The organism is Cellulomonas sp. HD19AZ1, assembly GCF_004535805.1.
In the GTDB taxonomy this organism is placed as follows: Bacteria; Actinomycetota; Actinomycetes; order Actinomycetales; family Cellulomonadaceae; genus Cellulomonas; species Cellulomonas iranensis.
Map to the genome: position 1 here is coordinate 285,195 of NZ_SPHX01000006.1, position 112,928 is coordinate 398,122.

The 112,928-nt window shown below is 75.8% G+C and carries 110 protein-coding genes and 1 tRNA gene (2 of these 111 cut by a window edge); 80 read left to right on the forward strand and 31 right to left on the reverse strand.

Translation table 11 applies throughout. From position 1 onward, the window contains the following. Positions 1-456 carry the 3' portion of an FAD-binding and (Fe-S)-binding domain-containing protein gene (locus E4A51_RS14520; RefSeq protein ID WP_134852197.1) on the forward strand. Its footprint begins 2,550 nt before the window's first position, so 456 of the gene's 3,006 nt are visible here — the last part of the coding sequence; its start codon lies beyond the left edge, outside the window; it ends in the stop codon at positions 454-456. A gap of 113 nt (positions 457-569) precedes the next feature. Here the strand turns inward: E4A51_RS14520 and E4A51_RS14525 are convergent, their stop codons facing one another. Then, positions 570-1,085: a TetR/AcrR family transcriptional regulator gene (locus E4A51_RS14525; protein WP_134852198.1), complete on the reverse strand. Its 516-nt coding sequence runs from the start codon at positions 1,083-1,085 to the stop codon at positions 570-572. 278 nt (positions 1,086-1,363) lie between these two features. Here E4A51_RS14525 and E4A51_RS14530 point away from each other — a divergent pair, with 278 nt between their 5' ends. After that, positions 1,364-2,905 (forward strand): MFS transporter, encoded by a 1,542-nt coding sequence (locus tag E4A51_RS14530; RefSeq protein ID WP_370297510.1) that lies wholly within the window; start codon positions 1,364-1,366, stop codon positions 2,903-2,905. A gap of 68 nt (positions 2,906-2,973) precedes the next feature. Here E4A51_RS14530 and E4A51_RS14535 read toward each other — a convergent pair whose 3' ends face one another. Beyond that, entirely contained in the window at positions 2,974-3,267 is a 294-nt protein-coding gene (locus E4A51_RS14535; protein ID WP_134852199.1) for an MTH1187 family thiamine-binding protein, read from the reverse strand. A gap of 216 nt (positions 3,268-3,483) precedes the next feature. On the opposite strand from E4A51_RS14535, the gene E4A51_RS14540 reads away from it, so the two are divergent. Next, entirely contained in the window at positions 3,484-4,917 is a 1,434-nt protein-coding gene (locus E4A51_RS14540) for a hypothetical protein (RefSeq protein ID WP_070319993.1), read from the forward strand. 34 nt (positions 4,918-4,951) lie between these two features. Here E4A51_RS14540 and E4A51_RS14545 read toward each other — a convergent pair whose 3' ends face one another. The 4 genes from E4A51_RS14545 to E4A51_RS14560 form a co-directional block, all read right to left on the reverse strand. Beyond that, positions 4,952-6,025, reverse strand: a complete 1,074-nt coding sequence (locus E4A51_RS14545; protein ID WP_134852200.1) for an alpha/beta hydrolase — start codon at positions 6,023-6,025, stop codon at positions 4,952-4,954. Position 6,026: 1 nt separating this feature from the next. After that, positions 6,027-6,986, reverse strand: a complete 960-nt coding sequence (locus E4A51_RS14550; RefSeq protein WP_134852201.1) for a zinc-binding dehydrogenase — start codon at positions 6,984-6,986, stop codon at positions 6,027-6,029. Positions 6,987-7,093: 107 nt separating this feature from the next. After that, positions 7,094-7,816, reverse strand: coding sequence for a maleylpyruvate isomerase N-terminal domain-containing protein (locus tag E4A51_RS14555; RefSeq protein WP_134852202.1), 723 nt, complete (start codon positions 7,814-7,816; stop codon positions 7,094-7,096). 133 nt (positions 7,817-7,949) lie between these two features. Continuing rightward, the gene (locus E4A51_RS14560) at positions 7,950-8,681 is read right to left on the reverse strand and encodes a GNAT family N-acetyltransferase (RefSeq protein WP_134852203.1); all 732 of its coding nucleotides are present in this window, start codon (positions 8,679-8,681) and stop codon (positions 7,950-7,952) included. Between the two features lie 331 nt (positions 8,682-9,012). Between E4A51_RS14560 and E4A51_RS14565 the strand changes: the two genes are divergently transcribed. Then, on the forward strand, positions 9,013-9,558 hold the full coding sequence (locus tag E4A51_RS14565; RefSeq protein ID WP_134852204.1) for a hypothetical protein: 546 nt from the start codon (positions 9,013-9,015) through the stop codon (positions 9,556-9,558). 152 nt (positions 9,559-9,710) lie between these two features. On the opposite strand, the gene E4A51_RS14570 is transcribed toward E4A51_RS14565, so the two are convergent. Together E4A51_RS14570 and E4A51_RS14575 are read right to left on the reverse strand one after the other, a co-directional pair. Then, positions 9,711-11,021, reverse strand: a complete 1,311-nt coding sequence (locus tag E4A51_RS14570; RefSeq protein WP_134852205.1) for a homoserine O-acetyltransferase — start codon at positions 11,019-11,021, stop codon at positions 9,711-9,713. Positions 11,022-11,069: 48 nt separating this feature from the next. Then, positions 11,070-12,395 (reverse strand): bifunctional o-acetylhomoserine/o-acetylserine sulfhydrylase, encoded by a 1,326-nt coding sequence (locus E4A51_RS14575; RefSeq protein WP_046530048.1) that lies wholly within the window; start codon positions 12,393-12,395, stop codon positions 11,070-11,072. A gap of 432 nt (positions 12,396-12,827) precedes the next feature. Between E4A51_RS14575 and E4A51_RS14580 the strand changes: the two genes are divergently transcribed. Then, positions 12,828-14,297 carry an NlpC/P60 family protein gene (locus E4A51_RS14580; RefSeq protein WP_134852206.1) on the forward strand — a complete coding sequence of 490 codons (1,470 nt, stop codon included), beginning with the start codon at positions 12,828-12,830 and terminating at the stop codon, positions 14,295-14,297. A gap of 99 nt (positions 14,298-14,396) precedes the next feature. Here the strand turns inward: E4A51_RS14580 and E4A51_RS14585 are convergent, their stop codons facing one another. After that, positions 14,397-14,894: an inorganic diphosphatase gene (locus tag E4A51_RS14585; protein WP_046530049.1), complete on the reverse strand. Its 498-nt coding sequence runs from the start codon at positions 14,892-14,894 to the stop codon at positions 14,397-14,399. Between the two features lie 146 nt (positions 14,895-15,040). Here E4A51_RS14585 and dacB point away from each other — a divergent pair, with 146 nt between their 5' ends. The 20 genes from dacB (at position 15,041) to E4A51_RS14680 (ending at position 38,672) form a co-directional block, all read left to right on the forward strand. After that, entirely contained in the window at positions 15,041-16,450 is a 1,410-nt protein-coding gene (gene dacB / locus E4A51_RS14590; RefSeq protein ID WP_070320921.1) for a D-alanyl-D-alanine carboxypeptidase/D-alanyl-D-alanine-endopeptidase, read from the forward strand. A gap of 77 nt (positions 16,451-16,527) precedes the next feature. Next, positions 16,528-17,613 carry a zinc-dependent metalloprotease gene (locus tag E4A51_RS14595; protein WP_087508397.1) on the forward strand — a complete coding sequence of 362 codons (1,086 nt, stop codon included), beginning with the start codon at positions 16,528-16,530 and terminating at the stop codon, positions 17,611-17,613. A gap of 61 nt (positions 17,614-17,674) precedes the next feature. Further along, a complete protein-coding gene (tilS, locus tag E4A51_RS14600) occupies positions 17,675-18,922 on the forward strand; it encodes a tRNA lysidine(34) synthetase TilS (protein WP_134852207.1) in 1,248 nt (415 codons plus the stop codon). Positions 18,923-18,925: 3 nt separating this feature from the next. Beyond that, positions 18,926-19,480, forward strand: coding sequence for a hypoxanthine phosphoribosyltransferase (gene hpt, locus E4A51_RS14605; protein ID WP_046530051.1), 555 nt, complete (start codon positions 18,926-18,928; stop codon positions 19,478-19,480). A gap of 148 nt (positions 19,481-19,628) precedes the next feature. After that, the gene (gene ftsH, locus E4A51_RS14610) at positions 19,629-21,680 is read left to right on the forward strand and encodes an ATP-dependent zinc metalloprotease FtsH (RefSeq protein ID WP_070318853.1); all 2,052 of its coding nucleotides are present in this window, start codon (positions 19,629-19,631) and stop codon (positions 21,678-21,680) included. Positions 21,681-21,729: 49 nt separating this feature from the next. Further along, positions 21,730-22,335 (forward strand): GTP cyclohydrolase I FolE, encoded by a 606-nt coding sequence (folE, locus tag E4A51_RS14615; protein ID WP_070318891.1) that lies wholly within the window; start codon positions 21,730-21,732, stop codon positions 22,333-22,335. A 163-nt stretch (positions 22,336-22,498) separates the two neighbouring features. Then, positions 22,499-23,374, forward strand: a complete 876-nt coding sequence (gene folP, locus E4A51_RS14620) for a dihydropteroate synthase (protein ID WP_082739766.1) — start codon at positions 22,499-22,501, stop codon at positions 23,372-23,374. Further along, positions 23,371-25,041, forward strand: a complete 1,671-nt coding sequence (folK, locus tag E4A51_RS14625) for a 2-amino-4-hydroxy-6-hydroxymethyldihydropteridine diphosphokinase (RefSeq protein WP_134852208.1) — start codon at positions 23,371-23,373, stop codon at positions 25,039-25,041. The genes folP and folK overlap by 4 nt, the downstream gene beginning before the upstream one ends. Further along, complete coding sequence (locus tag E4A51_RS14630; protein ID WP_070318854.1) at positions 25,038-25,526, forward strand: DUF3180 domain-containing protein; 489 nt, start codon at positions 25,038-25,040, stop codon at positions 25,524-25,526. Before folK ends, E4A51_RS14630 begins: the two co-directional genes overlap by 4 nt. Before the next feature lie 56 nt (positions 25,527-25,582). Further along, positions 25,583-26,101, forward strand: a complete 519-nt coding sequence (locus tag E4A51_RS14635; protein ID WP_070318855.1) for a PH domain-containing protein — start codon at positions 25,583-25,585, stop codon at positions 26,099-26,101. Continuing rightward, the gene (locus tag E4A51_RS14640; RefSeq protein ID WP_134852209.1) at positions 26,098-27,705 is read left to right on the forward strand and encodes a PH domain-containing protein; all 1,608 of its coding nucleotides are present in this window, start codon (positions 26,098-26,100) and stop codon (positions 27,703-27,705) included. The genes E4A51_RS14635 and E4A51_RS14640 overlap by 4 nt, the downstream gene beginning before the upstream one ends. Next, positions 27,702-28,757, forward strand: coding sequence for a Rossmann-like and DUF2520 domain-containing protein (locus tag E4A51_RS14645; protein WP_087508389.1), 1,056 nt, complete (start codon positions 27,702-27,704; stop codon positions 28,755-28,757). Before E4A51_RS14640 ends, E4A51_RS14645 begins: the two co-directional genes overlap by 4 nt. Further along, a complete protein-coding gene (gene panC, locus E4A51_RS14650) occupies positions 28,754-29,713 on the forward strand; it encodes a pantoate--beta-alanine ligase (RefSeq protein ID WP_134852210.1) in 960 nt (319 codons plus the stop codon). The genes E4A51_RS14645 and panC overlap by 4 nt, the downstream gene beginning before the upstream one ends. After that, on the forward strand, positions 29,710-30,177 hold the full coding sequence (panD, locus tag E4A51_RS14655) for an aspartate 1-decarboxylase (protein WP_070318858.1): 468 nt from the start codon (positions 29,710-29,712) through the stop codon (positions 30,175-30,177). The genes panC and panD overlap by 4 nt, the downstream gene beginning before the upstream one ends. A gap of 78 nt (positions 30,178-30,255) precedes the next feature. Further along, positions 30,256-32,004, forward strand: a complete 1,749-nt coding sequence (locus tag E4A51_RS14660; protein WP_134852256.1) for an L-aspartate oxidase — start codon at positions 30,256-30,258, stop codon at positions 32,002-32,004. Positions 32,005-32,121: 117 nt separating this feature from the next. Beyond that, positions 32,122-35,349 (forward strand): endo-1,4-beta-xylanase, encoded by a 3,228-nt coding sequence (locus E4A51_RS14665; protein ID WP_134852211.1) that lies wholly within the window; start codon positions 32,122-32,124, stop codon positions 35,347-35,349. Between the two features lie 152 nt (positions 35,350-35,501). Then, positions 35,502-36,500, forward strand: a complete 999-nt coding sequence (nadC, locus tag E4A51_RS14670) for a carboxylating nicotinate-nucleotide diphosphorylase (RefSeq protein ID WP_134852212.1) — start codon at positions 35,502-35,504, stop codon at positions 36,498-36,500. Positions 36,501-36,587: 87 nt separating this feature from the next. Beyond that, positions 36,588-38,054, forward strand: a complete 1,467-nt coding sequence (gene lysS / locus E4A51_RS14675; RefSeq protein ID WP_240696509.1) for a lysine--tRNA ligase — start codon at positions 36,588-36,590, stop codon at positions 38,052-38,054. Positions 38,055-38,076: 22 nt separating this feature from the next. Further along, positions 38,077-38,244, forward strand: coding sequence for a hypothetical protein (locus E4A51_RS18420; protein ID WP_167748928.1), 168 nt, complete (start codon positions 38,077-38,079; stop codon positions 38,242-38,244). A gap of 83 nt (positions 38,245-38,327) precedes the next feature. Beyond that, a complete protein-coding gene (locus E4A51_RS14680) occupies positions 38,328-38,672 on the forward strand; it encodes an Lsr2 family protein (RefSeq protein ID WP_070318861.1) in 345 nt (114 codons plus the stop codon). A 91-nt stretch (positions 38,673-38,763) separates the two neighbouring features. On the opposite strand, the gene xylB is transcribed toward E4A51_RS14680, so the two are convergent. Then, on the reverse strand, positions 38,764-40,203 hold the full coding sequence (gene xylB, locus E4A51_RS14685) for a xylulokinase (protein ID WP_070318862.1): 1,440 nt from the start codon (positions 40,201-40,203) through the stop codon (positions 38,764-38,766). Between the two features lie 146 nt (positions 40,204-40,349). Then, positions 40,350-41,540 (reverse strand): xylose isomerase, encoded by a 1,191-nt coding sequence (gene xylA / locus E4A51_RS14690; RefSeq protein ID WP_134852213.1) that lies wholly within the window; start codon positions 41,538-41,540, stop codon positions 40,350-40,352. 98 nt (positions 41,541-41,638) lie between these two features. Between xylA and E4A51_RS14695 the strand changes: the two genes are divergently transcribed. Continuing rightward, the gene (locus E4A51_RS14695; protein ID WP_134852214.1) at positions 41,639-42,934 is read left to right on the forward strand and encodes an ROK family transcriptional regulator; all 1,296 of its coding nucleotides are present in this window, start codon (positions 41,639-41,641) and stop codon (positions 42,932-42,934) included. A gap of 265 nt (positions 42,935-43,199) precedes the next feature. Beyond that, positions 43,200-44,282 carry a beta-propeller fold lactonase family protein gene (locus E4A51_RS14700; RefSeq protein WP_167748929.1) on the forward strand — a complete coding sequence of 361 codons (1,083 nt, stop codon included), beginning with the start codon at positions 43,200-43,202 and terminating at the stop codon, positions 44,280-44,282. Positions 44,283-44,433: 151 nt separating this feature from the next. On the opposite strand, the gene E4A51_RS14705 is transcribed toward E4A51_RS14700, so the two are convergent. Beyond that, complete coding sequence (locus E4A51_RS14705; RefSeq protein WP_087508381.1) at positions 44,434-45,078, reverse strand: response regulator transcription factor; 645 nt, start codon at positions 45,076-45,078, stop codon at positions 44,434-44,436. Beyond that, a complete protein-coding gene (locus E4A51_RS14710) occupies positions 45,075-46,382 on the reverse strand; it encodes a sensor histidine kinase (RefSeq protein ID WP_134852216.1) in 1,308 nt (435 codons plus the stop codon). Before E4A51_RS14710 ends, E4A51_RS14705 begins: the two co-directional genes overlap by 4 nt. Before the next feature lie 319 nt (positions 46,383-46,701). Between E4A51_RS14710 and E4A51_RS14715 the strand changes: the two genes are divergently transcribed. Next, positions 46,702-48,036 (forward strand): glycosyltransferase, encoded by a 1,335-nt coding sequence (locus E4A51_RS14715; RefSeq protein ID WP_134852217.1) that lies wholly within the window; start codon positions 46,702-46,704, stop codon positions 48,034-48,036. Between the two features lie 72 nt (positions 48,037-48,108). Then, positions 48,109-48,849 carry a phosphoglyceromutase gene (locus tag E4A51_RS14720; protein ID WP_046531123.1) on the forward strand — a complete coding sequence of 247 codons (741 nt, stop codon included), beginning with the start codon at positions 48,109-48,111 and terminating at the stop codon, positions 48,847-48,849. A gap of 178 nt (positions 48,850-49,027) precedes the next feature. Here E4A51_RS14720 and phoU read toward each other — a convergent pair whose 3' ends face one another. After that, positions 49,028-49,702, reverse strand: a complete 675-nt coding sequence (gene phoU, locus E4A51_RS14725; RefSeq protein WP_046530066.1) for a phosphate signaling complex protein PhoU — start codon at positions 49,700-49,702, stop codon at positions 49,028-49,030. A 148-nt stretch (positions 49,703-49,850) separates the two neighbouring features. Between phoU and E4A51_RS14730 the strand changes: the two genes are divergently transcribed. From E4A51_RS14730 to pstB, 6 genes are all read left to right on the forward strand, one after another. Further along, positions 49,851-51,140: an ATP-binding protein gene (locus E4A51_RS14730; RefSeq protein ID WP_070318864.1), complete on the forward strand. Its 1,290-nt coding sequence runs from the start codon at positions 49,851-49,853 to the stop codon at positions 51,138-51,140. After that, positions 51,137-51,847 (forward strand): response regulator transcription factor, encoded by a 711-nt coding sequence (locus tag E4A51_RS14735; protein WP_070318865.1) that lies wholly within the window; start codon positions 51,137-51,139, stop codon positions 51,845-51,847. The genes E4A51_RS14730 and E4A51_RS14735 overlap by 4 nt, the downstream gene beginning before the upstream one ends. Before the next feature lie 154 nt (positions 51,848-52,001). Then, positions 52,002-53,132, forward strand: coding sequence for a phosphate ABC transporter substrate-binding protein PstS (pstS, locus tag E4A51_RS14740; protein ID WP_070318866.1), 1,131 nt, complete (start codon positions 52,002-52,004; stop codon positions 53,130-53,132). Between the two features lie 133 nt (positions 53,133-53,265). After that, complete coding sequence (gene pstC / locus E4A51_RS14745; protein ID WP_046530070.1) at positions 53,266-54,270, forward strand: phosphate ABC transporter permease subunit PstC; 1,005 nt, start codon at positions 53,266-53,268, stop codon at positions 54,268-54,270. After that, on the forward strand, positions 54,270-55,328 hold the full coding sequence (gene pstA, locus E4A51_RS14750) for a phosphate ABC transporter permease PstA (protein ID WP_046530071.1): 1,059 nt from the start codon (positions 54,270-54,272) through the stop codon (positions 55,326-55,328). Before pstC ends, pstA begins: the two co-directional genes overlap by 1 nt. Before the next feature lie 38 nt (positions 55,329-55,366). After that, positions 55,367-56,146: a phosphate ABC transporter ATP-binding protein PstB gene (pstB, locus tag E4A51_RS14755; RefSeq protein WP_046530072.1), complete on the forward strand. Its 780-nt coding sequence runs from the start codon at positions 55,367-55,369 to the stop codon at positions 56,144-56,146. Between the two features lie 76 nt (positions 56,147-56,222). Here the strand turns inward: pstB and E4A51_RS14760 are convergent, their stop codons facing one another. Further along, on the reverse strand, positions 56,223-56,795 hold the full coding sequence (locus E4A51_RS14760) for a hypothetical protein (protein WP_046530073.1): 573 nt from the start codon (positions 56,793-56,795) through the stop codon (positions 56,223-56,225). 356 nt (positions 56,796-57,151) lie between these two features. Here E4A51_RS14760 and E4A51_RS14765 point away from each other — a divergent pair, with 356 nt between their 5' ends. From E4A51_RS14765 to ispF, 3 genes are all read left to right on the forward strand, one after another. Further along, complete coding sequence (locus E4A51_RS14765) at positions 57,152-57,634, forward strand: CarD family transcriptional regulator (RefSeq protein WP_046530074.1); 483 nt, start codon at positions 57,152-57,154, stop codon at positions 57,632-57,634. 91 nt (positions 57,635-57,725) lie between these two features. Beyond that, positions 57,726-58,469 (forward strand): 2-C-methyl-D-erythritol 4-phosphate cytidylyltransferase, encoded by a 744-nt coding sequence (gene ispD / locus E4A51_RS14770; RefSeq protein WP_134852218.1) that lies wholly within the window; start codon positions 57,726-57,728, stop codon positions 58,467-58,469. Then, positions 58,466-58,954, forward strand: a complete 489-nt coding sequence (gene ispF, locus E4A51_RS14775; RefSeq protein WP_070318868.1) for a 2-C-methyl-D-erythritol 2,4-cyclodiphosphate synthase — start codon at positions 58,466-58,468, stop codon at positions 58,952-58,954. The genes ispD and ispF overlap by 4 nt, the downstream gene beginning before the upstream one ends. Before the next feature lie 20 nt (positions 58,955-58,974). On the opposite strand, the gene E4A51_RS14780 is transcribed toward ispF, so the two are convergent. Then, positions 58,975-59,904, reverse strand: a complete 930-nt coding sequence (locus tag E4A51_RS14780; RefSeq protein ID WP_134852219.1) for an EamA family transporter — start codon at positions 59,902-59,904, stop codon at positions 58,975-58,977. Positions 59,905-59,976: 72 nt separating this feature from the next. Here E4A51_RS14780 and E4A51_RS14785 point away from each other — a divergent pair, with 72 nt between their 5' ends. Together E4A51_RS14785 and E4A51_RS14790 are read left to right on the forward strand one after the other, a co-directional pair. Beyond that, on the forward strand, positions 59,977-60,888 hold the full coding sequence (locus E4A51_RS14785; protein WP_070318870.1) for a LysR family transcriptional regulator: 912 nt from the start codon (positions 59,977-59,979) through the stop codon (positions 60,886-60,888). Between the two features lie 130 nt (positions 60,889-61,018). After that, positions 61,019-61,291: a hypothetical protein gene (locus E4A51_RS14790; protein ID WP_134852220.1), complete on the forward strand. Its 273-nt coding sequence runs from the start codon at positions 61,019-61,021 to the stop codon at positions 61,289-61,291. Positions 61,292-61,311: 20 nt separating this feature from the next. Here the strand turns inward: E4A51_RS14790 and E4A51_RS14795 are convergent, their stop codons facing one another. After that, positions 61,312-62,652 carry a D-arabinono-1,4-lactone oxidase gene (locus tag E4A51_RS14795; RefSeq protein ID WP_070318872.1) on the reverse strand — a complete coding sequence of 447 codons (1,341 nt, stop codon included), beginning with the start codon at positions 62,650-62,652 and terminating at the stop codon, positions 61,312-61,314. A gap of 145 nt (positions 62,653-62,797) precedes the next feature. On the opposite strand from E4A51_RS14795, the gene E4A51_RS14800 reads away from it, so the two are divergent. The 4 genes from E4A51_RS14800 to rlmB are packed head-to-tail and all read left to right on the forward strand — an operon-like array spanning position 62,798 to position 67,243. Next, positions 62,798-63,499, forward strand: coding sequence for a TetR/AcrR family transcriptional regulator (locus E4A51_RS14800; RefSeq protein ID WP_134852221.1), 702 nt, complete (start codon positions 62,798-62,800; stop codon positions 63,497-63,499). Next, positions 63,496-64,746 carry an alanine racemase gene (locus tag E4A51_RS14805; RefSeq protein WP_082739759.1) on the forward strand — a complete coding sequence of 417 codons (1,251 nt, stop codon included), beginning with the start codon at positions 63,496-63,498 and terminating at the stop codon, positions 64,744-64,746. Before E4A51_RS14800 ends, E4A51_RS14805 begins: the two co-directional genes overlap by 4 nt. Positions 64,747-64,802: 56 nt before the next feature. Then, positions 64,803-66,242 carry a cysteine--tRNA ligase gene (gene cysS / locus E4A51_RS14810; protein ID WP_134852222.1) on the forward strand — a complete coding sequence of 480 codons (1,440 nt, stop codon included), beginning with the start codon at positions 64,803-64,805 and terminating at the stop codon, positions 66,240-66,242. After that, entirely contained in the window at positions 66,242-67,243 is a 1,002-nt protein-coding gene (gene rlmB, locus E4A51_RS14815; RefSeq protein WP_134852223.1) for a 23S rRNA (guanosine(2251)-2'-O)-methyltransferase RlmB, read from the forward strand. The genes cysS and rlmB overlap by 1 nt, the downstream gene beginning before the upstream one ends. Before the next feature lie 21 nt (positions 67,244-67,264). Here rlmB and E4A51_RS14820 read toward each other — a convergent pair whose 3' ends face one another. From E4A51_RS14820 to E4A51_RS14835, 4 genes are all read right to left on the reverse strand, one after another. Beyond that, complete coding sequence (locus E4A51_RS14820) at positions 67,265-68,569, reverse strand: DUF4032 domain-containing protein (RefSeq protein WP_046530084.1); 1,305 nt, start codon at positions 68,567-68,569, stop codon at positions 67,265-67,267. A 116-nt stretch (positions 68,570-68,685) separates the two neighbouring features. After that, positions 68,686-69,810, reverse strand: a complete 1,125-nt coding sequence (locus tag E4A51_RS14825; RefSeq protein WP_046530085.1) for an ABC transporter ATP-binding protein — start codon at positions 69,808-69,810, stop codon at positions 68,686-68,688. A gap of 211 nt (positions 69,811-70,021) precedes the next feature. Beyond that, the gene (otsB, locus tag E4A51_RS14830) at positions 70,022-70,819 is read right to left on the reverse strand and encodes a trehalose-phosphatase (RefSeq protein ID WP_134852224.1); all 798 of its coding nucleotides are present in this window, start codon (positions 70,817-70,819) and stop codon (positions 70,022-70,024) included. Next, complete coding sequence (locus tag E4A51_RS14835; protein WP_167748930.1) at positions 70,812-72,275, reverse strand: trehalose-6-phosphate synthase; 1,464 nt, start codon at positions 72,273-72,275, stop codon at positions 70,812-70,814. The genes otsB and E4A51_RS14835 overlap by 8 nt, the downstream gene beginning before the upstream one ends. A gap of 79 nt (positions 72,276-72,354) precedes the next feature. Between E4A51_RS14835 and E4A51_RS14840 the strand changes: the two genes are divergently transcribed. The 4 genes from E4A51_RS14840 to E4A51_RS14855 all read left to right on the forward strand — a co-directional run bounded on the left by E4A51_RS14840 (position 72,355) and on the right by E4A51_RS14855 (position 75,912). Then, positions 72,355-74,226 carry a serine/threonine-protein kinase gene (locus E4A51_RS14840; RefSeq protein ID WP_134852225.1) on the forward strand — a complete coding sequence of 624 codons (1,872 nt, stop codon included), beginning with the start codon at positions 72,355-72,357 and terminating at the stop codon, positions 74,224-74,226. 46 nt (positions 74,227-74,272) lie between these two features. Beyond that, entirely contained in the window at positions 74,273-74,779 is a 507-nt protein-coding gene (locus tag E4A51_RS14845; protein WP_134852226.1) for a hypothetical protein, read from the forward strand. Positions 74,780-74,833: 54 nt separating this feature from the next. Then, positions 74,834-75,760, forward strand: coding sequence for a thioredoxin domain-containing protein (locus E4A51_RS14850; RefSeq protein ID WP_070318879.1), 927 nt, complete (start codon positions 74,834-74,836; stop codon positions 75,758-75,760). 75 nt (positions 75,761-75,835) lie between these two features. Continuing rightward, a tRNA-Thr gene (locus E4A51_RS14855) sits at positions 75,836-75,912 on the forward strand. A gap of 29 nt (positions 75,913-75,941) precedes the next feature. On the opposite strand, the gene E4A51_RS14860 is transcribed toward E4A51_RS14855, so the two are convergent. Together E4A51_RS14860 and E4A51_RS14865 are read right to left on the reverse strand one after the other, a co-directional pair. Next, entirely contained in the window at positions 75,942-76,703 is a 762-nt protein-coding gene (locus E4A51_RS14860) for a deoxyribonuclease IV (RefSeq protein WP_174524290.1), read from the reverse strand. A 105-nt stretch (positions 76,704-76,808) separates the two neighbouring features. Next, the gene (locus tag E4A51_RS14865) at positions 76,809-77,483 is read right to left on the reverse strand and encodes a response regulator transcription factor (protein WP_070318880.1); all 675 of its coding nucleotides are present in this window, start codon (positions 77,481-77,483) and stop codon (positions 76,809-76,811) included. 77 nt (positions 77,484-77,560) lie between these two features. On the opposite strand from E4A51_RS14865, the gene E4A51_RS14870 reads away from it, so the two are divergent. The 4 genes from E4A51_RS14870 to E4A51_RS14880 all read left to right on the forward strand — a co-directional run bounded on the left by E4A51_RS14870 (position 77,561) and on the right by E4A51_RS14880 (position 80,826). After that, positions 77,561-78,739: a sensor histidine kinase gene (locus tag E4A51_RS14870; RefSeq protein ID WP_070318881.1), complete on the forward strand. Its 1,179-nt coding sequence runs from the start codon at positions 77,561-77,563 to the stop codon at positions 78,737-78,739. 277 nt (positions 78,740-79,016) lie between these two features. Next, the gene (locus E4A51_RS18425; protein ID WP_046530093.1) at positions 79,017-79,511 is read left to right on the forward strand and encodes a hypothetical protein; all 495 of its coding nucleotides are present in this window, start codon (positions 79,017-79,019) and stop codon (positions 79,509-79,511) included. Positions 79,512-79,513: 2 nt separating this feature from the next. Beyond that, on the forward strand, positions 79,514-80,014 hold the full coding sequence (locus E4A51_RS18430) for a signal peptidase I (RefSeq protein ID WP_167748931.1): 501 nt from the start codon (positions 79,514-79,516) through the stop codon (positions 80,012-80,014). After that, positions 80,011-80,826 (forward strand): hypothetical protein, encoded by an 816-nt coding sequence (locus E4A51_RS14880; RefSeq protein ID WP_134852228.1) that lies wholly within the window; start codon positions 80,011-80,013, stop codon positions 80,824-80,826. Before E4A51_RS18430 ends, E4A51_RS14880 begins: the two co-directional genes overlap by 4 nt. Positions 80,827-80,841: 15 nt before the next feature. Here E4A51_RS14880 and E4A51_RS14885 read toward each other — a convergent pair whose 3' ends face one another. Together E4A51_RS14885 and E4A51_RS14890 are read right to left on the reverse strand one after the other, a co-directional pair. Continuing rightward, on the reverse strand, positions 80,842-81,711 hold the full coding sequence (locus tag E4A51_RS14885) for an SGNH/GDSL hydrolase family protein (RefSeq protein ID WP_070318885.1): 870 nt from the start codon (positions 81,709-81,711) through the stop codon (positions 80,842-80,844). Between the two features lie 22 nt (positions 81,712-81,733). Further along, a complete protein-coding gene (locus E4A51_RS14890) occupies positions 81,734-82,408 on the reverse strand; it encodes a uracil-DNA glycosylase (protein ID WP_046530097.1) in 675 nt (224 codons plus the stop codon). 147 nt (positions 82,409-82,555) lie between these two features. Between E4A51_RS14890 and E4A51_RS14895 the strand changes: the two genes are divergently transcribed. The 3 genes from E4A51_RS14895 (at position 82,556) to E4A51_RS14905 (ending at position 83,949) form a co-directional block, all read left to right on the forward strand. Beyond that, positions 82,556-82,870: a DUF3263 domain-containing protein gene (locus tag E4A51_RS14895; protein ID WP_046530098.1), complete on the forward strand. Its 315-nt coding sequence runs from the start codon at positions 82,556-82,558 to the stop codon at positions 82,868-82,870. A gap of 99 nt (positions 82,871-82,969) precedes the next feature. Continuing rightward, a complete protein-coding gene (locus E4A51_RS14900) occupies positions 82,970-83,593 on the forward strand; it encodes a LytR C-terminal domain-containing protein (protein ID WP_070318886.1) in 624 nt (207 codons plus the stop codon). Positions 83,594-83,745: 152 nt separating this feature from the next. Further along, complete coding sequence (locus tag E4A51_RS14905) at positions 83,746-83,949, forward strand: cold-shock protein (protein WP_070318887.1); 204 nt, start codon at positions 83,746-83,748, stop codon at positions 83,947-83,949. Positions 83,950-84,021: 72 nt separating this feature from the next. Here the strand turns inward: E4A51_RS14905 and E4A51_RS14910 are convergent, their stop codons facing one another. Further along, on the reverse strand, positions 84,022-85,494 hold the full coding sequence (locus tag E4A51_RS14910) for a glycoside hydrolase family 15 (RefSeq protein WP_134852229.1): 1,473 nt from the start codon (positions 85,492-85,494) through the stop codon (positions 84,022-84,024). Positions 85,495-85,723: 229 nt separating this feature from the next. Between E4A51_RS14910 and groL the strand changes: the two genes are divergently transcribed. Further along, positions 85,724-87,349, forward strand: coding sequence for a chaperonin GroEL (gene groL / locus E4A51_RS14915; RefSeq protein WP_046530101.1), 1,626 nt, complete (start codon positions 85,724-85,726; stop codon positions 87,347-87,349). Positions 87,350-87,450: 101 nt separating this feature from the next. Here groL and E4A51_RS14920 read toward each other — a convergent pair whose 3' ends face one another. From E4A51_RS14920 to flgN, 5 genes are all read right to left on the reverse strand, one after another. Then, complete coding sequence (locus E4A51_RS14920; protein ID WP_046530102.1) at positions 87,451-88,659, reverse strand: EAL and HDOD domain-containing protein; 1,209 nt, start codon at positions 88,657-88,659, stop codon at positions 87,451-87,453. Between the two features lie 79 nt (positions 88,660-88,738). After that, complete coding sequence (locus E4A51_RS14925) at positions 88,739-89,179, reverse strand: flagellar assembly protein FliW (protein ID WP_070318889.1); 441 nt, start codon at positions 89,177-89,179, stop codon at positions 88,739-88,741. Continuing rightward, positions 89,176-90,075, reverse strand: a complete 900-nt coding sequence (gene flgL, locus E4A51_RS14930) for a flagellar hook-associated protein FlgL (protein ID WP_046530104.1) — start codon at positions 90,073-90,075, stop codon at positions 89,176-89,178. The genes E4A51_RS14925 and flgL overlap by 4 nt, the downstream gene beginning before the upstream one ends. 5 nt (positions 90,076-90,080) lie before the next feature. Continuing rightward, positions 90,081-91,499: a flagellar hook-associated protein FlgK gene (gene flgK, locus E4A51_RS14935; RefSeq protein WP_087508359.1), complete on the reverse strand. Its 1,419-nt coding sequence runs from the start codon at positions 91,497-91,499 to the stop codon at positions 90,081-90,083. Between the two features lie 7 nt (positions 91,500-91,506). Then, a complete protein-coding gene (flgN, locus tag E4A51_RS14940; protein ID WP_226237093.1) occupies positions 91,507-92,004 on the reverse strand; it encodes a flagellar export chaperone FlgN in 498 nt (165 codons plus the stop codon). A 366-nt stretch (positions 92,005-92,370) separates the two neighbouring features. On the opposite strand from flgN, the gene E4A51_RS14945 reads away from it, so the two are divergent. From E4A51_RS14945 to fliN, 24 genes are all read left to right on the forward strand, one after another. Further along, positions 92,371-93,237, forward strand: coding sequence for a sigma-70 family RNA polymerase sigma factor (locus E4A51_RS14945; protein WP_240696502.1), 867 nt, complete (start codon positions 92,371-92,373; stop codon positions 93,235-93,237). A 77-nt stretch (positions 93,238-93,314) separates the two neighbouring features. Beyond that, complete coding sequence (locus tag E4A51_RS14950) at positions 93,315-94,874, forward strand: glycosyltransferase family 2 protein (RefSeq protein WP_134852231.1); 1,560 nt, start codon at positions 93,315-93,317, stop codon at positions 94,872-94,874. A gap of 124 nt (positions 94,875-94,998) precedes the next feature. After that, positions 94,999-96,192 carry a flagellin gene (locus E4A51_RS14955; RefSeq protein ID WP_046530107.1) on the forward strand — a complete coding sequence of 398 codons (1,194 nt, stop codon included), beginning with the start codon at positions 94,999-95,001 and terminating at the stop codon, positions 96,190-96,192. A 170-nt stretch (positions 96,193-96,362) separates the two neighbouring features. Continuing rightward, a complete protein-coding gene (fliD, locus tag E4A51_RS14960) occupies positions 96,363-97,739 on the forward strand; it encodes a flagellar filament capping protein FliD (protein WP_046530108.1) in 1,377 nt (458 codons plus the stop codon). 14 nt (positions 97,740-97,753) lie between these two features. Further along, positions 97,754-98,173 (forward strand): flagellar export chaperone FliS, encoded by a 420-nt coding sequence (gene fliS, locus E4A51_RS14965; protein ID WP_070320822.1) that lies wholly within the window; start codon positions 97,754-97,756, stop codon positions 98,171-98,173. A gap of 6 nt (positions 98,174-98,179) precedes the next feature. Next, entirely contained in the window at positions 98,180-98,545 is a 366-nt protein-coding gene (locus E4A51_RS14970; protein WP_046530110.1) for a hypothetical protein, read from the forward strand. Positions 98,546-98,724: 179 nt separating this feature from the next. Further along, positions 98,725-99,069: a flagellar basal body protein gene (locus tag E4A51_RS14975; protein WP_046531129.1), complete on the forward strand. Its 345-nt coding sequence runs from the start codon at positions 98,725-98,727 to the stop codon at positions 99,067-99,069. Next, positions 99,066-99,464, forward strand: a complete 399-nt coding sequence (locus E4A51_RS14980) for a flagellar basal body rod protein FlgC (RefSeq protein ID WP_046530111.1) — start codon at positions 99,066-99,068, stop codon at positions 99,462-99,464. Before E4A51_RS14975 ends, E4A51_RS14980 begins: the two co-directional genes overlap by 4 nt. Then, complete coding sequence (locus E4A51_RS14985; RefSeq protein ID WP_070320820.1) at positions 99,464-99,790, forward strand: flagellar hook-basal body complex protein FliE; 327 nt, start codon at positions 99,464-99,466, stop codon at positions 99,788-99,790. The genes E4A51_RS14980 and E4A51_RS14985 overlap by 1 nt, the downstream gene beginning before the upstream one ends. Next, positions 99,790-101,394 (forward strand): flagellar basal-body MS-ring/collar protein FliF, encoded by a 1,605-nt coding sequence (gene fliF / locus E4A51_RS14990; RefSeq protein ID WP_134852232.1) that lies wholly within the window; start codon positions 99,790-99,792, stop codon positions 101,392-101,394. The genes E4A51_RS14985 and fliF overlap by 1 nt, the downstream gene beginning before the upstream one ends. Next, the gene (gene fliG / locus E4A51_RS14995; RefSeq protein WP_046530113.1) at positions 101,391-102,389 is read left to right on the forward strand and encodes a flagellar motor switch protein FliG; all 999 of its coding nucleotides are present in this window, start codon (positions 101,391-101,393) and stop codon (positions 102,387-102,389) included. Before fliF ends, fliG begins: the two co-directional genes overlap by 4 nt. Next, complete coding sequence (locus tag E4A51_RS15000) at positions 102,382-103,062, forward strand: FliH/SctL family protein (protein ID WP_052748452.1); 681 nt, start codon at positions 102,382-102,384, stop codon at positions 103,060-103,062. Before fliG ends, E4A51_RS15000 begins: the two co-directional genes overlap by 8 nt. Continuing rightward, positions 103,059-104,393: a FliI/YscN family ATPase gene (locus tag E4A51_RS15005; RefSeq protein WP_087508353.1), complete on the forward strand. Its 1,335-nt coding sequence runs from the start codon at positions 103,059-103,061 to the stop codon at positions 104,391-104,393. The genes E4A51_RS15000 and E4A51_RS15005 overlap by 4 nt, the downstream gene beginning before the upstream one ends. Beyond that, complete coding sequence (locus tag E4A51_RS15010) at positions 104,390-104,827, forward strand: flagellar export protein FliJ (RefSeq protein WP_046530115.1); 438 nt, start codon at positions 104,390-104,392, stop codon at positions 104,825-104,827. Before E4A51_RS15005 ends, E4A51_RS15010 begins: the two co-directional genes overlap by 4 nt. After that, on the forward strand, positions 104,824-106,152 hold the full coding sequence (locus E4A51_RS15015; RefSeq protein ID WP_134852233.1) for a flagellar hook-length control protein FliK: 1,329 nt from the start codon (positions 104,824-104,826) through the stop codon (positions 106,150-106,152). Before E4A51_RS15010 ends, E4A51_RS15015 begins: the two co-directional genes overlap by 4 nt. A gap of 14 nt (positions 106,153-106,166) precedes the next feature. Then, positions 106,167-106,634, forward strand: coding sequence for a flagellar hook assembly protein FlgD (locus E4A51_RS15020; RefSeq protein ID WP_070320581.1), 468 nt, complete (start codon positions 106,167-106,169; stop codon positions 106,632-106,634). Positions 106,635-106,658: 24 nt separating this feature from the next. Continuing rightward, on the forward strand, positions 106,659-107,837 hold the full coding sequence (locus E4A51_RS15025; protein WP_046530116.1) for a flagellar hook protein FlgE: 1,179 nt from the start codon (positions 106,659-106,661) through the stop codon (positions 107,835-107,837). A gap of 2 nt (positions 107,838-107,839) precedes the next feature. Continuing rightward, on the forward strand, positions 107,840-108,457 hold the full coding sequence (locus E4A51_RS15030; protein WP_046530117.1) for a D-alanyl-D-alanine carboxypeptidase family protein: 618 nt from the start codon (positions 107,840-107,842) through the stop codon (positions 108,455-108,457). Between the two features lie 155 nt (positions 108,458-108,612). Continuing rightward, positions 108,613-108,894 carry a flagellar FlbD family protein gene (locus tag E4A51_RS15035; protein ID WP_306298830.1) on the forward strand — a complete coding sequence of 94 codons (282 nt, stop codon included), beginning with the start codon at positions 108,613-108,615 and terminating at the stop codon, positions 108,892-108,894. After that, on the forward strand, positions 108,894-109,673 hold the full coding sequence (locus tag E4A51_RS15040) for a motility protein A (RefSeq protein WP_070320582.1): 780 nt from the start codon (positions 108,894-108,896) through the stop codon (positions 109,671-109,673). The genes E4A51_RS15035 and E4A51_RS15040 overlap by 1 nt, the downstream gene beginning before the upstream one ends. After that, the gene (locus E4A51_RS15045) at positions 109,670-110,557 is read left to right on the forward strand and encodes a flagellar motor protein MotB (RefSeq protein ID WP_070320583.1); all 888 of its coding nucleotides are present in this window, start codon (positions 109,670-109,672) and stop codon (positions 110,555-110,557) included. The genes E4A51_RS15040 and E4A51_RS15045 overlap by 4 nt, the downstream gene beginning before the upstream one ends. 27 nt (positions 110,558-110,584) lie before the next feature. Then, positions 110,585-111,100 (forward strand): flagellar basal body-associated protein FliL, encoded by a 516-nt coding sequence (gene fliL / locus E4A51_RS15050; RefSeq protein WP_070320584.1) that lies wholly within the window; start codon positions 110,585-110,587, stop codon positions 111,098-111,100. 198 nt (positions 111,101-111,298) lie between these two features. Further along, complete coding sequence (locus E4A51_RS15055) at positions 111,299-112,285, forward strand: flagellar motor switch protein FliM (protein ID WP_226237087.1); 987 nt, start codon at positions 111,299-111,301, stop codon at positions 112,283-112,285. Beyond that, on the forward strand, positions 112,282-112,928 hold the 5' portion of the coding sequence (gene fliN / locus E4A51_RS15060; RefSeq protein ID WP_046530122.1) for a flagellar motor switch protein FliN. It continues 52 nt past the right edge of the window; 647 of the gene's 699 nt are visible here — the first part of the coding sequence; it begins with the start codon at positions 112,282-112,284; its stop codon lies beyond the right edge, outside the window. The genes E4A51_RS15055 and fliN overlap by 4 nt, the downstream gene beginning before the upstream one ends.

Here is a 112,928-nt window from a genome sequence, read left to right on the forward strand (position 1 = left end):
CGTGCGACGGCGGTCTCCCGAGCGACCCGCACGCTCGCCGAGCTGCTGACCGCGCCCGCGCCGATCGGCCCGGGGGACCGGTGGCAGGTGCCCGACCTGTCGGACGTCACGGCCGTCGTGCAGCCGCACTGCCACCACTACTCGGTCATGACGTGGACCGCGGACCGTCGCCTGCTCACCGACGCGGGCGCGCAGTTCTCGACGCTCGCCGGGTGCTGCGGCCTCGCGGGCAACTTCGGCATGGAGAAGGGGCACTACGACGTGTCGGTCGCGGTGGCCGAGAACGCGCTGCTGCCCGCGCTGCGTGCCGCTGCACCGGGCGACGTCTACCTGGCGGACGGGTACTCGTGCCGCACGCAGGCCGACCAGCTCGCGGGCGTGCAGGGCGTGCACCTGGCCGAGCTGCTGGCGTCCCACCTGCCGACCGCGTCGCCGTCGCCCGCCGCCACGGACTGACCCGCGAGCCGCCGCGGCGCGCTCCGCCGAGTGCGGTACAACGCCACCGAGCGCGCCGGAAACGAGTACCGCGCTCGGCCGCGGAGTACCGCGCTCGGCGGTGCACGCGCGGGTCAGGCCCGGTCGAGCAGGGCGCGGACCGCGTCCTTGACGCGTGCGTCGAGGGGGGCGTCGCCGCTGCCCAGCAGCGCGTGCAGGAAGAGGCCGTCGCCCACGAGCTGCACGAGCCGCGCGGTCACGGGGTCGCCGATCGCCCGGCGCAGGCCCGCGGCCCAGTCGTCGAGGTAGCGGGCCATGCGGTCGCTCGCGGGCGGGTAGGTGCCGAGCAGGCGCAGCGCCGCGAGCAGCGTGCGCTCCTCGGGGCCGTCGGCGGTCTGCGAGCCGTCGAGGAACCAGCGGGCCGCGCCGTCGGGGTCGGTCGGGCACTGCGCGTCCGCCGCGACGCCGCCCGCGTCGAGCCGGTCGAGCAGACCCTCGAAGAGGTCGTCCTTGCTGCGGAAGTGGTAGAGCAGCCCGCCCTTGGAGACGCCCGCGCGCTCGGCGACCGCGTCGAGCGTGGCGCCGCCGGGGCCGTCCTCGAGCAGCACGTCCTGCAGCGCGTCGAGGATGCGGTCGCGGGTGGGGGCCATGGGCGTCGAGCCTAGCGACGGAGGTCCTCTTGTGCACCGTCCGGACGGTCGGCTACTGTACCGGCTGGACGGTATAGCCGTCGTCGGGCGACGAACCCGGCGACCCGGTCCGGGGAGTGGACCCGGCCCGCGTGCCCGACCCCCGGACCCGCCCGGTGAGCGCGGAGCTGTGAAAGGACGTCATCGTGCCCACGCACGCGACCCCGACCCCCGACCCCCGCTCCACCACGAGCGCGACGGACGCACCCGTGACCGCCGTCGACGACGGTGCTCGCGCGGTGACCGACCCGGCGACCGACCCCGCCACCCCCGTGCCGCCGCGCGCCGGCCTGCGGCAGTGGCTCGCGCTCGCGGTCCTCATGCTGCCCGTGCTCGTCGTGTCCATCGACAACACGGTCCTGTCGTTCGCGCTGCCGCAGATCTCGGTCGCGCTCGCACCGACCGCGCAGCAGCTGCTGTGGATCGTCGACATCTACCCGCTCATGCTCGCGGGCCTGCTGGTCACCATGGGCACCCTCGGCGACCGGGTGGGACGGCGCCGCCTGCTGATGATCGGCGCCACCGGGTTCGGCGTCGTCAGCCTGCTCGCGGCGTTCTCGACCGACGCGACGCACCTCGTCGCCGCCCGGGCCCTGCTGGGGCTGTTCGGCGCGACCCTCATGCCCTCGACGCTGTCGCTGCTGCGCAACGTCTTCCTCGACGACGACCAGCGGCGCCTCGCCATCGCGATCTGGGCCGCCGGGTTCTCCGGCGGGTCGGTGCTCGGCCCGATCGTCGGCGGCTGGCTGCTGCAGCACTTCTCGTGGGGCTCGATCTTCCTGCTCAACGTGCCCGTCGTGCTCGTGCTGCTCGTCGCGGCGCCGCTCGTGCTGCCCGAGTCGCGCAACCCCGGCTCGGGGCGCCTCGACCCGGCCAGCGTCGTGCTGTCGGTCGTCGCGATGCTGCCGCTCGTCTACGGCATCAAGCACCTCGCGTCGGCGGGCGTCGACGCGCTGGGTGTCGCCGCGCTGGTGGTCGGGCTCGCGATGGCCGTGGTGTTCGTGCGGCGGCAGCGCACGCTCGCGTCGCCGCTGCTCGACGTCGGCCTGTTCGGGCGGCCCGTGTTCTCGGCGTCGGTCGGCGCCAACTTCACCGCGTCGTTCGCGCTGGCCGGCCTCGTGCTGTTCCTGTCGCAGCACCTGCAGCTCGTCGTGGGCCTCGACCCCGTCGAGGCCGGGCTGTCGCTGCTGCCCGGCGCCGTCGCGTCGATCGTCGCGGGCCTCGTGGCGGTGCGGCTCGCGCGGTCGTTCCCGCTGTGGGCGCTCGTGCCCGTCGGCATGCTGCTGGCCGCCGGCGGCTACGCGCTCGGCACGCTGCTGGGCACCGACCACCGCACGGGCGTCGTCGTCGCGACGTTCGCCCTGGTCGGCGCGGGTGTGGGGCTCGCCGAGACGCTCACCAACGACGCGATCCTCGCGTCGGTGCCGCCCGAGCGCGCGGGTGCCGCGTCGGGCATCTCGGAGACGTCGTACGAGCTCGGTGCGTCGCTCGGCGTCGCGGTGCTCGGGTCGGTGCTCGCCGCCACCTACCGCGCGGACCTCACGCTGCCCGCGGGCCTGACGGCCGAGCAGTCCGCCGCGGCGGGCCAGACCCTCGGCGGGGCCGTCGCGCTCGCGAAGGACCTGCCCGACGCGGTCGGCGGCCCGCTGCTGGTCGCGGCGCAGGACGCGTTCGCGCACGGCGTCGCGGTCACGTCCGGCATCGGCGCGGCCGCGGTCGGCGTCGTCGCCGTGGGGGTGGGGGTCGTGCTGCGACGCCACCGCGGAGCCGGCGACCGCTGAGCAGCCGCTGAGACCCGCGCGCGGCGACCGGCCGGGGGTGGAGGGCCCCCGGCCGGCCGCCGCGCGCGTCAGTCCGCGAGCAGCGCCTCGACCCGCTGCACCTTGGCGTCCAGCTCACCGGTGTGACCGGGGCGGATGTCGGCCTTGAGCACGAGCGAGACGCGGTGGCCGTGCGCGCCGACGGCCTCGGTGGCGCGGCGCACGACGTCCATCACCTCGTCCCACTCGCCCTCGAGCGTCGTGAACATCGCGTCGGTACGGTTCGGCAGGCCTGACTCGCGGACGACGCGGACGGCGTCGGCGACGGCCTGGGACACGGACTCGCCCGCACCGAGCGGGGCGACGGAGAAGGCGACGAGCATGCGCCCACCTTGCCCCTCGCGGGGCGGTGCGTCCACCTCGTCGGGGGTGCCGTGGCCCGCGTCGCGCACCCCGCGAGTGGCGCGCGTCGCCCGTCCGACCCCTGCCGCTGACCGCCCGAGATGTGGGACCCTGTCCGTGCGACGACCGCACCCCGCGCGGGCGGGCGTGCCGCCGTCCCACCCGCCCCTGCTGTGCGAGGAAGGCCCGGCCGCGACATGCCCATCTTCGAGCTCGACGACGGACGTCCGCGCCTCGTCCAGCCGATGCAGCCCCTGGCGGGGTCGTTCGCGCAGGAGGTCACCGCACTGCTCACGCACCACCTCGCCGCGATCGCCGGCGAGCCTCTGTTCGTCGTGCGGGCGCGCGGCACGTCCGAGCGCGCCGACCTGCCCGAGCTGCTCGCGCTCGACGCGGCCGGGCGTCCCGTGGTCGTCGAGGTCGCGCAGGTGCTCGACGACGACGCGCTGGTCGCGGCGCTGCGCCACGGCGGTGCCGCGGCGCGCATGACGACGACCGACCTGTCCCGCGCCTACCACGCCGACCCGGGCCGGTTCGCGGTCGAGTTCGCGGCGTTCCGCGAGCAGGTGCCGTTCGGTGCGGGCGCGGGCCGGGCACCCGGCGGCGTGCGGCTGCTGCTGCTGTGCTCCGAGGTCGCGGCCGAGGCCGTGGACACGCTCGGGTTCCTGCGCGCGGGTGCGCACCAGGTCGACGTGCTCCAGGTCGGGGTCGTGCGCGGCGACGAGCGTCGGCTGCTCGAGGTGTCGCCGCTCGCGCTGCACGAGGGCGTGCGCCGGTCCGTCGAGCCGACCGCGCTGCGGCTCGTGCGCTCGAGCGAGGCCGGCGCGCGGGGCGTGGGCTACGAGCCCGAGCGGGGTCCCGGGTCGCCCGCGACGCGCGGCCGCTCGCTGCCGACCGGTGAGCTGCGCGCCGTGACGCCGCCCCCGTCCGTCGAGCCGCCCGCGCCGACGCCGATCGGGCGTCGTGGCACCGTCACCGAGCCGACCCCGCTCCCGTTCCGCACCGCCGGCCCCACCGCGGAGCGGCCGGGCGACGAGGCCCGGCCCGACCTCGACGAGTGGCCGCGGGACGCGGCGACGTCGACGCTCGAGGGGCCCCCGACGCTCACGCCCGTCGCCGGTCTGCGCGCCGCCGCGCTCGAGGGTGCGACCGCACGCCGTGCCGACGCACTGGCGCCTCCCGTGGTCGACGCGCCGCCGCCCGTCGACGCCGGTGCGGACGCGGGCGTCGCGACCCCGTCGCGTGGCACGGACGCCGCCGCGCACGTCGCGCCGGCCGGCACGACGACCGGCACGACGACGCCCGGCGGGCCGGACGCGCGCGGGACGGCGGCGTCCGGGGTCGGCGCGCAGCGCCCCGCGCGCCCCGACTGGCCCTTCCCCGAGCTCGCGATGCTCGCCAAGCGGCGCCGCGCGGTCACGACCCTCGTGTGGGCGCGCGAGCGCCGCGGGCAGCGGTTCACGGCCGTGCTGCGCCCCGACGGCATGATCGAGCTGCCCGACGGCACGGTCCTGCAGGACCCCGACGACGCCGCGACGGCCGTCTCGGGCGTCGACGGCGCGGACGGCTGGCGCGCGTGGCGCCTGGGCGACGGCGGCCCGACGCTCGCGGAGGCCGCGGGCACGCTGTGACCCCGCGGCCGCGCGGCGGTCCGCGATGGCGTCGTCAGCCCCAGCCGTACGCGGCGAGCCACCGCGTGAGCTCGGCGTAGAAGCGCTCGCGCGCGGGCCGCGCCGACAGCGTGAGGTCGTGCATGCCGCCCGCGACGCGCACGAGCGTCATCACGGGCCCCAGCTGCATGGCGCGGTGCGCGATCGCGTCGGTGTCGAGCACGACGTCGGCCGAGCGCATCTCGTCGCTCCAGCGCGGGCTGATGAGCGTGCGGTCGGACAGCGCGGTGAACACGGGCACGTCGATCCGCAGCCCGCGCGCGACGGTCGCGTGCCCCACCAGGACGGCGCTGAGCCAGCCGGCCCGCACGGGGAACGACGGCGTCGGGCGCCACCGCGCGTCGAACGTCCAGTCGCCGCCCGTGGCCGCGTCGATCGTGCGCGCGTAGTACCCGGGGTCGATGTTGGGCAGCGCGGTCTTGGGGCTGAACCGCGCGAGGCGGCTGATCGCGGGCGCCGACAGGTGCCGCGCGAGCGACGAGCCCTGCAGCTCGAGCCACGGCGAGTTCAGCACGAGCCCGCTCACGACCCCGGGGTGCCGGGCTACCCACAGGCTCAGCACGAGGCCGCCGGTCGAGTGGCCCATGAGCATGATGCGCGCGACCGGCCCGAGCTCGGCACGCACGACGTCGAGCGCGGCGCCGATGTCCTCGTCGTACGTGCGCAGGTCGTCGACGTACCCCGGGGTCTGGTGGTCGCGCAGCGAACGCCCGTACTTGCGCAGGTCGAGCGCGTAGAACGCGGCACCCTGCGCGTGCCAGTAGCGCGCGAGCGGCGTCTGGAAGAAGTAGTCCGACCAGCCGTGCACGTACAGCACGGCGCGCGCGGGCCGCAGCGCCGGGTCGGGCGCGTAGCGCACGAGCGTCGCGGTGACCTCGCCCTCGTCGTCGTCGGCGAGGTCGAGGCGGCGCGCCTGGAACCCCTCGCCGAGCGCGTCGGGCGACCAGTCCGTCGTGAGCGTCGAGCCGTCCCAGGCAGGCGTGTCCGGCGGCGCGGGGCGCTCGGGTGCGGCCGTCGGGGTCTGCGCCGCGGCCTGGGCGGCGGCATCGGTGCTCGGCTCGGACGTCATGTCACATCTCGAGGACGATCTTGCCGACGTGGGAGCCCGCGTGCAGCCGCGCGAGCGCGTCGGCCGCGCGCGCGAGCGGGAACGTCGAGTCGACGACGGGTCGCACGCCCGTGCGGGCGAGGAACGCGAGCACCTGCGCGAGCTCGTCGCGCGTGCCCATGGTCGCGCCCACGATGCTGATCTCCTGGAAGAACACCTTCGTGAGCGACGCGGGCTCCGGGTCGCCCGAGGTCAGCCCCGCGACGACGATCCGGCCGCCGGGGCGCACCGAGCGCACCGAGTGCTCCCACGTGGCCTTGCCGACGGTCTCGATCACGACGTCGACGCGCCCGACGCGCGTCCCGGGCTCGACGGCCTGCGCGGCGCCCAGCGCGAGCGCGCGCTCGCGCTTGCCCGCGTCCCGCCCGGTGACGACGACCTCGAGGCCTGCCGCGGCGCCGAGCTGCACGGCCGCCACCGCGACCCCGCCGCCCGCGCCCTGCACGAGCACGCGCTGCCCGGGCTGCGCGGCGCCCGAGCGGAACAGCATCCGGTACGCCGTGAGGTACGCGGTCGGCACGCACGCCGCCTCGACCCAGGTCAGCTCCGCGGGCTTGTCGACGACGTTCCACGCGGGCACCGCCACCTGCTCGGCGAGCGTGCCGGGGTAGCGCTCGGACAGCAGCGTGCGCGGCTCGTCGGCGGGGACGCCGCGCCCGTCGGGTCCGCCGACCACCGCGTGCACGACGACCTCGCGTCCGTCCTCGGTGACGCCCGCGGCGTCGGTGCCCAGCACCATCGGCAGCTGCTCGGCCCGCAGGCCCACGCCGCGCAGCGACCACAGGTCGTGGTGGTTGAGCGACGACGCGCGCACGTCGACCGTCGTCCAGCCGTCGGGGGCCGTGGGCGTCGGGGCCTCGCCGACCTCGAGCCCGGCCAGCGGGTCGGCGGGGGAGAAGGACACGACGCGCGCGGAGAGCATGCCTCACGGTAGCCCGCCGCCGGCGTGAGGCCGGCGGGACCTCGGGGGTGGGTGAGGTGTGACGTGCGCGACCGCCACGTCGCGGGCGTCGCGCGACGTCCGCCGCGTCACAGCAGCGGCAGCATGCGCCCCAGGTCCGGCACGGCCTCCGACGTCCACCGCGGCTGCAGCGCGAGCGCGAGCTCGTCGACGTCGTACGGCGCACGACCCGCCGCGAGCCGCATCCAGCGGCGCGCGTCGGCGACCTCGAGGTCCCAGCCGCCGCGCGCCCGCACGATCGCGAGCAGCTCGTCCGCGACGAGCGCGAGCGCACCGGGGTCGACGGGGTCGGGCGCCGCGTCGGCACCGCGCACGCGGCGGACCGAGCGGTGCAGGTCGTCGCCGTGCACGACCAGCTCGACGACGCGCGACACCGTCATGGTGGACAGCCGCACGGGCCCGCGCCGCGCCTGCACCACGGGGTCGGCCGGCAGCAGTGCGTCGAGCGTCGCGAACGCCGCGGCTGCCGACGCCGTGACGTACCCGACGGGGTCGGCGGCGTGTTCGGCCGCGAGGGCGCGCGTCGTCTCCGCGACGTCCTGCGCGCGCCCCGCGTACGTGCCGAGGTACTCGCCGAGCGACAGCGGCACCGTGCCCTCGGGCAGCGGCGTGCACACGGCCAGCGCGTCCATCGCCCGGCCCAGGTGCGCCCACAGCTCGACGACGCTCCACCCGTCCAGCACCGACGGCTCGCGGCCCAGGCGCGGGTCCGCCATGTGCTCGACCCACCCGTGCAGGCGGTCCCACTGGGTCCGCAGGGTGGTCGCGGCGGTCTGGACGTCGGCGGGCATGCGCCCCATCGTGCCGTGCGGCGCGGCGACCGGCCACGCCGTCCGCCGGACGAGCGGCGCGGTGCGCGTCGCCGGCGCCGGGACGTCCGCGTGCCGGCGACCACGGGCGGACGCCCGGGGCCTCGGCCGCGGGTCAGTCGTCGTCGGGGCGCACGACGTCCCACGTCGCGAACGGCACGAACCCCGCTGCCCGCGCGAGCGCGACGGACGCCGCGTTGTCGAGCTGGCAGCGGTACAGCGGCTCGTGACCGCGCGCGTGCGCGTGCGCCGCGAGCGCGCGGACCGTGCGGCGTCCCAGACCCCTGCCGCGGTGCTCCGGGAGGGTGAGCACACCGGTGTCGGCGAGCGTCGTGCCCGCCCACGGGTAGGCGCTCGCGGCGGTCACGAGCCGCGGCCCGTCGGCGCCCGCGACGAACGCGCCGACGACGAGCCAGTGGTCGAGCTCGACGTACGCCTCGTCGAGGTCGTCCCCGGGGGCCGCCGCGGCGAAGGCCGCGAACGCGTCGGCGTCGGCGGCGGTGAGGACCCGGACGTCGTCGCCGGGGGCCGGCGTCGTCAGCGCCGCCAGCGCGGCCGCGGGGAGGTGGAACACGTGGTCGGCCCCGTTGAGCGCGACCCCGGCCGAGGTCCGTGCCGAGCTCAGCGCGGCGGCCTCGACCGTGGCGCCGTCGACGAGCCCCAGCGCGGCGGCCACCTCGGGCGTCGCGCGGACCACGCCGCCGGTCCCCGCGAGGTCCAGCACCGAGAGGCGCCGCGCCGCGGGCAGGTCGGCGTCGACGACGACGCGGTACGTCCCCGGCGTGGTCGGCAGGTCGGCCGGTGCCAGGCCCGCGAGCCAGTGGTCGGTGACGGCGGTCGAGAACACGGGACTCCCCGGGGCGGTGGGTGCTGGGAGGGCCGCCGGCGGGTGCGCCGCGGACCTGCTCGGTCGGCCGCGACCCTAGGCGCCCGTCCCCGCCGACGGCGACGGCTTTCCCCCGCCCGCGCCGCCGCCCCACCCGCGCCGCCGGCCTCGCCCCTCCCGCCCGCGTCCCACCACTGTCGTCGAGCGCGGGGTTCGGCCGCCTCCGAGGCGCCAGGAGCGGCCGAACCCCGCGTTCGGCGGTGTCCCGGGCCGCCTCCGGGGGTCCCGGTCGGCGGGGCCGTCGGTCGGGTCGTGGGTGCCGCCGACGAGGCGGCGGTGGGAGTATGCCCCCGTGCCGACCGACGTCGTGCTGGTGCCGCTCGTGCAGGTCGGGCGGCCCGGCGAGCAGCTCCGTACCGTGCCGCGGTTCGTGCGGCACGGCCCGCCCGAGATCCGCTGCGACGCGGGCCTGGTCGCGACCGGGCGCGCCGAGCGTGGTCGGCACGTCGTCGAGACGTCCGACGGCCCGTGGGTCGTCCGCACGTCGGCGCACCGCGAGGTGCGCGTGACCGACGCGTCCGGCACCGAGATCGCGTGGCTCGCGCGCACGTTCTGGCGGCGGCGCCGCCGGGGGCGCGTCGGGGACACCGTGGTGCACTACCGGCCGTCGAGCCTGTGGCGACGCGGCGGGCGCTGGGTCGACGACGCGGGCCGCGTGCTGCTGACCGTGCGCGTGCACGACCGCGGCTTCCGGCGCTCGCTCACCTGCACGCCCGCGCGGTCGGCGGCACCCGGCCCGTGGGTCGTGCTGCTCGTGCTGCTCGCCGACGAGGCGGCCTACGACACCGCGCCGCTGTCGGACGTCGTCATGGAGATGGGCTCGGGCCTGGGGAGCTGAGCCCCGACCCCCCGCCCCCCCGGGTCCCGTCGTGAGGCCCCGAGCGCGGGGTCCTGCCGTTCATGGGCTCGCCGGACCGGCCGAGGCCCGCGGTCGGCGGGTGCGACGCGAGCGGCGGCCGCCGCACGGACGGCTGCGGACGGCGCGCCGGGTCAGCGCGGCTGGTCGGACGTGCGCAGGAAGTCGGCGACGAGCCGACCCACCTGGTCCTCCTCGATGAGGAAGCCGTCGTGGCCGTAGTCCGAGCGGACGTACCGCACGGGCCCCGCGCCGGGGATCCCGGCGGCGACCCGCTCGGACTGCGCGGGCGTGAACAACCGGTCGGAGTCCACCGCGACGACCAGCGCACGCGCCGTGACGTGCGCGAGCGCCGCCTCGACGCCGCCGCGGTCGCGGCCCAGGTCGTGCGTGATCATCGTGCGCGTCAGCGTGACGTACGTGTTGGCGTCGAACCGCCGCGCGAGCTTGTCGCCGTGGTGGTCGAGGTAGGACTGCACCGCGAACCGGCCGCCCTCGAGCGGGTCCTCGGCGCCCTGCGGGATGCGCCCGAACCGCTCGTCGAGCTCGCGCGCCGAACGGTACGTCTGGTGCGCGATCTGCCGCGCGATGCCCAGGCCCACGTGCGGGCCCTCGCCGTCGGGTGCGTCGTAGTAGTCGCCGTCGCGGTAGCGCGGGTCCGCGGCGACGGCCGCGAGCTGCGTGTGGAAGCTCGCGATCTGGTCGCCCGTGGTCTGCGCGCACGTCGCGATGGCGACGAGCGCGTCGACCCGCTCGGGCGCGGTCGCGGCCCACTCGAGCACGCGCTGCCCGCCCATCGACGCGCCGATCACGAGGGCCCACGTGTCGACGCCCAGCAGGTCGGCGAGCCGCAGCTCGGCGGCGACCTGGTCGCGCACCGTCAGCAGCGGGAACCGGCTGCCCCAGGGCTCGCCGTCGGGCGCGGTCGACGCCGGGCCCGTCGAGCCCTGGCACCCGCCGAGCACGTTGGGCGCCACGACGAAGTACCGGTCGGTGTCGATGGGCGCGCCGGGCCCGACCATCGACTGCCACCAGCCCGCCGTCGGGTGGCCGGGGCCGGCCTCGCCGGTGACGTGCGAGTCGCCCGTGAGGGCGTGCAGCACGAGCACCGCGTTGCCGCCGTCCTCGTCGAGCTCGCCCCACGTCTCGTACGCGAGCCGCACCGCCGGCAGCCGGCCGCCCGACTCGAGCTTGAGCGGACCGAGGTCGGCGAACTGCCGCCGGCCGGGCTCGTCGCCGTCGCGCCACGCGGCGCTCGCGGGCACGGGCGGGCGCTCGGGCAGCGGGCGCCGGCTGCCGAGCGTCGCACCGCGACGGGTCCGTCGGCCCGCGAGCGGGTCGGGCACGTCGGCACCGCCCGCCCCCGCACCCGGGAACGCGCCGGGCATCGCGCGCCGGGCGGGCGCGTGGTCCGGTGCGGGGGTGCGGGGGTCGGGGTGGGTCATGGTGCGGCGTGCCTCTCGTGCGGGGTGGGTGGCGCGGTCGTCAGGGTCTCAGGCCCCGGCGCCCTTGGCCGCCCGGAAGCCGGCCTCGAGGTCGGCGAGGATGTCGTCGACGTGCTCGATGCCGACCGCCAGCCGCACGAGGCCCGGCGTCACGCCGGACAGCGCCTGCTCCTCGGGGGTGAGCTGGCTGTGCGTGGTCGACGCGGGGTGGATGACGAGCGAGCGCACGTCGCCGATGTTCGCGACGTTCGAGTGCAGCTCGAGCGCCGACACGAACGCCTGCCCGGCCTCCGCGCCGCCGTCGATCTCGAACGCGAGCACCGCGCCCGCGCCGCGCGGCGCGTACTTCTGCGCGTTCGCGTGCCACGGGCTCGACGGCAGCCCGGCGTAGTGCACGTGCCGGACCTCGTCACGCGCCTCGAGCCACTCGGCGACCCGCTGCGCGTTGGCGACGTGCCGCTCGACGCGCAGGGACAGCGTCTCGATGCCCTGCGCGATGAGGAACGCGTTGAACGGGCTGATCGCGGCGCCCAGGTCGCGCAGCAGCTGCACGCGCGCCTTGAGGATGAACGACAGGTTCACGCCGAACGCGCCGCCGACGCCCAGGTCGCGCGCGAACACCAGGCCGTTGTACGACGGGTCGGGCGTGTTGTAGTTGCCGAACCGCTCGGGGTGCTGCGCGTAGTCGAACGTGCCGCCGTCGACGATCACGCCGCCGATCGCCGAGCCGTGCCCGCCGAGGTACTTGGTGGCGGAGTGCACGACGACGTCGGCGCCCCACCGCAGCGGGTTCACGAGGTACGGCGTCGCGACGGTGTTGTCGACGACCAGCGGCACGCCGTGCTCGTGCGCGACGCCCGCGACGAGCTCGATGTCGAGCACGTCGGCGCGCGGGTTCGGGATCGTCTCGGCGAAGAACAGCTTGGTGTTGGGGCGGATCGCGTCGCGCCACGCCTGCGCGTCGTGCGGGTCGGTGACGAACGTCGTCTCGATGCCGAGGCGCGGCAGCGTGTGGTGCAGCAGGTTGTACGTGCCGCCGTAGAGGCTGGGGGACGCGACGACGTGGTCGCCGGCCTCGGCGACGTTGAGGATCGCGAGGGTCTCGGCCGCCTGGCCGGACGCGACGAGCAGCGCGCCGACGCCGCCCTCGAGGTCCGCGATGCGGTTCTCGACGACCTCCTGGGTCGGGTTGTTGATGCGCGTGTAGATCGGCCCGAGCTCCTTGAGCGCGAACCGGTCGGCCGCCTGCTGCGCGGAGTCGAAGACGAACGACGTCGTCTGGTAGATCGGCAGCGCGCGTGCCCCGGTGACGGGGTCGGGGGTCTGGCCCGCGTGGATCTGGCGGGTCTCGAAGCTCCAGCTCTCGTTGCTCACGGTGTGCTCCTCAGGGGTGGTGCCGGGGGACGGTGGGGGTGGGTCACCCGAGGAGCGCGCGCCGACGCCCGCCCCGCGGGGGGTCAGGGGGTGCGCACGTGCCGGGTCGCGGCCGGCGGGTGCGGGCGGGTCCCGACGTCGGGACGACCGGCCGCAGGCATGCCGAACGTGCGCTGGTCAGCGACACATTCGACGGATCATGCCGCCGAGAGTACGTCCCCCGTCCCGCACTTCGACACGGCCGTCTCATCATCAGAGACGTCCACGTGCCGTCGCGTGGCCGCCCGGCGGGCTCTCCCGGCCCCGCGCCGGCCCCGTCACCCGGTCGGCGGACGAGGTCTGTCCAGTTGCTCCCGAACCACAACGATGTGACTTCTGGGACGCGTGTGACAGGTGTTCTCTTGTGGGAGTCCTCCGGGTAGCGTCGCGAGCGTGCGCCACCCGGACCCCACCGCCGAGACCCCCGCCGCCCGCGCCGCGACGGTCGACGTCGCGTGCCACCGCGCCGCTCGTCGACCCCTCGGCGCCCGCGCGCGCGGACGCCTCGCCCTGCTGCCCGTGGGCCTGCTGACGCTCGGCCTCGTCGCGTCGCCCGCCGCCGCCGTGCCGTCGGACGACGACGTGCGCGACGCGCGCGCCGCGGTCGGCCAGGCGCAGCGCTCGGTCGCGCAGATGGAGGTGCGCCTCGCCGAGCTGGCGTCCGCCGCCGAGGCCGCCGAGGTCGCCGTCCAGAGCGCGGGGGAGGCGTACACGCAGGCCGTCGCCGACGCGGACGCCGCCAAGACCCGGGCCCGCGACGCCGCCGACCGGTCGACCGAGGCCGCCGAGCAGGCCGAGCAGGCGCGGCAGCGGCTCGTCGCGCTCGCGCGCCACCTCTCGCGCACGGGCGGCTCGGCCGACCTCATCGAGGCCGCGCTGTCCGCCGACGGCTTCCAGGACGTCGCGCGGCGCACGACGTCGCTCACCCAGGCCACCACCAAGGCGGACGAGGCCGTCCAGGAGTACCAGGCGGCGCTGCTCGTCGCGTCGACCATGGAGCGTCGCGCCGCCACCGCCGCGACCGAGGCCGACGCCGCCGCCGCCGCCGCGCAGACCGCGCTCGACGAGGCCGAGCGCACCCAGGACGAGGCCACGTCGTCGTTCGCCGCCGGCCAGGCCGAGCGCGACGGGCTCATCTCGGCCCTCGCCGCGGCCCGCCAGACGAGCGCCGAGGTCGAGCGCGCCCGGCAGGACGCGCTCGACGCCGAGCGTCGCGCGCGGGCGGAGGCAGCGGCGCAGACCGTGCGCACGCAGCCCCCCGCCGCGCCCGCCGCCGGCGGTCAGCCCGCGCCGGCGAACCCGGCCCCCGCCAACCCGCCCGCGGGCGGGTCGAGCGGCGGGTCGGCCCCGGCCCCGGCGCCGGCACCGGCCCCCGCGCCGGCGCCCGCTCCGGCCCCCGCTCCGGCGCCCGCGCCGGCTCCGGCTCCGGCGCCCGCTCCGGCTCCGGCACCGGCCCCCGCGCCCGGCGCGGGCAGCGGCTCCTCGCGCGGCTCCGCCGCCTCGGGGGCCGCCGCCGTCGAGTGGGCCCGGTCCAAGGTCGGCCTGCCCTACGTGTGGGGCGGCAACGGCCCCGACGGCTTCGACTGCTCGGGCCTGACCGGCCAGGCGTGGAAGGCCGCGGGCGTGAGCATCAACCGGACGTCGCGCGACCAGTACCGCCAGGTGCAGAAGATCGGCTACGACCAGCTGCGACCCGGCGACCTGGTGTTCTGGGCGAGCAACACGAACGACCCCAGCACGATCTACCACGTCGCGATGTGGGTCGGCGGCGGGCAGATCGTCGAGGCGTCCCGGCCCGGCGTCCCGGTGCGCGTGACGTCGATGCGCTGGGGCAGCACGATGCCCTTCGCGGGCCGCCCCTGACGGCGCGCCCCTGACGGCGCTGCGCCACGCGCGGCGACGCCGCCCACGACGACGACGGCCCGGCCCCGCTGAGGGGGACGGGCCGTCGGTCGTACGGCGTCAGTGGTGGTCGTAGCCCGCGTCGATCGCGCGCTGCCGCGACCGCTCGATCTCGGCCTCGGCCTCGGCGCGCCCCACCCAGTGCGCGCCCTCGACGGACTTGCCGGGCTCGAGGTCCTTGTAGACCTCGAAGAAGTGCTGGATCTCCAGGCGGTGGAAGTCGGACACGTCGTCGATGTCCTGCCGCCACGCGGCACGCTGGTCGCCCGTCGGGACGCACAGCACCTTGTCGTCGCCGCCCGCCTCGTCGCGCATGCGGAACATGCCCAGCGCGCGGCAGCGGATCAGGCAGCCCGGGAACGTCGGCTCCTCGAGCAGCACGAGCGCGTCCAGCGGATCGCCGTCCTCGCCGAGGGTGCCCTCGATGAACCCGTAGTCGTCGGGGTAGCGGGTCGAGGTGAACAGCATCCGGTCGAGACGGATGCGCCCGGTGGCGTGGTCCACCTCGTACTTGTTGCGCTGCCCCTTGGGGATCTCGATCGTGACGTCGAACTCCACTGTGCTTTCCTCCACGGCTCCCCGCCCGGTGGCGGTGGGTCTGTCGACCTGCGGGCGCGTCGTCTCCCCGGCGCCGTCGTCAGGTGACAGTAGTCTGACGCACCGGCGCGGCGGTACCGGACCGCAGGACGAACGGGCGGGTGACGATGGCCACAGCGGCACGGGTCGCAGGCGTGGGGACGCTCGTCGTGGTGCTCGCGGCGGGCGCCTACGCGACCGCCGACGCCTACGACGTCGTCCCCGGGGTCGTGACCCTCGCACCCCCGGTGCCCGACCCGGCGCCCTTCCCGACCGCTCCCGGTGCCGTCGAGCCGACCGCGGTGCCGCGCGTCCTCGGCGACCTCGACCCGCAGGCGCCGCTGCCCGCCGCGCCGCAGGTCCAGGCGCTGGTCGACGCGCTCGTCACCGACGCGCGCCTCGGGCCGAGCGTCGGCGTGACCGTCGTCGACCAGCTGACGGGCGAGGTGCTGGCCGGCCACCAGCCCGACGCCGGCCGCGTGCCCGCGTCGACCGCCAAGGTCCTCACGGGCGTCGCGGCGCTCACCGCGCTCGACCCGGCCACGACGCTGCCGACCACGGTGGTCCGCGTCGACGCCGGCACGATCGCGCTCGTCGGGGGCGGGGACATGATGCTCGCCGCCGGCGCCGGGGACCCCGCCGCGACGGTCGGGCACGCGGGCCTCGCGGACCTCGCGGCCGCGACCGCGACGGCGCTCGCGCAGCAGGGCGTCACGACCGTGCGGCTCGTCGTCGACGACACGCTGTTCTCCGGCCCGACGCAGAGCCCCGGGTGGGACCCGTCGTACGTGCGGGACGGCTTCGCCGCACCGGTGACCGCGCTCGCCGTGGACATCGCCAAGCTGCGCGACGGCGAGTACGTGCCGCGCTCGCCCGACCCGTCGCTCGCGGCCGGCGAGGCGTTCGCGCAGCGGCTCGCCGAGGCCGGAGTCACGGTCGACGGGAAGCCGCGCCGCGGCAGCGCCACGGGCGGCCTCGAGCTCGCGCGCGTCGAGTCGGCGCCGCTCGTCGACGTCGTGCACTACTTCCTCGAGACGTCCGACAACACCATCACCGAGGTCGTGTCCCGCCTCGTCGCGCTCGACGCCGGGCTGCCCGCGAGCTTCGACGGCGGCACGCAGGCCGTGCTGCATCAGGTGAGCACGCTGGGCGTCGACACCGCCGGTGCGCGGCTGGTCGACGCGTCGGGCCTCGCGGCGGGCTCGTCGCTGTCGCCCGCGCTGCTCGCCGACGTCGTGCGCCTCACGACCGACCCGCAGCACTCCGCGCTGCGCGACGTCGCGGTCGGGATGCCCGTCGCGGGGCTCAGCGGCACGCTCTCGGGGCGGTACACGACGTCCGACGCGCGCGGCCTCGTGCGCGCCAAGACCGGCTCGCTGCCGAACGTCACGTCGCTCGCGGGCACGGCGCTCGACGCGCAGCGGCGCCAGCTCGTGTTCGTCGTCATGGCCGACCAGACCCCCGAGGGCGGCCAGTGGGCGCCGCGCCAGGCCGTCGACGCGTTCGTGTCGCAGCTCGCGTCCTGCGGCTGCCGCTGAGCGTCCCGGTCGACGGCCTCCCGCCAGCCGTGCGCCGTCGACCCGCACCGCACGGCGCCCCGGGTTACCGTGAGCCGGTGCAGCCCACCGCCCGCGGCCCCGTCGACTGGCGCGCGGCCGCGCGCCTGGCCGGCCGGGTCGCCGCACCCGGACCCGTCGCCGACCGCGCCACGCTCGTCGACCTCGTCGAGAGCCTGCGCTCCGCCGCGGCGACCGCGGCCCGCCACGTCGCGGGCACCGCGGGCATCGCACCCGCGGACGGCCGCGACCCGGCCGCCGTGTCGCGCGTCCTCGTGGTCGACCGGGCGCGCTGGGCGCACGCCAACGCCGAGGTGTTCGGCGTCATGGCCGAGCCGCTGACGACCCGCAGCGACGGCAGCCCCGTGCACGTCCCCGACGCGGCCCGCCTCGCGGCCGGCGCACAGGTCGGCGGCGTGCTCGCGCTGCTCTCGGCCAAGGTCCTGGGCCAGTACGACCCGTTCACGGCCGCCCCGGGCGCCCCGGGCCGGCTGCTGCTCGTGGCGCCGAACGTGCTGGCGGCGGAACGTCAGATGGGCGTCGACGGCCCCGACTTCCGGCTGTGGGTCGCGCTGCACGAGCAGACGCACGCGCTGCAGTTCGCGGCCGCGCCGTGGCTCGCGGACCACCTGCGGGCGCGCTCGGCGGAGCTGCTGTCCGACCTCGCCGACCTGGCCCCCGACGCCGAGCACCGCCCGACCCTGCCGCGCCTCGACGACCTGCTCGGTGCGCTGGTGCGCGCGGTGTCCGACGGCGACGGGGGCGTCCTGTCCCTGCTGACGGAGCGCCAGCGCGCCGTGTTCGACGAGGTGGGCGCCGTGATGTCGCTGCTCGAGGGGCACGCCGACGTGATGATGGACGCGGTCGGCCCGTCGGTGGTGCCGAGCGTGCGGGCGATCCGTCGGGCGTTCGAGCGCCGACGGGACGCGGGCGTGCGGGCGACCGGCCTCGACCGGCTGGTGCGCCGCGTGCTGGGCATGGACCTCAAGCTCGCCCAGTACCGCGACGGCGCCGCGTTCGTGCGGGCCGTGCGCGACCGTGTCGGGCTCGACGGGCTCAACGCGGTGTGGTCGGGCGCCGACGCGCTGCCGAGCGCGGCCGAGATCGGCGACCCCGCCGCGTGGGTGCGCCGCGTCCACGGGTGACGCGCACGCCGCGCCCGCTCCGTCACCGGTCCGGGCGGCCGACGGCGCCCCGGGGTCGGGCGTGAGCGGGCCGCCGCCCGCGGTCGCGGCGGTGCGTGTCGCGGTGCGCCGCGCGCTCGCGGACGTCGAGGACGGCGCGACCGTGCTGGTCGCGTGCTCGGGGGGTGCGGACTCGCTCGCGCTCGCGGCGGGGCTCGCGTGGGAGGCCGCGGTGCGCGCGCGTGCGGGGCGCCCGCTGCGGGCCGGCGCGGTGGTGGTCGACCACGGGCTGCAGGACGGTTCGCACGACGTCGCGCAGGACGCCGCGGACGCGTGCCGTGCGCTGGGCCTGGAGCCCGTGCGCGTCGTGCGGGTCGAGGTCGGGGCCGCGGGCGGGCCCGAGGGTGCCGCGCGCACGGTCCGGTACGCCGCGCTCGACGCCGCCGCCGACGCGGTCGGTGCCGCCGCCGTGCTGCTGGGGCACACGCTCGACGACCAGGCCGAGACGGTGCTGCTCGCCCTCGCGCGCGGGTCGGGCGAGCGCGCGCTCGCGGGCATGCGCCCGGTGCGGGGCCGCTGGCGTCGCCCGCTGCTGGGGCTGCGGCGGGTCGACACCGAGGCGGCGTGCGCCGCGCAGGCGCTCGTGCCGTGGCACGACCCGACGAACGGCCGACCCGTCGACGGTGGCGCGACGACCGGTGCCGGTGCGGGGGAGGCCGTGCCGGTTCCGGTCGTGCCCGGTGCGGGGGAGGCCGTGCCGTCGGCGGGCGACCCCGCCGTGCTGCCGCTGCGCAGCCGCGTGCGGGTCGAGGTCCTGCCGCTGCTCGAGCGCGTCCTCGGGCCGGGTGTCGCGCAGGCGCTCGCCCGCACGGCCGACGCGCTGGCCGACGCGACCGACGTCGTCGACGACGCGGCGGCGCACCTGCTCGCCGCCGCCCGCGTCGGCTCGCCCGCCGACCCCGTCGTCGGTCGTGCGTCGGACCGGCCGGGCGCGACCGACGACGGGGTCGTGCTCGACGTCGCCACGCTCGCCGCCGCGCTGCCCGGCACGCGCCGGCGCGCGCTGCACGACGCGGCCCTGGCGGTCGGCTGCCCGGCGGGTGCGCTCACCCGTGCGCACGTGCTCGCGGTCGAGGCGCTCGTGCTCGACTGGCACGGTCAGGGCCCCGTCCACCTGCCGGGCGGCCGGGTCGCGACGCGCGCGTGTGGCAGGCTCTACCTGGACCGGCCGACGCGGCCGGCCGGCGCACCGGACATCTCCGGCGGCGCCCTCCCGGCCGGGCGGGGAGCCCCCGCGGCACGGCACGACGACCACGACGACCAGGAGTGAGCTGTGGACGCGGCGGACATGGGTGACGACCTCGAGCGGGTCCTGCTGAGCGAGGAGCAGCTGCACGCGCGCCTCGACGAGATCGCGGCGCAGATCGACGCCGACTACGCGGGCCAGCAGCTGCTGCTCGTGGGCGTGCTCAAGGGCGCCGTCATGGTCATGGCGGACCTCGCGCGCCGCCTGCGCGGCAACGTGTCGATGGACTGGATGGCGGTGTCGTCGTACGGCTCGGGCACCAAGTCGTCGGGCGTCGTGCGGATCCTCAAGGACCTCGACACCGACCTCACGGGCCGGCACGTGCTCATCGTCGAGGACATCATCGACTCGGGCCTGACGCTGTCGTGGCTGCTGTCGAACCTGCGCTCGCGCGGCCCGGCGTCGGTCGAGATCGCGACGATGCTGCGCAAGCCCGAGGCCGCCAAGGTCGAGGTGCCGGTGCGCTACGTCGGCTTCGACATCCCCACCGAGTTCGTCGTGGGGTACGGCCTGGACTACGCCGAGCGGTACCGCAACCTGCCGTTCGTCGGCACGCTCGCGCCGCACGTCTACCAGGGCTGACGCGCACGGCACCCGGCCGGGTGCGCGGCACGGCCGCGCACCCGGCCTGTGCCCTGGGCGAACACCGCGGGGCCCTGCCAGGTCCACCGTGTACTTTCAAGGCAGAGTCCCCGCGAGCGGAGGTTGAGGGGCCCGGCCCCGATCGCCCATGAACGTCAAGCGTCTCTTCCGCGGCCCCTTCATCTGGGTCGCCCTGGCCGTCCTGCTGTCCCTGGCCGCCTTCAGCATGCTGCAGATGCCCACGCAGCGGCAGATCGACACGTCCACGGGCCTCGAGCTCCTCAAGGACGGCAAGGTCGACCAGGTCCTCGTCACCGAGGGCACGCAGCGCGTGGACCTCACGCTCGCGGAGCCGTACGACCCGGACCCCGACCAGGACGGCGACCTCGGCACGCAGGTCTACTTCTTCTACGTCACGCCGCAGGGCGACCAGGTGGTCGACGCGATCACGCAGGCCGACCCCAAGGACGGCTTCACGTCGAAGGTCCCGCAGCCGTCGTGGTGGGGCAGCCTGCTGACGCTCGTGCTGCCGTTCATCATCATCCTGGGCCTGTTCTGGTTCCTGATGTCGAACGCGCAGGGCGGCGGCTCGCGCGTCATGAGCTTCGGCAAGTCCAAGGCCAAGCTCGTGAGCAAGGAGTCGCCCAAGGTCACGTTCGCCGACGTCGCGGGCGTCGACGAGGCGGTCGAGGAGCTGCAGGAGATCAAGGAGTTCCTCGCCGAGCCCGCGAAGTTCCAGGCCGTCGGCGCCAAGATCCCCAAGGGCGTGCTGCTGTACGGCCCGCCCGGGACCGGCAAGACCCTGCTGGCGCGCGCCGTGGCGGGCGAGGCGGGCGTGCCGTTCTACTCGATCTCCGGCTCGGACTTCGTCGAGATGTTCGTGGGTGTCGGTGCGAGCCGTGTCCGTGACCTGTTCCAGCAGGCCAAGGAGAACAGCCCCGCGATCATCTTCGTCGACGAGATCGACGCGGTCGGCCGGCACCGTGGCGCGGGCCTCGGCGGCGGGCACGACGAGCGCGAGCAGACGCTCAACCAGATGCTCGTCGAGATGGACGGGTTCGACGTCAAGACGAACGTCATCCTCATCGCGGCCACCAACCGCCCCGACATCCTCGACCCCGCGCTGCTGCGCCCGGGCCGCTTCGACCGCCAGGTCGCGGTCGAGCCGCCCGACCTCAAGGGTCGCGAGCGGATCCTCACGGTGCACGCGCAGGGCAAGCCCATGGCGCCGGCCGTCGACCTCGCGCTCGTCGCGCGGCGCACGCCGGGCTTCAGCGGCGCCGACCTCGCCAACGTGCTCAACGAGGCCGCGCTGCTCACCGCGCGCCGCGGTGCGCAGGTCATCGACGACGCCGCGCTCGACGAGGCGATCGACCGCGTGATCGCGGGGCCGCAGAAGCGCACGCGCGTCATGAACGTCAAGGAGCTCAAGATCACGGCGTACCACGAGGGCGGCCACGCCCTGGTGGCGGCCGCGCTGCGGTACACCGACCCGGTGACCAAGGTGACGATCCTGCCGCGCGGTCGCGCGCTGGGCTACACGATGGTCATGCCGCAGGAGGACAAGTACTCCACGACGCGCAACGAGCTGCTCGACCAGCTCGCGTACGCGATGGGCGGCCGCGTCGCCGAGGAGCTCGTGTTCCACGACCCGACCACGGGCGCGAGCAACGACATCGAGAAGGCCACGTCGACCGCGCGCAAGATGGTCACGCAGTTCGGCATGAGCGCCCGGCTCGGTGCGATCAAGCTCGGCCAGGAGTCCTCCGAGGTCTTCCTCGGCCGCGACGTCGGCCACCAGCGCGACTACTCCGAGGAGATCGCCGGCGCGATCGACGTCGAGGTCCGCGCGCTCATCGAGCACGCGCACGACGAGGCCCGCGAGATCCTCGTCGAGTACCGCGACGTGCTGGACGCGCTGGTCCTCGAGCTGCTCGAGAAGGAGACGCTCAACCAGGAGCAGCTCGCCGCGATCTTCGCGCCGATCACCAAGCGCCCCCCGCGCGACGTGTGGCTCTCGGGCGACGAGCGTGCGGTCTCCGACCGCGGGCCCGTCATGACGCCCGCCGAGCTGGCCGCGCAGAACGGGCACCCCGTGGTCCCGCAGGACGAGGCCGCGGCGGCGAACGCCGAGCACCCGGCGACCGCGGTCGTCGAGCTGCCCCCGGCGGGCACCCCCGACGCCGACGGGCCGCGCTGACGTGGCCGCCACCGACGTCACGGGCACGCCGGGCGACGACGGCTCGGTCATCTCCCGCACGCACGACGCGGGCGGCCGTGCGGTCGCGCCGTTCGACGAGGAGCGTGCTGCGCGTGCCGTGCGCGAGCTGCTGCTCGCGGTCGGCGAGGACCCCGACCGCGAGGGTCTGCAGGAGACGCCGGCGCGCGTCGCCCGGGCCTACCGCGAGATCTTCGCGGGTCTCACGATGGACGCGCGCGACGTGCTGACCACCACGTTCGACCTCGGCCACGAGGAGATGGTGCTGGTCAAGGACATCGAGGTGTACTCGACCTGCGAGCACCACCTCGTGCCGTTCCACGGCGTCGCGCACGTCGGGTACATCCCCGGCGCCGACGGCCGCATCACGGGGCTGTCGAAGCTCGCGCGCCTGGTCGACGTGTACGCGCGCCGGCCCCAGGTGCAGGAGCGCCTGACCTCGCAGGTCGCCGACGCGCTCGTCGAGGTGCTCAACCCCAAGGGCGTGCTGGTCGTCCTCGAGTGCGAGCACCTGTGCATGTCGATGCGCGGCGTGCGCAAGCCCGGCTCGCGGACCGTCACGTCGGCCGTGCGCGGCCAGATGCGCGACGTCGCGACCCGCGCCGAGGCCATGAGCCTGCTGGCCGGCCGGCACTGACGGACCCGGCCGTGCCACCGCGTCGGGCCGCGGCGCGCGGACCCGCACGGTCCCGCGCACCGCGACGAGCGCCTAGGCTCGCACCGTGACCGACCACGGCTCCCTCCTCCGTGGCCCGTCGGGGCTGCTCGACGCGCACGAGCGCCTCGGGCGCGCCCTCGTCATGGGCGTCGTCAACGTGACCCCCGACTCGTTCTCCGACGGCGGTCGCTGGTACGGCGTCGACGCCGCGGTGGAGCGCGGCCACGCGCTGCTCGCGCAGGGCGCCGACCTGCTCGACGTCGGCGGCGAGTCCACGCGGCCCGACGCGGCGCGCGTGCCGGTCGACGAGGAGCTCGCGCGCGTGCTGCCGGTGGTCGAGCGCCTCGCGGCGGCCGGTGCGGTCGTGAGCGTCGACACCACGCGGGCCGAGGTCGCGCGCGCGGCCGTCGAGCGTGGCGCCGTGCTCGTCAACGACGTGTCCGGCGGCCTGGCCGACCCCGACATGCCGCACCTGGTCGCGCGCACCGGCGTCGCCTACGTCGCGATGCACTGGCGCGGCCACGCCGACGTGATGGACGACCACGACGTGTACGACGACGTCGTCGTGGACGTGCGGGCCGAGCTGCGCGAGCGGGTCGCCGCGCTGCGGGCGGCGGGCGTCGACGACGCGCAGGTCGTGCTCGACCCGGGGCTGGGGTTCGCCAAGGCGGGTGCGAGCAACTGGCCCCTGCTCGCGCACCTGCCCGAGCTCGTCGCGGAGGGGTTCCCCGTGCTGGTGGGGGCGTCGCGCAAACGGTTCCTCGGGCACCTGCTCGCGGGCGCCGACGGCGTCCCCGTGCCGCCGACGCAGCGGGACGACGCGACGGCGGCGATCAGCGCGCTCGCGGCGGCGGATGGGGTGTGGGCGGTGCGCGTCCACGAGGTCGCGGCCTCGGCCGCGGCGGTGCGCGTCGCGGCCCGCTGGCGCGCGGCACGCGACGGCACGGCAGGCTGGGCGACGACGGGCACGACGGCACGGTCCGCGACGGGGCGGGCCGCACGGGAGGGAGCACGGTGAGCGGTCAGGACGACGTGCACGACGACGGCGGGCGCCGGCTGGACCAGATCCGGCTGTCGGGCATCAGCGCGACGGGGTACCACGGCGTGTTCGCGCACGAGCGGCGCGAGGGGCAGACGTTCGTCGCGGACGTCGTCGTGCACCTCGACACGCGCCGCGCGGCGGCGGGCGACGACCTCGCGCACACCGTCGACTACGGCGAGGTCGCGCAGCTCGTGGCCGCGGTCCTCTCGGGCGAGCCCGCGGACCTCATCGAGACGGTCGCGGAGCGGATCGCCGCGACGGTGCTGGCGCGTCCGCACGTGCAGGCCGTGGACGTGGCCCTGCACAAGCCGCAGGCGCCGATCACCGTGCCGTTCGGGGACGTGGTCGTCTCGATCCGGCGCGACCGCACGAAGTTGCCGGCCGCCGAGCCGTACCGCCCGCCGACGGGTGCCGTGCGACGCGACCCCGAGCCCGACGTGCGCCCGCGGACCGCGCCGCTGCCCGTGACCGGGCCGACGCACGCGGCCTCGGCGCCCGTGGTCGCCGCCGCTCCGGGGCCCGCGCGGGCTGATGCCGACACCGGCCCCGACGGCGTGGGCGCGGTCGTCGTGCCGGCGCCGTCGGGTGCGGTGCCGACCGGTGTGCTGCCGGCGGTGGCCGCGGCCACCGCGCTCGCCGCGGCCGCGCCCGGCCCCGTCCCGCCGCCCGTCGTCACGGGCCCCACGGGGCCGGTCCCGGGCACGTTCGGCGCGGGCCCCTCGGAGCCGGTCCCGTCGCCCGCGACCGCGCCGCGCGCCCACCTCGACGCCGACGACGACGGCCCCGCCACGCAGCTCATGGCCCCGGTCGACCTCCCGGACCACGACGCGCAGCCGTTCGACGCCCCGGAGCACGACGCGTCCGCGTACGACGCGTCCGCGTACGCCGAGCCCGCGTACGTCGAGCCCCGGTACGCCGAGCCCGCGTCCGACCAGCCCGCGTACGACGTGCCGGCGCACGAGACCCCCGCGGCACCGCCGCTCGACGGCCCCGCCACGCAGCTCATGGCGCCCGTGGCCGACGTCGTCGAGGGCGAGCTGGTCCTCGACGCGCTCGACGAGCCCCCGGCGGCGCCGGTGCGCGCGGTGCTCGCGCTCGGTGCCAACCTCGGCCCGGCGCAGGAGACGCTGCGTCAGGCGGTCGCCGACCTCGCGTCGGTGCCCGGCATCGAGGTGGTCGCGGTGTCGCCGCTCGCGCGGACGGCCGCGATCGGCCCCGAGCAGCCGGACTACCTCAACGCCGTGCTGGTGGTGCGCACGACGCTCGCGCCGCGGGACCTGCTGCGCGCGGTGCACGCGGTCGAGCAGCACCACGGGCGCGAGCGCCTCGAGCGCTGGGGTCCGCGCACGCTCGACGTCGACATCGTGGTGTACGGCGACACGCTCGCCGTGACGGACGACCTCGAGCTGCCGCACCCGCGCGCGCACCAGCGCGCGTTCGTGCTGGAGCCGTGGGCGCAGGTCGAGCCCGACGCGGTGCTCCCCGGTCTCGGGGGCGGGCCCGTCGCGCAGCTCGCGGCGACCGCGCCGGACCGTGACGGGGTGCGCTGGATGGCGCTCGACTGGCTCACGGCGCCCGTGCCGGCCGCCAGCCCCGAGCCCGACGGCGACGGCGCGGGGCCGGGGGAGGCGCGGCTGCCGTGAGCGCGACCCGTCGCGGCACGCTGGTCCTGCTGGCCACGGGCGTCGCCGCGGTCACGTGGTGGGCCATGCGGATGCTCGTGGGCCGCGGGGCCGCGACGCCGCCCGAGGTGCCGTGGCTCGTGATCGCGGTCGAGCTGGTGATCGCGGGCGTCGTGCTGTCGATGGGCTGGGCCGTGCGGCAGTTCCAGCAGGGCAGGCGCCCCGACCTCAACCCGCTGCGCGCCGCCCGGACCGTCGTCCTCGCGAAGGCGGCGTGCTACACGGGTGCGCTGCTGACCGGGTGGTACGGCGGCCAGGCGCTCTCGCTGCTCACCGACGCGGACGTCCCGGGCAACCCGGCGCGGGCCGGCGCGGCCGGTCTCGCGGTGCTCGGCGCGGTCGCGCTCGCGGTCGCGGGCCTGGTCGTCGAGCACTGGTGCCGCATCCCCCCGCCGGACGCGGACGCGCCGACGCTGACGCGCGACCCGGACCCGACGGCGGGCTGAGATCACGGCCGCGCGGTCGTGACCTGCGAGGCACCCCGGTGCGGGAGGATGGGGGCATGACCACTGCCGCCGCGGCCCCCGGGCCGTCCGCCGCCGACCCGTTCGACCTGCACGACGTCGCCTGGACGCCGGTGTCGCCCCGGCTGGCGGGCGCGCGCCTGCTCGTGCTCGCGGTGTGGGCCGTGGTGCTGCTCGTGCCGACGTCGGTGCTGGCCGCGGCCCTGGGGATCGCGTGGCTGTGGGCCGTGCCGGGCGTGCTCGCGGCGCTCCTGCTGTGGGGTGCGCTCGTCGTGCACCGGCAGGTGCGCGCGCTGCGCTACGCCGAGCGCGACGACGACCTTCTGATCCGCCGCGGCATCATGTTCCGCGAGCTCGTCGTCGTGCCCTACGGGCGCATGCAGTACGTCGACGTGAGCTCCGGCCCGCTCGCCCGTCGCTTCGACATCGCGACCGTGCAGCTGCACACCGCGGCGCCGGGCACGGACGCGACGATCCCGGGCCTGCCGCCGGCCGAGGCCGCGCGCCTGCGCGACCGTCTCGCGTCGCGCGGCGAGTCGCGTCTGGCCGGCCTGTGAGCACCTCGCTGCACCCCGTCCCCGAGTCGGCGGGCGAGGAGGGCTACGACTGGCGCCGGCTGCACCCGGTGACGCCCGCGCTGCGCGGCTGGAAGGTCGTCGCGGCGTTCGTCGCCGTCATCGGGTTCCAGATGTCCGACACGCTGCGGCAGATCATGGACGCGCTCGGCCCCGGGCGCGCGTGGCTCGTGGTGCTGGGCGTGGTGCTGCTGGTCGGGGTCGTGGGCTTCGTGTACTCGGCGCTCGCGTGGCGCGTCATGCGCTACGCCGTGACGGACGAGGCCGTGCACCTGCGCACGGGGCTGCTGTTCCGCCAGCAGCGGCAGGCGCGGCTCGACCGGCTGCAGGCCGTCGACGTCGTGCAGCCGCTGCTCGCGCGCCTGCTGGGGCTCGCGCAGCTCAACCTCGAGGTCGCGGGCGGCAGCGGCTCCGCGGTGCAGCTCGCGTTCCTGCGCGAGTCGGAGGCGACGGCCCTGCGCGCGCAGATCCTCGCGCTCGCGGCGGGGCTGGGCCCGCGCGGTGCCACGCCGCAGCCCGCGGCCGGCGCGGTCCCGCAGGGCGCGGTCCCGGCCGGTGCACCCGTCGCCGACGGCGCCCCGGCCGGTGCCGCCGCGTTCGAGGCCGCGCCCGAGCGGCAGGTGTACGAGCTGCCGATGGGCCGGCTCGTGCACTCGATCGTGCGGTCGGTGCCGCCGTGGCTCGTCGTCGTCGCGCTGGTCGGCGGTCTCGTCGTGGGCGTCGTGACCCACGACCTCGGAGGCCTGCTCGTCGGCGTCCCCGCCCTGCTGGGCGTCGGCGGGTACGTGTGGAACCGGCTCAACACGGGTGCGACGTTCCGTGCGGCGGCGTCGCCCGACGGCATCCGGCTGCGGCACGGCCTCACGGAGACCCGCGCGCAGACCGTGCCGCCGGGCCGCGTGCAGGCGGTGCGGCTCACGCAGGGTCCGCTGTGGCGCGGGCCCGACTGGTGGAAGGTCGAGATCAACGTCGCGGGGTACGGGCCGGAGGCCACGACCGAGTCCGTGCTGCACCCGGTCGCGACGCGCGCCGAGGCGGCCGTCGCGCTGTGGCTCGTGCTGCCCGACCTGGGTGTCGACGACCCGCTGGGCACGCTCGACGCGGCGTTCCGCGGCGTCGACGACGCGGGCGGCTTCACGCCCGCGCCGCGGCGCGCGCGGTGGGTGGACCCGCTGAGCCGCCGCCGGCACGGCGTGCTCGTGACCCGGACGGCGCTGATCATGCGCTCGGGCCGCTGGTGGCGCACGGTCGTCGTGGTGCCGCACGAGCGCACGCAGAGCCTCGCCCTGGAGCAGGGGCCGGTGCAGCGTCGGCTGCGCGTGGCGACGTTCGTCGCGCACTCGACGCCCGGCCCGATCTCGCCGCGCGTCGAGCACCTCGACGAGCACGTCGCGGCGGCGCTGCTCGAGCAGCAGGCGCGTCGTGCCCGCGAGGCGCGGGCCGTGGCCGGCCCGGAGCTGTGGATGCGGACCGCGTCGGCGGACCTCGGCGGCGCGGGGCAGGTCGTGGGCGCCGAGCCGCCGCGCCCGGTCGCCGCCCCGGCCGCCACCCCTGCCGAGCCCGCGTCGCCGGACCCGCGGCCGTGAGCGCCGACCCCGCGTCGCGGCCCGGGCGCCTCGGCGTCGGCGTCGTCGGGGCCGGCCGCGTGGGGGCCGTGCTCGGCAGCGCGCTGCGCGCCGCGGGGCACCCCGTGGTCGGCGTCTCGGCGGTGTCGGAGGCGTCGCGCGAGCGTGCGGCCGCGCTGCTGCCCGGCGTGCCGGTGCTGGACGTGCCGGAGGTCGTGCGGCGCTCCGAGCTCGTGCTGCTCGCGGTGCCCGACGACGCGCTCGCGCCGCTCGTGCGCGGGCTCGCCGGCACGGGCGCGTGGCAGGCCGGTCAGATCGTGGCGCACACGTCGGGCCGGTTCGGCGTCGACGTGCTCGGGCCCGCGCGCGCCGCGGGCGTGATCCCGCTCGCGCTGCACCCGGCGATGACGTTCACGGGCACCTCGCTGGACCTCTCGCGGCTCGTCGGCTGCACGTTCGCGGTGACCGCGCCGGCGCCGGTGCTGCCGATCGGGCAGGCGCTGGTCGTCGAGGTCGGCGGCGAGCCCGTCGTCGTCGCCGAGGACGCGCGGCCGCTCTACCACGCGGCCCTCGCGCACGGCGCGAACCACCTGGTGGTGCTGGTCGCGCAGGCCGCGCAGGCGCTGCGGGAGGCGGGCGTCGCCGAGCCGGGGCGCGCGCTGCGCCCGCTGCTCGACGCGGCGCTGGACGGTGCGCTGCGCGCCGAGGACGCGTCCGGCGACGGCGGTCCGGGCGCGATCGCCGCGCTCACGGGGCCCGTGCGGCGCGGCGACGCGGGCACGGTCGCCGACCACGTCGCGGTGCTGTCGGCGCTCGGGACCTCCAGCGGGGCGGTCGACGTGCCGGCGGGGTACGGTGCTCTGGCCCGCGCGGCCGCGGCCCGCGCGCTCGGTGCGGGGCTCGTCGGCCCCGACGCGGCGCAGGCGGTGCTCGACGCGCTCGCGGGCATCATCGGCGCCCCGGCCGCGTTGCACGAGGGGGACGAGCGGCCCGGCGAGGGCCCCGACGGCCCGTCGGGCACCGGCCCGGCCCCGCAGGACGACGGCGGCACCCCGCCGCAGGAGGACGCATGACCACGACCCACCCGGCGCTCGTGCGCGACCGCGCGGCGCTGGCCGCCGCGCTCGCCGCGCAGGACGCCGCGCCCCGGCCGGACGGTGCTGCGGCCCGTCCGTACCGGCGTGCGGTCGTCATGACCATGGGCGCGCTGCACGCGGGGCACCTCGCGCTGGTGGAGCGTGCGCGCGAGCTCGCCGACGCGGTCGTCGTGACGATCTTCGTGAACCCGCTGCAGTTCGGGCCCACCGAGGACCTCGCGCGGTACCCGCGCGACCTCGAGGGGGACGTCGCGCTGCTCACCGGGCCGGGGCTGCTGCGCGCGCAGGACGTGGTGTTCGCGCCGACCGTCGACGTCGTCTACCCGGACGGCGACCCGACGGTCCGCGTGGTCGCGGGCGGCCTCGGCGACGTGCTCGAGGGGGCCTCGCGCCCCGGGCACCTCGACGGCGTGCTCACGGTCGTCCTCAAGCTCCTGCACCTCACGCGCCCCGACGTCGCGGTGTTCGGTCAGAAGGACGCGCAGCAGCTCGCGGCGGTGCGGCGCATGGTGCACGACCTCGACGTGCCGGTGGACGTCGTCGCGCAGCCGACCGTGCGCGAGGCCGACGGGCTCGCGCGCTCGAGCCGCAACGCGTACCTCACCGCGGACGAGCGTGGACGCGCGCTCGCGCTGTCGGCCGCGCTCGCGGCCGGGACGCGTGCCGCGCAGGACGGGGCCGGCCCCGACGAGGTCCTCGCGGCGACGCGCGCCGTGCTCGACGAACGCCTCGCCGCCGACGACGCGGTGGACTACGTCGCGCTCGTCGAGGCCGCGACGTTCACGCCCGCGGGCCCGACCACGACGGACGCGCTGCTGCTGCTCGCGGTCCGCGTGGGCGCGACCCGCCTGATCGACAACGCCCCGCTCGCGCTGCGAGGGGCACCCGTGGGTGCCCCGGCCGCGGGCCGCACGCACGGAGGTGCCGCGTGACCACGCTGCAGCGCACGATGATGACCGGCAAGATCCACCGCGCGACCGTGACGGCCGCCGACCTGCACTACGTCGGGTCGATCACGATCGACGCGGACCTGCTCGCGGCGGCCGACGTGCTGCCGGGCCAGCAGGTCGACGTGGTCGACGTGACCAACGGCTCGCGCCTGACGACGTACGCGATCGCGGGCGAGCCGGGCGGCGGCGAGGTGTGCGTCAACGGCGCGGCCGCGCACCTGGTGCACCCGGGGGACGTCGTCATCGTCATCGCCTACGGCGCGATGTCGGACGCCGAGGCGCGGACGTACTCGCCGCACGTCGTGCTCGTCGACGCCGCCAACCGGATCGTGGACACGGGCGACGACCCGGGCCAGGTGCCCGAGGCGTGGACCGCGGAGTCGGGGCTCGTGCCCTCGGGTCTGCCGTTCGCGGAGGGCCGCGCGGCGGTCGTGCGCGAGGACTGAGCCCGCGCCGGGCGGTCCGCGGTCCGACCGTGGTGCCGACCCGGGGCGCGGCCGCGTTAGTGTCCGTGCGTGCCCGCGGTGCCGCTCCTGCCCGACCTGCCCCCCGTCCGTGTCGCGACGCGCCTGGCCGCGCCCGACCCCGGCTGGTCGGTCGAGGCCGACGCCGTGGTGGTCGGCTCGGGCGTCGCGGGCCTGACGGCCGCGCTCGAGCTGCGCACGCGCGTGCGGCGCGTGCTGCTGGTGACGAAGGGCGTGCTGTCGTCGGGGTCGACGGTGTGGGCGCAGGGCGGCATCGCGGCGGCGCTCGACCCCGCGGACTCGCCGGCGGCGCACCTGCGCGACACGCTCCTGGCGGGCGGCGGGCTGTGCGACCCGCGCGCGGTCGAGACGCTGGTCACCGAGGGGCCGCGCCGGGTCCGGGAGCTCGTGGCGCGCGGCGCGGTGTTCGACACCGGTCCCGACGGCGTCCTCAGCCTGACGCGCGAGGGCGGGCACCGGGCCGACCGGATCGCGCACGCGGGCGGCGACGCGACGGGCGCGGAGATCTCGCGCGCGCTGGTCGCGCAGATCGAGGCGGTGCGCGAGGACCCGGGCATCGAGGTGATCGAGCACGCGCTCGTGCTCGACGTGCTCACGGGCGCGCCGGGACCCGACGGTGCGCCGGGCCCGGTCGCGGGCGTCACGCTGCACGTCATCGGCGAGGGCTCGCGCGACGGCGTCGGCGCGGCGCTCGCGCCCGCGGTGGTGCTCGCGACCGGCGGCATCGGGCAGGTGTACCGCTCGTCGACGAACCCGGCGCAGGCGACGGGCGACGGCATCGCGGCGGCGCTGCGGGCCGGTGCGCTGCTGGGCGACCTGGAGTTCGTGCAGTTCCACCCCACGGTGCTGTGGCTGGGGGCGGGCGTGAAGGGCCAGCTCACGCTCGTGTCGGAGGCGGTGCGCGGCGAGGGTGCGCTGCTGCTCGACACGGACGGCGTGCGGTTCATGCCCGACGTGCACGAGCTGGCGGAGCTCGCGCCGCGCGACGTCGTGGCGCACGCGATCGTGCGGCGCATGGCCGCGACGGGGTCGGACCACGTGTGGCTCGACGCGCGGCACCTGGGCGGCGACTTCCTGCGTCGCAGGTTCCCGACGATCCACGAGCGCCTGGCCGAGCACGGCATCGACCCGGCGACGGACCTGGTCCCGGTGGCCCCGGCGCAGCACTACCACTCGGGGGGCGTCGTGACGGACCTCGACGGACGGTCCTCGGTGCGCGGTCTGTACGCTGTCGGCGAGGTCGCGTGCACGGGCGTGCACGGCGCCAACCGGCTCGCGTCGAACTCGCTGCTCGAGGGCCTGGTGTTCGCGCACCGCGCGGCGCGTGACGTGGCGGGGCGCGTCGAGGGCGGGTTCCTGCCGCGCGTCGAGCCGGTCGTGCGGCCGGGTGACGAGGCGCTGGTGGCGGCGGCCTCGCGGGCGCGCGTGCAGCGCGTGGCGACCGACGGGCCGGGCGTCCTGCGCTCGGCGGAGGGCCTGCGCCGCGCGCTGGACGCGCTGGGCCGGATCCCGGCCGACGCGCAGGCCCGGCGGGACGACGGCCGGCCGCTGGGGGAGCCGCAGCTCGCCGAGTGGGAGACGACGAACGTGCACCAGGTGGCGACGGTGCTGTCGCTCGCGGCGTTGGCGCGCGAGGAGTCGCGGGGCGGGCACGCCCGCGCGGACCACCCGGCGCCGCGGGACGCGTGGCGCGTGCGGGTGGGGGTGCGCGCGGCGGTCGGCGGCGGCGTCGTCGTCGGGACGTCGGGCCCGGCGTCCGACGGCGTGTCGTCCGACGACTCTCGATAGTTTCGATCTCGATCCTGCAACGAAAGTCGCGGCATCGCGACGACGCCTCTGGTCAGGCGACCAGATCCCCCGTACGTTGATCCGGCGAGATCCGACTTCGTGCGCAAAGGAGCGTCAATGCGTCGTCTCAGACACCATCGTGTCCTCGAAACTATCGGCGTGGGGGTGGCGGCGGCCGCGCTCGTCGTGGCACCCGCCGTCACGCTGGGATCGGCGGCGGTCGCGGCCGACGCGCCCGCCCAGGTGGACCTCGTCTTCGACTTCGAGGACGGCACGCTCCAGGGCTGGGAGCCCCGCGCCACCGGCGAGGGGTCGCCGACCGTCGACGTCGTGACGACCGGCGCGCACTCCGGCCAGCACGCCGCGCGCGTCTCCGACCGCGTGCACCAGGGGCAGGGCATCCAGCTGCCCGTGACGGACGTGCTCACGCCCGGCGCGCAGTACGAGTACGAGGCGTGGCTCCGGTTCGAGGCCGACCCGGGCACGCTCGTCCTCAGCGCGCGCACCGACACCGACGGCACCGTCGCGTACTCCAACGTCGCGACGTTCACGGGCGTGACGACCGAGTGGACCCGCGTGGGCGGCATCTTCACGATGCCGGAGTTCGGCACCGCCGCCGAGCTCTACCTCGAGACGCAGTGGGACGGCGGCAACGCCGGCAACACCTCTACGTTCCTGCTCGACGACGTGACGATCGCGACCCCGCAGGTCACGGTCGAGGACCTGCCGCCGCTGCGGGGCGAGGTGCCCTGGCCGATGGGCGTCGCCATCGACCAGCGCGAGACGCTCGGCGCCTCGCGCGACCTCGTGACGCGGCACTTCAACCAGATCACGGCCGAGAACCACATGAAGCCGTACGCCTGGTACGACGCCGACCGGAACTTCCGCATGGACCCGCAGGCCAAGGCGCTGCTCGACACCGCGGTGGCCGAGGACCTGCGCGTCTACGGGCACGTGCTGGTGTGGCACGGGCAGAACCCCGGCCAGACGGACGCCGACCCCAACACGGGCACGCCCGCGAACCCGGGCTGGATGTTCCTCGACGACGACGGCGTGCAGCTCACGTCGAGCCCCGAGGACCAGGAGCTGCTGCGCCAGCGCATGCGGCAGCACATCTTCTCGGTCGCGGAGACGATCGCCGACGCGTACGGCCCGTTCGGCTCGGAGTCGAACCCGCTCGTCGCGTGGGACGTCGTCAACGAGGTCGTCGCCGACGGCGGCGAGAACCCCGACGGCATGCGCCGCTCGGCCTGGTTCCAGATCCTCGGCGAGGAGTTCGTCGACCTCGCGTTCCGGTACGCCGACGAGGCGTTCAACGACGAGTACGCGGCCGCCGGCTCCGACCGTCCCGTGACGCTGTTCATCAACGACTACAGCACCGAGGCGATCGGCAAGCAGGACCGCTACTTCGCGCTCGTCTCGCGGCTGCTCGAGCGCGGCGTGCCGGTCGACGGCGTGGGCCACCAGTTCCACGTGAGCCTCTCGACGCCGGTCTCGGCCCTCGAGGCGGCGCTCACGCGCTTCGAGGCGCTGCCCGTCACGCAGGCCGTCACCGAGCTCGACGTCGCCACGGGCACGCCCGTGACCGAGGCGCGGCTCATCGAGCAGGGCTACTACTACCGCGACGCCTTCGACCTGTTCCGCGCGAAGGCGGCGTCGCTCTTCTCGGTCACGGTGTGGGGCCTGTTCGACGGCCGCAGCTGGGTCAACGACAACGGCGCCCCGCTGCTGTTCGACGACCGCCTGCAGGGCAAGCCCGCGTACTACGGCGCGGCCGGGCTCGAGCTGCCCGGGCGCATCGCGTCCGGCCAGTCGTTCGGCGGGCAGGTCGCGCTCGACGACGCCGCGGCCTCGGCGCCCGAGTGGGAGCAGCTCCCGCTCTCCCCGATCGGGGAGGACGGCGTCGCCGGCGGTCTGCAGACGCGGTGGACGGCCGACGCGCTGACGGTGCTCGCGCAGGTCCCGGCGGGCACCGACGCGGTCCGCGTCACGGTCGGGACGACGACGTACGCGGTGCCGCGCGAGGGCCAGGGCGACCTGCCCGCGGTCTGGGCCGCGCACGGCGACGGGTACCGCGTGGTCGTCCAGGTGCCCCTGACCGGGGCCGAGGAGGGCGACGTGCTCGCCTTCAACGTGGGCGTCGTGCAGGGCGAGCAGATCACGTCGTGGTCCGGCCGCGCGGGGTCCCTCGCGCTCGTCGAGCCGCTGTCGTACCTGGAGATCCCGTACGCCGCGGCCGACGTGCCCGACGTCGACGGCGACGTCGACGAGGTCTGGGCGGGCCTGGAGCCGGTCGTCACCGGCAAGCAGGTCTCGGGCAGCGGCACCGCGACGGCCGAGGTCCGCGCGCTGTGGGACACCGACACGCTGTTCGTGCTCGCGGAGGTCACCGACCCGGCGGTCGACAGCACCGCCACGCAGCCGTGGGAGCAGGACTCGGTCGAGATCTACCTCGACCTGGGCAACCGCAAGAACGGCGCCTACCTGCCGACCGACATGCAGCTGCGCGTCGGGGCCGACAACGCGGTGTCGTTCGGCAACGGCCCGGCCGAGCAGGCCGACCGCGTGCGCACCGCGACCGCGGCCACGGGCACGGGGTACGTCGTGGAGGTCGCGATCGACCTGATGGGTCTCGGCGGCGCGGACACCGTGCACGGCGTCGACTTCCAGGTCAACGACGCCGCGGGCGGCTCGCGCATCGGCATCACGAACTGGGCCGACCCGACGGGGCAGGGCTACCAGTCCACCGCCCGCTGGGGCGTCGCCAGGCTCGTCGAGGGCCCGGTGGAGCCGGAGGGGCCGCGCGTCACGCTCGGCAGCCAGGAGGTCCGCGCGGGCGAGGGCGTCGAGGTCGAGCTCGCCGGGTTCGCGCCGCAGACCGACGTCGTGCTGGCGCTCGACGCCGGGGCGACCGCGCGCGGCGGGCTCGGCGGCGTCGGCGCGGCCGCCGCGCCGGAGGGCCCGGTCGTGCTGGGCACCCTGACGACCGACCCGGGTGGGTCGGCCGTCGGGACGCTCACGGTGCCGGCGACCACCGCGCCGGGCGTGTACCTGCTGGTCGCGTCGGTCGACGGCTCGCCGCTGGCCGACGCCGCCCTGACCGTCCTCGCGGCGGCCCCGGGCGACGGCGGCACGGGCGGCGGCGACGGCGGTGGTGGCACCGGGTCGGCCGGTGGCACGGGCACCGGCAGCACCGGCGCCGGCGGCAGCCTCGCCGTCACCGGGACCGGGCTCGGCCTGGGGCTGCTCGCGCTGCTCCTCGCCGGCACGGGCACCACGCTCGTGGTCGCGCGTCGTCGCGGGCTCACCCCCGCGACGGTGCGGCAGACGCTGCTGCGGCGCTGACCGTGGCAGCGGCGCCGGGGTGACCTGCGGGTCACCCCGGCACCGGCCCCGCCGGACGTCCCCTCCCGACGTCCGGCGGGGCCTCGTCGTGCCCGGGGCGTCGCGCGCGGCTGCGCCGGTGGGCCGCCGGCTCGCGCCGCTACCGTGTCCCGGTGACCGCCGCACCCACGCCCGCCGCCCCCGCCCGGCCCGCCTCGCCCGTCCTGCCCGGCGACCCGGGCCCCGACGCGGGCGCGATCGCGCGGCTCGTCGCGGTCGCGCTCGACGAGGACCTGGGCGCCGCGCCCGGGCGTGACGTCACGACGCAGTCGACGGTGGACCGGGCCGCGCGCGGCGGCGCCGACGTCGTCGCGCGCGAGGCGGGTGCGGTCGCGGGGCTCGTCGTGGTGCCGGTCGTGCTCGACCAGGTCGCCGACCGGCTCGGCCTCCCGCACGCCGACGTCGTGTGGCACGTCGCCGACGGTGCGGTGGTCGACGCGGGTGCGGTGCTCGCGACCGTCACGGGCCCCACGCACGTGCTGCTCGTCGCCGAGCGCACGCTGCTCAACCTCGTCTCGCGCGCGTCGGGCGTCGCGACCCACACGCACCGGTGGACCCGTGCGCTCGCGGGCACGGGCGCGCAGGTCCTCGACACGCGCAAGACGACGCCGGGGCTGCGGGCGCTCGAGAAGTACGCCGTGCGGTGCGGCGGGGGCACGAACAAGCGCATGGGCCTGTACGACGTCGCGATGGTCAAGGACAACCACGTGGTCGCGGCGGGGTCGGTCGCGTCCGCGGTCCGCGCGGTGCGCGAGCGCCACCCGGACGTCGCGGTCCAGGTCGAGGTCGACCGGCCCGAGCAGGCCGACGAGGCGCTCGACGCGGGCGCCGACTTCCTGCTGCTCGACAACATGCCGACCGACGTGCTGGCCGCGACGGTCGCGCGCGTGCGGGCCCGCGAGGCCGCCACCGGGCACGTCGACCTCGAGGCGACGGGGAACCTCACGCTCGAGCGGGCGCGCGAGGTCGCGCTCACGGGCGTCGACTTCCTGTCGGTCGGCGCGCTCACGCACTCGTCGCCGATCCTCGACGTCGCGCTCGACCTCGACCCGCGCTCGGTCGTCGCACCGGGCGCCGCGACGGACGCGGGGGAGCTCCGCGCTCGCCCGTAGAATCCCGGGGTGACCGAACGCACCGCACCCGCCGACCCGAACGCCGCCGACGCGGCGACGCCCGCCGTGGACGACGTCCCCGAGCAGATGCGCGTGCGCCGGTCCAAGCGCGAGCGGCTGCTCGCGTCGGGCGTCGAGGCCTACCCGGTGTCCGTGCCGCGCACGCACACCATCGAGGACGTGCGCGCGGCGCACCCCGACCTCGAGCCGGGCAGCGAGACGGACGACGTCGTGGGCGTCGCCGGGCGCGTCGTGTTCCTGCGCAACACCGGCAGGCTCGCGTTCGCGACGCTGCAGGACGGCGCCGGGACGCGCCTGCAGGCGATGCTGTCGGAGAAGGAGGTCGGCGCCGACGCGCTCGCCGCGTTCAAGGCCGACGTCGACCTCGGCGACCACGTCTTCGTGCACGGCCGCGTGATCGCCTCGCGACGCGGCGAGCTGTCCGTGATGGCCGACGAATGGCGCATGGCCGCCAAGTCGATCCGCCCCTTGCCGAACCTCTACGAGGGCACCGAGATGTCCGAGGAGGCGCGTGTCCGGCAGCGTTACGTCGATCTGATCGTGCGTCCGGGAGCGCGCGAGATGGTGCGGCTGCGGTCGGCCGTCGTGCGGTCGTTGCGGGAGAACTTCTACCGCCGCGGATATCTCGAGCTCGAGACCCCCATGCTCCAGGTGCGCCCCGAGGGGGCGGCCGCGCGCCAGTTCGAGACGCACATGAACGCGTTCGACATCGACCTGTACCTGCGGATCGCGCCCGAGCTCTTCCTCAAGCGCGCGGCGGTCGGCGGCGTCGAGAGGGTCTTCGAGATCAACCGGAACTTCCGCAACGAGGGCGTCGACTCGACCCATTCGCCGGAGTTCGCGATGCTCGAGGCGTACGAGGCCTACGGCGACTACGACACCATGGCGGCCCTCACGCAGGACCTCGTGCAGACCGCCGCGCTCGACGCGCTGGGCACGACCGTCGTGACTCTCGCCGACGGCAGCGAGTACGACCTGGGCGGCACGTGGACGTCGCTGACGATGTACGGCTCGCTGTCCGAGGCGCTGGGCGAGGAGATCACGCACGACACGTCCGACGAGCGGCTGCTCGCGCTGCTCGACGCCGCCGAGGTCGAGCTCGCGCCCGCGCAGCGCAACCACGGCAAGATGGTCGAGGAGCTGTGGGAGCACCACGTCGGCGCGACCCTGTGGGCGCCGACGTTCGTCCGCGACTTCCCGGTCGAGACGTCGCCGCTGACGCGTGACCACCGCACCGAGCGCGGCCTGGTCGAGAAGTGGGACCTGTACGTGCGGGGCATGGAGCTCGCGACCGCGTACTCCGAGCTCGTCGACCCCGTGGTCCAGCGCGAGCGCTTCGAGGCGCAGGCGCTGCTCGCGGCGCGCGGCGACGACGAGGCCATGCGCATCGACGAGGACTTCCTCGCCGCGATGGAGCACGCGATGCCGCCGTCGGGCGGCATGGGGATGGGCGTCGACCGGCTGCTCATCGCGATGACGGGTCACGGTATTCGTGACACCATCCCATTCCCTCTCGTGAAGCCGCAGGTCTGACGTTGTCACCGTGGGAGGGTCCGTGAACGGCTGGGGTGCAGTTCTGGCAGCGTTGCTGCCGTCGGTCGGCGTCGGGCTGATCTTCTGGTTCTCGATGCGGGCGATCATCAACGCCGACCGCTCCGAGCGGCAGGCGATCGCACGGATGGACGCCGAGCACGAGCACAGCGGGCGCACAGAAGCCCCGTAATTCGAGGGTTGCGTTTGACGCGCTCAATGTCGGGTGAGACAGTGAGCGCGTCAGCTCAAATCCCCCATTGTCCGGGAGCATTCATGGCACAGAAGGTGCAGGTCCTGCTGGTCGACGACGTCGACGGCGGGACGGCGGACGAGACCGTCACGTTCGGTCTCGACGGCGTGACGTACGAGATCGACCTCACGTCGGAGAACGCCGCGAAGCTGCGCGACGCGTTCGCGCAGTGGGTCGCCAACGCCCGCAAGGTCAGCGGTCGCTCCTCGGGCCGGTCGGCGGGCCGCGCCACCTCCACGTCGTCGCGCTCGGCGCGCTCGAACGAGGCGCAGGAGATCCGCGAGTGGGCCAAGGCCAACGGCTACCAGGTCTCCGAGCGCGGCCGCATCTCGGCCGAGGTCAAGAAGGCCTACGACGACGCGCACTGAGCGTCGCCGCGTCGCCCAGGGGGTCGCGCGACGCAGCACGAAGGGGCCGGCACCCGCGGGTGCCGGCCCCTTCGTCGTCCCGGGACGGGGGTCAGGCCGGGCGGTCGACCGTGAGCTCGCGCGCCGCGGCGTACTGCGCGCGGACGTGCGGCTCGGGCGTGCCGGTCATGACCTCGGCGCCGGTCGACGCCGACCACGCGGGCGGCGCGTCCTGGCCCGACAGGACCCACGCCGCCTGCCGTGCGGCGCCGTCGGCGACGTACTCGCCGGGGGTGGGCACCTGCACGTCGAGCCCGAGGATGCCGGGCAGCACGTGCCGCACGGCCTCCGACTGCGCGCCGCCGCCGATGAGGAAGACCCGCTCGACCGGCACGCCGACCGCGCGCAGCGCGTCGATGCCGTCGGCCAGCGAGCAGAGCATGCCCTCGACGGCCGCGCGCGCGAGGTGCGCGGGCGTTGTGTTGGCCAGGCGCATGCCGTGCAGCGCGCCCGTGGCCAGGGGCTTGTTGGGCGTGCGCTCACCCTCGAGGTACGGGATGTGCACGAGGCCGTCGGCGCCCGCGGGGGCCGACAGCGCGAGGCGCGACAGGCCCGCGTGGTCGACGCCGAGCATGCGGGCCGCGGCGTCGAGCACGCGCGACGCGTTCAGCGTGCACGCGAGCGGCAGGTAGGAACCGGTCGCGTCGGCGAAGCCCGTGACGAGACCGGAGCCGTCGGCCGTCGGCGCGGCGGCCACCGCGGAGACGACGCCCGACGTGCCGAGCGACACCGCGACGTCGCCGGGCAGCAGGCCCAGCGCGAGCGCCGCGGCCGCGTTGTCGCCGGCGCCGGGGCCGAGCACGGGCCGCAGCGCGAATCCGGGCGCCACCGGCCCCGCCTCGTTCGCGGCGAGCACGCGCGGCAGGCGCGGCGTCGAGCCGAGCGCGAGCTCGAGCAGGTCGGTGCGGTAGTCCTCGGTGAACGGCGACCAGTAGCCCGTGCCGGACGCGTCCGACCGGTCGGTCACGAGGCCGTCGAGACCGACCTCGGCCATGCCGCCGGCGAGCTTCCAGGTGAGCCAGTCGTGGGGGAGCGCCACGGCCGCGACGCGCGCCGCGTTCTCGGGCTCGGCGTCGCGCAGCCAGCGCAGCTTCGTGACCGTGAGCGACGCGACGGGCACCGAGCCGATGGCCGACGCCCACGCCTGCGCCCCGGCGGCCGCGTCACCGTCGCCGAGCTCGGCGACGAGGTCCAGCGCGGCCTGCGCCGAGCGCGTGTCGTTCCACAGCAGGGCCTCGCGGACCACCTCGCCGTCGGCGTCGAGCACGACCATGCCGTGCTGCTGCCCGCCCACGCTGATCGCCTCGACGTCGTCGAGGCCGCCCGCGTCGGCGATCGCCGCCTGCAGCGCGTCCCACCAGTGGTGGGGGTGGACCTCGGTGCCGTCGGGGTGCTTCGCGCGGCCCTGGCGCACCAGCGCACCGGTCTGCGCGTCCCGCACCACCACCTTGCACGACTGCGTGGACGAGTCCACACCTGCCACGAGCGTCATCGCGTGTGCTCCTCTGCGAGCGGCCCGGGCGTGCCGGGCGTCGGGTGTCCGAGCGGGGGTCCTGCCGGCCCGCTCGGACGTCGGGTGCCGGGGACGGGCGACGCCCGGGGAGCGCGAGGCTCCCCGGGCGTCGGGTGGTGCTGGGGTCAGCCGCGCGCGCCGAGCGCGTGCTCGAGCGCGAGCTGGTTGAGGCGCACGAAGCCGAAGCCGTGCTTGGCCACGCCGTCGACGTCGAAGTCCTCGAACACCGAGCGGTCGGCGAGGAAGTCGGCCAGCGACTCGCCCTCGTCCAGCGTCGGCTTGGCGAGCTCGAGCACGCCGGCGGCCTCGACGGCCTCCTGGACCTCGGGGTCCTCGCGGAACGCGATCGCGCGCTCCTTGAGCAGCAGGTACGTCGCCATGTTGGCGCGCGCCGACTCCCAGACGCCGTCGAAGTCCTCGGTGCGCGAGGGCTTGTAGTCGAAGTGCACCGGGCCGGTGTACTTCGGGCCGCCGCCGGGGAAGCCGTTCTCGAGCAGGTCGACGGTCGCGAACGCGGAGAACAGGTCGCCGTGGCCGAACACCAGGTCCTGGTCGTACTTGATGCCGCGCTGGCCGTTGAGGTCGATGTGGAAGAGCTTGTCCGCCCACAGCGCCTGCGCGAGGCCCGTCGTGTAGTTGAGGCCGGCCATCTGCTCGTGGCCCGTCTCGGGGTTGAGGCCGACGATGTCGCCGTGCTCGAGCTTGGCGATGAGGCCCAGCGCGTGCCCGATCGTCGGGAGCAGGATGTCGCCGCGGGGCTCGTTGGGCTTGGGCTCGAGCGCGATGCGCAGCTTGTAGCCCTTCTCCTTGATGTACGCGGCGACCGTGTCGATGCCGTCGGCGTACGCCTGGTGCGCGGCGTAGAGGTCCTTGGCCGAGTCGTACTCGGCGCCCTCGCGGCCGCCCCACATGACGAACGTGTCGGCGTCGAGCGACGCGGCGAGGTCGACGTTGCGCAGGATCTTGCGCAGCGCGTAGCGACGCACACGGCGGTCGTTCGACGTGAACGCGCCGTCCTTGAAGACGGGGTGCGTGAACGTGTTGGTCGTGACCATCTCGACCGTGATGCCGGTCTCGGCGAGCGCGCCGCGGAAGCGGTCGAGGATCTTCTCGCGCTCGGCGTCCGAGGAGCCGAAGGGCACGACGTCGTCGTCGTGGAAGGTCACGTGCGCCGCGCCGAGCTCGGCGAGCTTGTGCACGGACTCGACCGGGTCGAGCCACGGGCGGGTGGCGGCCCCGAACGGGTCCTGCGCGTTCCATCCGACCGTCCAGAGGCCGAACGAGAACTTGTCGTCGGGGGTGGGCTTGCGAACCATGACGCCTCCACGTCGAGTGCGGTCCGGAGGCGCGTCGATGGCGACCCCGGTTTTGTTCTCGGGATGAATTTATCCCGCGGTCTCGGTAGGGTCAAGCCATGCCGAGGACGGACGACGCACCCGACGCCGCCCCCGGCGACGTCGCCGCGGAGCGTCCCCGGACGCCCCGCACACGGGAGGGCCGGGCGGCCGAGCGCGTGCCCGACCCGCAGCGCGCGGCCCGGCAGGCGCAGATGCGCACGCACAACCTGTCGGTCGCGCTCGCACAGGTCGTCGACGCGACCGAGCCCCCGTCGCGCGCGCAGATCGCCGCCGCGACGGGACTGTCGCGCGGCACCGTCACCGGCCTGGTCGACGTGCTCATCGAGGCCGGGCTCGTGCGCGAGCTCGACCCCGTCGTCGTCGCGCGCGCCGGCCGGCCCGCCGTGCCGCTCGCGCCCGCACCCGGCCGCGTCGCGGGCGTCGGCATGGAGGTCAACGTCGACTACCTGGGGCTGCGCGCCGTCGACCTCGCGGGCGACGTGCTCGTCGAGACCGTCGAGCGCGCCGACCTGCGCGCGAGCGACCCCGGCACCGTCCTCGACCGGCTCGCCGCGCTCGCGGGCCCCGTGCTCGCCGCGCTGTCCGCCGACGGCGTGCGCGTCGCCGGGACCGCGCTCGCGCTGCCGGGGCTCGTCGACCGCATCACCGGACCGCTGCGCTACGCGCCGAACCTCGGGTGGCGCGACGTCGACGTGGTCGCGCGCCTCGCGGCGCACCCCGTGCTCGCGGGCCTGCCGCCGCGCGTCGCCAACGAGGCCAACCTCGCCGCGCGCGCCGAGGCCCACGCGCGCCGCGGACCCGTCGCGCCGTCCTTCCTCTACGTGTCCGGCGAGGTCGGCGTCGGCGGTGCGCTCGTGCTGGACGGCGAGATCTTCCTCGGCCGGCACGGCTGGAGCGGCGAGATCGGGCACGTCGTCGTCGACGCCGGCCCGGGTGCGAGCGCACCCGTCTCACTCGAGCAGCGCGCCGGGCAGGACGCGATCGCGCGCGCCGCGGGCCTGGCACCCGGGGCGCCGTTCGCCGAGGTCGTCGCGGCCGTCGCGGCGGGTGACCCGGTGGCACTCGAGGCCGTGCGCGCCGCCGGGCGCTGGCTCGGGCTCGCGGTGTCGACCGTCGCCAACGTCGTCGACGTCAGCGAGATCGTCCTGGGTGGCACGTTCGGGCTCGTGTTCGACGAGGTCCGCGGTGCCGTGGCCGATGCGCTCGCCGACCGCGTGATCTTCGCTGACTGGTCGTCGCCCTCGGTGTCCCGCTCGCGCTCCGGGGACTACCCGGCCATGACGGGCGGCGCGCTCGCCGTCCTGCGCACGGTCGTCGCCGACCCCACCCCCTGGATCGCCGCGACGCCCTGACCCGCCGGGCGTGCGCGTCTGCGTCCGCATGCCGGGATCGGCTCGTCGCGAGACCGGGCTGACGTGGTTCACGGGGGCCGACGGGCGACCCCAGCCCGGTCTCGGTGGCGCCACGTCCCAGGTCGCGGACGGTACGGTCCGAGCTCCGGCACGACGCCCGCCGGCCGGTGCTACCGGTGGGCGCCCGCGGCCGGCTCCGCCCGTGCGGTCCGTCGACGTCCTGGTGGCTGCGTCGACCACGGCGCGGCTGCGTAGGGTCGTCGCCGTGAGCGCGACGACACCCCTGTGGATCGGCACCTTCCCGCACGCCGGCATCGGCACCGAGGCCGGGCTCGGCGAGGGGATCTGGCGCGTGGACCTCGACCGCACCACCGGCGCCCTGGGCGAGCCGCGGCCCGTCGTCGAGACCCCCGCGCCCACGTTCGTCGCGACGCACCCCGGCGGCCGCTGGCTGTACGCCGTGGGGGAGAGCGAGCGGGGCACGGTCACGGCGTTCGAGGTCACCGCCGACGGCGGTCTCGTGCCCCGCGCGACCGTGACGTCGGGTGGCTCGGCGCCGTGCCACCTGCTGGTCGTCGACGACGCGCTGCTCGTCGCCAGCTACGTCGACGGCGTGCTGGCGGTCGTCCCGCTGACGCCCGACGGCGCGTTCCGCCCGGAGGTCACCGCCGCGGGGGTGCCCGCGCAGGTCCTCCCGCACACCGGGTCGGGCCCGGACCGCGATCGCCAGGAGGGCCCGCACGCGCACTTCGTCGCGCTCACGCCCGACCGCCGCCACGTGCTCGTGGCCGACCTCGGCACCGACGAGCTGCGCCGCTACGCGCGCGCGGCCGACGGGACCCTCGTGGCCGACGGCGTGGCGGCCGTGCTGCCGCCCGGCACCGGCCCGCGCCACGTCGCCTTCGCCTCCGACGGCGCGCACCTGTACGTCGCGGGCGAGCTCGACGCGACCGTCCACGTGCTGGCCTGGGACGCGGCGTCGGCGACCGGCTCCCCCCGGCAGACGGTGCCCGCGGTGCCCCCGGCGGAGGCGGCCGACGGCGTGCGCCGGTCGCCGTCGCACGTGCTGCTCGACGGCGACCGTCTGCTGCTGGGCGTGCGCGCGCTCGGCCTGCGCGGCCCGGACGCGGTGACCTCCTACGACGTCCGCGCGGACGGCACGCTCGGCGAGCCGCGCACCGCGCCGCTGCCAGGCCCGACGCCCCGCCACCTCGCGGTCGTCGACGGCTGGACGGTCGTCGCGCTGCAGGACGCGCACGCGCTCGTCGTGCAGGGCCCCGACGGCACCCAGGTGGCGGAGGTCGCGCTGCGCTCGCCGGCGTGCGTCGTGCCGGTCGTCACCGCCTGACGCGGCCGCACGCCGCACGCCGCACCCCGCACACCGCACCCCGCGTCGACGGACACCTGCACGGCGCGGCGGACAGCGGCGCGCGGCTGTTCGTCGTCCGCCCGGCTGTCCGTCGGCGGAGCGAGCGCTGCGCAGCCCGGGGCGGCGGCCGTCAGCCGGGGACGACCACGCCCGCCTCGTACGCCGCGACGACGAGCTGCGCACGGTCGCGGCGGGCGAGCTTGCGCAGCAGCTCGGACACGTGGGTCTTGACCGTCTGCTCGCCGATCCCGAGCCGCTCGGCGACCTCGGCGTTCGACAGCCCGCCCGCGACGGCCGTCAGCACCTCGCGCTCGCGGGGCGTGAGCCGGTCCACGCCCGGCACCTCACGACGGGGTGCGGCGTCGACGTCGGCCAGCAGGTGCCGTGCCACCCGTGGTCCGAGCAGCAGGGCCCCGGCGGCGACGAGACGCACGCCCTCGACGAGCCTCGCCGCGGGCACGTCCTTGAGCAGGAACCCCGACGCGCCCGCCTGCAGCGCGCGCGTCACGTACTCGTCGAGGTCGAACGTCGTCAGCACGATCACGTGCGTGCCGGGGTGCGCGGCGCGGACACGCGCTGTCGCGGCGATCCCGTCGAGCCGGGGCATGCGCACGTCGACGAGCGCCACGTCGGGCCGCGTCGCGCCGACCAGCGTCACGAGCTCGACACCGTCACGGGCGGTGCCGACGACCTCGAGGTCGGACGTCGCGCCGAGGATCGTCGTGAAGCCCTCGAGGACGACCGGCTGGTCGTCGGCGACGACGACCCGTGTCACGGCGCGTCGAGGGGCAGGGTGACCACGAGCACGAACGTACCGTCGTCGACCTCGGTGGCCACCGAGCCACCCAGCGCCTCGACGCGCTCGCGCATGCCCGTGAGCCCGTGCGCGGGCACGCCCGTCGCGCTCACGGAGACCGCGTTGCTCATGCGGAACCCGACGACCCCACCGTCCGCCGCCAGGACGAGGCGGACCGCCGCGTCGGGTGCGTGGCGTCGCGCGTTGCTCAGACCCTCCTGGACCGCCCGGTGCAGCACGTGCCCGACCCCGCCGGCGAGGTCCGGCCACCCGCCCTCCACCGTGACGTCCTGACCGGCGCCCCGGGCCGCCGCCACGAGGGCCGGGACGTCGGACGCGCCGGACAGCGGCCCGAGCGGCGCGTCGTCGCCGCGACGCAGGACCGTGAGCACGTGCCGCAGCTCGGCCAGGGCGGTGCGCGCGTCGTCGGCGATGCACGCGAAGGCCTGCGCTGCGCGGGGATCCAGGTCGGGCACGCCGTACGGCGTGCTCTCGGCGCGGACGGCGACGAGCGACACGTGGTGCGCCACCACGTCGTGCAGCTCTCGGGCCAGGCGCGTGCGCTCGGCGACTAAGGCGCTCTCGGCGCGCGCGTCGTCTGCCGCGATCACGGCCTGCCGTGTGCGGGCCGCGGCCGTCCGTAGCGCGTGCCCGAGCCACGCGGCGACGCCCAGCGCACCGGCGGCGTACGCGGCCAGGCCGAGCCCCGCCTCCACGCCCGCGGGGCCGGTGGACGGGTAGCCCGGGCCGTGCGGGAACAACGCCGCCATACCCCCGCGACCCGTCGGGTCGAACCCGTGGGCCCAGGCGACGCCGATCGCACCGGCTGCCGCCCAGGGGACGAGAGCGACGATCGGGCGGGACGTCGCGACGACCACCGCGACCGCCGCGACCGCGAGCCACGACGACGCGAGCGCCGTGCCGTACAGGGGGACGAGCGCGAACGGCACCAGCGCGACGACCGTCGCGAGCCACGGCAGGCGGACGGCGAGCAGGACGGCGACGACCCCGAGCAGCCCGGCGCAGGTCGCCACGAGGCCGAACCGGTGCTCGTCGCTCGACGCCCAGCCCTGGCGCACGAGCGCCTCCGCCCAGGAGGAGCTGCCGACGGCGTCGGGCAGGAACAGGGGGGTGCCCGCGAGCAGGACGGCGACCGCGAGAGCGAGCGTCAGTGCGGTCACGCGCGTCAGCAGCGCCGCGTGGTCGACACGCCGCCACCGGTCCGCGAGCCACACGACGGCTGGGGGAGCAGGGGCGGGGTGGTCGGCGACGGCGGAGGTCATGGCACCGATGGTCCCGGGACCGGGGTGTCCCGACCCACCCCCGGCGGGGTGATCGTCCTCCCCCGTGCGAGGGAGGTCCCCGACGGTGGTCCCCGCGCGCTCCCGCCCCGCGCGTCCGGCGGCCCGCGCGCCCTCCCGCCCCCCCGCGCCTTCCCGCCGCGCGCGTCCACGGACACCCGTGCGGACGACGGACAGCGGCGCGCGGCTGTCCGTCGAGCCGCGACCGTGTCCGTCGGCGCCCGGGGTGCGCGCCGGAGCGGCGGGTCCGGCCGGTGGGCACCGGTGGCGTGCTCGCCCCGACGGCGGGCCACAATGGGGGGTGACCACCGACCGGGCGCCGCGCGTCGCCATGCTCTCGGTGCACACGTCGCCGCTCGACCAGCCCGGCACGGGCGACGCGGGCGGCATGAACGTGTACGTGCTGGAGCTCGCGCACGCGCTCGCGGCGCGGGGTGCGCGCGTCGAGGTGTTCACGCGCGCCACCCGGTCCGACGTGCCGGAGACGGTGGTGCTCGACGGCGCCGACGCCGCGGGGCGCGGGCTCACGGACGCCGACGCGCGGGGCGTCCTGCTGGCCGACGAGGTGCCGCCGGGCGTCACGCCGCCCGTGCTGGTGCACCACGTCCCGGCCGGCCCGTTCGAGGCGCTCGACAAGAACGACCTGCCCGGCGTGCTGTGCGGCATGGCGGCTGGCGTGCTGCGCTCCGAGGCGGCGCGCCGGCCCGGCTGGTACGACGTCGTGCACTCGCACTACTGGCTGTCGGGCCAGGTGGGGGCGATCGCGGCGCAGCGCTGGGAGGTGCCGCTGGTCCACACCGCGCACACGCTCGCGAAGGTGAAGAACGCGAACCTCGGCCCGGGTGACGCGCCCGAGCCGACCGTGCGCGTCGTCGGCGAGGAGCAGGTCGTCGCGGACGCGGACGCGCTCGTCGCGTCGACGCCCGTCGAGGCGCGCGAGCTCGTCGAGCTGTACGGCGCGGACCCGGAGCGCGTGCACGTCGTCGAGCCGGGCGTGGACCTCGACCGGTTCCGGCCCGGCGGCCCCGGCGCGCGGGCCGACGCGCGGCGTCGCCTGGGCCTGCCGACCGACCGGCCGGTCGTGCTGTTCGCGGGGCGCGTGCAGCCGCTCAAGGCGCCCGACGTGCTGGTCCGCGCGCTCGGCGTGCTGCGCGCCACGGGTCGTCCCGTGCCGCAGCTCGTGGTGCTGGGCGGGCCGAGCGGGCGTCCGACGGCGGTGCGCGAGCTGCTCGCGCTCGCGGTGACGCTCGGCGTCGACGACGACGTCGTGGTGCGCCCGCCGGCGCCGCGCGACGAGCTCGCCGCGTGGTACCGCGCGGCCGACGTCGTCGCGATGCCGTCCCGCTCGGAGTCGTTCGGCCTGGTCGCGGTCGAGGCGCAGGCCACGGGGACGCCCGTGCTCGCGGCCGCCGTGGGCGGGCTGCGCACGGTCGTCGACGACGACGTGTCGGGCCGGCTCGTGCCGGGGCACGACCCCGCGGTGTGGGCCGACGCGCTCGCCGACGCGCTCGCGGACCCGGGGCGACGCGCGCGCTGGGCCGAGGGCGCGCGGCGGGTCGCCGAGCGGTACGCGTGGACGACGGCCGCGGACCAGCTCCTCAAGGTCTACGCGGTCGCGGGCGAGGCGCGTCGCTGACCCGCGCGCGTCCCGCGGACCGCGGGACGGACGTCCCTGCGGGGCCCGCCGGGCTGCGGCAGGATGGAGGTCATGACCTACACCCTCGTGCTGCTCCGCCACGGCGAGAGCGAGTGGAACGCGAAGAACCTGTTCACCGGCTGGGTCGACGTCCCCCTCTCCGAGAAGGGCGTCGAGGAGGCCAAGCGGGGCGGCAAGCTCCTGACGGACGCGGGTGTGCTCCCGGACGTCGTGCACACGTCGCTGCTGCGCCGCGCGATCACGACCGCGAACTACGCGCTCGACGTGGCCGACCGCCTGTGGATCCCCGTGAAGCGCTCGTGGCGCCTCAACGAGCGTCACTACGGTGCGCTGCAGGGCAAGAACAAGAAGCAGACGCTCGACGAGTACGGCGAGGAGCAGTTCATGCTCTGGCGCCGCTCGTACGACGTGCCGCCGCCCGAGATCGAGCTCGGCACCGAGTTCTCGCAGGACCAGGACCCGCGCTACGCCGGTGAGCCGATCCCGCGCACCGAGGCGCTCGCGCAGGTCCTCGAGCGCGCGCTGCCGTACTGGGACGCCGAGATCGTGCCCGACCTGAAGTCCGGCAAGACGGTCCTGGTCGCCGCGCACGGCAACTCGATCCGCTCGATCGTCAAGTACCTCGACGACGTCGACGAGCAGACCATCGCGGGCATCAACATCCCCACGGGCATCCCGCTCGTCTACCACCTGGACGAGGAGACGCTGAAGCCGACGAACCCCGGCGGCACGTACCTCGACCCCGAGGCGGCCGAGGCGGCCATCGCGGCCGTGGCGAACCAGGGTCGCTGAACGCCCTGACGCACCGCTGACGCACGACGACGGCCGGTCCACCCACGGGTGGGCCGGCCGTCGTCGTCGGTGCGGCCCCCCGGGGCCGGGACGCGACGAGGCGCCCGCCCCCTCCCCGGGACGGACGCCTCGTCGTCCGTGGCGGGGCGGTCGGCCCCGCGGACGGCACGGGTGCCGGTCAGGCGCCCCGCACCGCGGCCGGGTCCAGCGCGTCGGCGAGGTCACCCGTCACCAGGTAGACCATGCGCCGCGCGACGGACACGCCGTGGTCGCCGAACCGCTCGTAGTAGCGGCCCAGCAGCGTGACGTCGACGGTCTCCTGCGTGCTGCGCTCCCACGGGCCCGACAGCATCGCGGTGAACGTGTCGGAGTGCAGCGCGTCCAGCAGGTCGTCGTCCTGCTGGATCGACTCGGCCAGCGCCATGTCCCGCGTCTCCAGCAGGGTCGCGACGCGGCGGGCGACGCGCACGGCGGCGTCCTGCATCTGCGTGAACGTCGGCTCGAGCCCGGCCGGCACGGCCGTCCCGGGGTACCGCAGCCGTGCGACCTGCGCGACGTGCCGCGCGAGGTCCCCCATGCGCTCGAGCGACGCGCTCATGCGCAGCGCCGACACGACGACCCGCAGGTCGGTCGCGACGGGCTGCTGCTGCGCGAGCAGCCGCACGCAGCGGTCGTCGAGGTCGCGCTCGAGCGCGTCGATCGCGAGGTCGTCGGCGATCACGGACTCGGCGAGCTGGAGGTCGGCGGTGAGCAGCGCGATACCCGCGCTGCTGATGGCCTGCTCGACCCGGCCGGCCATGGCGACCAGGTCCTGGCCGAGCTGCGTGAGCTCGGCCTCGAAGATGTCCCGCATGTGCTCCCTCTCCCTGCGCGTGTGCAGCCCACACGGTGGCACGCGTCGGTGAACGAGCGCCGCCCGGCAGGTGAACAGCCGGCGGCGGTTCGTGGTCCCGCGCCGTCGGTGGCGCGGAGCCCCGCGGAGCCGCGCCTAGTGTGGCCCCGTGGAGTGGTTCCTGGATGCCGTGCCGCTGGCGGCGGGCGTGCTCGGCGTCCTCGTCGGCGCGGTCGCGATGGCGGCGTTCCGGTGGAGCGAGCGCGAGCAGCGCCGTGTGCCGCCGCAGCCCGAGCCGGAGCTCGAGGACGGCCTGGTGCGCACGCTGGCCGTGCTGCGCTCGGCGGCCGTGGTGCTCGACGCGCAGGACCGCGTGGTGCGGGCGAGCCCGCCCGCGCACGCGCTGGGCCTGGTGCGCGACGGGCGGCTCGTGCACGCCGCGATGCGCGACATGGTCACGGACGTGCGCCGCGACGGCGTGATCCGGGACGAGGAGCTCGACGTGCCGCGCGGCCCGGTCGGCCCGGCGCGGCTCATGGTCCAGGTGCGGGTCGCGCAGGTGACGCCGGACCACGTGCTGCTGCTCGCGGAGGACCTCACGCAGGCGCGCCGGCTCGAGGCGATCCGACGCGACTTCGTCGTCAACGTGTCGCACGAGCTGAAGACGCCCGTGGGTGCGCTGTCGCTGCTGGCCGAGACCGTGCAGGACGCGGCCGACGACCCCGAGGCGGTGCGCCGGTTCAGCGGGCGCATGCGCGCCGAGGCCGCGCGGCTGTCGGCGCTCGTGCACGAGATCATCGAGCTGTCGCGCCTGCAGGTCGCGGGCGCGCTCGAGGACGTCGAGGCGGTCGGGGTCGACGACGTCGTCGCCGAGGCCGTCGACCGCGCGCGCACGGGCGCCGACGCCAAGCAGATCCGCATCGCGGCGGGCGGCGACCGCGGGGTCACGGTGTTCGGCGACCACAACCTGCTCGTCACGGCCGTGCGCAACCTGCTGGACAACGCGGTCGCGTACTCGCCCGAGGGCACGCGCGTGAGCCTGGGCGTCCGGCGCCGCGGCGAGCTCGTCGAGATCGCGGTGGTCGACGAGGGCGTCGGCATCGCGGAGGCCGACCAGGACCGCGTGTTCGAGCGGTTCTACCGCGTGGACCCCGCGCGCTCGCGCGACACGGGCGGCACCGGGCTCGGGCTGTCGATCGTCAAGCACGTCGCGGCGGACCACGGCGGCGACGTGTCGGTGTGGTCGCAGCCCGGCCGGGGCTCGACGTTCACGCTCCGTCTCCCGGTGGCCGACGCGCGCGGCGACGACGCGCCGGACGCGTCCGCCGCGGACGCGCCGGACGCCGCCGGCACGACCTCGTCGACGCCGGGTGCGCCCGGCGCACCCGACCACCCGACCGACGCCCCGGCGCGCCGCGAGCCGCGCACGCCGCCGAACCTCTCCAGGAGCACCCCGTGACCCGCATCCTGCTCGTCGAGGACGAGGAGTCCTACCGCGACCCGCTGTCCTACCAGCTCGGCCGCGAGGGCTACGACGTCGTGACCGCCGCGACGGGCCCCGACGCGCTCGACGCGTTCGCCGAGCACGGCGCCGACCTCGTGCTGCTCGACCTCATGCTCCCGGGACTGCCGGGCACCGAGGTGTGCCGTCGGCTGCGCCTGGAGTCCGACGTGCCGGTCATCATGCTCACGGCCAAGGACGACGAGATCGACAAGGTCGTGGGCCTCGAGCTGGGCGCCGACGACTACGTGACCAAGCCGTACTCGTCGCGCGAGCTGCTCGCGCGGATCCGCGCGGTGCTGCGGCGCCGCGAGGCGGCGGGCCGTGCGCCGTCGGACGACGGCGAGGACGACGGCACGCTCGAGGTCGCGCACGTGCGCATGGACGTCGACCGGCACACCGTGCACGTGGACGGCGCGCTCGTGCCGTTCCCGCTCAAGGAGTTCGAGCTCCTCGAGATGCTGCTGCGCAACCCGGGCCGCGTGCTCACGCGGGGCCAGCTCATCGACCGTGTGTGGGGCTCGGACTACGTGGGCGACACCAAGACGCTCGACGTCCACGTCAAGCGCATCCGCGCGAAGATCGAGGCGGACCCGTCCGCGCCGACGCTGCTCACCACGGTCCGCGGGCTCGGCTACAAGCTGTCGGACGGCACCGAGGACTGACGTGCCGTGACGCACGTCGCACCCGGACGCGCGTCTGGTCGACCACCGTTCACCCGGGGTTCACCGAGCACCGCCGGTGCGGTCACCTGCCGCCCCTACCGTCGGCGTCGGCCGCGCACCGACCGGTGCGCGCGGACCGACAGGACGGGACACAGTGAAGCTCACCCCCCACAAGCGTTTCGGTGCGGTCGCCCTCACGGGCGTGCTCGCCCTCGCGCTCGCCGCGTGCTCCTCGACCTCCTCGGCGGAGCCGGGTGAGACGTCGGGCGCCGGCGGTGGCTCCGCGGCCGAGCTGAGCGGCTCGCTCGCCGGTGCGGGCGCCTCGTCGCAGGAGAAGGCCGTGGCCGGCTGGATCGCCGGCTTCAACGACACGTACCCCGACGTGGCCGTCAGCTACGACGCCGCGGGCTCGGGCGGCGGCCGCGAGCAGTTCCTCTCGGGCGGCGTGCAGTTCGCCGGCTCGGACGCCGCGCTCAAGCCGGAGGAGATCGAGAAGGCCACCGAGCGCTGCTTCGGCGGCGAGGCCCTCGAGCTCCCGCTCTACATCAGCCCGATCGCGGTCGTGTACAACCTGCCCGACCTCGACACCGAGCACCTGCAGCTCTCGGCGGCGACGATCGCGAAGATCTTCAACCGCGAGATCACGACGTGGGACGACCCGGCGATCGCCGCGGAGAACCCCGACGTCACGCTGCCGTCGACGGGCATCATCCCGGTCAACCGCAACGACGAGTCGGGCACGACCGAGAACTTCACGGAGTACCTCGCGGCGGCGTCGGACGGCGCCTGGCCGCACGAGGCCTCGGGCGACTGGCCGCTGTCCGGCGGGCAGTCCGGCAAGGGCACGCAGGGCATGATCGACACGGTCTCGGGCGCCGAGGGCGCGATCGGCTACGCCGACGCGTCGCGCGCCGGCGACCTGGGCACGGTCGCGCTGAAGGTCGGCGACGAGTACGTGCCGTTCTCGGCCGAGGCCGCCGCGAAGGTCGTCGACGCGTCGCCCGCCGCGGCGGACGCCACCGACAAGCGCCTGGTCGTCGAGCTCGACCGCACGACCACCGAGAAGGGCGCCTACCCGCTCGTCCTGGTGTCGTACTCGATCGCCTGCTCGACGTACGACTCCGAGTCGGACGCGAACAACGTCAAGGCGTACCTGTCCTACGTCGCGAGCCCGGAGGGCCAGGAGCGCGCGGCCGACCCGAGCGTCGCGGGCTCCGCGCCGATCTCGGACGACCTGCGCACCAAGGTGCAGGCCGCGATCGACGCCATCACGGTCGCGAGCTGACCGCACGGATGACCGCAGCGCGCACCCGCCCCGGGGACCGGCCCGTCGCCGGCCCCGGGGCGGGGGCGTGCCCGCACCGCCCCTGAGCACCGCCCCACCCTCCCCGCCCCTGCGGACCACACCCGGAGCAGCCGTGGCCGTCACCACCAGCACACCCCCGCAGCGGGGCGCCGACCCGCAGGCGCCCGCCGACGCGGGCGCCGCCGTGCGCGCCGCCTCGACCGGACGCGTCGCGAGCCGCGTCTTCGCGGGCCTGTCCACGGGCGCCGGCGTCCTCATCCTCGTGACGCTCGCCGCGGTCGCCGTCTTCCTCGTCATGGAGGCGTGGCCGGCCCTCACGGCGTCGTCCGAGGACCTCGAGGCGATCTCGTGGTTCAACGCGTCCTCGGTCGCCGCGTACGTCGGGCCGCTCGTCTTCGGCACGCTGCTGGCCTCGGTGCTGGCGCTGCTGCTCGCGGTGCCCGTGTCGATCGGCATCGCGCTGTTCATCTCGCACTACGCGCCGCGCCGGCTCGCGCAGGGCCTGGGCTACCTCATCGACCTGCTCGCGGCGATCCCGTCGGTCGTCTACGGCCTGTGGGGCGCGCTGTGGCTCATCGGGCAGCTCGACCCGGTGTTCACGTGGCTGTCGTCGACGCTCGGGTTCGTCCCGCTCTTCGAGGGCTACCAGGCGCCGGCCAAGAACGTGCTGTCGGCGTCGGTCGTGCTCGCCGTCATGATCCTGCCGATCATCACGGCCGTCTCGCGCGAGGTGTTCCTGCAGACCCCGCGCCTGCACGAGGAGGCGTCGCTCGCGCTCGGCGCGACGCGCTGGGAGATGGTGCGCATGGCCGTGCTGCCGTTCGGCCGCTCGGGCGTCATCAGCGCCGCGATGCTCGGCCTGGGGCGCGCGCTCGGCGAGACGATGGCCGTGCTCATGGTCATCTCGCCCGGGTTCCTCTACTCGTTCTTCCTGCTGAAGCCGGGGCAGCACCAGACCATCGCCGCGAACATCGCCTCGAAGTTCCCCGAGTCGAGCGGCCTGAGCGTCAGCGCGCTCATCGCGACGGGTCTCGCGCTGTTCGTCGTGACGTTCGCCGTCAACTTCGCCGCGCGCTGGATCATCGCGCGGCGCGCCGAGTTCTCGGGAGCCAACTGATGACCGCCGACGTCGCCCCCGCCGGGCTGCTCGCCGACGCCACGTACCGGCGGCTGCCGTCGTGGGCCCCGTGGGGGTTCGCGGGCGGTGCGCTGGTCCTCGCGTTCCTCGTGCTGCTGGTCGCCGGGACGCCGGGCGTGCCCGGCGTCGTCGCGCTCGGCGCGGCGCTGTACGTGCTGTCGCTGAGCATCACCTCGCGCGTGGTCGAGGGGCCGCGCCGCGCCGCCGACCGGCTCGCGACGACGCTCGTGACGGGCTCGTTCCTGCTCGCGCTGATCCCGCTGGTCTCGCTCCTGCTGCTGGTGCTCACGCGCGGCTCGACGTCGTTCAGCTGGTCGTTCCTCACGACCGACATGGTCGGGATCTTCGGCGACATGACCGACGGCGGCATCCGGCACGCGGTCGTCGGCACGCTCATGGTGACGCTCGCCGCGGCGGTGATCTCGGTGCCGATCGGCCTGCTCACGGCGATCTACCTCGTGGAGTACGGGCGCGGTCCGCTCGCGCGGGCCATCACGTTCCTCGTCGACGTCATGACGGGCATCCCGTCGATCGTCGCCGGCCTGTTCGCGTTCGCGCTGTTCACGCTGGTCTTCGGCCCCGCGTACCGCGCGGGCGTCATGGGGGCCGTCGCGCTCGCGCTGCTCATGACGCCGGTCGTCATCCGCTCGGTCGAGGAGATGCTGCGCCTCGTGCCCAACGAGCTGCGCGAGGCGTCGTACGCGCTGGGCGTCCCGAAGTGGCTGACGATCGTCAAGGTCGTGCTGCGCACCGCCGCGGCGGGCATCGTCACGGGCGTCATGCTCGCGGTCGCCCGCGTCATCGGCGAGACCGCGCCGCTCCTGCTGACCGTCGGCCTGGTGACCCAGGTCAACTGGGACCTGTTCGACGGCCGCATGGCGACCCTCCCCGTGTTCGCGTACCGCCAGTACGAGCAGGGCGGCACCGGCATCGACCGGGCCTGGGCCGCGGCGCTCACGCTCATCCTCATCGTCATGCTCCTCAACCTCGTGGCCCGGCTCGTCAGCCGCTGGTTCGCCCCGAAGGGCGCCCGCTGACCGCGGGCCCGCTCCGACCCGAAGGAAGGACCCTCCCCATGTCCAAGCGGATCGACGTCTCCGACCTCGACGTCTTCTACGGCGACTTCCTCGCCGTCGAGGGCGTCAACATGACGATCGAGGCCCGGCAGGCCACGGCGCTCATCGGCCCGTCCGGCTGCGGCAAGTCGACGTTCCTGCGCACCCTCAACCGCATGCACGAGGTCATCCCCGGTGCGCGCGTGCAGGGCAAGGCGCTCATGGACGGCCAGGACCTGTACGGCACCGACGTCGACCCGGTGACGGTGCGCCGGCAGATCGGCATGGTCTTCCAGCGCCCCAACCCGTTCCCGACGATGTCGATCGCGGACAACGTGCTCGCGGGCGTGCGCCTCAACAACCGCCGCATGTCGAAGGGCGACCAGCAGGACCTCGTCGAGCGGTCGCTGCGCGGCGCGAACCTGTGGAACGAGGTCAAGGACCGCCTCGCGCGCCCGGGGTCGAGCCTGTCGGGCGGGCAGCAGCAGCGGCTGTGCATCGCGCGCGCGATCGCCGTGAAGCCGCAGGTGCTGCTCATGGACGAGCCGTGCTCGGCGCTCGACCCGATCTCGACGCTCGCGATCGAGGACCTCATCGCCGAGCTCAAGTCGGAGTACACGATCGTCATCGTCACGCACAACATGCAGCAGGCCGCGCGCGTCTCCGACCGCACGGCGTTCTTCAACATCGCGGGCACCGGCAAGCCGGGCAGGCTCATCGAGATGGACGACACCGCGACGATGTTCTCGTCGCCGCGCGAGCAGGCCACCGAGGACTACATCTCGGGCCGCTTCGGCTGAGCCGTCCCCGCACGCACGACGGGCCGACCACCGCGCGGTGGTCGGCCCGTCGTGCGTGGTGCGGGGTCGGGGGGCGTCAGCCCTCCTCGTCGCCCTCCTGGCCGGACGGCTGCGACGCGTCGCGCGTGGCGGCGGGGGTGGCGGTCGACGTCGCGGTGGTGTCGGGGAGCAGCGCCTGGTACTCGGGCAGCTTGTCGTTCAGCACGGGCACCTGGAGCTGCACGGAGCCGCTCGACGCGGTCGCGACCGTGACGGTCGTCAGCCCGCCGGGGGCGGCGTCGACGGCGGCGACCTCGACGTCGGCCGTCTCGTACCGCGGGGGCGCGTCGGGGGCGCCGAGCAGCACGGTGGTCGACGCGGCGACGGGCACGCGGACCTCCTCGCCGGCGATCGTGAGCGTGACGGTCTCGTCCTGCGACGAGCCGTTGGCCAGCGCACCGGTGAGCGTGCCGGGCTGCCCCTCGGCCTGCGCGACGACGATCATGTTGAGCACGCGCACGTCGCCGACCGTGGTCGCGACGCCGTCGGACGGCTGGTAGTCCGCGATCGTCGCGATCGGGTTGGTGGCCGAGCAGCCGCTCAGCGCGAGGACGGCGGCGGCCGCCAGACCGGCGGCGGTCCGGGCGGTGCGGGGGCGGAGGCGGGTCACGAGGGCTCCTGCTCGGTCTCGCGCGCGGGGGCGGGGTGGGACGGTGGTCACGACCAGCACCCACGCGCGTGTGGTAGCGCGGGGAGCCGCAGGTCAGCCTACCCGTGGCGCGCCCCTGCGGGGGTGCCGGCGGGTGCCGGGCGGGTGCTGCGGGGGTCGTGCGCGGGTCCTGCGACGGTCGCGCGCCGGGCCCCGCGGGCGCCGTCGCGGCGTGCCGGGGCGTGCGCGGCCGTCGCGCGAACTGCGTGCGACGGGCGGGTGACGAGCCTCTGACCTGGGCGGACGCCCGGGAAGCGCCGGAAATCACGGCAATCCGGCGTGATACCATACACGTCTGCGAAAGGGGACACCTGCAGATGACTTTCACTGTTGGGGAGACCGTCGTCTACCCGCACCACGGTGCAGCCAAGATCGAGGAGATCAAGAGCCGGACCATCCGGGGCGAGGAGAAGATCTACCTCAAGCTCAAGGTCGCGCACGGTGACCTGACCATCGAGGTTCCGGCGGAGAACGTCGACCTCGTCGGTGTTCGCGACGTCGTCGGCCAGGAGGGCTTGGACCGCGTGTTCGAGGTGCTGCGCGCCCCGTACACCGAGGAGCCCACCAACTGGTCGCGGCGCTACAAGGCCAACCTCGAGAAGCTCCAGTCGGGCGACGTCATCAAGGTCGCGGAGGTCGTGCGCGACCTGTCGCGGCGCGACGCCGACCGTGGCCTGTCGGCCGGTGAGAAGCGCATGCTCGCCAAGGCCCGCCAGATCCTCGTCTCGGAGCTCGCGCTCGCCGAGAAGACCGAGGAGGACAAGGCCGAGGCCATCCTCGACGAGGTCCTCGCCTCCTGATCCGCACGCACGACGGTCCGGGTGCACGCCGCCCGGGCCGTCTGCTGTGTCGGGGACCCGTGCGCCCCGCCGCACGGGGCACGATGCGCACATGACCATCGCCGCCGTCCTCACCGCCGCCGGGAGCGGCACGCGCCTCGGGCACACGCTGCCCAAGGCGCTCGTGCCCGTGTCTGGCGAACCCCTCGTGGTCCACGCCGCCCGCGCCCTGCTCGCGGCGCGCACGGCGGACGGTGCCGCCGTCTCCCAGCTGGTCGTCTCGGCGCCCGAGGCGCATCTCGACGTGGTCGCGGCGCTGCTCGACGACGTGGTCGACGCGGCCGCGGCCGAGGTCCGGCTCGACGTCGTCGGGGGCGGGCGCACGCGTCAGGAGTCGGTCGCGGCGGGTCTCGCGGAGCTCACCGACGACGTCGACGTCGTGCTGGTGCACGACGCCGCGCGCCCCTTCGTCCCGGCGGACCTGGTGGCGCGGGTCGCCGACGCGGTGCGCGCGGGGCACGTCGCCGTCGTGCCGGGGCTCCCGGTGGTCGACACCGTCAAGCGGGTCGGCCAGGGCGACGAGCGCGGGCGGCCCGTGGTCGAGACCGTGCCGCGTGCGGACCTCGTGGCCGTGCAGACGCCGCAGGGCTTCGACCGTGACGTGCTCGAGCGCGCGCACGCGGTGGGCACCGGGCGCGGCGCGTCCGAGGCGACCGCCGCGTCGGACGACGCGGGGCTCGTCGAGGCGACGGGCGTCGCGGTGTGGGTGGTGCCGGGCGACGAGCGCGCGGCGAAGGTGACGACGGCCCGCGACCTGCTGGTCGCGCAGGCCCTGACGACGGGAGCGCTCGCGTGAACCTCCGCACCGGCATCGGCGTCGACGTGCACGCCTACGACCCCGACCCTGCGCCCGACGCGGTGCTGCACCTCGCGGGCCTCGAGTGGCCCGGGGAGCGGCCGCTCGCGGGGCACTCCGACGCGGACGTCGCGGCGCACGCGGCGGCCGACGCGCTGCTCTCGGCCGCCGGGCTGGGCGACCTCGGGGCGCAGTTCGGCACGTCCGACCCGCGGTGGGCGGGGGCGTCCGGTGCGGCGCTGCTCGCGGAGACGGCGCGGCGCGTCCGGGCGGCGGGCTTCACGCTGGGCAACGTCGCGGTGCAGGTGATCGGCAACCGGCCGAAGCTCGGCCCGCGTCGCGTCGAGGCGCAGGCCGTGCTGTCGATGGCGTGCGGCGCGCCCGTGACGGTGTCCGCGACGACGACCGACGCGCTGGGCCTGACGGGCCGCGGCGAGGGGGTCGCGGCGATCGCGACGGCGCTCGTCTCGCTCGGGACCGACTGACGTCCCGCGGGCGCCGCCCGCTAGCCGGCGGTGGCCGCCGGGACCGGCGTGGGCGCGTCCTGCGGTGCGGGACGGCGACGCGCGGGCGCCGACCCGAGCAGCACGCCGCCGACCACGACGGCGCCGAGCGCGAGCTCGACGGGCGGCACGGCCTCGCGCAGCACGAGCCACGACGCCGCGATCCCGACGACGGGGACGAGCATCGAGAACGGTGCGACGACGCTCGACGGGTGGCGCGTCATGAGCCACGTCCACAGGCCCGTGCCGACGAGCGTCGCGACGAGCACGGTGTACGCGAGGCCGCCGAGGGCGGCGAGTCCGGTGGGCGACGTGAGGCCCCGGAACGACGCGGCCACGGCGTCCGGGCCCTCGACCAGGAGCGAGACCGCGAGCATCGGCAGCGGGGGCACGACCGACATCCACAGCACGAGGCGGAAGGGCGCGTCGGTGCGGGCCTGGCGGTTGGCGAGGTTGCCGAGCGCCCAGCCGAGGCCGCCGCAGAGCGTGAGGACGACGGGCAGCAGGGTCGCGCCGCCGTCCAGCCCGGCGCGGTGCACCGCGATGCCGCCGAGCCCCAGCACGGCGACCAAGACGCCCAGGCCCTGCCGCGGGCTGAGGCGCTCGCGCAGCAGCGCGGCCGCCAGGAGCACGGTGAACGGCGCCGAGGACTGCAGCACGAGCGACGCGAGACCGGTCGGCATGCCGGTGTCCATGGCGAGGTAGAGGAACAGGAACTGCAGCACGCCGAAGCCGAGCCCGTAGCCCAGCACCCAGCGCCACGCGACGCGCGGCCGGGGGACCAGCAGGACCGTGGGGACGGCGATGACCGCGAACCGCAGCGCCACGAGCAGGAACGGCGGGAACTGCTGGAGCGAGAGGTGGATCGCGACGAAGTTGAGGCCCCAGGTGACGGCGACGAGGGCGGCGAGCAGGCGGTGACGGAGCGGCACGCGGTCGAGTCTGCGGGGCTCGACCGTGCAGCACCATCGAAAAGACCTGCAGCGACGATGTAGCGTCACTGCATGGATCCGTCCGCTCTCTCGACGCTGCGGGCGGTGCGCGCGCACGGCGGCGTCACCGCGGCCGCGGCGGTGCGGCACCTCACGCCGTCCGCCGTGTCCCAGCAGCTCGCGACGCTGCAGCGCGAGGTCGGCGTCGCCCTCACGGAGCGCGCGGGTCGCGGCGTGCGCCTCACCCCCGCGGGCCACGCGCTCGCGGACGCCGCTCTCGACGTCGCCGTCGCGCTCGAGCGCGCGCGTGCCGCGTGCGACGCGTTCGTGGCGAGCCCCGGCGGGACCGTGACCGTCAGCGCGTTCTCGAGCGGCGCCGAGCTCCTGCTCCCGGGCCTCCTGGGCCGCGTCGCCGCGCTCGGGGGAGTGACGGTCGAGTGCGCGGACGAGGACGTCGCGCAGGACCGGTTCGTCGCGTTGACCGACCGGTTCGACCTCGTGGTCGCGCACCGGCCCGACGGCGGCGTCGGGTGGGGGGCCGACGTCGTGGTCGAGCCGCTCCTGCGCGAGCCGCTCGACGTGGCCGTGCCGTCCGACCACCCGCTGGCGGCCGGCGGGTCGGTCGCACCCGGGGACCTGGTCGACCTGCCCTGGATCGCCGTGCGGGAGGGGTTCCCGGTCGCGCGCGTCCTCGACGAGCTGACCGTGCGCACGGGCGTCGAGCCGCGGGTCGTGCACCGCATCAACGACTTCCACGTCGTCGAGGCGCTCGTCGCCGCGGGGCACGGCGTGAGCCTGCTGCCGCGCTTCACGACGCGCGCGGGGCCGGGTTCCGGGCTGCGGCTGCTGCCGCTGCGCGACGTGCGCGCGGGTCGCCTGGTCGAGGTGCTGCTGCGCCCGGACCGTGCGCGCCGGGTCGCGGTGCAGCGCGTGCTCACCGAGCTGCGAGCGCTCGCCGCGGACGTCGCCGCGTCCACGTCCTGACCGCGGTGTCAGGATGTGGACACGCTTCCACCCGGGCGGGTGAACCTCGGCACGCGGACCCCGGCCGTGGTGCGGCAGGGGTCGCGGGGCTCGTCGCGAACCGGGCGAATCACCGGTACGGTCCGACGCCGTGACAGTGCCATCGACGGACGACGGGCGCACCGCCGCGCCCGCACCCGGCAGCACCGTGCCGGCGCTCGGTCCGCGCGGTCTGCCCCAGCGCGTCCCCGGGCTGCCGGTGCGGCAGCGCGACCGGGTCTCGCTCGAGACCCTCCGCGCCACGTTCGCGGGCCTCCAGCAGGTCGACGAGCGCGCGCGCCCCACGGTCGCGCTCGAGCCGCCGACGGACCTGCCGCCGGTGTGGCCGCCCGTCACGGGTGCGCTGCCCCGCGTCGGAGGCTGATCCCCTCGCGGGGTGCGCGGTCAGTGCGCGGGGCCGAGCACGCGGTCGACGTACGCGTTGCGGAACGTCCCCGCCGGGTCGACGCGCGCGCGGACCCGGTTCGCGTCCGCCAGCCGCGGGTACAGCGACGCGAGCGTCCCGTGGTCGAGCCCGTGCATCTTGCCCCAGTGCGGGCGCCCGCCGACGGCCGCGACGATCCGCTCGGCCGCGTCGAAGTACCGGCGGTGCGGCAGCCGGTGGTACTGCTGGACCGCGACGTAGGCCGTCTCGCGGCCGTGCGCCGTCGACAGCCACACGTCGTCCGCGGCCGCGAACCGCACCTCGAGCGGGAAGGGCACGTGCGCCCCGGTCGCGCGGAACCACGCCGCGAGCTCGTGCACGACGTCCCGCACGGACTCGCGGGGCACGGCGTACTCGGCCTCCCGGAACCGGACGCGCCGCGGCGACACGAGCACCTCGTGCGACGCGGCGGTGTACGTGCGGGGCGGCAGCCCCGCGGTCTGGAACCGGTTGAGGGCCGGGGTCAGGCGTCGGCTGCGGGTCGCGACCTCCTGCGCGGCGCCGAACGCCACGTTCGCGAGCAGCTCGTCGTCGAGCACGTGGCGCCACGTCGGCAGGGGGCGGTCGACGTCGTCCGTGACGTCGTTGCGTTTGGTGAGCGTCGTCGCCGTGTGCGGGAACCAGAAGAACTCGAAGTGGTCGTGCCCGTCGACCAGGTCGTCGAGCCCCTCGAGCACCGCGGGCAGCGGCATGGCCTCCTCGCGCGCCAGCAGCCGGTACGCCGGCACGACCTCGAGCGTGACGGCCGCGAGCACCCCCGCCGTGCCCAGCCCGAGCCGCGCGAGCTCGAACAGCTCCGGCTCGTGCGTGCGCGACGCCTCGACCACGTCGCCCGCGGCCGTCACGACGCGCAGCCCGACGACCTGCGTCGGGAGCCCGCCGAGACGCGCGCCCGTGCCGTGCGTGCCGGTGCTGATCGCGCCCGCGACCGACTGGCGGTCGATGTCGCCGAGGTTGCGCATCGCCAGGCCGCGGGCGGCGAGCCCGCGGTTGAGGGCGTGCAGGCGCATGCCTGCGCCCACGGTCACGTGCGTGGTGCCGTCGGGCCGTGGCGTGACGCGCTCGAACCGGGCCAGCGCGTCGAGGTGCACGTGGACGCCGTCGGTCACGGCGGCGCCCGAGAACGAGTGCCCCGCGCCCACGGCGCGCAGCCGCTCGCCCGACGCGGTGGCGGCGACGACCTCGGCGACCAGCTCGTCCAGGTCGCGCGGCCGGGTGACCCGCCGCGGCACGGCGCTCTCGGTGCGCGCCCAGTTGCGCCAGCGCTCCGGCCCGGTGCTGCCGGGCGCGTGTCCCCCCATCCTGCGAGCATGGGATTGGGCGGCCGTCCAAGTCAAGTGTGTGAGACCCTTGACTAACGTCATGACGGCCGATGAGATTATCCTCGGGAAGAGTGACGTCACGGCGCCCGGGGGGGTGCGCCGGTCGTCGCCGCGAGGAGGAACCATGAACCGTCTACCGGTCGCCGAGCGACGCGAGCAGCTCATCGAGGCGGCGCTGGTCGTCGCGTGCCGTGACGGGGTCGACGGTGCGACCGTCCGCGCCGTCGCCGCCGAGGCAGGTGTCTCGCTCGGGGTCGTCCACTACTGCTTCCGTGACAAGGACGAGCTCCTGCGCGCGATGGCGCACACGATCACGTTGCGCAACACCGCGCGCGGCGAGGCTCAGATGCCCGAGTCCGCTCCCGTCGCCGACCTGATCATGGGTGTCCTCGACACCGTGTGGGACAACATCCGCGCGACGCGCGGCCCGCAGCTGCTCACGTACGAGCTGACGACGACGTCGCTGCGGCACCCCGAGCTCCGCCAGGTCGGCGTCGACCAGTACACGTACAGCTGGGCGGTCGCCGAGCACTTCCTCGAGGAGGTCGAGCGCGCAGGCAGCATCGTGTGGCGCGTGCCGCGGCACCTCATCGCGCGGTCGATCATCGCGGCGGTCGACGGGTTCTCGCTCGCGTGGCTCGTCGACGGTGACGACGACGCCGGGTACCAGGGCCTGCGGCTGTTCGCCGAGCACCTCGCGACGCTCGCGGTGCCGGTCGACGAGTCCGCGCTGCTCGGCGAGACGCGCGACGCGCCCGAGAGCGACGCCGACACACCCCGCCTCCCGTCGCCCGTCGCACCGTCAGGGGTAGCGTCCCTGGCATGACGTCGACCCCCGTGCGTCCCCCGGCCGCCGCCCCCGCCCCGTCCGGCGGTGGCGCCGACCCGGCGGGACGCACCGTGGGGCAGCGCCTCGACGCCGCGACGACGGGGCGTCCGGGGCCGCTCGTGGTGGTCGACCTCGACGCGCTCGAGGCCAACGCCGCCGACGTCGTGCGGCGCGCGGGCGGCGTGCCCGTCCGCGTCGCCAGCAAGTCCGTGCGGGTCCGGCACGTGCTCGAGCAGGTGCTCGCCCGCCCCGGGTTCGCGGGCGTGATGGCGTACGCGGCCGCCGAGGCGCGCTGGCTCGTCGGCCGCGGCGTCCGGGACGTCCTGCTCGGCTACCCCACGGTCGACACCGTCGCGATCGACGCGATCGCGGCCGACGCCGACGCCGCTGCCGCCGTGACGTTCATGGTCGACGACACCGCGCAGGCTGACCTGCTCGCGTCCGCCGCGCGCCGCCACGACCGGACGCTGCGCGTGTGCCTCGACGTCGACGCGTCCCTGCGCGTGGGGCGCGGGCCGCTCGCCGTGCACCTCGGCGTGCGTCGCTCGCCGGTCCGCACCCCGGCGCAGGCCGCCGCGCTCGCCACCGCCGTGCAGGCCCGCGGCGGGCTCGAGGTGCGCGGCGTGATGTTCTACGAGGCCCAGGTGGCAGGCCTGCCCGACACGTCGCTCGCGGTCCGGCTCGTCAAGGCCGCGTCGGTGCGCGAGCTCGCCGTGCGGCGCGCCGCCGTCGTCGACGCGGTCACCGACGCGCTCGGCCGGCCGCTCGCGCTCGTGAACTCCGGCGGCACGGGCTCGATCGAGGTGAGCGCGTCGGCCCCGGCGGTCACCGAGGTGACGGCCGGTTCGGGGCTGTTCGTGCCCACGCTCTTCGACGGGTACCGCGCGTTCCGCCCGCGGCCCGCCGCGTACGTGGGTCTCGACGTCGTGCGCATCCCGGGCGACGGGTGGGCCACCGTCTTCGGCGGCGGCTACGTCGCGTCCGGCCCGGCGACGCCGACGCGCCTGCCGCGGCCCGTGTGGCCCGAGGGGCTGCGCCTCGCGCCGCGCGAGGGGGCCGGCGAGGTCCAGACCCCGCTCCGGGTGCCCGCCCGTGCGGACCTGCGCGTCGGCGACCGCGTGTGGTTCCGGCACGCCAAGGCCGGCGAGGTCATGGAGCGGTTCGCCGAGGTCCACCTGGTGCGCGGCGACCGCGTGGCGGCCACCGTCCCCACCTACCGGGGCGAGGGCGTCTGCGTCGGCTGACGTCGCCGCGCAGGTCCGGGTCGGTCGCGGGGGTCCCGCGCCGGTAGCCTGGGCGGGTGACTCTGCGGCTGTTCGACAGCGGCACCCAGGCGGTGCGTGACTTCGTCCCCCTCGTCGAGGGCCGGGTCGGCATCTACCTGTGCGGTGCCACGGTGCAGTCACCACCGCACGTGGGGCACGTGCGCTCCGCCGTCGCGTTCGACGTGCTCGTGCGGTGGCTGCGGCGGCAGGGGCAGCGCGTGACGCTGGTCCGCAACGTCACCGACATCGACGACAAGATCCTCGCCAAGGCCGCCGCGGCCGGGCACGAGTGGTGGGCGTGGGCGCTGACCAACGAGCGCGCCTTCACGTCCGCGTACGACGCGCTCGGCGTCCTGCCGCCCGACTACGAGCCGCGCGCCACCGGGCACGTGCCGGCGATGCTCGCGCTCATGGAGCGGCTCGTCGAGCGCGGGCACGCGTACGTGGCGGGTCCGGGCGACGTGTACTTCGACGTGCGGTCGTGGTCGGACTACGGCTCGCTGACCAACCAGCGCGTCGACGACATGACCGACGTGCCGGACGACGCGGGCTCCGGCAAGCGCGACCCGCACGACTTCGCGCTGTGGAAGGCGCCGAAGCCCGGCGAGCCCGCGACCGCGGCGTGGGACACGCCCTTCGGCCGCGGCCGCCCCGGCTGGCACCTCGAGTGCTCGGCGATGGCGCACCGCTACCTCGGCGAGACGTTCGACATCCACGGCGGCGGCCTGGACCTGCGGTTCCCGCACCACGAGAACGAGCAGGCGCAGTCCCGGGCGGCCGGCTACGGGTTCGCGCGCCACTGGCTGCACAACGGCTGGGTCACGCAGGGTGGCGCCAAGATGAGCAAGTCCCTGGGCAACGGGCTGCTGGTCAGCGCCGTGCTCGAGAAGGCGCCTGCGGCGGTGGTCCGGTACGCGCTGACCGCCGTGCAGTACCGCTCGATGCTCGAGTGGACGGACGACACGCTCACCGAGGCGGCCGCCACGTGGGACCGCCTGGCCGGGTTCGTGCAGCGCGCGACCGAGCGGGTCGGGGCCGTGCCGGCCGCGGAGGTCGCGACCGCGGCGCTGCCCGCGGCCTTCGGCGCCGCGCTCGACGACGACCTCAACGTGCCGGCCGCGCTCGCGGTCGTGCACGAGACCCTGCGGGCGGGCAACACCGCGCTCGCCGCGGGCGACGACGCCGCCGCGCGCGACGCGATGGTCGCGCTGCGGGGCATGCTCGACGTGCTGGGTCTCGACCCCGGGTCGCCGCAGTGGGCCACCACCGGCGGCGACGACCGCACGGCGCGCGCCCTCGACGCGCTCGTGCGCGCCGAGCTCGACGCGCGCGCCTCGGCCCGTGCCGCGCGCGACTGGGCCGCCGCCGACGCGATCCGCGACCGGCTGACGGCGGCGGGCGTCGTCGTCGAGGACTCACCGACGGGTGCGCGCTGGACGCTCGCGGCACCCGTGACCGACACGACGGAGGACTGATGGCCGGCAACTCGCAGCGCCGCGGCGCGACCCGCAAGGCGGGGACCAAGAAGGGCGCACGCGTCGGGACGGGCGGGCACAGCCGCCGCGCGCTCGAGGGCAAGGGGCCCACGCCCAAGGCCGAGGACCGCCCGTACCACGTGGCGCACAAGCGCAAGGTCGCGGCCGACAAGGGCGCGACAGGTGGGCGTGGGACGTCCGGACGACCGTCGGCGGGTGCCGCCCGCTCGGCCGCCGGGCGCAAGGGCGGCCGGACGTCCTCGACCCACGAGATCGTGGGCGGGCGCAACTCGGTCCTCGAGGCGCTCCGCGCCGGGATCCCGGTGTCGACCGTCTACGTCGCGTCGCGGCTCGAGGCGGACGACCGCACCAAGGAGATCGTGTCGATCGCCGCGGACGCGGGGTACCCGCTGCTCGAGGTCAGCCGCGCCGAGCTCGACCGGCTCACCGACGGCGCGGTCCACCAGGGCGTCGCGATCCAGGTGCCGCCGTACGAGTACCTCGACCCCGACGACCTGCTCGACACCGCGGAGGCGTCGCAGACCGCGCCGCTGATCGTCGCGCTCGACGGCGTGACCGACCCGCGCAACCTCGGCGCGGTCCTGCGCTCGGCGGGGGCGTTCGGTGCGCACGGCGTGCTCGTGCCCGAGCGGCGCGCGGCCGGTGTGACCGCGTCGGCGTGGAAGGTGTCGGCCGGTGCCGCCGCGCGCGTGCCCGTCGCACGCGCGACCAACCTGACGCGCGCGCTGCAGGACCTGCGCGCCGCGGGCGTGTTCGTCGTCGGCCTCGACGCGGGCGGCGACGTGCCGCTGGGTGAGCTGCCGTTCGCGACGGACCCGCTCGTGCTCGTCGTCGGCTCCGAGGGCAAGGGCCTGTCGCGGCTCGTGCGCGAGCAGTGCGACGCGATCGCGTCGATCCCCATCGCGTCGGCCGTCGAGTCGCTCAACGCGGGCGTCGCCGCCGGGATCGCGCTGTACGAGGTCGCGCGCCAGCGCGCCTGACGCGCCCCGCCCCGGCCGGCGTCAGCCGATGAGCCGGTCGGGGTCCAGATCGTCGTCGACGCGCGGGGTCTCGCCCGTCTCGCCGTCGCGCAGGTCCTCGGCGCGCGTGCCCAGGACGGCCTGCTCGTCGGGCCGGCTCGGCAGGATGTGCCGCACGTAGCTCGCGGCGACCTCCGTCATCGGCACGTCGCGGTCCTCCTGCTGCGACAGGTACCAGCGGTGGTCGAGCAGCTCGTGGTAGATCTGCGCGGGCTCGAGCTTGCGGCGCAGCTCGCGCGGCACGCTGCGCACCGCGGGCTCGAAGATGTCGGTCAGCCAGTCGTGCGCGACGAACGCCTCGTCGTCGGCCTGCCGGTCGGTCGCGGCGCGGTACTCGTCGAGGTCGTTGAGCAGGCGGCGGGCCTGGTTCTCCTGCACGTCGAGGCCCGTCAGGCGCATGAGGCGACGCGAGTGGTGCCCGGCGTCGACGACCTTGGGCTGGATGCGGACGGTCGTGCCGTCGAGGTCGGTCGTGATGTCGAGCTCGCCGACGTCGAAGCCGAGGTCGTTGAGCCGGTCGATGCGTGCCTGCACGCGCCAGCGCTCGCCGTAGCCGAACGCCTCGACCTCGGTGAGCGCGCGCCACAGCTCGTCGTACCGGACCACGAGCGCCTCGCCGATCGCGACGACGTCCTCGTCCTCGTCGAGGAACTCGCCGGCCTGCAGGTCCATGAGCTCGCCGATGATGTTGACGCGCGCGACCTCGAGGTCGTACGCGCGCTGCCCCGGGCTGAGCCGGTCGTGCAGGTCGCCGGTCTCGGCGTCCACGAGGTACGCGGCGAACGTCTCGGCGTCGCGGCGGAACAGCGTGTTCGACAGCGACACGTCGCCCCAGTAGAAGCCCGCGAGGTGCAGGCGGACCAGCAGCACGGCGAGCGCGTCGATGAGGCGCGTCGCGGTGTCGGGTCGCAGCGCCTGGCTGAACAGCGCGCGGTACGGCAGCGAGAACTGCAGGTGCTGCGTGATGAGCACGGCCTCGAGCGGCTCGCCGTCGGGCGAGCGGCGACCCGTGATGACGCCGACGGGCTCGACGCTCGGCACCTCGAGCTTGCGCAGCTGGCGCAGCAGCTCGTACTCGCGGTACGCGACGGTCTCGCCGATCTCCTTGATCGCGATGACCCGCCCCGAGAGCCGCGCGAACCGCACGATGTGCCGCGAGATGCCGCGCGGCAGGGCCGCGAGCATCTCGGTGGGCCAGTCCTCGAGCGGCACGTCCCACGGCAGGTCGAGCAGCGCGGGGTCCGGGTTCGCCGCCGTGATCTGCAGGCGCTGCGCCGTTCCGCTCATGGCTCGATCCTCTCAGGTGGGGCGGCGGGGTCCGTGCGGGGACCGTGACCGTCGCGTGGAACGCCCGAGGCGGGCCCGGTCGACCGGACCCGCCTCGGTGCGTGCGCTGCTGGGTGTCAGGCGATGCGCTCGCCGGAGCCCGCGTGGAACAGGTGCTGCTCGTTGGGGCGGATCCGGACGTAGATCGTGTCGCCGATCTTCGGGACCGAGCGGGGGTCGACGCGCACGATGATCTGCGCGTCGCCGGCGCCCGAGTGCACCGCGGCGGCCGCACCGAACTCGTTGGTGAGCGCGCCGTACACGTACGCGTCCGAGCCGAGCTCCTCGACGAGGTTCACGACGACCGGGAACGAGTCCTGCGTGCCCTGCGGCACCGTGTCGAGCGACTCGGGGCGGAAGCCGACCGTGATGTGGCCCTTGTCGTCGTCCGTGAGACGGCCCACGACCTCGCGCGGCAGCGCGAGACGCGACGAGCCGACGGACGCCGCACCCTCGAGCACGGGGAACGTGCCGATGTTCATGGCGGGCGAGCCGATGAAGCCGGCGACGAACACGTTGGCGGGCGTGTCGTACAGCGCACGCGGCGTGTCGACCTGCTGGAGGATGCCGTCCTTGAGGACCGCGATGCGGTCGCCCATGGTCAGGGCCTCGACCTGGTCGTGCGTGACGTAGACGGTCGTGACGCCGAGGCGGCGCGTGAGCGACGCGATCTGCGTACGGGTCTGGACGCGGAGCTTGGCGTCGAGGTTCGACAGCGGCTCGTCCATGAGGAAGACCTGGGGCGAGCGGACGATCGCGCGGCCCATGGCGACGCGCTGACGCTGACCACCCGAGAGGGCCTTCGGCTTGCGGTCCAGGTACTGGGTGAGGTCGAGGATCTTCGCGGCCTCCTCGACGCGCGTGCGGATCTCGGCCTTGGGGGTGCCGGCGATCTTGAGCGCGAAGCCCATGTTGTCCGCCACGGTCATGTGGGGGTACAGGGCGTAGTTCTGGAAGACCATCGCGATGTCGCGGTCCTTGGGCTGCACGTCGGTGACGTCGCGGTCGCCGATGAGGATGCGCCCGGCGTTGACGTCCTCGAGGCCCGCGAGCATGCGGAGCGAGGTCGACTTGCCGCAGCCCGAGGGGCCGACGAGGACGAGGAACTCGCCGTCCTCGATGTGCAGGTTGAGCGCGTCCACCGCGGGGCGCTCCGTTCCCGGGTAGATCCGGGTCGCGTGGTCGAACGTGACCGTAGCCATGGCTGTGCCAATCCCTTCACCGGCAGGTACGTGCCGGACGATCCGTCGTGAAGAGTGTCAACGCAGGTCCGCGGGGGTACGCGGGCCTGCCGAGCCCTCTGTGTCTCCGCTGACACGGATCGAGGACGGTCAAGACCGTCCTCGGTCGCGGCGCCAGTATGGCACAGGTCACGGGGCCGGCCGGCGGGACCGTCGGCCCGGCGGGCACGGGTCAGACGAGCGCGTCGCGCAACGTCGCGAGGGCCGCGACGGCGGCCTCCGGGTCGGCCACGCGGAAGCGCGCGACGGTGTCGCCCGGGCCGACCTTGACCGTCACGTCGTCGGCGTCGAGCGCCGCGAACGCGTGCTCGTCGGTCACGTCGTCGCCGGCGTACAGCACGACCGGTGCGCCGAGCTCGTGGCGCAGCGCCTGCAGCGCCGTGCCCTTGTCCGCCGGCAGCACCGACAGCTCGACGACGTCCTTGCCGTGCATCGTGCCCACGCCCAGCTCGCCGCCGAGCGCGACGGCCTCGGCCTCGGCGGCGTCCGCGACGTCGCGCTCGGCCAGGCGCGTGTGCACCACGACGGCCGTCGGCTTGGTCTCGACCCACACGCCGTCACGCCCGCGCGCGACCGCGGCCGTGCGCGCGCCGAGCGCCGCGAGCCGGTCGGCCTGCTCGTGCGTCAGCTCGACGACGTCCCGGTCCAGCCCGAACTGCGTGACGCGGGCGCGCTCGGCGCCGTGGCTGCCGATGAGGTACGTGCCCGGCGGGACCTGCGCGAGCGCGTGCAGGTCGCCCATGGCGCGCCCCGAGACGAGGGCCAGCACGACGCCGTCGAGCGCGGCGAGCGCCGCGAGGACCTCGACGCCCGCGGGCAGGATGCGCGACGCCGACGGGTCGTCCTGCAGCGGTGCGAGCGTGCCGTCGAAGTCGAGCGCGACGAGCAGCGGGCGCGCCGCCGGGTCCGCGGCGAGCGCCGTGAGACGGGTCGTGAGGTCGGTGGTGGGGTCGGTGGTCGTGTCAGCCACGGCTGCTCCCGGGCATCGCGGTCAGCGCCGCGAGGAACTCGTCGGACCACGCCGCGACGTCGTGGCTCAGGACGCGCCGCCGCAGCTGGCGCATGCGCTTGCGGGACTCGCGCGCGTCGAGGTGCACGGCGGCGACGATCCTGTCCTTCATGCCGTCGATGTCGTGCGGGTTGACGAGCACGGCGCCGCTCAGCTCGTCGGCGGCGCCCGTGAACTCGCTGAGCACGAGCGCGCCGCGGTCGTCGGACCGTGCCGCCACGTACTCCTTGGCCACGAGGTTCATGCCGTCGCGCAGCGCGGTGACGAGCATGACGTCGGCCGCGAGGTACAGCGCCGCCATCTCCTCCATCGGGAACGACTGGTGCAGGTACTGCACGGGCGTGTGCCCGACCTGCCCGTGGTCGCCGTTGATGCGGCCCACGAGCAGCTCGACCTCGTCGCGCAGCTGCTGGTAGGCGCCGACGTTCTCGCGGCTCGGGCTCGCGACCTGCACGAGCACGGTGTCGGTGGGGGACAGCCGGCCGTCCTCGAGGAGCTCGCCGTACGCCTTGATGCGGTGCCGGATGCCCTTGGTGTAGTCGAGCCGGTCGACGCCCAGCAGCAGGTGCTCGGGGTCGCCGAGCTCGCGGCGGATCTCCCGCGCACGCTCCTGCACCTCGGGCGTGCGGGCCAGCGCGTCGAACGCGCGCGAGTCGATCGAGATCGGGAACGCGGCCGCCCGCACGACGCGCTGCGCGTCGGTGCCCTCGTCGACGGTGACGGTCTGGCCGCGGGTCGTCAGGTCGGTGACGCGGCGCACGACGCGCACGAAGTTCGCGGCGTCGCCCGCGCGCTGGAAGCCCAGCAGGTCCGCGCCGAGCAGCCCCTCGACGACCTGCCGCCGCCACGGCAGCTGCGCGAAGATCTCGAGCGGCGGGAACGGGATGTGGTGGAAGTAGCCGATCCGCAGGTCGGGCCGCAGCTCGCGCAGGTACGCCGGGACGAGCTGGAGCTGGTAGTCGTGCACCCACACCGTCGCGCCGGGCGACGCGTCGCGCGCGGCGGCCTCGGCGAACCGGCGGTTGACGCGCTGGTACGCGTCCCACCACTGCCGGTGGAACGTGGGCGGCGCGATGACGTCGTGGTAGAGCGGCCAGAGCGTGTCGTTCGAGAAGCCCTCGTAGTACCGCTCGACGTCGTCCTCCGTGAGCGTCACGGGCACGAGCTGCGTGCCGTCCACGTCGAACGGGTCGAGCTCCAGGCCGGGCGACCCGCCCCAGCCGACCCACGCGCCGTCGGCCTTCGCCATCACGGGCGCGAGCGCCGTGACGAGGCCGCCGGGGGAGCGGGTCCAGCTCGGCGCGCCGTCGTCGTCCAGGCTCACGTCGACGGGCAGCCGGTTCGCGACGACGACCAGGTCGTAGCCGTCCTGCGGGGTGTCGGTGGGCAACGACATCAACTCCTCGAGGTTCGCCATGACCCTAGTCGTCCTATGGGTGACACGCTCGGGGACGGCCAGGACCCGTCCGGGCCCGTGACCGGCTAGGTTGCCGGGCATGGAGCGGATCGGTCTGACGCCGGGGTCGGAGATCGGCGGGTACACCGTGGTGGCCCCGCTCGGTTCCGGCGGCATGGGGACCGTGTACCGCGCGGTCGACGGCGGCGGCACGGCCGTCGCGCTCAAGCTGCTGCACCCGCACGTCGGGTCGGACGCGACGGTGCGCGCGCGACTGCTGCGCGAGGTCGCCGCGCTGCAGCGGCTGCGGCACCCCGCGGTCGCGGCCGTGCTCGACGCCGAGGCGGACTCCACCGAGGCGTTCCTCGTGACGGAGCTCGTCGCCGGGGACACGCTGACCAAGCACGTGCGCGAGCGGGGGCCGCTCGACGCCGACGACCTCGTCGCGCTCGCCGAGGGCCTGCGGGCCGCGCTCGCGGCCGTGCACGCGGCGGGCGTCGTGCACCGCGACCTCAAGCCGTCGAACGTGCTGCTCACCGACGACGGCCCGGTGCTCATCGACTTCGGGCTTGCGCAGGGCGTCGACGACGACGCGAACCTCACGACCGCGGGGCTCGTGCTGGGGACGCCGGGCTACCTCGCGCCCGAGCTGCTCGACGGCGGCGACCCGAGCCCGGCGACGGACATGTGGGGCTGGGCCGCGCTGCTCGCGTTCGCCGCGACGGGCCGCGACCCGTTCGGCTCCCGGCCCGTCGAGGCCGTCCTGGCGCGCGCGCGCTCGGGCGACGCGGACCTCGCCGACGTCGGCCCGCTGACCGCAGCTGCGATCGCGGGCGCGCTGCGCCCCGAGCCCGCCGAGCGGACCGACCCCGAGGACGTCGTCGCGGCCCTGCGCGCCGTGGCCGCCGAGGGCGACCTGCCGCCGGGCGCCGTCGCGACGGTCGTGCTGCCCGCGGGCGGCGCCGATGACGTCGCGACGACCGTCGTCGACCCGGACGACCTCGACGAGGACGAGGGGGACGGCCCGGACGAGGACGACCTCGCGACCGAGCACGTCGCGTCGTCGCCGCGGGACGTGCAGCCGACCACGGCGCTCGGCGCCGGAGCCGCCGTGGCCTCCGCGGCGGTGCCCGTCAACGACGGGCGCACCGTTGCCGTGCCGGTCGGCGACGACGACCCGCACCGGACGACAGCGCTGCCCCCGACGGTCCCGCCGTCCGCCGCCGACGCCTGGCAGGAGGACTGGCAGGACGAGGACGGGCAGGACGGCGACTGGCAGGACGGCGACGAGCGGTGGCTCGGCGACGACCTCGCGCCGGACCCCGACGCCGCCGACGACGGCCCCTGGTACGTCCGCCCGCCGGCGCGTCGTCGCTGGGGGTCGATGCTCGCGATCGGCCTCGTGGTGGTGCTCGCCGCGATGCTCCAGCCGTTCGTGACGCTGCTCGTCGTCGTGGTGCTCGCGGTGCTCGTGCGCACCGTCGGGCTCGCGGTCGAGACCATGCACACGCGCCGCGAGCGCCGCGGCGTGCGCCGCTCCGACGTGCCGCTGGCCGTCACGGCGCTGCCCTGGTACCTGCTGCGCGCCGGGCTCGCGGTGCTGCCCCCGCTGCTGGTCGGCGGGGCGGTCGTGACGATCGTCGGCGGGATCGGCTGGTGGCTGCTGGGCTCGGGGCGGTGGGAGATCGGCGGCTCGCCGGGCGGCGAGCCCCCGCAGGGCACGACGGCGCGGCTGGTCGTCGCGGCGCTCACCCTCGTGCTCGTCGGGTTCGTGTGGTGGGGCCCGCTGTCGCGCATGACGCGCACGGGCGCGCGCCGCACGCTCGCGCTCGTCGCGCCCGGCCCCGTGGGTGCGCTCGTGGTCGTCGTGCTCGCGCTGGTCGGCGCGCTGCTGCTGTTCGACGGCCTGGTCGACGCGCGGCCGATCGGCTGGTGGCCGCTGTCCGAGCCGCCTGTCCTGCCGAACCCGTGAGCCGAACGGCGTGACCCGCGCCCGCGCGTACGCCTACCCTGGGCCCGTGCGTGTGACGCGGGCGGTGCGAGGGGCGACCCCCTCCGCCGCGCGTGCCCACCTGCTGGGCCTGCTCGGCGTGCTGCTGTCGGTCGCGTCCGTCGTGCTGGGCGTGCAGGGGCGCGTGCTGCTGCACCAGTGCCTCGCGGCCGAGGGCCCGCTCGCGGCGCTCGGCATGCGCCTGGCGGTGCTGCGCTCGGCCGCCGAGTGCCCCGAGGGCGCGGTCGGGCTGGGCGCGACGTCGCAGGGCGCCGTCGTGCTGCTCAGCGTGGCGCTGCCCGTGCTGGCCGCGCACGTGCTGCTCGCGGCGTGCGGGCTCAGCCTGGGCGCCGCCGCCCGGCGTGGCGCCGCCACCGCGCGTGCGCTGCTCGCGGCGCGGCTCGTCGCGCGGACGCCGGTCGCACCGGTCGTCGTGCCGGCGCGCGTGCGCGTCGTCGCCGACGTCGCGGTGCGGGTCCCCGCGGGGCGCGTGCTCGACCCGGCCCGGCCGCACCGAGGACCGCCGGCGCGCTGAGCAGCGCCCGCCCGCACGTCCCCGCCGGTCCGCCGGCCCCACCCAGGAGCACCCATGCCCACGAACGACCCCCGTCCCTCCAAGGCGCAGCGCCGCGACGAGGCGCGCGCCAAGGCCCTCGCCATGCGTCAGGAGCAGGAGCGCAAGGCCAAGCGCACCCGGCTCATCGCCATCGGCGGCCTCGTCACCGCCGTCGTCGTGCTCGGCGCGATCGTCTTCGGCATCGTCCGCCAGGGCCAGGCCAACGCCGAGGCCTACGGCGACGTCGTCTACGCCGGCGGCACCGCCAACACCGTCGTGCCCGCGCTCGCCGACGTCGAGCGGCCCGACGTGGCCGACGACGCGGGCGGCGTGCCGGTCAGCTCCGAGGGCGTCGGCACGGCCGTGCCCGACGACGTCGAGGTCCAGGTCTACTTCGACTTCATGTGCCCCTACTGCGGCATGTTCGACCGCGCGAACGGCGCCGAGCTCGAGCGTCTCGCCGAGGCGGGCGGCGTGACCGTCGTCTACAAGAACATCTCGTTCCTCGACGGCGCCTCGCGCGGCACGTTCTACTCGACGCGCACCGCCAACGCGGCCGCCGTGGTCGCCGCGCAGGACCCCGAGCACTACGTCGACTTCGTCAGCGCGCTGTACACCGAGGACAACCAGCCCGAGGAGAACACGAACGGCCTCAAGGACGCCGAGATCGCCGAGATCGCCCTGGGCGTCGGCGTCCCGCAGTCCGTGGTCGACCAGTTCACGGCGACCGTCGACGGCTCCTACGAGGTCGCGACGTCCGACTCCGAGACCGAGTCGCGCGACGGCACGTGGCGCACGTACGCGCCGTTCGTGGCCGCGACCACGCAGCAGGCGCAGACCGACCTCCCGACCCTTGGGACTCCGACCGTCCTCATCGACGGTGTGAAGTGGGAGACGGACCTGTACACGACCGGAGCTCTGACCGAGGCGATTAACCAGGCCGTCGCCGCCAAGGGCTGACCGTCGCCGCGGGCGCCCGTCCCTTCGTCGGGGGCGGGCGCCCGCGCGCGTCGCGGCCGGTACCCTGGCCGCCTCGCCTCCTTAGCTCAGCTGGCCAGAGCACCTGTCTTGTAAACAGGGGGTCGTCGGTTCGAATCCGACAGGGGGCTCCACCACGGGCGTCGCGGCCGGGCGCCCGCCCTCAGGCGCCGAGCGCCTCGCGCAGGAACGCCACGTCGTCGGCCTGACCCTCGGCGGGCGTCTCGACGACCACGTCGCAGCCCGCCTCGCGCACGACGTGCGCGATCAGCTCGGGCGGGATCGTGCCGTCCGCGAACGACGCGTGCCGGTCGCGGCTCGACCCGTGCGGGTCACGCGAGGAGTTGGCGTGCACGAGGTCGATGCGGCCCGTGATCGCGGTGAGCCGCTCGACGATCGTCTCGAGGTCCTCGCCCGCCGCCCACGCGTGGCACGTGTCCAGGCACACGCCGACGTCGTAGCCGCCGATCGCGTCCCACAGCATCGCCCACCGGTCGAGCGTGCGTGCGCACGCGTTCTCGCCGCCCGCGGTGTTCTCGACCAGCACGCGTACGGGGAACGTCGCGCGCTCGAACGTCTTGCGCCAGTTGTCGAACCCGACCGCGACGTCGTCGCCGTCGCCCACGTGCCCGCCGTGCACGACCAGCCCGCGCGCGCCCAGCTCGGCCGCCGCGGCGGTGTGCTGCGCGATCATGTTCCGGCTCGGGATGCGGATGCGGTTGTTGGTCGACGCGACGTTCACGAGGTACGGCGCGTGCGCGTAGATCCCCAGGCCCGAGGCGACGAGCGCGTCCGCGTCGGGGCGGCGCACGGGCTTCTTCCAGCCCTGCGGGTCGGCCAGGAACACCTGCACGGCCCGTGCGCCGACGCGCTGCGCCTCCGCCACCGGGTCGTCCCCGCGCACGTGCGCGCCGATCAGCACCACGACGTCCTCCTCGAGTCCTCGACGATGTGCCGCACCAGGCTCGCACGCCGGGGCGCGCGGCGCCGCCGGCGTCCCGCCGCCGGCGTCCCGCGGCGGGCGTCGCGCTCAGAGGGCGGGGCCCGTCTCCTCGAGCAGCCGCAGCGCCGCGCTCACCCGCGGGTTGCGTGCGGGGTCGGTGTCGATGCCGAGGGTCGTGTAGACCGCGTAGACGTGGTTCTGCACCGACTTCTCGGTGATGCCGAGCTGCGCCGCGATCCCCGCGTTCGACAGGCCCTGCGCCAGCAGCCGCAGCACGGTGTACTGGCGCTGCGTGAGGCGCGCGACGCTCGACCCGGCCCGCGGCGCGACACGCTCGAGCAGCGCCGGGTCCAGGACCGTCTCGCCCGCGGCCGCCGCGCGCACCGCGTGCAGCAGCGTCGCCTCGCTCGTCGTCGACGTCTTCGACAGGTAGCCCCAGCCGTGCGCGACGTCGCGCGGCAGGTCGAGCAGCAGGTCCATCGCGTCGTGCGCCGACAGCAGCAGGACGCCCAGCGACGGCTGCGAGCGGCGCAGCGTCACGCCGAGCGCGATGCCGTTGCCGTCGGGCAGGTCGATGTCGAGCACGACGACGTCCACGACGCCCGGCGTCAGCACGGCGCGCGCCTCGACCGCGGAGCCGAGGGACGTGACGACCTCGAAGCCGCCGGCGTCGGCGAACGACCGCTCGAGCATCGAGCGGAACAGCGGCTGGTCCTCGACGACCGCGACGCGCAGTCGTCGTGGCGGGGTGGCTGAAGTCATCGGGACAAGTATCGTCACGCAGGCGCGTCGACGCAGGCGGACGCGTCGCGGACGAGGGCGTCGGGCGGGGTGAAAAGATGCAGGGCGGACAGCAGGTCGCGGCGACGGCGACCCGGACGCGCGACGAGGTCGAGGACCGTCGCGCGCTGCTGGGCGCCGCAGGCGTGGTGGCGCTCGGGTACGCGTTCGGCGCGGCCCTGCAGAGCTCGTGGATCTACTCCCAGGTGCTCCCCGAGTGGGGCGAGATCGAGCTGTGGCGGCGGTTGTCGGCGAACGGGGTCGCGGTCACGGGGCTCGTGGTCGCGCTCGTGCTGCTGCGGGTGAGCAGCACGCCCGGGATCGTGGGTGTCGCGCTGCGTGGGCTCGGCGCAGCAGTCGTCATGGGCGCGCTGCGCGTCGCGGCGCAGGTCGTGCTGGGCGTCTACCCGGCGTCCGACACCGAGTCGCTCGAGGCCGAGGCGTTCGCCGGCACGCTGATCGCCACGATCTCGGCAGCGATCGGTGTGGCCGCGATGCTGCTGCAGCGGCGCTCGCGCGCCGCGACGCGTGCGGCCGAGCGCGAGGCGGTGAGCGTCGAGATGGCCGTGCGCGCGCTCGAGGACGAGGAGATCCGGGTGCGACGCGCGGTGGCCGAGGGGCTGCACGGCACGTTGCAGCAGCGCCTGGTCCTGGTGGACGCGCGGCTCGACGCGGTGCAGGCCGCGACCGAGGGCACGCTGCCGGCCGCGACGGCCGACGTGCGCTGGGTGCGCTCGCAGCTCGCGGAGGCGCGCGACCTCGACGTCCGGCGCATGAGCCGGCTGCTCTACCCCGACCGGCTCGAGCTCGGGGTGGTGCCGGCCGTGCGGGCGCTGCTCGGGCGCCTGCCCGCGACGATCGCGACCAACCTGCAGGTCGGCGAGGGTCTGCGGCACGTCGACGACCCGACCCGCGGCGGGCTGACGATCCCCGAGCGGCTGCTCGTGGTGCGGGTCGTCGAGGAGGCCGTGACGAACGCGCTCAAGCACGGCCCGCCGTCACGCGTGGACGTGCGGATGGACGTCACGGACGGCGTGCTCGACGTCGTGGTCGTCAACGACGGCGGGTCGTTCGACGCGCCTGAGGAACCCGACCCGACGACGGGCACGGCGCGGCTCGCGCAGCGGCTGCGGATCGCGGGCGGCTCGCTGCACGTCGGGCCGGGCCCGGGGGGCGGCGCGGTGGTCGACGCGCGTCTGCCGCTGGGGGTCCTGGCGGGCGAGGACCGCACGGACTGAGCGGGTCGGGCCAGGCCGCAGGGCCGACCCTCGGACGGGTGCGCGACCGCGCCGACGAGTGACCTGCGCCACTCGTCCAGCCTAGGACGAAAGTCCCCCTGACCTGCGGGTACGCGTCTCAGAGAAGGCGTTTTCCGCCGGGTTCGCGGGTGAAGAACTCGGGCATCTCCGACGACCCCCGGGAGTTTTCACCTAGGCCTCCGCCGGAGGGGTGAGCGCGCCGATCGATAGTGGAGAGGAGCCCATCTGAACACCTGTCCAAGAAGAGGTCCTCCCCGTGTCCACGTCCTCGAAGCGCGCCAACCGTCGCAAGCTCCTCGCCGTCGGTCTCGGCGTGCTCGGCGTCGCCGGCCTGTCGCTCGCGTCCGCGTCGCAGCTCAACGTCAACGGCACGTCCGCGTCGGTCGCGCAGGCCGGCACCGCCGCCGTCACGACCGCGGTCTGCCAGACCAGCACCGTCGCCGTCTCCTACGGCCTCGCCTCCGGCACCCCCGGCTCGCTCGGCACCGGTGCGCAGTTCGGCTTCGCGGCCGAGGCCGACGCGCTCACCCTCACGTCGTTCGACGCGGCCTGCGGCGGCAAGACCGTCAAGGTCGCGCTCGGCTCCGCGTCCGGCACCCAGATCGGCGCCACCTACAGCGGGACCGTGCCCGCGTCCGGCGGCGCCGTGACGCTCACGCTCAACGGCGGCACCCCCGCCTTCGGCTCGGCGCTGACGCCCGCGCAGATCAACAGCATCAGCAAGGTCGCCGTCACGGTGTACGGCGCCTGACCGTGCCCCGCGTCCAGCTCGCAGCACCCGCCGGGACCCGGCGGGTGCTGCGTGCTGCGCGGACGGCGGCCGGCTGGGCCGTGCTCGGCGTCGTCGTGCTGCTGCTGTGGCCCACGAACCTCGGCGGCTGCACGTCGTTCACGCTCGTCTCCGGGCACTCGATGGAGCCCACCTACCGCACGGGCGACATCGTCGTCGCGCGGTGCGGCGTGCCCCAGGTCGGCGACGTCGTCATCTACCGGCCCGCCGCGCTGGACGGCGCGCGCATCATCCACCGCGTCATCGGCGGCGACCCCGACGGGTGGCGGCTGCAGGGCGACAACAACGACGCGGCGGACCCGTTCACCCCGACGCAGCACGAGGTCGTCGGCGTCGAGGTCCTGCACGTGCCGCGCCTCGGGCTCGCCGTCGGCTGGGCCGCGACCCCGGGCGTGTGGGCCAGCGTGCTCGTGCTCGCGCTCGCGCTCGTCGTGTGGCCGTCCGCACCGCGGGTGCGCACGTGACCCGGCGCCGCGCCGTGCGCCGCATCGCCGTGACGCTGAGCGGCGCCGCCGTGCTCGCCGTCACGCTGGTCCTCCTCGCCGCGCAGGTCGCGTCCGCCGCCGGCCTGCCGCTCACCGGCGCCGGTGCGCGCGCGTGGGCCGCCACGGCGCAGCGCTGCCAGGAGGCGCCCGTCACCGTCACCGCCGCGTCCGGCACCGCCGTGCGCGTGACCGGTGTGCAGGCCGCGTGCGTCGGGCGACCCCTCGTCGTCACGCTGTACGACCCCGCGGTGACGTCGTCCGCCGCGCAGTCGCGCCGGTTCGCCGGCCAGGCGACCGCGGCCGCGACGACCACCGTCGCCGGGGGCGCCTTCACCCCGGCCGCCGCTCTCGTGCCCCGCGTGACGGTCGACGGCTGGCTCGTGCCGTCCACCTGGAGCGGTCCGCAGCCGTTCGTGCGGTGCACCGTGCCGGACGACCCCGCCGCGTCGTGCACGGCGACCCTCGTGAACCGCCAGCAGTGGGGCTACCCGACGCCGACCACGTGGCTCGCGAACGTCGTCGTGTCCTCGACCAGCCCCACGCCCGTCACGTGGCAGGTCGACGTCGACCTCTCCGACCCCGAGCTGCCGTTCCTCGCGCGGGCGCTCACCGACGGCACCGGCGGGCTCGTGCGGGTCGCGGCGAGCGCGTGCGGCGACGCGCCGCGCGTCGTGACCGTGCGCGGCACGACCGCGTGGGGGTCGTTCCACCAGGTGCAGGACGGGCGCACGTCGTCGATCCAGCTGCGCGGCGACCTCACCGGCTCCGGCGGCCTGCTCACCTGCCCCTGACGGCGGGCGGGCGCGTCAGTCGACCGGCAGCGGGTCGGGCCGCTTCGCGACGCGCGCGTCGCCCGACGACCGCCGCCGCAGCCGCCGCGTGGCCCACGGGTAGGCGTGCTCGCGCAGCCAGTGCGCGTCGGCGCGCACGCGCTCGAGGCGCGGGACCGGCGGGAGCGGCGCGAGGGGGTCGTCCCAGTCGGGCCGGTCGGGCGGCAGGCCGAGCGCCACGAGCGCGGCCTGCGCGACGCGTGCGTGCCCGTCGGTCGTGAGGTGGATCCGGTCCTCGGCCCACATGCGCCAGTCCAGCAGGCTGCGCATGCCCCACAGGTCCAGCACGAAGGCGCCGTGCCGCCGCGCGATCGACCACACGTGCGCGCTGAACACGCCCGTGCGGCTCCGCGTCGTGCGCACCAGCGGGCTCTCGCGCGCGTCGAAGCCCGTCGACAGCAGGACGTCGGCACCGTCCGCGCGCAGCCGCGCGACCGCGCGCTCGAGGTCCGCCGCGACACGGTCGACGTCCACCGACGGGCGCAGGATGTCGTTGCCGCCCCCGACGAGGCTCACGAGGTCGGGCGCCATCGCCCGGGCGGCCGGCACCTGCTCGGTGAGGATCGGGCGCATGAGGCGACCGCGCACCGCGAGGTTCGCGTACTCCAGCGCCGGCAGGCCCGCGGCCGTGCGGCGCGCCGACAGGTGCGACGCGAGCTGGTCCGCCCAGCCGCGCAGGGGTGCGTCCTCGCCGTCGGGCGCGTCCCACAGGCCCTCGGTGAACGAGTCGCCGACCGCGACGTACCGCGACCACCGCGGCGGGTCGCCCGCGGCGGCGGGGCCGCCGGGCGGGGCGTCGGCGGGTCGCGGAGCGGTCGGGCCCTCGGGGTCGCGCGCGGACGTCATGGCCCCATCATGCGCCGTCGGGTCAGGGCAGGCGCCAGTCCACCGGTGCGGCGCCCTGCTCGCGCAGCAGCGCGTCGACGCGCGAGAACGGCCGCGACCCGAAGAACCCGCGGCTCGCGGACAGCGGGCTCGGGTGCGGGCTCGCGACCACGGGGACGTCGCCCAGCGCCGGGCGCAGCGACTGCGCGTCGCGGCCCCACAGCACCGCGACGAGCGGCCCGCCGCGTTCCACGAGCGCCGCGATGGCGCGGTCGGTGACCTGCTCCCAGCCGCGGCCGCGGTGCGAGGCCGGCGCGCCCGGCCGCACGGTGAGGACCCTGTTGAGCAGCATCACGCCCTGGTCCGCCCACGGCGACAGGTCGCCGCTCGTGGGGGCGGGGACCCCCAGGTCGTCGACGAGCTCGCGGAACACGTTCGCGAGCGAGCGCGGCAGCGGCCGCACGTCGGGCTGCACCGAGAACGACAGCCCCATGGGGTGCCCCGGCGTCGGGTACGGGTCCTGCCCGACCACCAGGACGCGCACGTCCGCGAGCGGGCGCTGGAACGCGCGCAGGATCGCGTCGGACGCCGGCAGGTAGGCGTGGCCCGCGGCGACCTCCTCGCGCAGGAACTGGCCGGCCGCGCGCAGCGCGGGCTCGGCGGGGGCCAGGGCAGCGGCCCAGTCGGGCGCGACGAGCTGGTCGAGAGGCGCGGTCACGAGCCCGCACGCTACCCGTGGCGGCCCCCGCACGGAGGCGGACGACGACGCGCCGACCGCCGCGCGCGGACGAATGACACCGGTGTGGTTCCGCACGTACCATGACGCGGAGCAGCGCGACCCGCACGGCCGGCACGAGGAGGAACCATGGACGCGAGCGCGGCGCCCGCCTCCCCGGGCGACGAGGTCCGCGACGACGCGCGCGGGGCCGACGGCCTCAGCGACCGCGACCGGCAGGTCCTCGAGTTCGAGCGCCAGTGGTGGAAGTACGCCGGCGCGAAGGAGCAGGCCGTGCGCGAGCTGTTCGACATGTCCGCCACGCGCTACTACCAGCTCCTCAACGCGCTCATCGACGACCCGGCGGCCCTCGCGCACGACCCGATGCTCGTCAAGCGGCTGCGGCGCATGCGGTCCTCGCGGCAGCGCGCGCGCACCGCGCGCCGCCTCGGCGCCGAGGGCTGAGCGGCAGGTGCCCCGTCCGTCCGGGTATGTCGCCCCGGCGGCGCGGCCGTGCGGCGGGCCTGGCCGGTGCGGCGGCCCCGAGACGTTAGCCTTGCGGCCGTGAGCAAGGCCGACTACCCGTACCCCGAGGACGAGTTCGACGCGATCTCGCCCGACGCCCCGACGGGTGTGCACCGTGCCCCGCGCTCCACGTGGAGCAAGTGGTGGCCGTTCCTCGTCGTGCTCGTCGTCGTGCCCGCGCTCGCCTGGGGCGTCGTGACCTTCCTGTCGCGCACCGGCAACCTGCCTGGCGACGCGTCGCAGCCCCAGGGCGGCACCAGCGGCGAGGTCCAGGAGCCGCCCGCCGACGACCCCGCGACCGACGGCGCCGAGGACCCCGCGACCGACGGGGCCGAGGAGCAGCCGACGCCCGCGCCCGAGGAGACCGTCGAGGCGCCGCAGCCCGTGCTGACCACGCCGGTGCGCGTGCTCAACGGTGCGCGGGTGGCCGGCCTGGCCGCCGAGGTCGCGGGACAGCTCGAGACCGCGGGCTTCACGGACGTGACGCCCGACAACGCCACCGGCTCGCTGCCCGCGCAGTCCACGGTGTTCATCGCCTCGGAGGACCTGCGGGCGACGGCCGACCTCGTCGCGAGCACCGTGAACGTGCCGACGATCGTCGTCGACGCCCAGCGCGCCGGCACCGGCGTCTCCGTCGTCCTCGTCACCGACCCGCGCGGCTGACAGGCCCCGGCGGGCGCCCGCGCCGCCACGGCACGTCACGGCCCGTCACGTCACCTGAGCGGACCCTGGTCGCGCGTCCACGCCCCGCACTAGGCTCCGGGCACCGGGGCGACGGCGGATCTCCCCGGGCACCGGACGTCGAGGAGCACGGCATGGCCCAGGGCACGGTCAAGTGGTTCAACGCGGAGAAGGGGTTCGGCTTCATCACGCCCGAGGGCGGGGGCCAGGACCTCTTCGTGCACTACAGCGCGATCCAGGTCGACGGCTACCGCACCCTCGAGGAGGGACAGGCGGTCGCCTTCGAGGTCGGGCAGGGCACCAAGGGCCCGCAGGCCGAGCAGGTGCGTCCGGTCTGACGGCGCGGACGGACGGCCCGGTCGCCCCGGCGGCCGGGCCGTCGTCGTGCCCCGGCCCGCCGCGGACGTCCGTCACGACCCGTCGAGCGCGTCGAGCGCGAGCAGCACGCACGCGGCGCTCCACGCCAACGGCGCGACCGCCGCGGGCGCACCGTCCGCGAGCAGCTTCTCCGGGATCGACCCGGACGCCGTGCGGTGCGCGTCGATGACGTCGAGCCAGCGCGTCGCCGTCGCGACGTCGCCCTGCTCGGCGGCGACCCAGGCGTACAGCGAGGTCTGCGGCGTCCACGACACGCCGTCGCGGCGCCACGCGCCGCCCGGTGCCAGCCCGGCCGCGGGCCGCAGCATCGACGGCACCGACGCGCGCCACGCCGCGGCGCCGTCCGCGGGCGGCTGCGCCCAGAACGGCGCGAGGACGAACGCGCTCGCGGCGTCGGGGACCGGGCGCGACGGGTAGCGCCCGTAGCCGCCCGGCCCGAACGCCGCGACGACCGCGTCCCGCGCCCGTGCCGCGCCGGCGCGGGCCCGCGCGGCGTCGTCGGGGCGGTCGGCCGCCGACAGCACCGCCGCCGCCTGCTCGAGGCCGGCCACGAGCGGGGCCGCCGTGCCGAGCGTGACCTCGTGCTCGGCGACCTCCCAGTAGTCCGGCGACGCCGGCGGCAGGCCCCCGGCCACGAGCGTCAGCGCGTGCGCCGCCGACCGCGACACGAGCGGTGCGAGACGCGCCGCGACGGCCGGCCGCTCGGCCGCCGGCACCTCGGCGAGCACCAGGCCCGCCGCCCACATCGACCAGCCCGTGCCGTCGCTCTGCGTGCCGCGGTCGTCGGGCGGCCCGGAGCCGTCGGGCCGGTACCGCGCCTCGAACGACCCGTCCGGCTCCTGCACGTCCGCCAGGAAGTCGAGCAGCGCGAGCGCGTCCGCGACGCGGCCCGTGCGGGCGAGCGCGACCGCGACGAACGACGCGTCCCGCGGCCACACGTACCGCCAGTGCGGCGACCACCCGGCGACCACGACGCCGTCGACCGTCAGGGCGTGCAGGTCGAGCAGCGCCGCGCGTGCCAGGCCCGCGTACCGGCCGTCGTCGCCGGGCACGGTCCCGGCGGCGAGCCAGGCCCGCTGCTCGGCAGCGGCGGCCCGGGCGGCCCGCGGCCCGAGCGGCACCGTCGTCGTCGGCGTGCCGCCGAGCGCCGCGGTGAGCACCGCGACCGCCGGGTCGGGCACGCGCGTGCCCGGCAGGTACGTCGCGACGGCGGCCACGGGGACCTCGGCCCGCGCGCCGTCGGGCAGCACCGCGACCGCCTGCTGGTAGAGGTCGATCCGTGCGTGCGTCGTGCTCGACGCCCCGACGCCCGCGCCGACCCCGCCGACGGCCCCCGCCCCGGTGCCCGTCCCGGTGGACGACGCGGCGGCCGGAGGGCCCGGCGGTGCGGGGGCGGCGCGGTCCGCGGGCGCCGGCGCCACGGCCGCCAGCAGCGCCCCGACCAGCACGACGACCGCGCGGGCGCGGGCGCGCCGGGCGCGGCTCACGACGACGGCGTCGGGCACGACGGCACCCTAGACCTTCGCGGCGGGCGGACGGCAGGACCACGGGCGCTGCTTGCACTCGGAGGGGTCGAGTGCTAACCATTGACTTAGCACTCTCCGGTGGAGAGTGACAGCAGCACACCGGCCGTAGGTGAGGGCCGTCGCGCGTGGGACGTGAGCGCGCACGGCGGCCCGTCCGTCGCGGGCACCGACCGGCCACCCCACGAACCGGAAGAAGGATCACAGCCCCATGGCCAAGATCATCGCCTTCGACGAGGAGGCCCGGCGGAGCATGGAGCGCGGGCTCAACACGCTCGCCGACACCGTCAAGGTCACCCTCGGCCCCAAGGGCCGCAACGTCGTGCTCGACAAGAAGTGGGGCGCGCCGACGATCACGAACGACGGCGTCTCCATCGCCAAGGAGATCGACCTCGAGGACCCGTACGAGAAGATCGGTGCGGAGCTCGTCAAGGAGGTCGCCAAGAAGACCGACGACGTCGCGGGCGACGGCACCACCACCGCCACCGTCCTGGCCCAGGCGCTCGTGCGCGAGGGCCTGCGCAACGTCGCGGCCGGCGCCAACCCGATCGCCCTGAAGAAGGGCATCGAGAAGGCCGTCGAGGCGGTCACCGCCCAGCTGCTCGACCAGGCGAAGGAGGTCGAGACCAAGGAGGAGATCGCCGCCACGGCCGCGATCTCGGCCGGCGACCCGGCGATCGGCGAGCTCATCGCCGAGGCGCTCGACAAGGTCGGCAAGGAGGGCGTCATCACGGTCGAGGAGTCGAACGCCCTCGGCCTGGAGCTCGAGCTCACGGAGGGCATGCGCTTCGACAAGGGCTACCTGTCGGCGTACTTCGTGACCGACCCGGAGCGCCAGGAGGCGGTCCTCGAGGACGCGTACGTCCTGCTCGTCGAGTCCAAGGTCTCGAACGTCAAGGACCTGCTGCCGCTGCTGGAGAAGGTCATCCAGGCCGGCAAGCCGCTGCTCATCGTGGCCGAGGACGTCGAGTCCGAGGCGCTCGCGACGCTCGTCGTGAACCGGATCCGCGGCATCTTCAAGTCCATCGCCGTCAAGGCGCCGGGCTTCGGCGACCGCCGCAAGGCGATGCTGCAGGACATGGCCGTCCTCACCGGTGGCCAGGTCGTCTCCGAGACCGTCGGCCTCAAGCTGGACCAGGTCGGCCTCGAGGTGCTCGGCACGGCGCGCAAGGTCGTCGTGACCAAGGACGAGACCACGATCGTCGAGGGGGGTGGCGACGCCGGCCAGATCCAGGGCCGCGTCAACCAGATCCGCGCCGAGATCGAGAACTCGGACTCCGACTACGACCGCGAGAAGCTCCAGGAGCGCCTCGCCAAGCTCGCGGGCGGCGTCGCCGTCATCAAGGCGGGCGCGGCGACCGAGGTCGAGCTCAAGGAGCGCAAGCACCGCATCGAGGACGCCGTGCGCAACGCGAAGGCGGCCGTCGAGGAGGGCATCGTCGCCGGTGGTGGCGTCGCGCTCATCCAGGCCGGTGCCAAGGCGTTCGAGACCCTCGTGCTCGAGGGCGACGAGGCGACCGGTGCGCAGATCGTGAAGCTCGCGATCGAGGCCCCGCTCAAGCAGATCGCGATCAACGCCGGTCTCGAGGGCGGCGTCGTCGCCGAGAAGGTGCGCAACCTCCCGACGGGTCACGGCCTCAACGCCGCGACCAACACGTACGAGGACCTGCTCGCCGCGGGCGTCAACGACCCGGTCAAGGTCACGCGCTCGGCGCTGCAGAACGCCGCGTCGATCGCCGGTCTGTTCCTCACCACCGAGGCCGTCGTGGCCGACAAGCCGGAGAAGGCCGCCCCGGCCGCGCCCGGCGGTGGCGAGGACTTCGGCGGCGGCTTCTGAGCCACGCAGTCCCCGCATGACACGGAGGGCCGCTCACCCCGCGGGGTGAGCGGCCCTCCGCTCGTCCGTGGCCGGTGCGCCGAGCGCGACCGGCCGGTGCGTCAGCCCGCCGCCGCGAGGCGGCTCGCGAGCGACAGCGCGCTCGAGACCGCGTCGAGGTAGACGCGGCCCACGTCGTACGGGTCGAGGCCCGTCGCGGCGACGCCCGCCGGGTCGTTCTTCTCCTGCGCGAGGACGGCCGCCAGGGCCTGGCCGTAGCGGCCCTGGTGGTGCTCGAGCGCTGCGGCGACCTCGTGCGAGACGCCCGTGCGCGAGACGACCTGCGACGGCGCGACCTTGAGCTGCGCCGCGACGGCCGACAGCAGGCCCACGGTGTACCCGGTGTCGTCACCCGTGATGCTCGAGACGGCGGTCGCGCGGGTCAGGAGGTACCACAGCGTCTCCATCGCGGCCGGCGTGGACCCCACGAGGGCCGCGGTCGCGAGCGCACCGAGCTGGCGCGGCCCCACGAGCACGACGGCGCGGTGCACCGAGTCGACCTTGTGGCGCACGCCCATGGCCGACGAGTTCACGAGGTGCAGCACGCGGATCGACAGCTCGGGGTCGCTCGCGACGGTCTGCGCGCACGCCGCCGGGTCCGGCGTCGGCCCGGAGACGAGCCGGATCACCTCGAGGCACTGGATCTCGCCGACCGTGAACGACCGGACGGGCTCGACGGGCCGCTGCTCGAGCACGAGCGGGCCCTGCAGGAACTCGGCGCCCGCCTCGAGCGCGGCGTCGACCCGGTCGCGGGTCGTGGCGTTCTCCGCGACGACGACCGCGCCGCGCGACGCGGCCTGCGCCGTGAGCTCGGCGAGCCGTGCCGGGTCCTGCGCCGCGTCGACCTTGACCATCTGGACGTACGGCAGCAGCGCGACCTGCTGGGGCGTGCCGCTGTAGTCGGCGAGCGCGAGGCGCACGCCGTCCTCGACGAGCCCGCCCAGCCGGTCGGCCGCACCGGTCGCCGACTGCAGGTGCGGCGGGACCTCGACGACCACGCCGTGCGGCAGCTCGAGCAGCGCCGCGGGGTTCGCGAGCACCGAGCGCGTCGGGCGGATCACGAGCGGCCGCTCACCCGCGAGGCGCGTGAGGTCGATCGTCCGGAACATCGCGTCGACGAGGTGCTCGACGGACTCCTCCGGCAGGGGGAGACCGGAGCCGTCGGGCACGATCCCGCGCACGGCGTACGCGAAGATGCTCCGGTCGGGGTGGACGACCGGCTGGCGGAGGATCGACGCGCTGGCGCGGGCGTTGCTGGTCGGGGTGGTCACACGGCCTCCCGGGCAGGGGTGATTTCACCCCTCCATCGGCACGTGCGGACCCGCGCTGAGAGATATGGGCCGCGCGTCGTCAGGCCAGCGGTGCGCGCAGCGGCAGGTCGTCCTCGAGCACGACCTGCAGCGCGCGGCCGTCCGCGGGGTGCACGACCACGGGGGCGAGCAGGTTCGCCGACGGGTGCGCCCGGTCGTCGTCCGCGGGGTGGACGACCACGAGCAGCACCGGCGCCTCGTCGGGCGCGAGCCCCAGCGTCGCGCGGGCCTCGGACGGGACCGTCGGCGCGTAGTCCGGGAAGAACGCGTGCGGCTCGACGACGAACAGCCGTGCCGGCCGCACGCCGTCCGGCTCGGACCGCAGCGTGAACAGCAGCCCGGTCTCGTCGAGCGGTGCGAGCGTCCACTCGTGGTGGCCGGGCAGGCCCGGCAGCTCGGTGGCGACCCGCAGCAGCGGCGGCAGGTCGCGCGGGCCGGCGGGCGTGACGACCGTGACGGGGGCGGCGTGCAGCGCGCTCATCGCAGGAAGTCCAGGAGCGAGGGCTGCAGGACCTTGGCCGCAGCGCCCAGCGCCCCGCGGTAGGCGACCTCCTGGGCCTGCACGTCGAGCGTGATCTGGGCGAGGTCGATGTCCTCGATGCCGCCGATCTGCTCCTTGAGCGTGACCGTCCGGGCCATGAGGACGTCCTTCGCGGCGATGACCTGCCCGTGCCGTGCGCCGACCGACGCGACCTGCTCGAGCATCGCCGAGATGCGGCCGTCGACCGCGTCGAGGTGCGTCGACATGTCGGTGCTGCCCGAGCGGATCGCGGCGGCGACGCGGTCCAGGACCGCGAACACCGAGTCGTCCCCGGTGCCGAAGGTCTGCCCGCCGTCGGCGTCCACCCGGACGGTCGCGCCCGGGCCGACCTCGCGCGTCACCGTGGCGCCGGCGAAGCCGTTGAAGACGTAGGGCGGGGTCGCGGCCGGGTCCACCGTGAACGCCGGGTCCTTGCTGGTGCCGGCGAAGACCTGGCGACCCGAGTAGGACGCGTTGGCCTGCTGCAGCAGCTCGTCGCGGCGCGCCTCGATCTCGGCGGCGAGGGCCTCGCGCGCGTCGGCGCTCAGCGAGCCGTTCTCGGCACGGACCACCAGGACGCGCGTCGCGTTCGCGATGGACAGGGACTCGCGGACCGCCTCGTCGACGGTCGCGAGCCACGCGTCGCCGTCGGCGCGGTTGCGCTCGTACTGCGTGACGGCCCGCAGGTCGGCCCGCAGGCGCAGCAGGTCGTGCGCGCCGGCGGGGTCGTCGGACGGCACCGCGATCTTGGTGCCGCTCGACATCTGCGCCTGGAGCCGGGCGCCCGCGGCGAGGCTCGCCTGCAGGTTCGCCAGCGTCGAGCGCTGGATGGTGCTGTGCGTGACGCGTGTGACCATGCCGGTCACCTCCCGACGATGCCGGTGCGGTTGATGAGGGTGTCGAGCATCTCGTCGATCGCGGTGAGCACGCGGGCGGCGCCCTCGTACGCGCGCTGGTGCGCGAGCATGTTCACCGTCTCCTCGTCGATGTCGACGGACGCGTTCGCGAGCTGCTGGTTCTCGGCGGACACGAGCCCGACGTTCGCGACGGTCGCGCGCGACGTCGCGCTGGCCGTCTTGACGCCGATGTCGGTGACGACCGAGCGCCACAGCGCGTCGGGGCCGTCGTTGGCGCTGCCGAGCCGCGCGATCTCGGTCGCGACCGAGCCGTCGAACGGGCCCTTGCCGTCCTCGCCGGCCGCGACCTCGCTGCCCTGCGTGAGCGCCACGCGGAGGCTGAGCGCGGCGGGCTCGCCGGCGGTGACCGCGAAGAAGTCGCCGCCCGGGGTCCCGTCCTCGCGGCGCGCGGTCGCGTGCAGCGCGTTGACCTGGTCGTGGAGCTGCTGGGCGACCTTGTCGTACTGCTGCGCGGCGCCCGTGAGGATCCCGCCCTGGTCGGGGGGTGCGAGCACCGAGAGCAGACCCGCGACGCGGCCGCCCTGCAGGCCGGCCGGGAGCGTCGGGTGGTCGGCCCACACGACGGACACCGCGGTGCCGGCGGTGGCCTGCGAGAACGCGTTCGCGCCGGTCACGGCGAGCTCGCTGACGTCCTTGCCGGTCACGAGCAGGTTGCCGCTGACGAGCACGTCGACCTGGCCGTTCTCGCGGACCCGGCTCGACGCGCCCACGAGGGAGGACAGCTCGGTGACGAGCGCGTCGCGCTGGTCGGAGAGCTCGTGGGCGGTCCCGCCCGAGCTCTCGATCGCGAGGATGCGCTCGTTGAGGTCGGCGACCGAGGACGCGGCCGCGTTGACGCGGTCGACGAGCGCGACGGTGGTGCTCAGGCTCTGCTGCCACTGCGTGGCCGCGTCGGAGTACAGCGTGTGCAGGCGCGTCGCGACCGCGTTGCCGCGCTCGAGGACGACGGCCCGCGCGGACTCCCGGTTGGCGCCGTTGGCGAGGTCGGCGAACCCGGCCCACAGGTCGGAGAGCTGACCGCCGAGGCCGGTCTTGGCGGGCTCGCCGAGGCTCTTCTCGAGCGAGGTGTACGCGTCGGCGCGCGCCGTCAGCTGGCCGGCCGTGCCGGCCGCCGCGCGGACCTTGGCGTCGAGGAACACGTCGCCGAGGCGGACGGTGCCCGTGCTGCTGACGCCCTGGCCGACGCCGTTCGACGTCGCGAACATCGACGGGACGCTCTGCGCCGCGACCGGGGAGAGGTTGACGCGCTGGCGCGTGTACCCGTCGGTCTTGGCGTTGGCGATGTTCTGCGCCGAGACGTCGAGGGCCTGGCGCTGGGCGATGAGCGAGCTCAGGGCGGTCCCGAGTCCGGAGAAGGTGCTCACGGGTCTCCTAGATCGACCGGTCGACGAGGCGGGCGTGGGGGGTCTCGACGGTGGCGCGCTGGCCCAGCCCGTCGTAGGTCTGCACGGTGTCGTGCAACGACATGAGGGTCTCCTGCGCGGCGCGGTGCGACACCGCGAGCAGCTCGCGGTTGCCGTCGGCGAGCGCGGAGATCTCGGCGGTGAGCGACGCGAACGCGTCGCGGTGCGTGCGCAGGAGGTCGTCCCAGGGGGACGGGGCGTGCGCGGCGAGCTCGGCGAGGCCGGCGCCCGGGTCGAGCCCGAGCAGGCGCGCGACGGCGTCGGCCTCGGTGGCACGGCCGAGCTCGGCCGTGCGGATCTCGTCGAGGACGGCCTCGACCTCGCGCGTGGCGTGGCCGAGCCAGCGGGTGCGGCCCGAGCTGAGCACGAGCTGCTCCTCCTCGAGCTTGAACAGCAGCAGCTCGAGCAGGTGGCGCTCGCGCCAGAGGACCTCCGACAGCTGCTCGAGGGTGGGTCGCAGATCCACCGTCCACCTCTTCCTCGTCGCGTCGGTTCGCCGCACCGGCCTGTCGACGCTACCCATCGGACGACCGCGGGAGGATCTGACGGTTTCGCGCGGCCTGCGGCGCACATCTGCCCGAGGCAACCGGGACGCCGTGACCTGCCGCGGGCGTCACGCCTGATCGGAAGCGCTTGCGCGGTCACGAGGGGATGGGCGCGTGAAACGGATGTGATCTATGTCACAGGCGCGAGGCCGTCTACGGGGGTTCGGACCGGTTCGTCGGCCCGGTCGCGCACGAAGGTCCCAATGAGGCGTTTCCTGCCCTCGGAACGTGGGTGCGCGCCCACCCTCAACCTCGCGCCGGCCCCGACCGAGGCCATCGGTGTGAGCGTGAACAGCACCCTCGTGGACGTCACGGACCTCGTGGTCGAGCACCTGCCGATCGTGGGCTACAACGTGTCCGAGATCCTCCACCGCGTGCCCCCGACGGTGAGCCGCGACGAGCTCGCGTCCGCCGGCGCCCTCGCCCTGGTCCTCGCGGCCCGCGCCTACGACCCGTCGACCAACGTGCCGTTCGCGCGGTACGCGACGCTGCGCATCAAGGGCGCGCTGCTCGACGAGCTGCGCTCGATGGACTGGGCGAGCCGCGGCGCGCGCCGCCGCTCGCGCGACCTCGAGGCCGCGACCGACCGGCTGCGCGGCGTGCTCGGCCGCACCCCGACCCGCGCCGAGCTCGCCGAGACCCTCGGCGTGGCCGTCACCGCGGTCGACGAGGCGCGCGCCGACGCCGAGCGTCGCGTGCTGTCCCTCGACGTGCCGGGCACGCCCGTCGCCGAGACGCTGCGCGACGCGCAGCAGACGCCCGAGGAGCACGTGCTCGCCGGCGAGCGCGTGCACTGGCTGCGCGCGGCCGTCACCGAGCTGCCCGAGCGGCTGCGCGTCGTCATCGCCGGCCTCTACCTCGATGACCGCACGATCGCCGAGCTCGCCGAGGACCTCGGCGTGACGCAGTCGCGCATCAGCCAGCTGCGCACCGAGGCCCTCGGCCTGCTGCGCGACGGCCTCAACACCGCGTTCGACCCCGACCTCGTCGCCGCCCCCGCGCGCCCCGACGGCGTCGCCGAGCGCCGCCGGCAGGCCTACTACGCGTCCGTCGCGGCCCGCGCCGCGCTGTCGTCGGCCGCGGGCGCCACGCTCGACGTCGTCCCGACGCCGCGCACCGGAGCGCACGACGGCGTGCTGCGCACGATCGCCTGACGCGTCCCCCGGACGGCTCAGCGCGGCCGCGCGGCCGCCGATGGGTGGGCGTCGCCACGTCACCCGCCGGAGGACGCATGTCCCGCACCGCCACCACCGTGTCCGCCGTCCTCATCGTCAAGGACGAGGAGGCGGTCCTCGAGGAGTGCCTCGCGTCCGTCGCGTGGGCCGACGAGGTCGTCGTCTACGACACCGGATCGAGCGACCGCACGCGCGAGATCGCGCGCCGCCTCGCCACGACCGTCGTCGAGGGCCGCTGGGACGACGACTTCGGCGCCGCGCGCAACCGCGCCCTCGCGCACGCGACCGGGCGGTGGGTGCTCGCGATCGACGCCGACGAGCGGTTCGAGGGCGACGGCGACGCGCTGCGGCACGAGCTCGCCCGGCACGACGCCGACGCCGACGTGCTCACCGTCACGATCGTCGACGTCGCCGACCGCGCCGCGGGGGAGTCCGGCAGCTTCCTCGGCGCGCGCCTCGTGCGGCGGGCGGCGGTCCGCTGGGAGGGGGCGCTCCACGAGCAGCCCGTGCGCCTCGACGGCGCGCCGACCCGCCTGCGGCGGGCGACGGGCGTCGCCCTCGTGCACGTCGGCTACCGCCCCGACGTCCTGGCCGCCAAGGACAAGGGGGCGCGCAACGTGCGCATCGCACGCGCCGCGCTCGACGCCGCGCTCGCCGCGGACGCGGCCCCGGCCGTCGTCGCCGCGCGCCGCGCGAACCTCGCGCGCTCGCTCATGCTCGACGCCGAGCTCCCCGAGGCCCTCGCGACCGCGCACGCCGCGCACGCGTCCGGCCTGCTGACGCCCGCCGAGGCGGTCCAGCTCGCGCGCGCCATGGTGGACGCCGCGACGGCCGTCGAGGACGACGCGGCGCGCGAGCACTGGTTCGCGGTGTGGGCCGAGAACGCGGGCACCGCGGCCTGGGTCGACGCCGCGCGCGCACGCCTGGCCGCCCGGCGCGGCGACGCCGAGGCCGCGCTCGAGGCGCTGCGCCGGGTGCCGACCACCGCGGTGGACGCCATGGGCCTGCGGTTCGACAAGTACGCGCACACCGCGCCGTGGGCCTGGGCGCTCGCGCAGCTCGGGCGGCGCCGCGAGGCGCTGCGCGTCGTCGTGGAGGCCGTCGGGCGCGGCCACGTCGCGGTCTCGCCCACGGGGCTGCTCGACCTGTTCGACCGCGCGCAGGTGCTCGAGGTGCTCGCCGCGGTGCGCGACGACGAGTGGCACGTGTACGTGCACACGTGCGTGCAGCAGGTGCTCGCCGCACCCGACGGCGCACCGCGCTCGCGCGCGTTCCTCCTGCTGCTCAACGAGGCGCGCCCGCGCGACCTGCGCACCGCGGTCGCGTGCGGCCACGTCGCGCGGCGGCTCTCGCTCGAGGAGGCCGCGACGTGGGCCGCGTCGCTGCGCACGCACGGCCTGGCCGAGCTCTGCCCGCTCGTGGTCATCGCGTGCGACCCCGCGTGCGACCCGCGGCAGCGCGCTCTCGCGGGCGCGCTCGCCTGGGACGTCTATCGGGACCCGCGCGGGCGGGACGGCCTCGCCGACGCGCTGCCGCTCGTCGCGCCCGAGCACGAGGCCGAGCTGCTCGACCAGCTCGACGTGCTGGCCCCCGGCCTCGTCGGCCGCGCGGGCTGACGCCCGCGGCGGGCGCCGCGAGATTCCTGCACCGGAGTCCTCAGCACCCGCCCCGCGCCTCCGATAGGCGGGACGTGCCCACGGATGGGCTGGCAACGACCCGACTTCAGGAGGAATGAGAACCATGGGTCTCTCGATCAACACGAACGTCGCGGCGCTCAACGCGTACCGCAACCTCGGCACCACCCAGGGCGACCTCTCCAAGTCGCTCGAGAAGCTGTCGTCCGGCCTGCGGATCAACCGCGCCGCCGACGACGCGGCGGGTCTGGCCATCTCCGAGGGCCTGCGCGCCCAGATCGGTGGCACCAAGCAGGCCGTCCGCAACGCCCAGGACGGCATCTCGGTCGTCCAGACCGCTGAGGGTGCGCTCACCGAGACGCACTCGATCCTGCAGCGCATGCGCACGCTGTCGGTGCAGGCGGCGAACGACGGCGGTCTGTCGACCTCCGCGAAGACGAACATCCAGGACGAGATCGGCCAGCTGAAGGACGAGCTCACCCGGATCGCCGACACCACGCAGTTCAACGGGCGCAAGCTGCTCGACGGCTCGTACGACGGCCGCTTCCAGGTCGGCGCCAACACGGGCGAGCGCATCGACGTCAAGATCGGCACCGCGGTCGACGCGTCCGGCCTCGGCGTCAACGGCGTGGACGTCACCAAGCTCGCGGCGGGCATCGCCACGGCCGGCGCCACGGCGGCCGGTGCGGCGACGACGGGCGCGGTCGGCACGGCCGGCTCGTTCGAGCTCGCGGGCGACTTCACCAAGTCGGAGACGTTCGACACGCTCAACGGCACCGTGAACTACGGCGGCAAGAGCATCGACCTGTCGACGATCGAGTTCAAGGCGGGTGCGGACGCCACCGAGCGCCTGGCCGCCCTGACCGGCGCCATCGAGGCCAAGCTCGGCACCGGCATCACGGTCGCCGCCGCGGGCACCACGGGCCTGACCTTCACGGGTTCGGCCGCCGCGACCGCCGCCACGCAGGCCGAGGTCGACGAGAACAACGCCGCCACGAAGATTAGCTTCACGCAGGCCAGCGGCGCGGACCTCGCGATCAAGGACATCGACAAGGCGATCGGCTCGGTCTCCAAGCTGCGCTCGCAGCTCGGTGCCGTGCAGAACCGGTTCGACCACACCATCAACAACCTCAACGTCGCGGTCGAGAACCTGTCCGCGTCGGAGAGCCGGATCCGTGACACGGACATGGCGCAGGAGATGGTGTCGTTCACCCGCTCGCAGATCCTCTCGCAGGCGGGCACCGCGATGCTCGCGCAGGCGAAGAACCTGCCGCAGTCGGTGCTCTCGCTCCTGCAGTGAGGTACCCGGTCGCCGTGAGGTGACCACCAGCACGACCCTCGACCGGCGGTGGGTGGACGACCGTCCCCCCACCGCCGGTCGGCACATCGGCACCGACCGTCCCGGCGGGCGCCGGCGGGCACGCAGGTGCCGGCAGTACGTGACGGCACGGCACAGCGGAGGACGCGGACATGGCGGCGATCGACGGGCTCGTCAGCGGCATCAAGACGGGCGAGTACATCGACAGCCTGATCACGCTGCAGAGCGGCCAGCAGAGCCTGCTGGTGCAGAAGAAGTCGACCGCGTCCGCCCTGGTGACGGCGCTCCAGGCGCTCAACACCAAGGTCGCGTCGCTCGCGGAGCACGCCGCGAAGGCGGCCAAGCCCGAGTCCTGGAACGCCGTCAAGGCCGCCGTGACGCAGCCCGGCACCTCGGGCACGCCGGGCGCCTCGGCGACCGTGAGCGCGGGCGCGCAGCTCGGCACGCTGACGTTCCGCGTCGACGCCGTCGCGCAGTCCCAGGCGTCGCTCGTGGCGCTGCCCACGACGTTCGCGTCCGAGAAGCCGTCGTTCACGATCACGCGCGGCGGCGAGACCGTCACGGTGACGGCCGACTCGACGTCGGTCCCGGACATCGTCGAGGCGTTCAACGGCGCGGGCACCGGGGTGCGGGCCACGGCCGTCAAGGTCGACAAGCTCGACGTCGACGGCAACCCGACGGGCGAGTCGACCTACCGGCTCCAGGTCACCGGCACCGAGACCGGCGGGCGCAACGCGTTCACGATCGCCCACGACGGCGGGAACCTCGCGCTCGACACCGTGCGCGAGGCGCGCGACGCCGCGATCACGCTGTTCCCCGGGACGCCCGGCGCGCAGCGCCTCACGTCGCCCACGAACACGATCACCGGCGTCCTCACGGGCGTCGACCTCACCGTCACGGCCGAGACCGCCGCCGACGCCAAGCCGCTGACGCTCGACCTCACGCGCGACGACTCGACCGTGAAGTCGCTCGCCTCGGGCCTCGTCGCGAACCTCAACGTCGTGCTCTCCGAGATCGCGTCGCGCACCAAGTCCACGACGTCGACGTCGGAGGACGGGCGCACCGTGGTGTCGGGCGGGCTGTTCGCCGGCGACGCGGGCGTGCGGATGCTGCAGCAGAACATGCTCGCGCTCGGGTCGATGCCGGTCGACGGCGTCTCGCCGGCCGACGTCGGCATCGTCATCCAGAAGGACGGCACCTTCACGTTCGACGACGCCGTGTACACGGCGGCCGCCGCGAAGGACCCGGACAAGGTCGCCGCGGTCGTGCAGGGCGTCGCGGCGCGCCTGTCGGAGGCCGCGAAGACGGCGTCCGACAGCAAGGAAGGCACGATCACCACCGCGATCACGGGGCACCAGGACGCGGTCAAGGACCTCACCGAGCGCATCACGGCGTGGGACGAGCGGCTCGCCGCCCGGCGCGTCGGGCTCGAGCGGATGTACGCGTCGCTCGAGAAGACGCTCGCGCGCATGAACTCGCAGGCGAGCTACCTGTCGAGCTACCTCGCCAACGACCAGAAGCAGAGCTGACCACCGGAGGGACCATGTTCGACGCACGGAGCCGGTACGTCGCCGCCGCGGTGCAGACCGCGAGCCCCGCCCGGCTGCTCACGATGCTCGTCGACCGCCTCGTGCTCGACGTCGAGCGGGGCGCGCACGCGCTCACCACGGGCCGTCGCGCCGACGCGACGCAGCACCTCGCGCACGCGCAGGACATCGTGACCGAGCTGGCCGCGAGCCTCGACGTCGAGGCGTGGGACGGCGGCGAGCAGCTGCTCGCGATCTACACGTGGCTCATGACGGAGCTGCTGGCGGCGTCGACGAGCGGCGACGCCGCGCGCGTCGACGGCTGCCGCGGCATCGTCGCCGAGCTCGCGCGCACGTGGCACGAGGCGTCGGACGCGGTCTCCGCGACGGCCGCCCCCGCGGCGCCCGCGCCCAGCGGCCTGCTCGGCGTGGGCTGAGCCGTCGTGACCACCGCCGCGCCCCCGGCGCCCCCCGCCCCGCGGCCCGACGAGGCCGTGTTCCACGCGTCGTGGGAGCAGGCGCTCGCCGACCTCGAGCTCGAGGTCGAGCACGCCGAGGAGCTGCTGCGCGTCGCGCACCTGCCGACGCCGCAGGAGGTCGCCGAGCGCACCGCGTGGCACCCGCCCGCCGGGCTCGGCCCGCTGCCCGCACCGCTCCTGGACCGAGCGCGCACGCTGCACGCGCGGCAGCTCGACGTCGCCCACCGGCTCGCCGAGCAGGCCGCGGTCTCGCGCCGTCACCTGGCGGCGACCAGCGCGCTGCGCGCGCGTCCGGCCGCGGCGCCCGTCTACCTCGACCTCGAGGGCTGACCGCCCGCCCGCCCCGCGCCGCGAGTGCGCCGGACGGGTGACGTCGCAGGTCGCGCCGCTCGACTCCTCACACCCCGGCCCGGGCGGTCGATGGGGCGGGTGAGCACGGATCGCTCGCGCAGCAGGCCACGGATCGGCCGACCACGTACCACGCCGTCGGTGAGGTGGCCCGCATGGGCATGTTCGACTCCGTGAGCGTCCGCGCGCTCGACAGCGCGCTGGACGCCCTCGCGTTGCGCCAGCGCGTCAGCGCGGACAACGTCGCCAACCTGCAGACCCCCGGGTACCGCGCGCAGCGCGTCCAGTTCGAGGACGAGCTCGCGAGCGCGGTCCGGCGCGGCGACGGCGCGGCGACCGGCACGGTCGCGCGCTCGCTCGAGCCCACGCGCCTCGACGGCAACAACGTCAACCTCGACACCGAGACGCTCCTGCAGATCGACACCAACCTGCGCTACCAGCTGGCGACGCAGGCGATGTCGGGGACGTTCTCGTCGATCCGCACCGCGATGAGGACCAACGGATGACCATCTTCGGGGCCATCGGCGTGGCCGGGACCGGCATGACCGTCACGCGCAAGTGGATGGACGCCGTGGGCGACAACATCGCCAACGCGAACACCGTGACCGCGACCAGCGAGGAGGCGTTCCGCACGCGGTACGTCGTCGCGCAGGAGATGACCGGCGGCGACGGCGGCGTGCAGGTCGCGGGCGTGCAGCTCGGCAGCGCCGAGGGGCGGCTCGTGCACGACCCGGACCACCCGCTCGCGGACGCGAACGGGTACGTGCGCCACCCCGACGTGGACATGTCCTCGCAGATGACGCAGCTGATCATGGCGCAGCGCGGCTACCAGGCGAACGCCGCCGTCGTGACGCGCGCGACCGAGTCCTACCAGGCCGCGCTGCAGATCGGGCGGAGCTGATGAGCGCCTACGCGGTCGCCCCCGTCCAGGGCGTCACCTCGACCCTGCCCACCGCGGGCCTCGGCGCCGTCGGCGCGGCGGGGGCCGCGGGTGCGCCGGCCGCCGACCCGTCGGTGTTCGCGGGCGTGCTCGGCCAGGTCGAGCAGGTCCAGCAGCTGCAGTCGACGTCGCAGGACCTCGCGGTGCGCGCCGTGACCGGTGACCTCGACGACGTGCACGACTACACGATCGCCGCCGCGCGCTCGTCGCTCGCGCTCGAGCTCACCGCGGCCGTGCGCAACAAGGCCGTCGAGGCCTTCACCGAGATCATGAGGATGCAGGTCTGATGCCCGCTCAGGTGCAGGACGCGTGGGGCCGGGTCACGGCCGCGGTCCGTCAGCTCTCGCTCGCGCAGCGCACGTTCGCCGTCATCGCGGTGGCGGCGCTCGTGCTCGGCGCGGTCGCGCTGAGCAGCTGGATGTCGAAGCCGACGCTCGTGCCGCTGTTCTCCGGCCTGTCGGGTGCCGACGCGAGCGCCGTGGTCGACCAGCTCACGTCCGCGGGCGTGCAGTACGAGCTCACGGACGGCGGCGGCACCGTGCTGGTGCCCGCGTCCGCGGTGTACGAGCAGCGCGTCAAGCTCGCGGCGGCGGGCCTGCCGGCCGACGCCGACGGCGCGGGCTACTCGCTGCTCGACAAGATGCCGATGACGGCGTCGGAGTTCCAGCAGGAGAAGACGTACCGGCGCGCGCTCGAGGGCGAGCTCGCGCGCACCGTCGGCGCGATCGACGGCGTCGACGCCGCCACCGTGCGGCTCGCGATCCCCGAGGAGACCGTGTTCGTCGCGGCGAAGAGCGACCCGACCGCGTCGGTGTTCGTCCGCACGCGCCCGGGCCGCGAGCTCACGGCGGACCAGGTGCAGGCCATCACGCACCTGGTGTCCGCGGGCGTCGAGGGCATGCAGCCGGCCGACGTCGCGGTCGTCGACGCGAGCGGCGCCGTGCTGTCGTCCGTCGGCGACAGCGCCGCGAGCGGCGGGCTCACCGACTCGCGCGCGGCCGACTACGAGGCGCGCGTCGGCGGGGCCGTGCAGGCCATGCTCGACCGCCTCGTCGGCCCGGGCAACGCCACGGTCACGGTCAACGCGCAGCTCGACCTGTCGCAGTCCGAGCGGACCACCGAGGAGTTCTCGGCGACGCCCGACACGCCCCCGCTCGCGTCCTCGACGACCACCGAGGAGTACACGGGCACCGGCAACGGCGGCGCGACGGGCGTGCTCGGCCCCGACAACATCGCGGTGCCCGGCGACGGCGCCAACGGCAACGGCACGTACTCCTCGACCAACGAGGACGTCACGAACGCCGTCAACAAGGCCACCGAGACGACCCGCTCGGCGCCCGGCGCGCTGCAGAAGCAGTCCGTGTCGGTGCTGGTCGACCAGGCCGCCGCCGGCGGCATCAACATGGCCGACCTGCAGGCCGCCGTCGCGGCCGCCGCGGGCGTCGACACCGAGCGCGGCGACACGCTGTCGGTGCAGCGCATGGCCTTCGACACGACGAGCGCGCAGGCCGCCGAGCAGGCGCTCGCGGCCGCCGACGCGCAGGCCGCCGCGGAGCAGCGCTCCGACATGATCCGGCAGATCGCCGTCGCCGCGGGCGTCGTCCTGCTGGTCGTCGTCGTGATGATCGTGCTCGGCCGGCGCTCGCGCCGCGCCCGGCGCGAGGCGCTCGACCTGGGCGAGCTCGACGCCGCGCGCGCGACCGCCGTCGCGCTCCCGCCGATCGAGGGCCCCGCCGAGGACGAGCTGCCGATCCTGCCGCCGCCGCCCGCACCCGTCGCGCCCGACGGCACCGCCGTGCGGCGCGCCGAGATCGCGGCGCTCGCCGACGAGCAGCCCGAGCAGGTCGCCGAGCTGCTGCGCGGCTGGATGACCACCGGGGCGCGGCGATGAGCATCACGGGGCGGCAGAAGGCCGCGCTGCTGCTCGTGCAGCTCGGCAAGGAGCGCGCGGCGCGCGTCATGTCGAAGCTCGACGTCGCCGAGATCGAGGAGCTCACGGCCGAGATCCTGCGCTTCGACCGGGTCGACCAGACGCTGGCCGACGAGGTCGTCGACGAGTTCTACGCGGTCGCCGAGATCGGCCCGGGCGTGGGCGGCGGGCTGGGCTTCGCGCAGCAGCTGCTCGAGGCGTCGGTCGGCAAGGAGCAGGCCGCGGGCATGATCGAGCGTCTGCAGGCGTCGCTCGCGGGCCACTCGTTCGACTTCCTGCAGCAGGCCGACGCGCGGCAGGTCGTGTCGCTGCTCGACGGCGAGCACCCGCAGACCATGGCGCTCGTGCTCGCGCACCTGCGCCCCGACCACGCGTCGGCGATCCTCGCGGGGCTCCCCGAGGACCTGCGCGCGGACGTCGCGCACCGCATCGCCCTCATGGAGCGCGCGTCGCCCGACGTCGTCGCGGTCGTCACCGAGGCGCTGCAGCGCAAGGCGTCCGCGGTGCTCGCGCCGCGCGAGCTCGCGGCCGTGGGCGGCGTGCAGCCGCTCGTCGAGATCATCAACCGCGCCGACCCGGCCACCGAGAAGTCGATCCTCGAGGGCCTCGCCGCGCGCGACGAGGCGCTGGCCGACCAGGTGCGCGCGCTGATGTTCGTGTTCGGCGACGTCGTGCTGCTCGAGGACCGCGCCGTGCAGCTCGTGCTGCGGCAGGTCGAGACGGGCACGCTCGCGCAGGCCCTCAAGGGCTCGGGCCCGGACGTGCGGGACAAGATCCTGCGCAACATGTCGGAGCGCGCGCGGGAGAACCTCGTCGAGGAGATCGACCTGCTCGGCCCGATCCGGCTGTCGCAGGTCGAGGAGGCGCGCGCCGCGATCGTCCAGGTCATCCGTGGCCTGGAGGAGAGCGGGCAGATCGTGGTGCGCCGCGAGGGCGAGGACGAGCTCGTTGCCTGACCTCGACTTCGTGCCGCTGCAGCGCACGCCCGTCGCCGCCGCGCGGTTCGCCGCGCGCCCGGCCACGCACGCGCCCGAGCGCCCCGCGGAGCCCGCCGGCGTCCGCGCGGTCGCGCTCGCGCGGCTCGACGCCCCGGCCGCCGGCGACGACGAGGCGCGCGCGGCGGGCTGGGCCGCGGGCTACGCCGCGGGCGCCCGCCGGGCCGCCGCCGACGCCGCCGAGCAGGCGGCCCGCACCGCGCAGCAGGCCGCGCACGACGCGCAGGTCCGCGCGGCCGAGCACGCGTCGGCGCTCGCGGCGCTCGACGCGGCGAGCCGCGCGCTGCAGGCGCGCACCGCACCGGTCGTCGCCGACGCGCTCGCGACGGTGCGGACGGCGGCGCTCGAGCTCGCGGTCGCGCTGCTGGGCGTCGAGCTGGGGGACGCGTCCAGCGCCGCGCGCGCCGCGCTGGCCCGCGTGCTCGCCGAGCCCGACGTCCCGGACGACGCGGTCGTGCACCTGCACCCGCGCGACCTCGCGGCCCTGCCGGGCACCGACGGGCTCGCGGTCACGTTCGTGGCGGACCCCGCGCTCGCCCCCGGCGACGCGGTGCTCGAGCACGCCGACGGTCACGTCGACGCCCGGATCGGGACCGCCGTGCAGCGCGTGCGCGACGCCCTGGAGGCCCCGTGACGACCCTCGCGCCCGAGCGCGACCTCGCCGACGGCTGGTCGCGCGCGCTGCACGCCGCACGCCCGGTCGCGGTCGGCCGCGTGCGCGGCGTGGTCGGGCTCTCGATCGAGACCGCGGGCACGTCGGCCGCGGTCGGCGAGCTCGTGACCATCGGCGAGGGCGACGAGGCCGTGACGGCCGAGGTCGTCGCGACCGCCGGCGGCGCGACGCGCTGCATGCCGCTCGGCCCGACGCACGGCCTGCGGGCCGGGCTGCCGGTCCGCGCGCACGGCACGGGCCTGCGGGTCCCCGTGGGTTCCGGCCTGCTGGGGCGCGTGCTCGACGGCCTGGGACGGCCCATCGACGGGCGCGGCCCGCTCGACGTCGAGGCGATGGTCGAGCTCGACGCGCCCGCGCCGCACCCGCTGGACCGCGCACGCGTCGACACCCCCCTGCCGCTGGGCGTGCGCGTGCTCGACACGCTCGTGACGGCGGGGCGCGGGCAGCGCCTCGGCCTGTTCGCCGGGTCGGGCGTCGGCAAGTCGAGCCTGCTGTCGATGGTCGCGCGCGGCACCGACGCCGAGGTGTCGGTGATCGCGCTCGTCGGCGAGCGCGGCCGCGAGGTGCGCGAGTTCCTCGAGGACGACCTGGGGCCCGAGGGCCTCGCGCGGTCGGTCGTCGTGGTCGCGACGTCCGACCAGCCGCCGCTCGTGCGCCTGCGCTCGGCGTTCGTCGCGACGCGCATCGCCGAGCGGCTGCGCGACGAGGGCCGCCACGCGGTGCTCATGATGGACTCGCTGACGCGCGTCGCGATGGCGCAGCGCGAGATCGGGCTGTCGGTGGGCGAGCCGCCCGCGACGCGCGGGTACCCGCCGAGCACGTTCGCGCTGCTCGCGCGCCTGCTCGAGCGCGCCGGCACGGGCCCGACCGGCTCGGTGACGGGGCTGTACACCGTGCTCGTGGACGGCGACGACCACAACGAGCCGATCGCCGACGCCGCGCGCTCGATCCTCGACGGGCACGTCGTGCTGGACCGGCGCCTCGCGGTCGCGGGGCACTTCCCGTCGGTCGACGCGCTCGGGTCGGTGTCGCGCGTCGCGTCGCGCGTGTCGACGCCGCAGCAGCGCGCCGACGCCGCCCGCCTGCGGGCCGTGATGGCCGCGCGCCGGCAGGCGCAGGACCTCATCGACGTCGGCGCGTACGTGGCCGGCTCCAACCCGCTCGTCGACACGGCCGTCACGCACGCGGCCGCGATCGACGCGTTCCTGCGGCAGGGGATGGACGAGGCCGCACCGGCGGACGCGTCGTGGACGTGGCTGCGCGCGCTGGTGCAGCAGATGGGGGAGGCATGAGCCGCAACTTCCCGCTCGCGGGCCTGCTGCGCGTGCGCGCCATGGCCGAGGACACCGCCGCGGCCGAGCTCGCGTCCGCGCGCCGCGAGGAGCGGATCGCGCGCGACCGCGCGACGCGCACGGCCGAGATGCTCGGCTCGACGCGCCCGCCCGGCGAGGCCGACATCGCGGCGTGGCAGGCGGCCGTCGCGGCGCGCGTCGCGCTGTCGTCGCTGCTGACCGAGGACCTGAGCGCCGTCGAGGACGCCGAGCAGCACGTCGGACGCCGGCAGGCGGAGTGGACGGCCGCGCGCGTGCGGACGCGGGCCGTCGACCGGCTGCGCGAGCGCCACGAGGAGGAGGTCCGCGTGACCGAGGAGCACGCCGAGCAGGTCGCGCTCGACGAGGTGGCCGCGCGCAGCGCGGCCCCGACGACACCCGGGGAGGACGCATGACCCCCACCGCCGTGGCGGCCCCCGCCACGTCCCCGCGCCCGGCGCCCGGTGCCGGCCCGCGCCCGGCGGGTGGTGCGGACGCGTTCGCCGACGCGCTCGCGGCGCAGGTCGGCCGGGACGAGGGTCGCGAGGCGCGCCGGGACGTGCGCGCCGGGCGCGCGCCCGGCCCGGACCGCTCGTCCGGCCCCGACCGCACGGCGCGGCCCGACCGCGCACCCGGCCGCGAGCCGGCGCGCCCCGCCGCGTCGGGCCGCGCCGACGGCTCCCGTCGCACCGCTCCGGGTGACGCCGCCGCGGCCGGTGACGCCGCCGCACCGGGCGGACCGACCGCCGAGCCCGTGGCGTCCGGCACGCCGACGCCCGACGTGACGGTGCTGGCCGTCGGGTTCCCGCCCGTGGCCGCCGCGCCGGCCGCCGCCCCGGCCGCCGACCCGGTCGACGCACCCGTCGAGGCGCCCGCGGCGCCGGCCGCCGCGCCGGCCGTCGACGACGCGACGCCGGCCCTCCCCGCCGCACCGGCGCGGCCCGCCGCCGCCGTCGCGCCCGTCGCCGCGCCGCCGGCCGCGTCGCCGACCCCCGTGGCCCCCGCCGACGTGCCGGCCGACGCCGCGGCGGCGGACCCGGCCGCCCCGCAGGGCGCGGGCGCCCCGGCACCCGCGCCGGCCCGCGCGGTGCGCACCGGCGAGCCGGCTCCCACGCCGTCGACGGTGCGTGCGGTCGGCGACCCGCCGGCCCCGGCGGCGGCCGACGCACCGGTCGCGCGCGAGTCGCTCGCGGCGCCGACTGCCGCACCCGCACCCGCGCCGGTCCCGGTCGTGGCGCCCGCGCCCGCCCCGGCTCCCGCCCCCGCGGCGGCGGCCCCCGTCGCCGTGCCGGCGACGCAGCCCGTGCCCGCGGTCCCGCTCGCCGAGCAGCTCGGCGCGCGACTGCGGTCCGTCGGCGAGCTCGGCGCCGGCCGCCACGTGCTCACCGTGCCCGTGGACCCCGAGCACCTCGGCCCCGTCCGGGTGGTCGCGCACATCACGCACGACGCCGTCCGCCTCGACCTCGTCGGCGCGACCGACGCGGCGCGCGAGGCGCTGCGCGGCACCCTCGCCGAGCTGCGGCGCGACCTGCAGGCCGCGGGTCTGCAGGCCGAGCTCGGCCTCGGCGGCCGCGACGAGGCCGGCGGCCGCGCCGGTCAGGACCTCGACCAGGGCCCGGGCGGCCGCTCCGGCCGCCCGGCCGACGGCGCCGTCACCCCGCGCGGCGCCGACGGCGACGCGCCCGCCACCCCCCACCCGACCCCCCGTGCGCGCCCCGGCGCGCTCGACCTCGTCGTCTGACCCCGGAGGACCCGTTGAGCATCGACACGTCGTACGCGCAGGGCAACGTGCCCGTCGGCGGCTCCGGCTCGTCCGGCGCGAGCGAGCCCGTCGACCGGACGTCGCTGGACAAGCAGGCGTTCCTCAAGCTCCTGGTCGCGCAGATGCGCTACCAGGACCCGACCAGCCCGATGGACACCACGCAGCTGATGGCGCAGACCACGCAGCTCAACACGATGGAGCGTCTCGTCGAGCTGTCGGACACCCAGCGCGAGGCGTTCGCGCTGCAGATGCGGTCGTCCGCCGCCGCCCTCGTCGGTCGCGAGGTCACGTGGAAGGACTCCGAGACCACGACGCGCACGGGCGTCGTCACCGCCGTGTCCTACGCGGGCGCGGTCCCGACCGTGCGGGTCGGCGACACCGACGTGCCGCTCGACGCGGTCGCCGCCGTCACGGCGGCCGACCCCACCGCGACCACCCCGCCGACCACCCCCGCCGCCTGACGCGGACCACCGAAAGGAACTCCCATGCTCCGCTCGCTCTTCTCCGGCATCAGCGGTCTGCGCAGCCACCAGACCATGCTCGACGTCACGGGCAACAACATCGCCAACGTCAACACGACCGGCTACAAGTCCTCGCAGGTGGTGTTCCAGGACACGCTCAGCCAGGTCCTCACCAACGCGGGCGCCCCGCAGGGCGGCGTCGGCGGCACCAACCCCGCGCAGGTCGGCCTCGGCGTGCAGGTCGCGGGCATCACGACGAGCTTCACGCAGGGTGCCTCGCAGACCACCGGCCGCAGCACGGACATGATGATCCAGGGCGACGGGTTCTTCGTCGTCCGCAAGGGCGCCGAGACGTACTACACGCGCGCCGGCGCGTTCGACTTCGACACCACGGGCCAGATGGTGCTGCCGGGCGAGGGCGCGCTCGTGCAGGGCTGGGCCGCGGTCAACGGCGTCGTCGACACGAACAGCCCGCTCGTCGACCTCAAGGTCCCGGCCGGCACCACGATGGGCGCGGTCGCGACGACGACGGCGGACACGCTCGGCAACCTGGACTCCTCGGCGGCGGTCGGCACGACCAAGAACCTGCCGATGAAGGTGTACGACGCGATCGGCACCGAGCGCACGCTCACGGTGACGTTCACGAAGGAGGCCGCGGGCTGGACCGTGGCCGCGGGCGACGGGGCGGCGACGGTCGCCGCGCAGCCGGTGACCTTCACGGCGGCCGGTGCGCTCGCGACGCCCGGCACGCTCACGGTCGGGGGCGTCGCGCTCGACCTGTCGAAGGTCACGGGCTACGCGGGTCTCGACACGATCGCGGCGGGCACGCCGAACGGTCAGGCCGCGGGCACGCTGCTGTCGTTCGGCCTCGGCGCCGACGGCACCATCACCGGCACGTTCAGCAACGGCCTCAAGCAGGTCATCGGCCGCATCGCCATGGGGGCGTTCACCAACCCCGGCGGCCTGGAGAAGGCCGGCGGGTCGCTGTTCCGCACGTCGGTGAACTCGGGCGAGCCCATGATCGGCACGGCCGGCACGGGCGGGCGCGGCGGGCTCGCGGGCGGCCGCCTCGAGATGTCGAACGTCGACCTGTCGAGCGAGTTCACCAGCCTGATCATCGCGCAGCGCGGGTTCCAGGCGAACTCGCGCATCATCACGACCTCCGACGAGGTGCTCAACGAGCTGGTCAACCTCAAGCGCTGACGATGCAGGGGATCACCGCGATCGCGGCGCGCATGGCGCAGCTCCGCGAGCTCGTCGAGCCCGCGCCGACCCCGACCGTCGCGTCGGGGTCGGCGTCCGGCTCGACCACCACGGCCACGGCGTTCGCCGACACGCTCGCGCGTGCGGTCGCGACGTACCAGGTGCCGGGCGCCGCGCCCGCCACGACCGTCGACACGTCGCCGTCGTCGGTGCGTCGCATCAACGGCGACATGCTGCCCAACGGCCTCGCGGCGCACCAGAACGGCCGCGTGCCGGACGCCGCGCTGACCCCCGTGGGGGACACCGGGCACCGCCTGTGGCAGCCCGCCGCGCAGCAGCTCACGCGTCTGATCGACGACGCGCGCGCCCAGGGCGTGACCATCGGCATCACGGACTCGTACCGCACGTACGACACGCAGGTCGACCTCGTGCGCCGCAAGGGCCTGTACTCGCAGGGCGGCCTCGCCGCGACGCCCGGCACGTCGGACCACGGCTGGGGGCTCGCGGTCGACCTGCGGCTCGACGACCGCGCGCAGGCGTGGATGCGGGCCAACGCCGACCGGTACGGCTTCGCGGAGGACACGCCGCGCGAGCCGTGGCACTGGGCGTACCAGACATGACGCGCCGCACGCGGGTGAGGCCCGACGCCTCAGCCGCCCGCACGCCCTGCCGATGAGCAGGACGTGCCCCACGGACGGGGCGCACGCGGCGCCGGGCGCCTAGCCCGGAGCCGCCGCACCAGCAGTGACCAGGGACGGGATGTGCCGTGATCGTCGTGACGCGACTCAACGGGGGCAGGTTCGGGGTGAACCCCGACCTGGTCCAGCGGGTGGACAGTGCGCCCGACACCATCCTCACGCTCGTCGACGGCACCAAGCTCATCGTCCAGGAGTCCCTCGAGCAGATCGTCGCGCTCATCCACGAGCAGCGCGCGTCGCTGCTGGCGCGTGCGCGCGACCTCGAGCGGCTCGGGCCGGTGGGCACCGTGCCGGACCTCGACGACGACACCGGTGACGACCCGCCGCCGCCCGTCCCGCTGCGACCGAGGAGCCGCTGATGGACCCCGCGGGCATCGTCGGCATCCTGTTCGCGTTCGGCGCGATCTACACGGCCCTCACGCTCGAGGGCGCCGACCCGATGTCGATCCTGCTGCCGGCGCCGCTCATCCTCGTGTGGGGCGGCACGCTGGGCGTCGGCCTGGCGGGGCACACGCTCAAGGACGCGAAGGCCGCGTTCGCGGCCGTGCCGCGCGCGATGCGGGCCAAGGCGCCGCAGCCGGGCGCGAACGTCGACGTCGTCGTCAAGCTCGCCGAGCGCGCGCGCCGCGAGGGCCTGCTGGCGCTCGAGGACGACGCGCGCCAGGTCGAGGACCCGTTCCTGCGCGAGGGGCTGCAGGCCGCGATCGACGGCACCGACCCCGAGGACCTGCGGGTCATCCTCGAGGACCGGATCGCGACCAAGCGCGCGACCGACCGCGTCGCGTCCAAGTACTTCGTCGACATGGGCGGCTACGCGCCGACCATCGGCATCATCGGCACGGTCATCTCGCTCGTGCACGTGCTCGAGAACCTGTCGGACCCGTCGTCGCTGGGGCACTCGATCGCCGCCGCGTTCGTCGCGACCCTGTGGGGCATCCTCTCGGCGAACGTCGTGTGGCTCCCGATCGGCAACCGCATCCGGCGGATCTCCGACCTCGAGTGCCAGCAGATGGAGATCACGCTCGAGGGCCTCCTCGCGGTGCAGGCGGGCGCCAACCCGCGCCTGGTCGGCGAGCGGCTGCGCAGCCTCGTGCCCGGCGGCGGCGACAAGCCCGACGCCCGGACGGAGGCGGCGTGAGCGCGGCGGGCGGCCGTCGGCGCCGGCACGAGGAGCACGAGGAGCACGTCAACCACGAGCGCTGGCTCGTGAGCTACTCCGACATGATCACGGTGCTCATGGCGCTGTTCATCGTGCTGTTCGCCATCAGCCAGGTCGACCAGGAGAAGTACCTCGCGCTGAGCAAGTCGCTCGCCGCGGGCTTCGGCAACGGCGACGTGCAGGTCTCGTCGACGGTGTTCGACGGCGGCGACGGCGTGCTCGACGGCCAGGCGCCGCAGGACCAGCACGCGCAGGGTGCGGGCACCGCCGGCATGGTGAGCGCCGACCAGGGCCTCGCGGAGGTCGGGCAGATCCCGACGCCCGAGCCGGTCGACCCGCAGCTGCTGGCCGCCGCGCAGGCCGAGGCGTCGCACCTCGAGCAGGTGCGCGAGGCGCTGCGGCAGGGCCTGCTGGCGCAAGGCCTGGACAAGGTCGTGCAGTTCCGCATCGACGAACGCGGCCTGATCCTCGGGCTCATCGCCGACGACGTGTTCTTCGCACCCGCGAGCGCCGAGCTGACACCCACCGCGCTGCAGGTGCTCGACGTGGCGGCGCCCACGCTCGTCGCGCTGCAGGAGCAGATCGCGATCGAGGGGCACGCGAACGTGCTCCCGGTGTCGGGGCGCTACCCGACCAACTGGGAGCTGTCCGCCGACCGCGCGACCCAGGTGCTGCGGCACCTCGTGGAGAAGGACGGGCTCGCCCCCGGCCGCATCTCCGCGGTGGGGTTCGGCGACGCCCGCCCGGTCGCGCAGGGCATGGACGAGGCGTCGCTGGCGGCCAACCGTCGCGTCGACCTCGTCGTGCTGTCCGACGCGCCGGAGAACGTGCGCGAGCTCGTGCCGACCGTGACGCACGAGTGACCCGACGACCCGAGACGGAGGTGTGACATGCCAGTCGAGCAGCGTGTGGTGTCCCGGCAGAAGATCGGGGGAGGCGGCGGTGGGTCCGCACCCGCCCCGGCCCCGGCGGCCGAGCCCGTGGCCGAGAAGAAGTCGCGGCGCGGCCTGCTGGTCGTGGTGGCCGTGGTCGTGGTGCTGCTGATCGGCGGCGCCGCGGCGTACTTCCTGCTGCTGAAGGGCGACGGTGCGGCCGCGGAGCCGGCACCCGAGCCGACGCCCGAGCTGGGCGCGGTCGTCAAGGTCGAGCCCATCAGCATCAACCTGGCCGACGGGCGCTACCTGCGCCTGGGCCTGGGCCTGCAGCTCACGGCCGACGCGGGCGAGGAGATCGACGCGTCGCGCGCGCTCGACCTCGCGATCGCGCTGTACTCGGGCCGTCCGATCGCCGAGGTCTCCGACCCGGCCACGCGTGACCAGCTCAAGGCGCAGCTCGCCGAGCAGCTCTCCGAGGCGTACGAGGGCGAGGTGGTGGACGTCTACCTGACGAACTACGTCACGCAGTGACGTGACCAGCCGGCGCCACGGAGGGCGCCGCCGTCGCTCCCCGCCGCGCGCGACCGTGCCGCGCGACGCACCGCCCAGGACGGGCGGCGGGAGATCCACCGCACGGTCCGCGCACCCACCGGGCCCGTCGTCGTCCTCGTGCGCGACCCCGCCGCCGATTCTCCTCACGTCCGTGCGGCACCCGCCGATGGGTCGGTCGTGACGCCGTCCCCACCCGCGACCGACGCGCCCGCCGCGCCCGTCGCCACCGACGTGCCCGTGGCACCCGGCTCGTCCGCGCGCCGCCGCGCGCGCGCCGCCGCGCCGGTCCCGTACGACTTCCGCCGCCCCCTCACGCTGTCGCGCGAGCACGCGCGCCACCTGTCGATGGCGCTGCAGCGGTTCGCGCGCCTGTGGGGCACGCAGCTCACGGCGCGCCTGCGCGCGCTGGTCCAGGTGACGTTCGACGACGTCACGCTGCTGACCTACGACGAGCACGTCGCGAACCTGCCGACGCCGACCGCGCTGTTCGTGTGCACGGTCGAGCAGCCGCGCGGCACGGCGCTGCTGCAGCTGCCGGTGCCCGCGACCCTGGTGTGGGTCGACTACCTGTTCGGCGGCTCGGGGCTGGGCGACGAGCGCGAGGGGCGCGAGCTCACCGAGATCGAGACGACGCTCGTGCGCGACCTCGTGACGAACGCGCTCGCGGACCTCACGTACACGTTCGCGGCGATCATGCCGCTGCAGCTGTCGGTGCGCTCGATCCAGTACAACCCGCAGTTCGTGCAGGCGGTCGCCGCGACCGACGCCGTGCTGACGGCGAGCTTCACGCTGCGGATCGACGAGAAGCGCGTCGACACCGCGACGCTCATGCTCCCCGCCGAGGCGGTGCTCGCGGCGCTGCGCACCGAGCAGCGCCCCGACGGCGAGACCCCCAACCCGGACCGGCTGGTCCGTGACAAGGCCGACCTCGAGCGCGCGACGCTCGAGGCGCCGGTCGAGGTCGCCGTGCGCTGCACGCCCCGTGTCGTCCACCCGCGGGACGTCGTCGACCTCGCGGTCGGCGACGTGCTGCCGCTGTCCCACCCCGCGAGCCGGCCCCTGGAGGTCGTGGTCGACGACGTCGTGCTCGCGCACGCCGCCGCCGGCACCCACGGCTCGCGGCTCGCCTGCCAGGTCGTGAGCGTCGAGGAGAACCACGCATGAGCACCACGTCCCCCGTCGTCGACACGACCGCGGCCGCCACGGCCGCCGCGGCGCTCGTCCCCGCCGACGTCCCGCTGCAGGTCGCACCGGCCGACGCGGCCCCGCCGGCCGACGCCGCGGCGGTCGTCGCGGGCGTCGTCGGCCGCACGTCGGCCGACGTCGCCCTCGTGCTCGGCCCGCAGGTCGCCGCGGCCCTCGCCGAGGGCACCGACGGCGCCGCGCTCGACCCCGCGGCGGCGCTGCGACCGGCGCTGCAGGCGGCCGCGGCCGCGCTGGGCGACGGCGTGCTGGAGCCCGCGCGGCTGTCGACGGCCGGCCAGGTCGTCACGCCCGAGAGCGACGTCGTCGCGCTCGTCGGCCCCGACGGGCCGCGCGCCTGGCTCGTGGTGCGCGTGCGCCCGGGCGGTGCGCCGGCCGCCGCCGCACCCGCGGTGCCGACGCAGCGGGGCGCCGCGCTGCGCGCGCTGTACGACGTCGAGCTCACGCTCACCGCGGAGATCGGGCGCACGCGCCTGCCGCTGCGTCAGGTGCTCGACCTCACGCCCGGCACGGTCCTCGAGCTCGACCGCGCCGCGGGCGGGCCCGCCGACGTCGTCGTCAACGGGCGCCTGATCGCGCGCGGCGAGGTCGTCGTGGTCGACGA

What these genes read in the sequence shown, in the direction of transcription:
- E4A51_RS14525 (WP_134852198.1), bottom strand. Translation starts at nt 1,085, where the DNA reads ATGGCCCCCACCCGCGACCGCATCCTCGACGCGCTGCAGGACGTGCTG.
- E4A51_RS14535 (WP_134852199.1), bottom strand. Translation starts at nt 3,267, where the DNA reads ATGCTCGTCGCCTTCTCCGTCGCCCCGCTCGGTGCGGGCGAGTCCGTG.
- E4A51_RS14540 (WP_070319993.1), top strand. Translation starts at nt 3,484, where the DNA reads ATGCCCATCTTCGAGCTCGACGACGGACGTCCGCGCCTCGTCCAGCCG.
- E4A51_RS14545 (WP_134852200.1), bottom strand. Translation starts at nt 6,025, where the DNA reads ATGACGTCCGAGCCGAGCACCGATGCCGCCGCCCAGGCCGCGGCGCAG.
- E4A51_RS14550 (WP_134852201.1), bottom strand. Translation starts at nt 6,986, where the DNA reads ATGCTCTCCGCGCGCGTCGTGTCCTTCTCCCCCGCCGACCCGCTGGCC.
- E4A51_RS14555 (WP_134852202.1), bottom strand. Translation starts at nt 7,816, where the DNA reads ATGCCCGCCGACGTCCAGACCGCCGCGACCACCCTGCGGACCCAGTGG.
- E4A51_RS14570 (WP_134852205.1), bottom strand. Translation starts at nt 11,021, where the DNA reads ATGACCCACCCCGACCCCCGCACCCCCGCACCGGACCACGCGCCCGCC.
- dacB (WP_070320921.1), top strand. Translation starts at nt 15,041, where the DNA reads ATGGCCACAGCGGCACGGGTCGCAGGCGTGGGGACGCTCGTCGTGGTG.
- ftsH (WP_070318853.1), top strand. Translation starts at nt 19,629, where the DNA reads ATGAACGTCAAGCGTCTCTTCCGCGGCCCCTTCATCTGGGTCGCCCTG.
- folP (WP_082739766.1), top strand. Translation starts at nt 22,499, where the DNA reads ATGGGCGTCGTCAACGTGACCCCCGACTCGTTCTCCGACGGCGGTCGC.
- E4A51_RS14635 (WP_070318855.1), top strand. Translation starts at nt 25,583, where the DNA reads ATGACCACTGCCGCCGCGGCCCCCGGGCCGTCCGCCGCCGACCCGTTC.
- panC (WP_134852210.1), top strand. Translation starts at nt 28,754, where the DNA reads ATGACCACGACCCACCCGGCGCTCGTGCGCGACCGCGCGGCGCTGGCC.
- E4A51_RS14665 (WP_134852211.1), top strand. Translation starts at nt 32,122, where the DNA reads ATGCGTCGTCTCAGACACCATCGTGTCCTCGAAACTATCGGCGTGGGG.
- lysS (WP_240696509.1), top strand. Translation starts at nt 36,588, where the DNA reads ATGCGCGTGCGCCGGTCCAAGCGCGAGCGGCTGCTCGCGTCGGGCGTC.
- E4A51_RS14680 (WP_070318861.1), top strand. Translation starts at nt 38,328, where the DNA reads ATGGCACAGAAGGTGCAGGTCCTGCTGGTCGACGACGTCGACGGCGGG.
- xylB (WP_070318862.1), bottom strand. Translation starts at nt 40,203, where the DNA reads ATGACGCTCGTGGCAGGTGTGGACTCGTCCACGCAGTCGTGCAAGGTG.
- xylA (WP_134852213.1), bottom strand. Translation starts at nt 41,540, where the DNA reads ATGGTTCGCAAGCCCACCCCCGACGACAAGTTCTCGTTCGGCCTCTGG.
- E4A51_RS14695 (WP_134852214.1), top strand. Translation starts at nt 41,639, where the DNA reads ATGCCGAGGACGGACGACGCACCCGACGCCGCCCCCGGCGACGTCGCC.
- E4A51_RS14710 (WP_134852216.1), bottom strand. Translation starts at nt 46,382, where the DNA reads ATGACCTCCGCCGTCGCCGACCACCCCGCCCCTGCTCCCCCAGCCGTC.
- E4A51_RS14720 (WP_046531123.1), top strand. Translation starts at nt 48,109, where the DNA reads ATGACCTACACCCTCGTGCTGCTCCGCCACGGCGAGAGCGAGTGGAAC.
- phoU (WP_046530066.1), bottom strand. Translation starts at nt 49,702, where the DNA reads ATGCGGGACATCTTCGAGGCCGAGCTCACGCAGCTCGGCCAGGACCTG.
- pstA (WP_046530071.1), top strand. Translation starts at nt 54,270, where the DNA reads ATGACCGCCGACGTCGCCCCCGCCGGGCTGCTCGCCGACGCCACGTAC.
- pstB (WP_046530072.1), top strand. Translation starts at nt 55,367, where the DNA reads ATGTCCAAGCGGATCGACGTCTCCGACCTCGACGTCTTCTACGGCGAC.
- E4A51_RS14765 (WP_046530074.1), top strand. Translation starts at nt 57,152, where the DNA reads ATGACTTTCACTGTTGGGGAGACCGTCGTCTACCCGCACCACGGTGCA.
- ispD (WP_134852218.1), top strand. Translation starts at nt 57,726, where the DNA reads ATGACCATCGCCGCCGTCCTCACCGCCGCCGGGAGCGGCACGCGCCTC.
- E4A51_RS14785 (WP_070318870.1), top strand. Translation starts at nt 59,977, where the DNA reads ATGGATCCGTCCGCTCTCTCGACGCTGCGGGCGGTGCGCGCGCACGGC.
- E4A51_RS14795 (WP_070318872.1), bottom strand. Translation starts at nt 62,652, where the DNA reads ATGGGGGGACACGCGCCCGGCAGCACCGGGCCGGAGCGCTGGCGCAAC.
- E4A51_RS14800 (WP_134852221.1), top strand. Translation starts at nt 62,798, where the DNA reads ATGAACCGTCTACCGGTCGCCGAGCGACGCGAGCAGCTCATCGAGGCG.
- E4A51_RS14805 (WP_082739759.1), top strand. Translation starts at nt 63,496, where the DNA reads ATGACGTCGACCCCCGTGCGTCCCCCGGCCGCCGCCCCCGCCCCGTCC.
- rlmB (WP_134852223.1), top strand. Translation starts at nt 66,242, where the DNA reads ATGGCCGGCAACTCGCAGCGCCGCGGCGCGACCCGCAAGGCGGGGACC.
- E4A51_RS14820 (WP_046530084.1), bottom strand. Translation starts at nt 68,569, where the DNA reads ATGAGCGGAACGGCGCAGCGCCTGCAGATCACGGCGGCGAACCCGGAC.
- E4A51_RS14825 (WP_046530085.1), bottom strand. Translation starts at nt 69,810, where the DNA reads ATGGCTACGGTCACGTTCGACCACGCGACCCGGATCTACCCGGGAACG.
- E4A51_RS14835 (WP_167748930.1), bottom strand. Translation starts at nt 72,275, where the DNA reads ATGGCGAACCTCGAGGAGTTGATGTCGTTGCCCACCGACACCCCGCAG.
- E4A51_RS14840 (WP_134852225.1), top strand. Translation starts at nt 72,355, where the DNA reads ATGGAGCGGATCGGTCTGACGCCGGGGTCGGAGATCGGCGGGTACACC.
- E4A51_RS14850 (WP_070318879.1), top strand. Translation starts at nt 74,834, where the DNA reads ATGCCCACGAACGACCCCCGTCCCTCCAAGGCGCAGCGCCGCGACGAG.
- E4A51_RS14865 (WP_070318880.1), bottom strand. Translation starts at nt 77,483, where the DNA reads ATGACTTCAGCCACCCCGCCACGACGACTGCGCGTCGCGGTCGTCGAG.
- E4A51_RS14870 (WP_070318881.1), top strand. Translation starts at nt 77,561, where the DNA reads ATGCAGGGCGGACAGCAGGTCGCGGCGACGGCGACCCGGACGCGCGAC.
- E4A51_RS14885 (WP_070318885.1), bottom strand. Translation starts at nt 81,711, where the DNA reads ATGACGTCCGCGCGCGACCCCGAGGGCCCGACCGCTCCGCGACCCGCC.
- E4A51_RS14895 (WP_046530098.1), top strand. Translation starts at nt 82,556, where the DNA reads ATGGACGCGAGCGCGGCGCCCGCCTCCCCGGGCGACGAGGTCCGCGAC.
- E4A51_RS14905 (WP_070318887.1), top strand. Translation starts at nt 83,746, where the DNA reads ATGGCCCAGGGCACGGTCAAGTGGTTCAACGCGGAGAAGGGGTTCGGC.
- groL (WP_046530101.1), top strand. Translation starts at nt 85,724, where the DNA reads ATGGCCAAGATCATCGCCTTCGACGAGGAGGCCCGGCGGAGCATGGAG.
- E4A51_RS14925 (WP_070318889.1), bottom strand. Translation starts at nt 89,179, where the DNA reads ATGAGCGCGCTGCACGCCGCCCCCGTCACGGTCGTCACGCCCGCCGGC.
- flgL (WP_046530104.1), bottom strand. Translation starts at nt 90,075, where the DNA reads ATGGTCACACGCGTCACGCACAGCACCATCCAGCGCTCGACGCTGGCG.
- E4A51_RS14950 (WP_134852231.1), top strand. Translation starts at nt 93,315, where the DNA reads ATGTCCCGCACCGCCACCACCGTGTCCGCCGTCCTCATCGTCAAGGAC.
- E4A51_RS14955 (WP_046530107.1), top strand. Translation starts at nt 94,999, where the DNA reads ATGGGTCTCTCGATCAACACGAACGTCGCGGCGCTCAACGCGTACCGC.
- fliD (WP_046530108.1), top strand. Translation starts at nt 96,363, where the DNA reads ATGGCGGCGATCGACGGGCTCGTCAGCGGCATCAAGACGGGCGAGTAC.
- fliS (WP_070320822.1), top strand. Translation starts at nt 97,754, where the DNA reads ATGTTCGACGCACGGAGCCGGTACGTCGCCGCCGCGGTGCAGACCGCG.
- E4A51_RS14975 (WP_046531129.1), top strand. Translation starts at nt 98,725, where the DNA reads ATGTTCGACTCCGTGAGCGTCCGCGCGCTCGACAGCGCGCTGGACGCC.
- E4A51_RS14980 (WP_046530111.1), top strand. Translation starts at nt 99,066, where the DNA reads ATGACCATCTTCGGGGCCATCGGCGTGGCCGGGACCGGCATGACCGTC.
- E4A51_RS14985 (WP_070320820.1), top strand. Translation starts at nt 99,464, where the DNA reads ATGAGCGCCTACGCGGTCGCCCCCGTCCAGGGCGTCACCTCGACCCTG.
- fliF (WP_134852232.1), top strand. Translation starts at nt 99,790, where the DNA reads ATGCCCGCTCAGGTGCAGGACGCGTGGGGCCGGGTCACGGCCGCGGTC.
- fliG (WP_046530113.1), top strand. Translation starts at nt 101,391, where the DNA reads ATGAGCATCACGGGGCGGCAGAAGGCCGCGCTGCTGCTCGTGCAGCTC.
- E4A51_RS15010 (WP_046530115.1), top strand. Translation starts at nt 104,390, where the DNA reads ATGAGCCGCAACTTCCCGCTCGCGGGCCTGCTGCGCGTGCGCGCCATG.
- E4A51_RS15015 (WP_134852233.1), top strand. Translation starts at nt 104,824, where the DNA reads ATGACCCCCACCGCCGTGGCGGCCCCCGCCACGTCCCCGCGCCCGGCG.
- E4A51_RS15025 (WP_046530116.1), top strand. Translation starts at nt 106,659, where the DNA reads ATGCTCCGCTCGCTCTTCTCCGGCATCAGCGGTCTGCGCAGCCACCAG.
- E4A51_RS15030 (WP_046530117.1), top strand. Translation starts at nt 107,840, where the DNA reads ATGCAGGGGATCACCGCGATCGCGGCGCGCATGGCGCAGCTCCGCGAG.
- E4A51_RS15040 (WP_070320582.1), top strand. Translation starts at nt 108,894, where the DNA reads ATGGACCCCGCGGGCATCGTCGGCATCCTGTTCGCGTTCGGCGCGATC.
- fliL (WP_070320584.1), top strand. Translation starts at nt 110,585, where the DNA reads ATGCCAGTCGAGCAGCGTGTGGTGTCCCGGCAGAAGATCGGGGGAGGC.